The 113,534-nt window shown below is 71.5% G+C and carries 101 protein-coding genes and 1 pseudogene (1 of these 102 running past the window's edge); 62 read left to right on the top strand and 40 right to left on the bottom strand.

The annotated features are described in order from the left end of the window. The first annotated feature begins 131 nt into the window (after positions 1-131). Positions 132-2,984, top strand: a complete 2,853-nt coding sequence (locus ABZ642_RS31730; RefSeq protein WP_360490093.1) for a DEAD/DEAH box helicase — start codon at positions 132-134, stop codon at positions 2,982-2,984. A gap of 61 nt (positions 2,985-3,045) precedes the next feature. On the opposite strand, the pseudogene atzF reads toward ABZ642_RS31730, so the two are convergent. The 4 genes and pseudogenes from atzF to ABZ642_RS31750 form a co-directional block, all read right to left on the bottom strand. Continuing rightward, positions 3,046-4,716, bottom strand: a pseudogene (gene atzF / locus ABZ642_RS31735) (allophanate hydrolase); the annotation flags it as partial. Between the two features lie 4 nt (positions 4,717-4,720). Beyond that, positions 4,721-8,233, bottom strand: coding sequence for a 5-oxoprolinase/urea amidolyase family protein (locus ABZ642_RS31740; protein ID WP_360490095.1), 3,513 nt, complete (start codon positions 8,231-8,233; stop codon positions 4,721-4,723). After that, positions 8,230-8,832, bottom strand: coding sequence for an urea amidolyase associated protein UAAP2 (locus ABZ642_RS31745; RefSeq protein ID WP_360490097.1), 603 nt, complete (start codon positions 8,830-8,832; stop codon positions 8,230-8,232). Before ABZ642_RS31745 ends, ABZ642_RS31740 begins: the two co-directional genes overlap by 4 nt. Further along, positions 8,829-9,653 carry an urea amidolyase associated protein UAAP1 gene (locus ABZ642_RS31750; RefSeq protein ID WP_360490099.1) on the bottom strand — a complete coding sequence of 275 codons (825 nt, stop codon included), beginning with the start codon at positions 9,651-9,653 and terminating at the stop codon, positions 8,829-8,831. Before ABZ642_RS31750 ends, ABZ642_RS31745 begins: the two co-directional genes overlap by 4 nt. Positions 9,654-9,838: 185 nt before the next feature. Here ABZ642_RS31750 and ABZ642_RS31755 point away from each other — a divergent pair, with 185 nt between their 5' ends. The 6 genes from ABZ642_RS31755 (at position 9,839) to ABZ642_RS31780 (ending at position 15,407) form a co-directional block, all read left to right on the top strand. Continuing rightward, the gene (locus ABZ642_RS31755; RefSeq protein WP_360490101.1) at positions 9,839-10,465 is read left to right on the top strand and encodes a TetR/AcrR family transcriptional regulator; all 627 of its coding nucleotides are present in this window, start codon (positions 9,839-9,841) and stop codon (positions 10,463-10,465) included. A 358-nt stretch (positions 10,466-10,823) separates the two neighbouring features. Beyond that, positions 10,824-12,446, top strand: coding sequence for an ATP-binding protein (locus ABZ642_RS31760; protein WP_360490103.1), 1,623 nt, complete (start codon positions 10,824-10,826; stop codon positions 12,444-12,446). Then, positions 12,443-12,850: a roadblock/LC7 domain-containing protein gene (locus tag ABZ642_RS31765; protein ID WP_046726726.1), complete on the top strand. Its 408-nt coding sequence runs from the start codon at positions 12,443-12,445 to the stop codon at positions 12,848-12,850. Before ABZ642_RS31760 ends, ABZ642_RS31765 begins: the two co-directional genes overlap by 4 nt. Positions 12,851-12,984: 134 nt before the next feature. Next, positions 12,985-13,281 (top strand): DUF742 domain-containing protein, encoded by a 297-nt coding sequence (locus tag ABZ642_RS31770; RefSeq protein ID WP_360490392.1) that lies wholly within the window; start codon positions 12,985-12,987, stop codon positions 13,279-13,281. Further along, entirely contained in the window at positions 13,262-13,882 is a 621-nt protein-coding gene (locus ABZ642_RS31775) for an ATP/GTP-binding protein (protein WP_360490105.1), read from the top strand. Before ABZ642_RS31770 ends, ABZ642_RS31775 begins: the two co-directional genes overlap by 20 nt. A 22-nt stretch (positions 13,883-13,904) precedes the next feature. After that, positions 13,905-15,407 (top strand): cytochrome P450, encoded by a 1,503-nt coding sequence (locus ABZ642_RS31780; protein WP_360490107.1) that lies wholly within the window; start codon positions 13,905-13,907, stop codon positions 15,405-15,407. Positions 15,408-15,412: 5 nt separating this feature from the next. Here ABZ642_RS31780 and ABZ642_RS31785 read toward each other — a convergent pair whose 3' ends face one another. Both ABZ642_RS31785 and ABZ642_RS31790 read right to left on the bottom strand, forming a co-directional pair. Continuing rightward, positions 15,413-16,360, bottom strand: a complete 948-nt coding sequence (locus ABZ642_RS31785) for an RluA family pseudouridine synthase (RefSeq protein WP_360490109.1) — start codon at positions 16,358-16,360, stop codon at positions 15,413-15,415. 111 nt (positions 16,361-16,471) lie between these two features. Continuing rightward, positions 16,472-18,001, bottom strand: coding sequence for an amino acid permease (locus ABZ642_RS31790; protein WP_360490111.1), 1,530 nt, complete (start codon positions 17,999-18,001; stop codon positions 16,472-16,474). Between the two features lie 211 nt (positions 18,002-18,212). Here ABZ642_RS31790 and ABZ642_RS31795 point away from each other — a divergent pair, with 211 nt between their 5' ends. The 3 genes from ABZ642_RS31795 (at position 18,213) to ABZ642_RS31805 (ending at position 20,804) form a co-directional block, all read left to right on the top strand. Beyond that, positions 18,213-18,845 carry a PadR family transcriptional regulator gene (locus tag ABZ642_RS31795; RefSeq protein ID WP_360490113.1) on the top strand — a complete coding sequence of 211 codons (633 nt, stop codon included), beginning with the start codon at positions 18,213-18,215 and terminating at the stop codon, positions 18,843-18,845. A 178-nt stretch (positions 18,846-19,023) separates the two neighbouring features. Further along, positions 19,024-20,031, top strand: coding sequence for an ABC transporter ATP-binding protein (locus ABZ642_RS31800; RefSeq protein ID WP_360490115.1), 1,008 nt, complete (start codon positions 19,024-19,026; stop codon positions 20,029-20,031). Continuing rightward, positions 20,028-20,804, top strand: a complete 777-nt coding sequence (locus ABZ642_RS31805) for an ABC transporter permease (protein WP_360490117.1) — start codon at positions 20,028-20,030, stop codon at positions 20,802-20,804. Before ABZ642_RS31800 ends, ABZ642_RS31805 begins: the two co-directional genes overlap by 4 nt. A gap of 88 nt (positions 20,805-20,892) precedes the next feature. On the opposite strand, the gene ABZ642_RS31810 is transcribed toward ABZ642_RS31805, so the two are convergent. Beyond that, on the bottom strand, positions 20,893-21,741 hold the full coding sequence (locus tag ABZ642_RS31810; protein WP_360490119.1) for a siderophore-interacting protein: 849 nt from the start codon (positions 21,739-21,741) through the stop codon (positions 20,893-20,895). Positions 21,742-21,856: 115 nt separating this feature from the next. Further along, complete coding sequence (locus ABZ642_RS31815) at positions 21,857-22,786, bottom strand: 5'-3' exonuclease (RefSeq protein WP_360490394.1); 930 nt, start codon at positions 22,784-22,786, stop codon at positions 21,857-21,859. 216 nt (positions 22,787-23,002) lie between these two features. On the opposite strand from ABZ642_RS31815, the gene ABZ642_RS31820 reads away from it, so the two are divergent. The 5 genes from ABZ642_RS31820 to ABZ642_RS31840 all read left to right on the top strand — a co-directional run bounded on the left by ABZ642_RS31820 (position 23,003) and on the right by ABZ642_RS31840 (position 28,399). Continuing rightward, on the top strand, positions 23,003-24,076 hold the full coding sequence (locus tag ABZ642_RS31820; protein ID WP_360490121.1) for a glycine betaine/L-proline ABC transporter ATP-binding protein: 1,074 nt from the start codon (positions 23,003-23,005) through the stop codon (positions 24,074-24,076). Then, positions 24,069-25,856, top strand: coding sequence for an ABC transporter permease/substrate binding protein (locus ABZ642_RS31825; RefSeq protein ID WP_360490123.1), 1,788 nt, complete (start codon positions 24,069-24,071; stop codon positions 25,854-25,856). Before ABZ642_RS31820 ends, ABZ642_RS31825 begins: the two co-directional genes overlap by 8 nt. A 128-nt stretch (positions 25,857-25,984) precedes the next feature. After that, a complete protein-coding gene (locus ABZ642_RS31830; protein WP_360490125.1) occupies positions 25,985-26,962 on the top strand; it encodes a hypothetical protein in 978 nt (325 codons plus the stop codon). A 151-nt stretch (positions 26,963-27,113) separates the two neighbouring features. Further along, positions 27,114-27,683, top strand: coding sequence for an XRE family transcriptional regulator (locus ABZ642_RS31835; RefSeq protein ID WP_360490127.1), 570 nt, complete (start codon positions 27,114-27,116; stop codon positions 27,681-27,683). Beyond that, the gene (locus ABZ642_RS31840) at positions 27,683-28,399 is read left to right on the top strand and encodes a helical backbone metal receptor (RefSeq protein WP_360490129.1); all 717 of its coding nucleotides are present in this window, start codon (positions 27,683-27,685) and stop codon (positions 28,397-28,399) included. The genes ABZ642_RS31835 and ABZ642_RS31840 overlap by 1 nt, the downstream gene beginning before the upstream one ends. Here ABZ642_RS31840 and ABZ642_RS31845 read toward each other — a convergent pair. After that, positions 28,311-29,429, bottom strand: a complete 1,119-nt coding sequence (locus ABZ642_RS31845; RefSeq protein WP_360490131.1) for a TDT family transporter — start codon at positions 29,427-29,429, stop codon at positions 28,311-28,313. The genes ABZ642_RS31840 and ABZ642_RS31845 overlap by 89 nt on opposite strands. A gap of 70 nt (positions 29,430-29,499) precedes the next feature. Between ABZ642_RS31845 and ABZ642_RS31850 the strand changes: the two genes are divergently transcribed. Both ABZ642_RS31850 and ABZ642_RS31855 read left to right on the top strand, forming a co-directional pair. Continuing rightward, the gene (locus tag ABZ642_RS31850) at positions 29,500-30,438 is read left to right on the top strand and encodes a LysR family transcriptional regulator (protein WP_360490133.1); all 939 of its coding nucleotides are present in this window, start codon (positions 29,500-29,502) and stop codon (positions 30,436-30,438) included. A gap of 70 nt (positions 30,439-30,508) precedes the next feature. Then, positions 30,509-31,462, top strand: coding sequence for an aminoglycoside phosphotransferase family protein (locus tag ABZ642_RS31855; protein WP_360490135.1), 954 nt, complete (start codon positions 30,509-30,511; stop codon positions 31,460-31,462). Here ABZ642_RS31855 and ABZ642_RS31860 read toward each other — a convergent pair. Then, positions 31,446-32,132 (bottom strand): gamma-glutamyl-gamma-aminobutyrate hydrolase family protein, encoded by a 687-nt coding sequence (locus ABZ642_RS31860; protein ID WP_360490137.1) that lies wholly within the window; start codon positions 32,130-32,132, stop codon positions 31,446-31,448. The two genes, ABZ642_RS31855 and ABZ642_RS31860, sit on opposite strands and share 17 nt — an antisense overlap. 53 nt (positions 32,133-32,185) lie before the next feature. Next, a complete protein-coding gene (locus ABZ642_RS31865; protein ID WP_360490139.1) occupies positions 32,186-32,920 on the bottom strand; it encodes an FCD domain-containing protein in 735 nt (244 codons plus the stop codon). Positions 32,921-33,015: 95 nt separating this feature from the next. On the opposite strand from ABZ642_RS31865, the gene ABZ642_RS31870 reads away from it, so the two are divergent. Genes ABZ642_RS31870 through ABZ642_RS31885 form a run of 4 tightly spaced genes read left to right on the top strand, consistent with a single transcriptional unit; the run spans position 33,016 to position 37,405 of the window. After that, entirely contained in the window at positions 33,016-34,374 is a 1,359-nt protein-coding gene (locus ABZ642_RS31870; RefSeq protein WP_360490141.1) for a glutamine synthetase family protein, read from the top strand. A gap of 8 nt (positions 34,375-34,382) precedes the next feature. Further along, the gene (locus ABZ642_RS31875; RefSeq protein WP_360490143.1) at positions 34,383-35,762 is read left to right on the top strand and encodes an aldehyde dehydrogenase family protein; all 1,380 of its coding nucleotides are present in this window, start codon (positions 34,383-34,385) and stop codon (positions 35,760-35,762) included. After that, positions 35,759-36,550: a 3-oxoacyl-ACP reductase gene (locus ABZ642_RS31880; RefSeq protein WP_360490145.1), complete on the top strand. Its 792-nt coding sequence runs from the start codon at positions 35,759-35,761 to the stop codon at positions 36,548-36,550. Before ABZ642_RS31875 ends, ABZ642_RS31880 begins: the two co-directional genes overlap by 4 nt. A 39-nt stretch (positions 36,551-36,589) precedes the next feature. After that, positions 36,590-37,405, top strand: coding sequence for a DUF2510 domain-containing protein (locus ABZ642_RS31885; RefSeq protein ID WP_360490396.1), 816 nt, complete (start codon positions 36,590-36,592; stop codon positions 37,403-37,405). Here the strand turns inward: ABZ642_RS31885 and ABZ642_RS31890 are convergent. Next, positions 37,402-38,604, bottom strand: coding sequence for an amino acid deaminase/aldolase (locus ABZ642_RS31890; RefSeq protein WP_360490147.1), 1,203 nt, complete (start codon positions 38,602-38,604; stop codon positions 37,402-37,404). The genes ABZ642_RS31885 and ABZ642_RS31890 overlap by 4 nt on opposite strands. 263 nt (positions 38,605-38,867) lie before the next feature. Here ABZ642_RS31890 and ABZ642_RS31895 point away from each other — a divergent pair, with 263 nt between their 5' ends. After that, entirely contained in the window at positions 38,868-40,937 is a 2,070-nt protein-coding gene (locus ABZ642_RS31895) for a hypothetical protein (RefSeq protein ID WP_360490149.1), read from the top strand. Further along, positions 40,934-42,097 (top strand): type VII secretion-associated serine protease mycosin, encoded by a 1,164-nt coding sequence (gene mycP / locus ABZ642_RS31900; protein WP_360490151.1) that lies wholly within the window; start codon positions 40,934-40,936, stop codon positions 42,095-42,097. The genes ABZ642_RS31895 and mycP overlap by 4 nt, the downstream gene beginning before the upstream one ends. A 112-nt stretch (positions 42,098-42,209) precedes the next feature. Here the strand turns inward: mycP and ABZ642_RS31905 are convergent, their stop codons facing one another. Further along, entirely contained in the window at positions 42,210-43,253 is a 1,044-nt protein-coding gene (locus ABZ642_RS31905) for a serine hydrolase (protein ID WP_360490153.1), read from the bottom strand. 150 nt (positions 43,254-43,403) lie between these two features. Between ABZ642_RS31905 and ABZ642_RS31910 the strand changes: the two genes are divergently transcribed. Continuing rightward, complete coding sequence (locus ABZ642_RS31910) at positions 43,404-44,135, top strand: SseB family protein (protein ID WP_360490155.1); 732 nt, start codon at positions 43,404-43,406, stop codon at positions 44,133-44,135. A gap of 18 nt (positions 44,136-44,153) precedes the next feature. Here the strand turns inward: ABZ642_RS31910 and ABZ642_RS31915 are convergent, their stop codons facing one another. Next, entirely contained in the window at positions 44,154-44,528 is a 375-nt protein-coding gene (locus tag ABZ642_RS31915; protein WP_351700433.1) for a DUF1844 domain-containing protein, read from the bottom strand. 400 nt (positions 44,529-44,928) lie between these two features. On the opposite strand from ABZ642_RS31915, the gene infC reads away from it, so the two are divergent. The 10 genes from infC (at position 44,929) to ABZ642_RS31965 (ending at position 55,982) form a co-directional block, all read left to right on the top strand. Next, complete coding sequence (gene infC, locus ABZ642_RS31920; RefSeq protein ID WP_360490398.1) at positions 44,929-45,597, top strand: translation initiation factor IF-3; 669 nt, start codon at positions 44,929-44,931, stop codon at positions 45,595-45,597. 134 nt (positions 45,598-45,731) lie between these two features. After that, positions 45,732-45,926: a 50S ribosomal protein L35 gene (gene rpmI / locus ABZ642_RS31925; protein WP_351320349.1), complete on the top strand. Its 195-nt coding sequence runs from the start codon at positions 45,732-45,734 to the stop codon at positions 45,924-45,926. A 98-nt stretch (positions 45,927-46,024) separates the two neighbouring features. Further along, on the top strand, positions 46,025-46,408 hold the full coding sequence (rplT, locus tag ABZ642_RS31930; RefSeq protein ID WP_018549117.1) for a 50S ribosomal protein L20: 384 nt from the start codon (positions 46,025-46,027) through the stop codon (positions 46,406-46,408). Between the two features lie 205 nt (positions 46,409-46,613). Next, on the top strand, positions 46,614-47,468 hold the full coding sequence (locus tag ABZ642_RS31935) for an RNA methyltransferase (RefSeq protein WP_360490158.1): 855 nt from the start codon (positions 46,614-46,616) through the stop codon (positions 47,466-47,468). Positions 47,469-47,521: 53 nt separating this feature from the next. Further along, entirely contained in the window at positions 47,522-48,667 is a 1,146-nt protein-coding gene (locus ABZ642_RS31940) for an ATP-binding protein (protein WP_360490160.1), read from the top strand. Between the two features lie 125 nt (positions 48,668-48,792). Further along, positions 48,793-49,914, top strand: a complete 1,122-nt coding sequence (pheS, locus tag ABZ642_RS31945) for a phenylalanine--tRNA ligase subunit alpha (protein ID WP_360490162.1) — start codon at positions 48,793-48,795, stop codon at positions 49,912-49,914. After that, positions 49,914-52,427, top strand: a complete 2,514-nt coding sequence (pheT, locus tag ABZ642_RS31950) for a phenylalanine--tRNA ligase subunit beta (RefSeq protein ID WP_360490164.1) — start codon at positions 49,914-49,916, stop codon at positions 52,425-52,427. Before pheS ends, pheT begins: the two co-directional genes overlap by 1 nt. A 264-nt stretch (positions 52,428-52,691) precedes the next feature. Further along, a complete protein-coding gene (locus ABZ642_RS31955; RefSeq protein WP_360490166.1) occupies positions 52,692-53,810 on the top strand; it encodes a PP2C family protein-serine/threonine phosphatase in 1,119 nt (372 codons plus the stop codon). A 206-nt stretch (positions 53,811-54,016) separates the two neighbouring features. Next, positions 54,017-55,357 (top strand): transcriptional regulator, encoded by a 1,341-nt coding sequence (locus ABZ642_RS31960; RefSeq protein ID WP_360490168.1) that lies wholly within the window; start codon positions 54,017-54,019, stop codon positions 55,355-55,357. A gap of 88 nt (positions 55,358-55,445) precedes the next feature. Continuing rightward, positions 55,446-55,982 (top strand): NUDIX hydrolase, encoded by a 537-nt coding sequence (locus tag ABZ642_RS31965; RefSeq protein WP_360490170.1) that lies wholly within the window; start codon positions 55,446-55,448, stop codon positions 55,980-55,982. Here the strand turns inward: ABZ642_RS31965 and ABZ642_RS31970 are convergent. After that, complete coding sequence (locus ABZ642_RS31970) at positions 55,979-56,236, bottom strand: hypothetical protein (protein ID WP_360490172.1); 258 nt, start codon at positions 56,234-56,236, stop codon at positions 55,979-55,981. The two genes, ABZ642_RS31965 and ABZ642_RS31970, sit on opposite strands and share 4 nt — an antisense overlap. 209 nt (positions 56,237-56,445) lie before the next feature. Next, a complete protein-coding gene (locus ABZ642_RS31975; RefSeq protein WP_360490174.1) occupies positions 56,446-57,306 on the bottom strand; it encodes a 3-hydroxybutyryl-CoA dehydrogenase in 861 nt (286 codons plus the stop codon). A gap of 171 nt (positions 57,307-57,477) precedes the next feature. On the opposite strand from ABZ642_RS31975, the gene ABZ642_RS31980 reads away from it, so the two are divergent. Next, the gene (locus tag ABZ642_RS31980; RefSeq protein WP_360490176.1) at positions 57,478-58,704 is read left to right on the top strand and encodes a family 10 glycosylhydrolase; all 1,227 of its coding nucleotides are present in this window, start codon (positions 57,478-57,480) and stop codon (positions 58,702-58,704) included. 32 nt (positions 58,705-58,736) lie between these two features. On the opposite strand, the gene ABZ642_RS31985 is transcribed toward ABZ642_RS31980, so the two are convergent. Both ABZ642_RS31985 and ABZ642_RS31990 read right to left on the bottom strand, forming a co-directional pair. Further along, the gene (locus tag ABZ642_RS31985) at positions 58,737-58,937 is read right to left on the bottom strand and encodes a DUF1918 domain-containing protein (RefSeq protein WP_360490178.1); all 201 of its coding nucleotides are present in this window, start codon (positions 58,935-58,937) and stop codon (positions 58,737-58,739) included. A 13-nt stretch (positions 58,938-58,950) separates the two neighbouring features. Next, a complete protein-coding gene (locus ABZ642_RS31990) occupies positions 58,951-59,877 on the bottom strand; it encodes a DMT family transporter (protein ID WP_360490180.1) in 927 nt (308 codons plus the stop codon). Here ABZ642_RS31990 and ABZ642_RS31995 point away from each other — a divergent pair. The 3 genes from ABZ642_RS31995 to ABZ642_RS32005 all read left to right on the top strand — a co-directional run bounded on the left by ABZ642_RS31995 (position 59,876) and on the right by ABZ642_RS32005 (position 62,557). Continuing rightward, positions 59,876-61,357, top strand: coding sequence for a PLP-dependent aminotransferase family protein (locus ABZ642_RS31995; protein WP_360490182.1), 1,482 nt, complete (start codon positions 59,876-59,878; stop codon positions 61,355-61,357). The two genes, ABZ642_RS31990 and ABZ642_RS31995, sit on opposite strands and share 2 nt — an antisense overlap. Positions 61,358-61,400: 43 nt before the next feature. Beyond that, the gene (locus tag ABZ642_RS32000; protein WP_360490184.1) at positions 61,401-61,847 is read left to right on the top strand and encodes a GNAT family N-acetyltransferase; all 447 of its coding nucleotides are present in this window, start codon (positions 61,401-61,403) and stop codon (positions 61,845-61,847) included. 116 nt (positions 61,848-61,963) lie between these two features. Beyond that, on the top strand, positions 61,964-62,557 hold the full coding sequence (locus tag ABZ642_RS32005; RefSeq protein WP_360490186.1) for a histidine phosphatase family protein: 594 nt from the start codon (positions 61,964-61,966) through the stop codon (positions 62,555-62,557). 163 nt (positions 62,558-62,720) lie between these two features. Here the strand turns inward: ABZ642_RS32005 and ABZ642_RS32010 are convergent, their stop codons facing one another. Together ABZ642_RS32010 and ABZ642_RS32015 are read right to left on the bottom strand one after the other, a co-directional pair. After that, on the bottom strand, positions 62,721-63,164 hold the full coding sequence (locus ABZ642_RS32010; protein ID WP_360490400.1) for a DUF6314 family protein: 444 nt from the start codon (positions 63,162-63,164) through the stop codon (positions 62,721-62,723). A 26-nt stretch (positions 63,165-63,190) separates the two neighbouring features. Next, positions 63,191-63,406, bottom strand: a complete 216-nt coding sequence (locus ABZ642_RS32015; RefSeq protein WP_360490187.1) for a hypothetical protein — start codon at positions 63,404-63,406, stop codon at positions 63,191-63,193. A gap of 186 nt (positions 63,407-63,592) precedes the next feature. On the opposite strand from ABZ642_RS32015, the gene ABZ642_RS32020 reads away from it, so the two are divergent. After that, positions 63,593-66,079 carry an alpha-L-arabinofuranosidase C-terminal domain-containing protein gene (locus tag ABZ642_RS32020; protein WP_360490189.1) on the top strand — a complete coding sequence of 829 codons (2,487 nt, stop codon included), beginning with the start codon at positions 63,593-63,595 and terminating at the stop codon, positions 66,077-66,079. Here ABZ642_RS32020 and ABZ642_RS32025 read toward each other — a convergent pair. Together ABZ642_RS32025 and ABZ642_RS32030 are read right to left on the bottom strand one after the other, a co-directional pair. After that, a complete protein-coding gene (locus tag ABZ642_RS32025; RefSeq protein ID WP_360490191.1) occupies positions 66,066-66,518 on the bottom strand; it encodes a carboxymuconolactone decarboxylase family protein in 453 nt (150 codons plus the stop codon). The two genes, ABZ642_RS32020 and ABZ642_RS32025, sit on opposite strands and share 14 nt — an antisense overlap. 51 nt (positions 66,519-66,569) lie before the next feature. Then, a complete protein-coding gene (locus ABZ642_RS32030) occupies positions 66,570-67,472 on the bottom strand; it encodes a LysR family transcriptional regulator (protein ID WP_360490193.1) in 903 nt (300 codons plus the stop codon). 81 nt (positions 67,473-67,553) lie between these two features. On the opposite strand from ABZ642_RS32030, the gene ABZ642_RS32035 reads away from it, so the two are divergent. The 4 genes from ABZ642_RS32035 to ABZ642_RS32050 all read left to right on the top strand — a co-directional run bounded on the left by ABZ642_RS32035 (position 67,554) and on the right by ABZ642_RS32050 (position 72,704). Then, positions 67,554-68,477 (top strand): DMT family transporter, encoded by a 924-nt coding sequence (locus ABZ642_RS32035; protein WP_360490195.1) that lies wholly within the window; start codon positions 67,554-67,556, stop codon positions 68,475-68,477. Between the two features lie 194 nt (positions 68,478-68,671). After that, on the top strand, positions 68,672-71,293 hold the full coding sequence (locus tag ABZ642_RS32040) for a YfhO family protein (RefSeq protein WP_360490197.1): 2,622 nt from the start codon (positions 68,672-68,674) through the stop codon (positions 71,291-71,293). A gap of 23 nt (positions 71,294-71,316) precedes the next feature. Next, complete coding sequence (locus ABZ642_RS32045; protein WP_360490199.1) at positions 71,317-72,291, top strand: glycosyltransferase family 2 protein; 975 nt, start codon at positions 71,317-71,319, stop codon at positions 72,289-72,291. Next, positions 72,291-72,704 carry a GtrA family protein gene (locus ABZ642_RS32050; protein WP_360490201.1) on the top strand — a complete coding sequence of 138 codons (414 nt, stop codon included), beginning with the start codon at positions 72,291-72,293 and terminating at the stop codon, positions 72,702-72,704. The genes ABZ642_RS32045 and ABZ642_RS32050 overlap by 1 nt, the downstream gene beginning before the upstream one ends. Here the strand turns inward: ABZ642_RS32050 and ABZ642_RS32055 are convergent. Further along, entirely contained in the window at positions 72,676-74,676 is a 2,001-nt protein-coding gene (locus ABZ642_RS32055; RefSeq protein WP_360490203.1) for a HEAT repeat domain-containing protein, read from the bottom strand. The genes ABZ642_RS32050 and ABZ642_RS32055 overlap by 29 nt on opposite strands. Before the next feature lie 329 nt (positions 74,677-75,005). Here ABZ642_RS32055 and argC point away from each other — a divergent pair, with 329 nt between their 5' ends. The 7 genes from argC to ABZ642_RS32090 all read left to right on the top strand — a co-directional run bounded on the left by argC (position 75,006) and on the right by ABZ642_RS32090 (position 81,278). After that, entirely contained in the window at positions 75,006-76,034 is a 1,029-nt protein-coding gene (gene argC / locus ABZ642_RS32060; protein WP_360490205.1) for an N-acetyl-gamma-glutamyl-phosphate reductase, read from the top strand. Continuing rightward, on the top strand, positions 76,031-77,185 hold the full coding sequence (gene argJ, locus ABZ642_RS32065; RefSeq protein WP_360490207.1) for a bifunctional glutamate N-acetyltransferase/amino-acid acetyltransferase ArgJ: 1,155 nt from the start codon (positions 76,031-76,033) through the stop codon (positions 77,183-77,185). The genes argC and argJ overlap by 4 nt, the downstream gene beginning before the upstream one ends. Beyond that, positions 77,182-78,090, top strand: coding sequence for an acetylglutamate kinase (argB, locus tag ABZ642_RS32070; protein ID WP_360490209.1), 909 nt, complete (start codon positions 77,182-77,184; stop codon positions 78,088-78,090). The genes argJ and argB overlap by 4 nt, the downstream gene beginning before the upstream one ends. Before the next feature lie 38 nt (positions 78,091-78,128). After that, positions 78,129-79,283, top strand: coding sequence for an acetylornithine transaminase (locus ABZ642_RS32075; RefSeq protein ID WP_360490402.1), 1,155 nt, complete (start codon positions 78,129-78,131; stop codon positions 79,281-79,283). Positions 79,284-79,290: 7 nt separating this feature from the next. Then, positions 79,291-79,836 carry an arginine repressor gene (locus ABZ642_RS32080; RefSeq protein WP_351320293.1) on the top strand — a complete coding sequence of 182 codons (546 nt, stop codon included), beginning with the start codon at positions 79,291-79,293 and terminating at the stop codon, positions 79,834-79,836. A 109-nt stretch (positions 79,837-79,945) separates the two neighbouring features. Continuing rightward, positions 79,946-80,533 carry a sigma-70 family RNA polymerase sigma factor gene (locus ABZ642_RS32085; RefSeq protein ID WP_360490211.1) on the top strand — a complete coding sequence of 196 codons (588 nt, stop codon included), beginning with the start codon at positions 79,946-79,948 and terminating at the stop codon, positions 80,531-80,533. Further along, positions 80,523-81,278, top strand: a complete 756-nt coding sequence (locus ABZ642_RS32090) for a zf-HC2 domain-containing protein (RefSeq protein ID WP_360490213.1) — start codon at positions 80,523-80,525, stop codon at positions 81,276-81,278. The genes ABZ642_RS32085 and ABZ642_RS32090 overlap by 11 nt, the downstream gene beginning before the upstream one ends. Before the next feature lie 45 nt (positions 81,279-81,323). Here the strand turns inward: ABZ642_RS32090 and ABZ642_RS32095 are convergent, their stop codons facing one another. From ABZ642_RS32095 to ABZ642_RS32125, 7 genes are all read right to left on the bottom strand, one after another. After that, positions 81,324-83,138: an ABC transporter ATP-binding protein gene (locus tag ABZ642_RS32095; RefSeq protein WP_360490215.1), complete on the bottom strand. Its 1,815-nt coding sequence runs from the start codon at positions 83,136-83,138 to the stop codon at positions 81,324-81,326. A 77-nt stretch (positions 83,139-83,215) separates the two neighbouring features. Next, positions 83,216-83,395 carry a hypothetical protein gene (locus tag ABZ642_RS32100; RefSeq protein ID WP_360490217.1) on the bottom strand — a complete coding sequence of 60 codons (180 nt, stop codon included), beginning with the start codon at positions 83,393-83,395 and terminating at the stop codon, positions 83,216-83,218. Positions 83,396-83,637: 242 nt separating this feature from the next. After that, positions 83,638-84,438 carry an FAD:protein FMN transferase gene (locus ABZ642_RS32105; protein WP_360490219.1) on the bottom strand — a complete coding sequence of 267 codons (801 nt, stop codon included), beginning with the start codon at positions 84,436-84,438 and terminating at the stop codon, positions 83,638-83,640. Continuing rightward, positions 84,431-85,237 (bottom strand): FMN-binding protein, encoded by an 807-nt coding sequence (locus tag ABZ642_RS32110; protein ID WP_360490221.1) that lies wholly within the window; start codon positions 85,235-85,237, stop codon positions 84,431-84,433. The genes ABZ642_RS32105 and ABZ642_RS32110 overlap by 8 nt, the downstream gene beginning before the upstream one ends. 43 nt (positions 85,238-85,280) lie before the next feature. Next, positions 85,281-86,663, bottom strand: coding sequence for a ferredoxin reductase family protein (locus ABZ642_RS32115; protein ID WP_360490223.1), 1,383 nt, complete (start codon positions 86,661-86,663; stop codon positions 85,281-85,283). Between the two features lie 59 nt (positions 86,664-86,722). Further along, positions 86,723-87,208, bottom strand: a complete 486-nt coding sequence (locus ABZ642_RS32120; protein ID WP_360490225.1) for an FMN-binding protein — start codon at positions 87,206-87,208, stop codon at positions 86,723-86,725. A gap of 10 nt (positions 87,209-87,218) precedes the next feature. Then, positions 87,219-88,577 (bottom strand): ferric reductase-like transmembrane domain-containing protein, encoded by a 1,359-nt coding sequence (locus ABZ642_RS32125; RefSeq protein WP_360490227.1) that lies wholly within the window; start codon positions 88,575-88,577, stop codon positions 87,219-87,221. Between the two features lie 150 nt (positions 88,578-88,727). Between ABZ642_RS32125 and ABZ642_RS32130 the strand changes: the two genes are divergently transcribed. Both ABZ642_RS32130 and ABZ642_RS32135 read left to right on the top strand, forming a co-directional pair. Next, positions 88,728-89,468, top strand: a complete 741-nt coding sequence (locus ABZ642_RS32130) for a response regulator transcription factor (protein ID WP_360490404.1) — start codon at positions 88,728-88,730, stop codon at positions 89,466-89,468. After that, the gene (locus tag ABZ642_RS32135) at positions 89,465-90,946 is read left to right on the top strand and encodes a HAMP domain-containing sensor histidine kinase (RefSeq protein ID WP_360490229.1); all 1,482 of its coding nucleotides are present in this window, start codon (positions 89,465-89,467) and stop codon (positions 90,944-90,946) included. The genes ABZ642_RS32130 and ABZ642_RS32135 overlap by 4 nt, the downstream gene beginning before the upstream one ends. Positions 90,947-91,043: 97 nt before the next feature. On the opposite strand, the gene ABZ642_RS32140 is transcribed toward ABZ642_RS32135, so the two are convergent. The 6 genes from ABZ642_RS32140 to ABZ642_RS32165 all read right to left on the bottom strand — a co-directional run bounded on the left by ABZ642_RS32140 (position 91,044) and on the right by ABZ642_RS32165 (position 99,410). Then, a complete protein-coding gene (locus ABZ642_RS32140) occupies positions 91,044-91,655 on the bottom strand; it encodes a hypothetical protein (RefSeq protein WP_360490231.1) in 612 nt (203 codons plus the stop codon). Beyond that, positions 91,652-92,035: a hypothetical protein gene (locus tag ABZ642_RS32145; protein WP_360490233.1), complete on the bottom strand. Its 384-nt coding sequence runs from the start codon at positions 92,033-92,035 to the stop codon at positions 91,652-91,654. Before ABZ642_RS32145 ends, ABZ642_RS32140 begins: the two co-directional genes overlap by 4 nt. Positions 92,036-92,040: 5 nt before the next feature. Beyond that, positions 92,041-96,966: a caspase family protein gene (locus ABZ642_RS32150; RefSeq protein WP_360490235.1), complete on the bottom strand. Its 4,926-nt coding sequence runs from the start codon at positions 96,964-96,966 to the stop codon at positions 92,041-92,043. A gap of 69 nt (positions 96,967-97,035) precedes the next feature. Continuing rightward, positions 97,036-97,740 carry a L,D-transpeptidase family protein gene (locus ABZ642_RS32155; RefSeq protein WP_360490237.1) on the bottom strand — a complete coding sequence of 235 codons (705 nt, stop codon included), beginning with the start codon at positions 97,738-97,740 and terminating at the stop codon, positions 97,036-97,038. 3 nt (positions 97,741-97,743) lie between these two features. Continuing rightward, a complete protein-coding gene (locus tag ABZ642_RS32160) occupies positions 97,744-98,331 on the bottom strand; it encodes a pyridoxamine 5'-phosphate oxidase family protein (protein ID WP_360490239.1) in 588 nt (195 codons plus the stop codon). 200 nt (positions 98,332-98,531) lie between these two features. Further along, positions 98,532-99,410 (bottom strand): hypothetical protein, encoded by an 879-nt coding sequence (locus ABZ642_RS32165; protein ID WP_360490241.1) that lies wholly within the window; start codon positions 99,408-99,410, stop codon positions 98,532-98,534. Positions 99,411-99,625: 215 nt separating this feature from the next. Between ABZ642_RS32165 and ABZ642_RS32170 the strand changes: the two genes are divergently transcribed. From ABZ642_RS32170 to ABZ642_RS32190, 5 genes are all read left to right on the top strand, one after another. Then, positions 99,626-100,822, top strand: a complete 1,197-nt coding sequence (locus ABZ642_RS32170; RefSeq protein WP_360490243.1) for an argininosuccinate synthase — start codon at positions 99,626-99,628, stop codon at positions 100,820-100,822. Between the two features lie 98 nt (positions 100,823-100,920). Beyond that, entirely contained in the window at positions 100,921-102,354 is a 1,434-nt protein-coding gene (argH, locus tag ABZ642_RS32175; protein WP_360490245.1) for an argininosuccinate lyase, read from the top strand. A gap of 152 nt (positions 102,355-102,506) precedes the next feature. Continuing rightward, complete coding sequence (locus ABZ642_RS32180; RefSeq protein WP_360490247.1) at positions 102,507-103,481, top strand: aldo/keto reductase; 975 nt, start codon at positions 102,507-102,509, stop codon at positions 103,479-103,481. An 86-nt stretch (positions 103,482-103,567) separates the two neighbouring features. After that, positions 103,568-104,119 carry a helix-turn-helix domain-containing protein gene (locus tag ABZ642_RS32185; RefSeq protein ID WP_360490249.1) on the top strand — a complete coding sequence of 184 codons (552 nt, stop codon included), beginning with the start codon at positions 103,568-103,570 and terminating at the stop codon, positions 104,117-104,119. Then, positions 104,116-105,648, top strand: a complete 1,533-nt coding sequence (locus tag ABZ642_RS32190; protein WP_360490251.1) for an MFS transporter — start codon at positions 104,116-104,118, stop codon at positions 105,646-105,648. The genes ABZ642_RS32185 and ABZ642_RS32190 overlap by 4 nt, the downstream gene beginning before the upstream one ends. A gap of 4 nt (positions 105,649-105,652) precedes the next feature. Here the strand turns inward: ABZ642_RS32190 and ABZ642_RS32195 are convergent, their stop codons facing one another. Both ABZ642_RS32195 and ABZ642_RS32200 read right to left on the bottom strand, forming a co-directional pair. Then, positions 105,653-107,287 (bottom strand): multicopper oxidase family protein, encoded by a 1,635-nt coding sequence (locus tag ABZ642_RS32195; protein ID WP_360490253.1) that lies wholly within the window; start codon positions 107,285-107,287, stop codon positions 105,653-105,655. A gap of 161 nt (positions 107,288-107,448) precedes the next feature. Continuing rightward, positions 107,449-108,120 (bottom strand): lysophospholipid acyltransferase family protein, encoded by a 672-nt coding sequence (locus tag ABZ642_RS32200; RefSeq protein WP_093505239.1) that lies wholly within the window; start codon positions 108,118-108,120, stop codon positions 107,449-107,451. Positions 108,121-108,440: 320 nt separating this feature from the next. Here ABZ642_RS32200 and ABZ642_RS32205 point away from each other — a divergent pair, with 320 nt between their 5' ends. From ABZ642_RS32205 to ABZ642_RS32215, 3 genes are all read left to right on the top strand, one after another. Further along, complete coding sequence (locus ABZ642_RS32205) at positions 108,441-109,625, top strand: glycerophosphodiester phosphodiesterase (protein WP_360490255.1); 1,185 nt, start codon at positions 108,441-108,443, stop codon at positions 109,623-109,625. Positions 109,626-109,699: 74 nt separating this feature from the next. Then, positions 109,700-110,206: a sigma-70 family RNA polymerase sigma factor gene (locus ABZ642_RS32210; protein WP_360490406.1), complete on the top strand. Its 507-nt coding sequence runs from the start codon at positions 109,700-109,702 to the stop codon at positions 110,204-110,206. Positions 110,207-110,250: 44 nt separating this feature from the next. Further along, positions 110,251-110,748 (top strand): GNAT family N-acetyltransferase, encoded by a 498-nt coding sequence (locus ABZ642_RS32215; RefSeq protein ID WP_360490257.1) that lies wholly within the window; start codon positions 110,251-110,253, stop codon positions 110,746-110,748. Positions 110,749-110,837: 89 nt separating this feature from the next. Here ABZ642_RS32215 and ABZ642_RS32220 read toward each other — a convergent pair whose 3' ends face one another. Both ABZ642_RS32220 and ABZ642_RS32225 read right to left on the bottom strand, forming a co-directional pair. Beyond that, positions 110,838-111,257, bottom strand: coding sequence for a hypothetical protein (locus tag ABZ642_RS32220; RefSeq protein WP_360490259.1), 420 nt, complete (start codon positions 111,255-111,257; stop codon positions 110,838-110,840). A 1-nt stretch (position 111,258) separates the two neighbouring features. Next, positions 111,259-111,618, bottom strand: coding sequence for a hypothetical protein (locus ABZ642_RS32225; RefSeq protein ID WP_360490261.1), 360 nt, complete (start codon positions 111,616-111,618; stop codon positions 111,259-111,261). Positions 111,619-111,687: 69 nt separating this feature from the next. Here ABZ642_RS32225 and ABZ642_RS32230 point away from each other — a divergent pair, with 69 nt between their 5' ends. Together ABZ642_RS32230 and ABZ642_RS32235 are read left to right on the top strand one after the other, a co-directional pair. After that, positions 111,688-112,335, top strand: a complete 648-nt coding sequence (locus ABZ642_RS32230; RefSeq protein WP_360490263.1) for an HAD family hydrolase — start codon at positions 111,688-111,690, stop codon at positions 112,333-112,335. A 320-nt stretch (positions 112,336-112,655) separates the two neighbouring features. After that, positions 112,656-113,534: the 5' portion of an ATP-binding cassette domain-containing protein gene (locus tag ABZ642_RS32235; RefSeq protein WP_360490265.1), read on the top strand. It continues 156 nt past the right edge of the window; only the first 879 of its 1,035 coding nucleotides appear in the window; its start codon is at positions 112,656-112,658; its stop codon lies beyond the right edge, outside the window.

Genomic DNA, 113,534 nt, shown 5'->3' on the forward strand with positions numbered 1-113,534 from the left:
GCCCCCACCCCCGCGGGGTTGTGAGCCTCTGCTCCCTGGCCGCCTGCGGGGTCGCCGCCCGGGCCGGGGGCGGGCCCCCCCCCCCGCGCCGCCCCCACCTCTTTGTCGTCCGTCGTCCCATGTTCCGGATAATGATCGTCCTGTTGTCAGTGGGGACCGGTACGCTCGAAAGCACGATGACAGAGGACCTCTCACCGGCCGAGCGGTATGCGGCGGCCCGCAGGCGGGCCGCCGAGCAGGCCACCGCGCTCGCGTCTTTCCGCGAGATGTACGAATTCGGCCTCGACCCCTTCCAGATCGAGGCCTGTCAGGCGCTCGAAGCCGGGAAGGGCGTACTGGTGGCCGCCCCCACCGGCTCCGGCAAGACGATCGTCGGCGAGTTCGCCGTCCACCTCGCCCTGGAGCAGGGCAAGAAGTGCTTCTACACGACACCCATCAAGGCGCTGTCGAACCAGAAGTACGCCGACCTGTGCCGCCGCTACGGCGCGGACCAGGTCGGCCTGCTCACCGGTGACAACAGCGTCAACTCCGACGCCCCCGTGGTCGTGATGACCACCGAGGTGCTGCGGAACATGCTGTACGCGGGCTCCCAGACCCTGCTCGGCCTCGGCTACGTGGTCATGGACGAGGTGCACTACCTCTCGGACCGCTTCCGCGGCGCCGTCTGGGAAGAGGTGATCATCCACCTGCAGGAGTCCGTGACCCTGGTGTCCCTGTCGGCGACCGTGTCCAACGCCGAGGAGTTCGGCGACTGGCTCGACACCGTCCGCGGCGACACCGAGGTCATCGTCTCCGAACACCGGCCCGTCCCGCTGTTCCAGCACGTGCTCGCCGGGCGCCGGATGTACGACCTGTTCGAGGAGGGCGAGGGCCAGAAGAAGGCCGTCAACCCCGACCTCACCCGGCTGGCCCGGATGGAGGCGAGCAGACCCTCCTACCAGGACCGCAGGCGCGGGCGTGCCATGCGCGAGGCCGACCGGGAGCGCGAGCGCCGGCAGCGGTCCCGGGTCTGGACACCGGGACGCCCCGAGGTCATCGAACGGCTCGACGCCGAGGGCCTGCTGCCCGCCATCACCTTCATCTTCAGCCGCGCCGCCTGCGAAGCCGCCGTCCAGCAGTGCCTGTACGCGGGCCTGCGGCTCAACGACGACGAAGCGCGCGAACAGGTGCGCACCCTCGTCGAGCAACGCACCTCGTCGATCCCGCGCGAGGACCTGCACGTCCTCGGCTACTACGAATGGCTGGAGGGCCTGGAGCGCGGTATCGCCGCCCACCACGCGGGCATGCTCCCGACCTTCAAGGAAGTCGTCGAGGAACTCTTCGTACGCGGCCTGGTGAAGGCCGTGTTCGCCACCGAGACCCTCGCGCTCGGCATCAACATGCCCGCGCGCTCGGTGGTGTTGGAGAAGCTCGTCAAGTGGAACGGCGAGCAGCACGCCGACATCACCCCCGGTGAGTACACCCAGCTGACCGGCCGCGCGGGCCGGCGCGGCATCGACATCGAGGGTCACGCCGTGGTGCTGTGGCAGCGGGGGTTCAGCCCCGAGCACCTCGCGGGGCTCGCCGGTACCCGCACCTATCCGCTGCGCTCCAGCTTCAAGCCGTCGTACAACATGGCGGTCAACCTGGTCGAGCAGTTCGGGCGGCACCGGTCGCGAGAGCTCCTGGAGACCTCGTTCGCGCAGTTCCAGGCCGACAAGTCGGTCGTCGGCATCTCCCGTCAGGTGCAGCGCAACGAGGAAGGGCTCGAAGGCTACAAGGAGTCCATGACCTGCCACCTCGGCGACTTCGAGGAGTACGCGCGGCTGCGGCGCGAGCTGAAGGACCGGGAGACCGAACTCGTCCGGCAGGGCGCGGTCGAGCGGCGGGCCGAGGCGGCGGTGGCACTGGAGAAGCTCAAGCCGGGCGATGTCATCCACGTGCCGACGGGCAAGTACGCCGGGCTCGCGCTGGTCCTTGACCCCGGGCTGCCCGCCGGGCGGTCCAACGGCCACCGTGGCTTCGAGCACCACGACGGGCCGCGGCCGCTGGTGCTGACCGCCGAACGGCAGGTCAAGCGGCTGGCGGCGATGGACTTCCCGGTGCCGGTCGAGGCGTTGGAGCGGATGCGGATCCCGAAGTCCTTCAACCCCCGCTCCCCGCAGTCCCGTCGGGATCTCGCGTCGGCGCTGCGCACCAAGGCCGGGCACATTCCGCCGGACCGGGCCCGCAAGAAGCGGTCGCAGGCCGCCGACGACCGTGAGATCGCACGGCTGCGGACCGCGATCCGGGCGCACCCCTGCCACGGCTGCAACGAACGGGAGGACCACGCCCGTTGGGCCGAGCGGTACCACCGGCTGATGCGGGACACCTCGCAGCTGGAGCGGCGGATCGAGGGCCGGACCAACACCATCGCCCGCACCTTCGACCGGATCGTGGCGCTGCTGACCGAGCTGGACTACCTGCGCGGCGACGAGGTCACCGAACACGGGAAGCGGCTGGCCCGGCTGTACGGCGAACTCGACCTGCTCGCCAGCGAATGCCTGCGGGCCGGGGTCTGGGAAGGGCTCGGTCCCGCCGAACTGGCCGCGTGCGTCTCGGCGCTGGTCTACGAGGCGCGTGTCGGGGACGACGCGATGGCCCCGAAGCTGCCCTCCGGGAACGCCAAGGCCGCGCTCGGCGAGATGGTGCGGATCTGGGGACGGCTGGACGCGCTGGAGGAGGAGTTCCGGATCACCCAGACCGAAGGTGTCGGGCAGCGGGAACCGGACCTCGGCTTCGCCTGGGCCGTGTACATGTGGGCCTCGGGGACGGGGCTGGACGAGGTGCTGCGGGAGGCGGAGATGCCGGCCGGGGACTTCGTGCGGTGGTGCAAGCAGGTGATCGACGTGCTCGGGCAGATCGCCGCGGCGGCTCCGGTGGAGGGGTCGACTGTGACGAAGACTGCGCGGAAGGCGGTCGATCTGGTGCTGCGGGGGGTTGTGGCCTACTCGTCGGTGGGGTGACGGGCGCGGGCGCGTGGGGGCTGGTCGCGCAGTTCCCCGCGCCCCTGGAGGGGCGCGCCTGTCAGCCCTCTTCCAAGAAGGCTCGCCAGCCTCCGTGGTGCGTGATGTCCTCGGCGTCTGCCAGCGCGCTCGGTTCGCACAGGAAGCCGGGGACCCGGCTGCCATCCGCCAGCTCCACGCTGCCCAGGGCCATCGGGCGGGGGAGCGCTGCCAGCAGGCGGCCCAGGCCCTCAGCCGGTAGGTGCCAGATCTCCGTCTCGATCGCGGCACCTTCCTCGGGCACCCGCACCAGGCCGGGCTTCGGCGGCGTCGTCGGCAGGGCGTAGAAGCGGTACGTCGGTGCTGTGGTCGTCGTGCGGTCCAGTACCGCGCCCAGTGCCAGGAGCTGGGGGTTCAGGGGCTGGCCGGTCAGGTGGGCGCCCACCACCGCCAGGCTCACCCGCGGCTCCAGGGCGCGGGCGATGGTGGCCAGGCGGTCGTCCGTGAAGGCGGGGCCGATCAGCATCACGCCGAACGGCAGACCGTTCACCTCTCCCGCCGGTACCGCGACCGCTGCCAGGTCGAAGAGGTTCGTGGAGTTGGTGAAGCGGCCCAGGCGGGCGTTGGCGCCCAGCGGGTCGGCCGCCACCTCGGCCAGGGTGGGGTGGCCTGGGGCCGTGGGGAGCAGCAGGGCGTCCGCGTCGGAGAGCTCGGCCAGGGCGCGGACCCGCAGGGTGGACAGGCGGTCCTGGTCGGTGAAGAGCCGGTGCGCCGGGAGGTCGCGGGCCCGGGTGATGATGCCGCTCACCGTGGGGTCGAGGCCTTCGCCGCCGGAGGAGAGCTGCTTGTCGATGAAGGGACCCACCGCCGTGTAGCGCTCCGCCACGAACGCGCCCTCGTAGAGCATCGCCGCCGCCTCGGTGAAGGGGGCCAGGTCGAGCGGGCGGACCGAGGCGCCCGAGGCGGCGAGACGCGCGACCGCTTCCTCGTACGCCTCCGCCCAGCCCTCGTCCAGTTCGCCGAGCTGGGAGAGCGGCGGGACCGCGATCCGCCAGGGTCCCGGGGCCCGCTGGGGAAGCGGCGGCAGCACGCGCTCCGGCGGGGCCGCCAGGTAGGACAGCGCCTGCTCGGCCTCCAGGAGCGTGCGGGCGAACACCGTCACGCAGTCGATGGAGGCGCAGGCCGGGACCACCCCGGTGGTGGGTACCAGGCCACGGGTGGGCTTCAGGCCGACGATGCCGTTGAAGGCGGCCGGGATCCGGCCCGACCCCGCCGTGTCCGTGCCGAGCGCGAAGTCGACGATCCCGAGGGCCACCGCCACCGCCGAGCCCGAGCTGGAGCCGCCGCTGATCCGGGTCGGGTCGACGGCGTTGCGGACCGCGCCGTAGGGGGAGCGGGTGCCGACCAGGCCGGTCGCGAACTGGTCGAGGTTGGTCGTGCCGAGCACGAGCGCGCCGGCCGCGCGCAGGCGGGCCACCACCGGGGCGTCGGCCTCCGGCTCGTAGGCGTACGCCGGGCAGCCCGCCGTCGTCGGCAGTCCCAGTACGTCGATGTTGCCCTTGGCGGCGAACAGGCGCCCGGCGAGGGGGAGGCGCTCACCCGCGGCCACCCGCTCGTCGATCGCCCGGGCCTGCGCCTCGGTCTCCTCCCGTGGGCGCAGGTCGATCCAGATCTCGGGGCGGTCGACCGCTTCGATGCGCGCGTAGGCGGCACGGACCCGGGAGACGGTGCTGGACATGGTCTGTTGCTCCTGTCGGTCAGTTCGCGGTCGGCGCCAGGACGAGCAGCGCCGTCCCCGCCTCCACCTGGTCGCCGGGCCTGGCCAGGATCTCCGTCACCACGCCGGCCATCGGGGCGTGCACCCTGGACTCCATCTTCATCGCCTCCAGGGCCAGGAGGGTCTGGCCGGTGGTCACCTCCTCGCCGGGTGCCACGTTCAACTGCCATACGGAGGCGGCGAATTCGGCCTCTATCAGTCGACCGCCCGGCGGGACGGACACCTCGGCCGGCGCGGTGGACGCGGGTGCCGTCGCCGCCTGAGCCCGCGCGAACTCCCCGGCCGCCTCCCAGGCGTCCCGCTCCGCGCCGAAGGCCTGCCGCTGGCGTGCCCTGAAGTCCCCGATGGCGTCGGCGTGTTCGGAGAGGAACTCCTGGTAGGACGCCAGCGAGAACGTCCCCTCCTCGATGCGTGGCACGAACCTGCCGGAGGTGATGTCGGCCCGCAGGTCGAGGAGTTCGTCGGCGGAGACCGGATACCACCTGATCCGGTCGAAGAAGCGCAGCAGCCACGGCGAGCCGGGCTGGAACGCCCCGCGCTGCTGCCAGCCCGACCACACCTGGGTGGTACGGCCCACGAACTGGTAGCCGCCCGGGCCCTCCATGCCGTAGACGCACAGGTAGGCGCCGCCGATGCCGACGGAGTTCTCGGCGGTCCAGGTGCGGGCCGGGTTGTACTTCGTGGTGACCAGGCGGTGGCGCGGGTCCAGGGGGGTGGCGACCGGGGCACCCAGGTACACGTCGCCCAGGCCCAGGACCAGGTACTCGGCGTCGAAGACCGTGCGATAGACGTCCTCGACCGAGTCCAGGCCGTTGATCCGGCGGATGAACTCGATGTTCCACGGACACCAGGGGGCGTCGTCGCGGACGCCCGCCATGTAGCGGGCGATCGCCTCGCGGGTCGCCGGGTCGTCCCAGGAGAGGGGGAGGTGGACCGTGCGGGAGGGCACCACCAGTTCGCCGGTGGGCGGCAGTCCCCGGACGATCTCCCTGACGCCGGTGAGGAGTTCGGCCTGGGTGAGCAGGCTCGGGTCGGTCCGGATCTGGAGCGAGCGGATCCCCGGGGTGAGGTCCGTGACCCCGGGCAGGTCCGCCGCCGTCACCGCCTCCATCAGCGCGTGGACGCGCATCCGCAGGGCCAGGTCCAGCTGCATCGGGCCGAACTCGACCAGCAGGTTGTCGTCGCCGCTGCGCCGGTAGGTCACGTCCCCGTCGCGGGCCAGGACACCGCCGTCGAGGATCTCCGGGCGGGGCGCTCCGGTCACGTCGACCGGGGCGAAGCGGACCGTGTCGCCGGGCCGGAGCTGGCCCAGTTTCCAGCGGTCGCCGCTCAGGACGGTCGCCGGGCACACGAACCCGCCGAGGGAGGGGCCGTCGGGGCCGAGCAGGACCGGCATGTCGCCGGTGTAGTCGACGGCGCCGACCGAGTAGGGGGTGTCGTGGATGTTGGACGGGTGCAGGCCCGCCTCGCCGCCGTCGGTGCGGGCCCAGCGCGGCTTGGGGCCGACCAGCCGGACCCCGGTGCGCGCCGAGTTGAAGTGCACCTTCCACTCGGCCGCGTAGAAGTCCCGGATGTCGTCCTCGGTGAAGAACTCCGGTGCGGCATGGGGGCCTTCGACGGCCCCGATGTGCCAGACGGCGGCGAAGGACGGGCGCTCGGCGACGGGCACGCCGTCCGTGACGGCGCCGCCGTGCAGGACGTCACCCGTGCGCAGCGCCCGGCCGCCGTGGCCGCCGAACCGGCCCAGCGTGAAGGTGCTCGCGCTGCCCAGGAAGGCGGGCACGTCCAGGCCGCCGCCCGCGAAGAGGACGTAGGTGCGCAGCCCGTGTGCGGAGGGGGCGCCGATCTCCAGCAGCCCGCCCGCCGGTACGGTCACCGGTTCCCACTGCGCGACCGGGGCGCCGTCCAGTGTCACCGGGGCCGGGGCGCCGGTCACGCAGACGGTCGTGGTGTGCGTGAAGCGCAGGGACGGGCCCTGGAGGGTGCATTCGAGGCCGGGCGCGCCCTCCGGGTTGCCCAGCGCGCGGTTGCCGAGCCGGAAGGAGCGGTCGTCCATCGGGCCGCACGGGGGCACCCCGACCTGCCAGTAGCCGGTGCGGCCCGGCCAGTCCTGGACCGTGGTGAGCGTGCCGGCGGCGACGACCTCGATCCGGGGGGTCGGGTCGGTGACCGTGGCGAGGGTCGCCGTCGAGTGGGCGGCGGCCCGGGAGGCCGGTTCGGTGAGCGCGGCGCGGACCAGGCCCAGGTTGGTCTCGATGCCGTCGACACGGGTGCGGGCCAGCGCCTCGTCGAGGGCGCGCAGCGCCCGGTCGCGGTCGGGGCCGTGGGCGATGACCTTCGCGAGCATCGGGTCGTACGACGTCGTCACCTCGGTGCCGGTCTCCACCCAGCCGTCGACGCGCACCCCCGGCGGGAACTCCACCCGGGTCAGCAGGCCGGCGCTGGGCCGATGGTCACGGGAGGGGTCCTCGGCGTAGACGCGGGCCTCGACGGCGTGCCCTCGCGGTTCGCCCGGCTCCCGGACGACGTCGGACTCGCCCCTCGCCAGGCGCAGCATCCAGGCGACCAGGTCGACGCCGTAGATCTCCTCGGTGACCGGATGTTCCACCTGGAGCCGGGTGTTGACCTCCAGGAAGTAGGCCTCCTCGCGTGCCGCGTCGTACACGAACTCGACGGTGCCCGCGGAGCGGTAGCCCACGGCCGCGCACAGGTCGCGTGCGGAGGCGGCGAGTTGTGCGCGTACCCGGTCCGGCAGGCCGGGGGCCGGGGCCTCCTCGACCACCTTCTGGTTGCGGCGCTGCAGCGAACAGTCCCGGTCGCCGAAGGTGACGACCTTGCCCGCGCCGTCGCCGAAGATCTGGACCTCGACATGGCGGGCGTGCTCCACCAGGCGTTCCAGGAAGACCCCGGCGGAGGAGAAGGAGGCGGCGGCCACGCGCTGGACGCGGTCCCAGGCGTCGGTCAGTTCGGCAGCCGACCGACATGCCGACATACCGATGCCGCCACCGCCGCCGGTGGCCTTGAGCATCACGGGATAGCCGACGGCGGAGGCCGCACGGAGCGCCTCGGGCAGGTCGGCGAGGAGCCCCGTTCCCGGTGCGAGGGCCACTCCGGCCGCCTCGGCCGCCGCCCGTGCCGTGTGCTTGGCGCCGAACAGTTCCAGTTGCTCCGGGGTCGGGCCGACGAACACGATCCCGGCCTCCTCGCAGCGCCGGGCGAAATCGGCGTCCTCGGACAGGAAGCCGTACCCGGGGTGGATCGCGCCGGCGCCGGTGTCCTTGGCGGCCTTCAGGACCAGGTCGGCGTCGAGGTAGGACTCCTTGGCCGGGGCCGGGCCGAGCCGTACCGCCTCGTCGGCGAGGCGGACATGGGGGGCCGAGCGGTCGGGGTCGGAGTAGACGGCGACCGTGCGCAGGCCCAGTTCACGGGCGGTGCGGATGACACGGACGGCGATCTCGCCCCGGTTGGCGACCAGCAGGGTGTCGAAGCTCATCCGGCGGCCCCGATCGTCATCTGCACCGCTGTCGGTTCGAAGCCGTTGCACGGGTTGTTGATCTGCGGGCAGTTGGAGACCAGGACGAGGACGTCCCGTTCGGCCCGCAGCGTCAGCTTCAGGCCGGGGGCCGAGAGGCCGTCGACGATGCCGAGGGTGCCGTCCTGCTCGACCGGTACGTTCATGTACCAGTTGATGTTGGAGACCAGGTCGCGCTTGCCGAGGCCGTGCTTGGCGCCCTCCGCGAGGAAGTTGTCCACGCAGGCGTGCTGCGACCAGGTGTGGTGGCCGTAGCGCAGGGTGTTGGACTCCTTGGAGCAGGCGCCGCCGACCGTGTCGTGCCGGCCCACCTCGTCGGCGACCACGGTCATCAGGGGGGTGTGCTCGTTGGAGAGCAGCACGCTGCCGGTGGTGAGGAAGAGGGAGCCCTGGGCGTGGACGGTGTCGGGGGCGCTGTAGCGGACCGCCGTGTCGTGGGCGTCGTAGACGAGGAAGTCGACGGCCTGGTTGCCGTGCAGGTCGGTGATGGTCAGGGTCTCGCCGTCGCGGATGACGGCGGACCAGGCGGCGCGGGCCGGGACGATGGTCCCCGTGGTCATGCGAGCCCCCTCGCGGCGAGGAATTCGGCGGTGTTCAGGAAGGCGCGGCGGCCCTCTGGGGTGGCGTCCCAGAGCGGGTCGCCGGGCGGGGTCGGGGCGGCGCGCCAGGCCAGGACCTCCAGCGCGGTGCTGACGTAGTCGGGGCGCGGATCGGCCGGGTGCGGGACGTTCGCGATCAGTACGGTCAGGTCCTGCTCGGCGCGGAGCGTGACGCTGCCGCCGGGGCCGGCCGAGCCGGTGAAGTCCAGCGTGCCGTCCTCGCGCACCTCCACGCCCTGGAAGAACGACAGGGACGGCGGCAGGTCGCGCGGTTCCAGGCCGTGCTTCGCCGCCGCCAGCTTGAACAGCTCGCGGCCGGCGGGGGAGGGCGACTGCGGGGTGCCGTCGCCGTAGCGGCCGGTGTTGCGGACCAGGGTGGAGGTGCCGCACAGCGCGTCGTGGCGGCCGGAGGTGTCGGCGACGACGGAGGCGAGGACCCGGCCCTGGTCGGAGAGGAGCAGCACGCCCTCGCCGAGGTAGGCGTTCCACTGGACCTTGACCGTGTCGGCGACGTTCAGCCGCTCCCAGGGGCGGTCGGCGACATACAGCAGGAGGTGCGCGCAGGCGTCGCCGTGCGGGTCGGTCAGGCGCAGCTCGGTGCCGCGGGCCAGGACGCGGTGCGTGTAGTTGCCGCCCGCCACCGTCTCGGCCCAGACCAGGTGGCCCGCCTCGCAGGGCGGGTCCGGCCAGTCCGCGGCCGGTACGACGGGCATGGCCTCGGCGCGGGTGCCCTCCTGGGCGCGGGCATGCGCCCGGGCTCCGTACGTGGTCGCTGTCGCCATCGCTGACCTCCGGTTCCGTGGGCTCGGCGGTGTTTCTGTCGCCCGACAGAAATTAGGGGTGAGTGGGGTCCGTGGCGTTGCCGTGGCGTTCCGGCCCGGTTACCGAGGGCTCACCGGGGGAGCGCGGCCCGGCCGCCGGGCCTGGTGGTGATCGTCGTGCGGTGCCGTGTGCGAGGATCGAACGCATGGGGACGAGCAGTGGCCGCCGGGTCGGCCGGCCGCGGGCGGCGCAGCGGCCTGACAGCGGCCTGGATCCGCGAGCCGAACTGCTCGTGGCCGCAGCCGAGTTGTTCACCACCATCGGCTACGCGGCCACCACCACCCGGGCGGTCGCCGAGCGGGCGGGCATGCGGCAGGCGTCGATGTACCACTACGTCTCCGGCAAGGAGGAACTCCTCGCCGAGCTGCTGGAGTCCACCGTCACTCCGTCGCTGGACTGCGCGCGGGAACTGCTCGCCGACGACGTGACGCCGGCCGAGGAGCGGCTGCGGGCGCTGTGCCGGGCCGACGTGGAGCTGCTGTGCACCGGACCGCACAACCTTGGCGCGCTCTACCTGCTGCCCGAGGTGCGCACCGAGCGGTTCGCCGGGTTCCATGCCGTGCGCTCCGAACTCAAGGACGCCTACCGGCAGTTGATCGCCGCGACGGCCGTCGGCGGGGGGCTCGCCAAGGGGGAGCTGGAGCTGCGGACCGACCTCGTCTTCGGGCTGATCGAGGGCGTCATCCTGATCCACCGCTCCGAACCGGAGCGTCCCGTCGACGAGTTCGCCCGCGCCACGGCCGACGCCGCGCTGCGGATCGCGGGGGTCTGAACCGGGCGGCCGGGGCCGCGGGTCGGAGTGTCCGGACCCTGCGGAGGTTTCGGGTCGGAGGGCTGTTTCACCCGTCACGGTGAGTCACCTTCGCGCGTCCGTGCGACGTGACGCAACGTGTGCGAACACATGCCGTGCGTGCGAAACGACCGAGGGTACTCCAGTCGTTTGGGCCTTTTCAGGTGCTTGCCGAATATGACACGGCGTTGATCCGGTCGGACTAAGCTCGCCCGCGGCGCACCGAGTTGAGATGAATTCGTGCGCCTGTTCCCAATCATACGGAAGATCCTGACTGCTCCATGAACCTTCCCCCCACGAACTTCCCCGACACCCAGCCGATTCGTCTCAGAAGGCATACATGGTGAGTGTGCAATCGCCTCCCAATGGCCGTGAAATTTCCCTGGCGCGGGTGCTGTTGCTGCCCGCCATACTGATGGCCGTGGCGACCGCCGCAGCCGTCCTCCTGGTGGCGGAGCCCGCCCGGACCGCCGTCGGCGTGTGCGGGGCCGTCGGCACGCTGCTGGTGCTCGCGACGGCGGCGGAAGCGGTGCGCCGCGGCCGTAGGCTCCAGGACGCCAAGGCCGAGCACGCCCGTCACAGTGCGTATCTGGAACAGCGCCTCACCACGAGCGACCAGGAGATCGACCGCCTCGGCAAAGAGGTGTTCCCGACCGCGCTCTACCGGCTGAAGGCCGGCGAGTCCCCCAAAGAGGTGATTCGCCAGGTCTTCGATCTCGACCCCCGGCTGCGTCAAGCCCCCGAGTCGCAGCGCCGGCTGATCCGCACCATGCTCGACATCGTCGACGAGGAAGACCTCCAGCGCGACTCTCTGGAGCGCTCGTTCGTCAGCGTCGCCCGGCGCGTCCAGGCCATCGTCCACCAGCAGGCACACGAACTGCGGGAGATGGAGGAGGACCACGGCCGCAACCCCGAGGTCTTCGACGACCTGCTGCGCATCGACCACGGCACCGCGCTGATCGGACGCCTCGCCGACTCGGTCTCCGTGCTCGGCGGCGGCCGCCCCGGTCGTCAGTGGCCCAACCCCGTCGCCCTCTACAGCGTGCTGCGCGGCGCCATGTCGCGGATCCTGGAGTACCGGCGCATCGAGCTGCACTCGATCTGCCAGGTCAACATCAAGGGCACCTCGGTCGAACCGCTCATCCACGCGGCCGCCGAACTCCTCGACAACGCCACCCGGTACTCGCCGCCCTCCACCAAGGTGCACGTCACCGCCGTCGAGGTGCAGTCCGGCGTGTGCATCGAGATCGAGGACGCCGGCGTCAGCCTCAACGAGGAGGCCCGCGGCCGCATCGAGGGCATGCTGGAGAAGGCCAAGCAGGGCAAGGACATCCAGGTCCTCGGGGAGAACCCGCGCCTGGGCCTCTCGGTCGTGGGCCGCCTCTGCACGACGTACGACATGGACGTCTCGCTGCGCGCCTCGGCGTACGGCGGTGTCCGGGCCGTCCTCATCGTGCCCAGCGACATGATGACCACCGACCCGGCCCCCGGCATCGCGCACGGCATCGGCGCCACCGGCATCCCGAAGCCCGAACTCGGCGCCCTCGAGGGACCCAAGCGGCCGCCCAAGAAGCGCCGGCCCACCAGCCCCCGCATCCCCGCCGGTATCTCCATGGAGGACGACGTCCCCGAGGTCACCGAGTGGACCGCGGGCGGCCTGCCGCAGCGGCGCAGCCGGATGAAGATGCCGCTCAGCCAGCGGCTCGCCGAACAGGCCGCCATCGAGCGCGCCGAGCGCGAGGGCAACCCGACCATCTGGTCGCAGCACAAGGAGCCCGAGCCGGTGGAGCCGGAGCCGGAGCGTCGCGAACCCGGGCTCTGGGTGGATGCCTTCTGGGAGGGGCTCAAGAAGAACAACCCGGGGGTCCACCCGACCGACTTCACCCGGAACCCGACCAAGTACCTGCATCTGATCAACGATCCGGCCGGCACCGACGCCGACGACGAGGGGGACCTCAAGTGATCCAGCAGCGAGGCAACTTCGACTGGATGCTCAAGCAGCTCGCCGACGGGGTGCCGGGCGTCGAGATGATCGTCGTGCTCTCCGCCGACGGACTGCGCATCGCCCGGCACGGCGGCGACCCCGACGCCGCCGACCGGCTCGCCGCGGCCTGCGCGGGCGTGCAGAGCCTGGCCGGAGCCGTCGCCCAGGAACTCCCGATCAGCAACGGCGACATGAACCTCGTCCTGATCGAGATCGACCGGGGCTACTTCTACCTCATGTCCGCCGGCGCCAACGCCTACCTCGCGGTGCTCGCCGACGTGACCTGCGAACCCGGGCGGATGAGCGAGATGATGCGCGACCTCGTCGTCCGCATCGGCGCCCATCTCACCAGTCCGCCCCGGCGGAACGGGCAGACCGTATGACTCCTCCGCAACGCAAACGCCGTCAACCCAGGCCGGGGCACCAGCCGCCACCGCCGCCGATCCCGCCCACGCCGCCGGCCGCCGAGGGCGGCGGCGAGGAGGGCGACAACAAGAACCCCGAGCGGCTCTACGTCATCAGCGGAGCCGACGGCGCACGGGCCGAACTCGACCTGGTCACCTTAATCGTGGCGCGCGCCGACCCACCGCCCTCGGTCACACCGGAGCAGGCGGTGCTGCTCCGGCTCTGTCTCGCCCCGCTGTCCGTGGCCGAGCTCTCGGCCTACCTCAATCTGCCGTTCAGCGCGATGACGGCGCTGATCACCGAGCTGATCACGGCCGAACTGGTGCAGGCGCGCGCCCCGATCGTCCGCCAGGCGCTTCCCGACCGTTCACTTCTCGAAGCGGTGATGCATGGACTTCAAAAGCTCTGAGACGATCCCCGGCCCCCGCACCGAGGATCAGCTGCCGCACACCGCCCAGGCCGCGGTGAAGATCGTGATCGTGGGCGGCTTCGGAGTCGGCAAGACCACCATGGTCGGGTCCGTCAGCGAGATCAGACCGCTGACCACCGAGGAGACCATGACCCAGGCCGGCATCGGGGTCGACGACAACTACGGCTCCGACTCGAAGACCGCCACGACCGTGGCCATGGACTTCGGCCGCATCAGCATCACCGACCAACTGGTCCTCTACCTCTTCGGCACCCCCGGCCAGGAGCGGTTCTGGTTCCTGTGGAACGGCCTGTTCGAAGGCGCCCTCGGCGCGGTCGTGCTCATCGACACCCGGCGCCTGGAAGTCAGCTTCGACGTGATGGGACGCCTGGAGGAACGCGGGGTGCCGTTCGTCGTCGCCGTCAACTCCTTCCCGGACGGGCCTCGTTACCCCATCGAGGAGCTGCGCACCGCGCTGGACCTGTCCCCCGAGATCCCCATCGTGGAGTGCGACGCCCGCCGCCGGGCCTCCAGCCGGGACGTCCTGATGACCCTGGTGCGCTTCCTGCACTCGCTCGCCATGTCCGGCGCGCTCACCTGACACCCCCTCCGGAGCGATCACTGTGACGCCTGAATCCCCCTCCCCGGCCGGCGCCAGCACGGACCCGGCCCCGCCGCCCGGCTGTCCGGCCCACGACCGCGGACCCGGCGGACTGCAACGGCTCTACGGCGCCGACGCCGACCACCTGGGCGACCTGTACGAGAAACTGCGCGAGGAACACGGCGCCGTGGCGCCCGTCCTGCTCCACGACGACGTACCGATCTGGGCGGTCCTCGGACTCACCGAGAACCTCCAGATGGTCCGCACCCCCGCCGTCTACACCCGCGACAGCCGCATCTGGACCCCGCTGCGGGAGGGCATGGTCAAGCCCGACCACCCGCTCATGCCGCACATCGCCTGGCAGCCCATCTGCTCCCATGCCGAGGGCGACGAGCACATGCGGCTGCGCGCGGCCGTTCAGGGCGCCATGACCACCATCGACCACCGCAGCATCCGCCGCCTCATCGGCCGCTACACCCAGCTGCTGGTCAACGAGTTCTGCGAGAGAGGCCGCGCCGAACTGGTCTCCCAGTACTCCGAGCACCTGCCGATGGCGGTCATGTGCGAACTGCTCGGCATGCCCGAGGAGTACAACGAGCGGATCGTGGAGGCCACCCGGGACGCACTCAAGGGCACCGAGACCGCGATCGCCAGCAACGAGTACGTCATGGGCTGCCTGACCCGGCTCACCGCCCGCCGCCGGGCCCGCGCCGAGGACGACTTCACCAGCCACCTCGTCACCCACCCCGCCGGACTCAACGACGACGAGGTCGCCCAGCACCTGCGGGTCGTTCTCTACGCCGCCTACGAGACCACCGCCAACCTCCTCGCCAACGCGCTGCGCATGGTCCTCACCGAGCCGGGCTTCCGCGCCCAGCTCAACGGCGGCCAGATGACGGTGCCCGAGGCGATCGAGCAGTCCCTGTGGGACGAACCGCCGTTCAGCACGGTCTTCGCCTACTTCGCCAAGCAGGACACCGAACTCGGCGGCCAGCGCATCCGCAAGGGCGACGGACTGCTGTACGCGCCCGCGCCGGGCAACGTCGACCCGCGCGTCCGCCCCGACCTGAACGCCAACATGCAGGGCAACCGGTCCCACCTCGCCTTCGGCGGCGGCCCGCACGAGTGCCCCGGTCAGGACATCGGCCGTGCCATCGCGGACGTCGGGGTCGACCAGCTGCTGACCCGGCTGTCCGACATCCAGCTTGACTGCGACGAGGAGGAGCTGCGCTGGCGCGCGTCGATCGCGTCCCGGCACCTGGTGGAACTGCCGGTGCGCTTCGACCCGAAGCCCAAGCAGGACGTGACCCTCATGCCCAGCCCCGCACTGGTCCCGCCGCAGCGCACGGACTGGCAGGTCGGCACCACCCGCCCGGCAGCACCGGCACAGGCACAGGCACCGGCACCGGCCCCCGAGCCGCAGCCCCTGCCCGTGGCACCCCCGCCGGCCGCGGCCGTGGCGCCGGAACCGTCCAGGCCCCAGGGCATCTGGCCGAGGCTGCGCCGCTGGTGGCTCGGCCACTGACCGGCCTAGAGTCCGGCCCACTCCTCGTACGACTCCCAGGCCCGCAGCGTCCGCCCGCTGCACAGCCGGTGCTCGACCCCCGTGACCGGATCGGTGAACTCCAGCCTCCGCGCCAGCAGTTGCAGCGGACGTCGGAAGTCACCGGCCGGCACGGGGCCGGTCACCTTGGGATACAGCGGATCGCCGAGAATCGGCACGCCCAGCGCGCTCATGTGGACGCGCAGCTGATGGGTCTGCCCGGTGTGCGGAGTGAGCCGGTACCTCCCCAACGGGCCCCTGCGCTCGACGAGTTCGACGAGCGTCTCCGCGTTGGGTACCCCCTCGACCTCTTGCGCCGCGGGCACCCCGCGCTCCTTGAGGATCCGGCTGCGCACGGTCCGGGGAAGGGCGAGCGAGGGGTCGTACGGCGCGATCGCCTCGTACTCCTTGCGCACCCGCCGCGCGCTGAACAGCGTCTGGTAGGCGCCCCGCTCCGCGGGCCGCACCGTGAACAGCACGAGCCCGGCGGTGAGCCGGTCCAGCCGGTGCGCGGCCCCCAGCGCGGGGATCCCCAGTTCCCGCCGCAGCCGGGCGAGCGCGGTCTCGGTGACGTGACTGCCGCGTGGGGTGGTGGCGAGGAAGTGCGGTTTGTCGGCGACGACGAGGTGGGCGTCGCGGTGGACCACTTCGAGGGCGAAGGGGACGGGAACCTCGGGGGGCAGGTCGCGGTGGAACCAGAGCCGGAGGCCGGGGGTGTAGGGCGTGCGGGCGTCGACGGGCTGTCCGTCGACGCCGACGACGAGTCCTGACGCCAGCATGTCCTCGACGACTCCGGGCGCGGCTCCGGACAGGCGTGCCACGAGGTAGTCACCGACGGTGTCCCACTCGTCGGAGAGGGGCAACCGCACCCGAACGGGATCCACCCCTTGACGCTGGGGGAGGGGCGAGGGCGGGATGCGGGGCTTACGTCTCATTGCAGTCAGCGTATGTGGAGAGGGGGCACTCCAGGGCCACGGTGGGTGAGGCGCCCCGTGCGGGGCGCGAGGAACTGCGCGACCAGCCGCGAACGGCCCGCAGTCGAACGACTACGCCACAGCCTCCGGCACGGCGACCGCCGCCGGCGACTGCGCCCGGATGATTCGCCAGACCGCACCCACCACAACCGTCACCGTCAGGAACAGCACGGTGAACCACCGGAAGTACCAGTGGCCCCCGCTCGGGTCGTACACCGCCCCCCGAGGCCACGCCAGATTCACGCTCATCACCAGCCCGTACAGCAGCGCCACCGCGTTGACCGGCACCCCCCACCGCCCCAGCGAGAACAACGGCGCCCCGGTCTCGTCCGTCCCCTCGACCCGGAACTCCCCCCGCAGCCGCCGCACCAGCAGTGGTCCGGTGACCATCGCGTACGCCAGATACAGCATCACGATGCACGTCGTCCCGATCGCCAGGAACGCGTCCGGCGAGGCGAAGTCGAGCAGCAGCAACGCACCGGCCAGCACCCCCACCACCACGGCCGGCGCCCCCGGCATGCCCGTGCGGGGGTTTACCCGCGCCAGGCGCCCGGCGAACGGCAGTTGCCCGTCCCGCGCCATGGAGAACAGCATGCGCGAGGCCGCCGTCTGGATCGCCAGCGTCGCCACCGCGATGGCCACCACCACGTCGGCCAGCAGCACCCGGCCCACTCCGTCGCCGAGACTGCTGGTCAGGACGTAACTCAACCCGTCCACTCCCAGCCGCCCGTCGGTCAGGCTCGGCGCGGCCAGCAGGCCGCCGAGGACGACCAGGCCGCCGAGCAGCCCCGCCGCCCCCAACGCCGTGAGGATCGTGCGTGGCGCGGTCCGCCGCGGCTGGTGCGTCTCCTCGCTCATCTCGCCCGCGCTGTCGAAACCGATCATCACGTACGCGGCCGTGAACGAACCGACCAGCAGCGCGCCCAGCAGGCCTCCCTCGGCTGCCGTGCCGGTGTGGAACGTGATGCCGGGGGAGCGCTTCGAGTGGGTGAGCAGCAGCACGATGATCAGGACCGCGCCGATGATCTCGGCGGTCACCCCGACCCGGTTGATCACGGACATCACGCGGTTGTCCATGATGTTCACGAGGGTGGTCAGGACCAGCAGGACGACGCCGAGGACGGCCGAGTTGGCGGCGCCGTCGGCCGAGGTCGGCGCCGGGTCGGTGCCGATGAGCTGGAAGCCGGACCAGAGCGCGGGCAGCACCATCTGCAGGGCCAGCGCGGCCGCCGCGACCACCACGATCTGCCCGACCACCATGATCCAGCCGGCGAACCAGCCGAAGGACGGGTTCGACAGGCGTGAGGACCACTGGTAGATCGCGCCCGAGATGGGATAGCGCCCCGCGAGTTCGGCGAAGCAGGCGGCCACCAGCAACTGGCCGATCAGCACGGCCGGCCAGGCCCAGAAGAAGACCGGGCCGCCGAACGCGTACCCGAAGGCGAAGAACTGGAAGACGGTCGTCAGTACGGAGATGAAGGAGAACCCGGCGGCGAACGAGGCGTACCGGCCGAGGCTGCGGTGCAGCTCCTGGCGGTAGCCGAACTCCTCCAGGGAGCGGTCGTCGGACTCCTTCAGGGAGCGGTCGTCGGTGGTCGTCACGGCGGTACCTGCCTGTCAGGGCGGATTTCCTGTCGGGCGACAGAAATTAGGGACGCGCTGTTTCGAAGGCGTCACACCGGCGTGTCCGGGGCGGGCCCAAGTCCTCACGCCCTTGCGGAGCGGCTTCTGACGCGATACATCGTGTGTATTGACGTCCGCTGTGGAGACGCGATATGTTCGGCCACGGATATTCGGAGGCGAGGTGGTCGGCATGGCGGTGAAGCGGCGCAAGCTCAGCAATCCTCTGGCGCTCGTCGTGCTGACCACCCTCTGGCAGAAGCCGATGCATCCGTACGAGATCGCCCAGACCATGCGCCGTCAGGGCAAGGACACCAGCACCCGGATCAACTACGGCTCGCTCTACACGGTCATGCAGAACCTGGAGAAGCACGGCTTCGTCGAGGTGGCCGACGTGGAGCGGCAGGGCAACCGCCCGGAGCGCACGGTCTACGGCATCACCGACGCCGGGCGCGAGGAGATGATCCACTGGCTGTCCGACCTGATGGCCGTCCCGGTGAAGGAGTACCCGATCTTCGAGACGGCCCTGTCTCTGATGGGCGCCCTGCCGCCCGACGAGGTCGCTCGCCTGCTGGAGGAGCGGCTGCGCTTCCTGGAGGTGGAGGTCACCGGCGGCCGGGCCGTGCTGGAGAAGCTGCACGAGACACTGCCCCGGCTGTTCGTCGTGGAGGTCGAGTACCACCTGCACATGCTGGAGGCGCAGACCGAATGGGTCCGCGGCCTCGTGCGGGAGATCCAGGACGGTTCGCTGCCGGGCGTCGAGGGCTGGCGCCGGTTCCATGAGACCGGCGAGTTCCCGCCGGAGTTCACGGAGGTGGACCAGTAGCAGAAACAGACCCCGGCAGAGCTGTTGCAGCAGCTCCGCCGGGGTCTCGAACCCCGAGCTGAACCCGCCGTGAGGCAGATCCGGGCGATCGAGGTGCGGCACACCCAGGATAGCCCGGCACTCCTCAGGCGGATCAGCTGTCATCCGCTGTCATCCGCTCATTCAGGAGAGCCCTGTCATGAACACCCGTGCGCCCGCAGTGCAGGCGCGCCAGCTGACCAAGACCTACCCCGGTGACGTCACCGCGCTGAACGGCATGGACGTCACCGTCGAACCCGGCACCGTCTTCGGGCTCCTCGGACCCAACGGCGCCGGCAAGTCCACCACCGTCAAGATCCTCACCACGCTGGCCCGCCCCGACTCGGGCACCGCCACCGTGGCCGGCCACGACGTGCTGCGCCACCCGGACCGGGTACGCCGGGCGATCGGCGTGGTCGCCCAGAACTCCGGCGCCGACCCGGTCGCCACCGGCCGCGAGAACCTCCAGCTCCAGGGCAGGCTCTACGGCCTGCGCGGCGCCGCCCTGAACCACCGGGTCGAGGAGCTGCTGGCCCGCTTCACCCTCACCGAAGACGCCGGCCGCCCGGTCAAGGGTTACTCCGGCGGTATGCGGCGCCGCCTCGACGTGGCCCTCGGCCTGGTCCACCGCCCCGAGGTGCTCTTCCTCGACGAGCCCACCACCGGCCTGGACCCCGAGGCCCGCACCGCGATGTGGGACGAGATCGGCCGGCTGGCCGGCCAGGAGGGTCTGACCATCCTGCTCACCACCCACTACCTGGAGGAGGCCGACCGGCTCGCCGAGCGGATCGCGATCGTCGACCGCGGCCGGATCGTGGTCGAGGGCACCCCCGACTCCCTCAAGGGCGAACTGCGCGGCGACGCCGTCCATGTGGAGCTGCGCGAGGCACCCGGCGAGGCCGGCCGCACCCTGCTCACGGGCGCCCTGAACGGGCTGGCCGGTGTGCACGAGGCGCTGTTCGACGGCCGCCGGATCAGCGCCCGCGCCGACGACGGGGCCGTCGCCGTGCCGGCGCTGCTCGCCGCGCTGGAGCGGGCCGGAGTGACCGTGGTGGCCGCGACCGTGGCCCGCCCCTCCCTCGACGACGTCTATCTGCGTTACGCGGGCCGCCGTTATGCGGAGGCCGACACCGCCGACGCGCTCGCCCCGGCCGGAGGTGCCCGATGAGCAACGCCCTTTCCCAGACCTGGTACATGACCCAGCGTCAGCTGCTGGTGTTCGCCCGCCAGCCGGCCTTCGCCGTCATCACCCTGATCCAGCCGGTGATCTGGCTGTTCCTGTTCGGCAACCTCTTCAAGAAGGTCGTCGAGCTGGGCGGCTTCGGCACCACCAGCTACCTCGACTACCTGGTGCCGGGCGTGGTCGTGATGAGCGCCCTCAGCTCCAACATGTGGGCGGGCATGGGCACGTTGGAGGAGATCCAGCGCGGCACCCTGAACCGCTTCCTGACCACGCCGGTCAGCCGGGCCGCGCTGATGAACGGCAACGTGGTGAACAACGGCCTGGTCACCGCGGGCCAGTCGCTCATCATCGTGTTGCTCGGCCTGCTGGGCGGCGCCGACTACCCCGGCGGGATCGGGGGCATCGCCATCCTCGTGGTGGCCGCCGTACTGCTCGGCACCGTCTTCGGGGCACTGTCCAACGCGCTCGGCATGCTGGTGCGGGAGCGGGAGTCGATCATCGGGATCAACACCTTCCTGCTGCTGCCGCTGACCTTCCTGTCCAGCGCCTTCATGGCGCCGTCCCAGATGCCCGGCTGGATGCGGCACATAGCCGACTTCAACCCGCTCGACTGGGCGATGGTGGCCGGGCGTTCGGCGATGTCGGCGGATCCCGACTGGGGTGCGGTGCTGGGCCGCGGCGGCGCACTGCTGGCGTTGGCGGTCGCGGCCGTGTGGCTGTCGATCCGGACGTTCAGGTCGTACCAGCGGTCGGTGTGACCGACATGAGAGCGGCGGCACCTCCGGGTGCCGCCGCTCTCAAGGCCGCACGGCTCAACGGTCCGTGCGGACTCGTCGCCTCGCGGGCTCAGGCGGCGGCCGCTCCGTCGCTCTCCTGCTCCGCCTCGATGCGGGCGTTCCAGTCGCGCTTGGAGGCCTGCCAGCCGTCCTCGTTGTGGCCGAGGCGCCAGTAGCCGGAGATCGACAGGTCCTCGCGCGGGATCTGGCGCTCGACGCGCAGCAGGGCCCGCAGGTCCTTCACGAAACTCGCCTCGCCGTGGACGAAGGCCTGCAACCGGCCCTCCGGGAACTCCAGCCCCCGTACCGCCTCGACCAGCGCCTCGCCGACGGGGCGCGCGCCCCGGTGCAGCCAGACCACCTCCACATCGGAGTCGATCTTCTGCTCCTCCTCGGGGCCGGAGATCTCGATGAAGGCGAAGGCCTTCGCCCCTGAGGGCAGGGACTCCAGGGAGCGGGCGATCGCGGGCAGCGCGCTCTCGTCGCCGGCGAGCAGATGCCAGTCGGCGTCCGCGGAGGGGGCGTAGGCGCCGCCGGGGCCCATGAAGCGCACGGTCTCGCCGGGCTGGACACGGCAGGCCCAGGGTCCGGCCAGGCCCTCGTCGCCGTGCACGACGAAGTCCAGGGCCAGTTCACGGTGCTCGGCGTCCCAGGAACGCACCGTGTAGGTCCGGGTCACCGGCCAGTGCTCGCGCGGGAACTCGGCGCGGATCCGCTCCACGTCGAAGGGCTCCGGATAGGTGACGCCCGCCGGCCCGAAGAGGAGTTTCACGTAATGATCGGTGCAGGTGTCCGGGGCGAAGCCGGCCAGTCCGTCACCGCCGAGAACGACGCGCTGCATGTGCGGGGTCAACCGCTCGGTGCGCACCACCTGGGCGGAATGGGGCTTGCGCGGCTTACGTACCGGGCGCTCTGCCATGACCGACCTCCGTGCTTCATCGCTTAGGTTTACCTAAGTTAGCATCTCCTTCGTAGTTAACACCTCTTCCATGAACACTTGATGAGTGTGTTTTGCCAGACCAATTCTCCGCCACTCACCCGCCGAGTGTCAGCAGCAGCCGGTGCAGTGAGCCGCCCAGCCCCCAGCGCGCCGACAGCGCGTCCAGCCGGGCGGGATCGCGCGGGGCCTTCGGGAGGGTGGTGTCGACGTCCGGCAGCGGCACGTCCCCGGCGACCCGGACCACCGTCGGCGCGACGGCCACATAGGGCCGGGCCTCGTCCAGCCGCTTGCGCTGCGACGGTGTGAGCCTGGCCTTCGGGTCGTCGACGGCGGCCATGATCCCGGCCAGGTCACCGAACTCGGCGAGCAGCTTGGCGGCCGTCTTCTCGCCGATGCCCGGCACCCCCGGCAGACCGTCGCTCGGGTCGCCGCGCAGCAGCGCCAGATCCGCGTACCCGGGCCCGTCCACCCCGTACTTCTCGCGCAGCCACGCCTCGTCCGTCATCTGCAGGGTGCCGACGCCCTTGAGCGGGTACAGCACCCGCACCCCGCGCCCGTCGTCCACCAGCTGGTAGAGGTCACGGTCGCCGGTGACGATGTCGACCGGGCCGTCCGCGCGCGCGGTGAACGTGCCGATCACGTCGTCCGCCTCGTAGCCCGCGACGCCGACCCGGGCGATGCCGAGCGCGTCCAGCACCTCCTCGATGACCGGCACCTGCGGGGAGAGGGTGTCCGGCACCTCCTCCTCGTCCGGTCCCGTCGCGCGCTCCTCGGCGACCCGGTGGGCCTTGTAGGAGGGGATGAGGTCGACCCGCCACTGCGGCCGCCAGTCGGCGTCCATGCAGGCCACCAGCCGGTCCGGACGGTGGTCCTTGACCAGCCGGTCGATGAAGTCCAGCAGCCCGCGCACGGCGTTCACCGGCGTGCCGTCCGGAGCCTTCACGGAGTCCGGGACGCCGAAGTAGGCGCGGAAGTACAGCGAGGCGGTGTCGAGAAGCATCAGTCGTGCGGTCACGCCTCGCATCATGCCGTACGGCACCGACAGCGACGGGGCGCTTGGCGGCCGTACGGCACGGACGGTCACGGGGCCCGTGCGCGAGTGCGGTTCGTGGAGACCTCGTGACCTGGCCCACTTGTGCGTTTGACCTGCGTGGACCCGGGCAGGCGCGGCTTCTGTCCCATGTCCCCGAGGCTCCGGGGCCTGCGTTTCCGAGGTCCGGCGCCCCCGAGAGAGGTTCGCGTGTCACCCAGGCTAGAGACCGAGCACCTGTACAAAGTCTTCGGCAGACGACCGGACACCGCCGTGGAACGGCTTCGTCAGGGAGCCGACCGGGAGGAGCTGCGCGCCGACGGCACCACGGCCGCCGTGATCGACGCCTCCTTCCGGGTCGACCCCGGCGAGATATTCGTCGTGATGGGCCTGTCCGGCTCCGGCAAGTCCACCCTGCTGCGCACGCTCAACGGCCTGCTGGAACCGACCGCGGGACAGGTCCGCTTCGACGGCCAGGACCTCACCGCGCTCACCGACCGCGAACTGCGAGAGCTGCGCTCGAAGAAGATCAGCATGGTCTTCCAGCACTTCGCGCTCTTCCCGCACCGCAGCGTCCGCGACAACGCCGCCTACGGCCTGGCCGTGCAGGGCGTGCCCCGCGCCGAGCGCGTCCGCCGCGCCGACGAGGCGCTCGCCCTGTGCGGACTGGCCGGCTGGGAGGACTCCTGGCCCGACGAACTCTCCGGCGGCATGCAGCAGCGCGTCGGCCTGGCCCGGGCCCTGGCCACCGACGCCGATCTGCTCCTCATGGACGAGTCGTTCAGCGCCCTGGACCCGCTGATCCGCCGCGACATGCAGGACCAGCTGCTGGAACTGCAGAAGACCCTGAAGAAGACGATCGTCTTCATCACCCACGACCTCAACGAGGCCATGCGCCTGGGCGACCGCATCGCCGTGATGCGCGACGGCCGTATCGTCCAGACCGGCACGGCCGAGGACATCCTGCTGCGCCCCGCCGACGACTACGTCGCCTCCTTCACCCAGGACGTCGACCGCTCCCGGGTGCTGACCGCCGCCGCGGTCATGGACTCCGACGTGGCCGGCGACGAGGCGGACTGCGACTGCGCCACCGCGACCCCCGACACCCCGTTCACCGAACTGTGCGCGCTCAGCGCCCGGTTGCCCCACCCGGTCGCCGTCCTGGACCGGGACAACGCCGTCGTGGGCGTCGTACCGCAGCAGCGTCTGGTCGGTTTCCTCGCGGAGGACACCGGCGAACCCGTCGTCTGCGACGGTGGAGAGAAGGTGACCGCCCGTGCCTAGGCTGCATCTCGGCGACTGGGTCGACTCCGGTGTGAACTGGCTGGTCGCGCACATGTCCTGGCTCTTCGACGCGATCCGCACGGTCGTCGAGGGCATGTACGACGGCATCGACGGCGTCCTCACCGCCCCCGCACCCCTGCTGCTGGCAGGCATCTTCGCGGTCCTGGCCTGGTGGCTGCGCGGAGTGACCGCGGGCGTCCTGGCCTTCGCCGGATTCGCGCTCGTGGACTCCCTCGACCTGTGGGACCGCGCGATGTCCACCCTGGCGCTGGTCCTGGTCGCCACGGTGATCGCGCTGGTCATCTCGGTCCCGCTGGGCATCTGGGCAGCCCGCTCCCGGGCGGTCAGCGCGGCCGTACGACCGGTTCTGGACCTGCTCCAGACCATGCCGTCGATGGTCCTGCTCATCCCGGCCATCCTCTTCTTCGGCCTGGGCACCGCCGCGGGCGTGATCGCCACCCTGATCTTCGCGCTCGCTCCCGGCGTCCGCATGACCGAGCTGGGCATCCGCCAGGTCGACGCCGAACTGGTCGAGGCCGCCGAGGCGTTCGGCACCACACCCCGCGACACCCTGCTGCGCGTCCAGCTGCCGCTCGCGCTCCCGACCATCATGGCCGGCGTCAACCAGGTCATCATGCTGGGCCTGTCGATGGTCGTCATCGCCGGCATGGTCGGCACCGGCGGCCTCGGTGGCGCCGTCAACGAGGCCATCGGCCAGCTCGACATCGGCTTCGGCTTCGAGGCGGGCGTCGGCATCGTCGTCCTCGCCATCTACCTCGACCGCATGACCAGCGCGCTCGGCACCCAGCTGTCCCCGCTCGGCCGCCGCGCCGCCGCCAAGGTCCACCCCACCCCCTGGACCTACCGCCCCCGCCCGGCCGTCGCCGTCGTCGGTGTGGTGGTCCTCGCCCTGGTCGCGGGCGGCATGGGCATCTTCGGCTCCTCCTCCGACACCGCCCCGGCCTCGGCCACGGACGTCGGCAAGGGCAAGGAGATCAAGGTCGGCTACATCCCCTGGGACGAGGGCATCGCCTCCACCTTCCTCTGGAAGGAACTGCTGGAGGAACGCGGATACAAGGTCACCACCAGCCAGTACGCGGCCGGTCCCCTCTACACCGGCCTCGCCACCGGCCAGCTGGACTTCGAGACCGACTCCTGGCTGCCCACCACGCACGCCGAGTACTGGAAGAAGTACGGCAAGCAGCTCGACGACCTCGGCAGCTGGTACGGCCCCACCTCCCTGGAGCTGACCGTCCCCTCGTACGTGAAGGACGTCAACTCCCTGGCCGACCTGAAGAACCACGCCTCGGAGTTCGGCGGGAAGATCGTCGGCATCGAGCCCAGCGCCGGCATGATGGGCCTGCTCAAGTCCAAGGTCCTCAAGGAGTACGGCCTCGACGGCAGTTACCAGGTCGTCGACGGCTCCACGCCCGCCATGCTCGCCGAGCTCAAGCGGGCCTACGCCAAGCGGCAGCCGATCCTCGTCACCCTGTGGTCCCCGCACTGGGCCTACAGCGACTACGACCTGAAGAAGCTGAAGGACCCGCAGGGCGCCTGGGGCTCCGGCGACGGCGTGCACACCCTGTCCCGCAAGGGCTTCGCCGGGGACAACCCCGAGGTCGGCAAGTGGCTCAAGGACTTCTCCATGACGGAGAAGCAGCTCACCGGCCTGGAGGCCGAGATCCAGAAGGCCGGCCAGGGCAAGGAACAGGACGCGGTCCGGGCCTGGCTGAAGCGCAACCCGGGGCTCGTCGACAAGTGGGCGCCGATCCGGAAGTGAACGAGGCGGGCCGCCGCCCGAAGCCGCACCGCCGGTGTGGCGAAGCCCACCTCTTGCGGCCCGCTTCGGGCGGGGCCGGGGCCCGTACTCTCTGACGCCCCGGTCCCGCCCGTTCCTGTGAGCAGCCCGTGATCCGCAGGCTTCTGCCTCTCCTGCTGTTGCTGACGGCCGCGGTGACCGTGCCGCAGCTCTCCGAGGCGAGCCCGGACCCGGCCTCGGCCGCCACTGCCCGGTTCGAGGCGCTCGCCGGGGACGTGACACGGGCGGACGGCGCGGTCTTCGACGCCCGGGACACCACCGGCCGCACCATGGACACCGCCGAGATCACCCCGATACCCGGGGCGTACGGCGGCGGCTACCTCGCCGTCTACCACACCGCCCTCACCGACGGCCGCTTCCACACGGCCGTCGCCACCTCCACCGACCTGCGCACCTGGACCCGCCGCCACGACTTCGGGCCGGGCACCAGCCAGCCCGCCCTGCACGGTGACGGCACCGGCGGATGGGTCCTCGCCTACGAAAAGGATCCGGCCAACCACATAGCGCTACGGCATTACCCGAGCCTCACCGCCCTGCTGACCGGCGCGGCCGACCGCGCGTTCGACGCACCCCGCACGCTGTCCCGCTGCGCCGAGGGCACCCCGGACATCACCGCGGTCCACGGCGACACCGTGGAACTGACCGGCCACTACCGCGCCGACTGCGCCACCGACCGCCAACTCCGCGCCACCCTGCGGGACTTCACCGTCTGGCAAGCCCGCGCAGATCAGCGCCTCGACCTGGCCCTGCTGGCCTGGGGCACCGCCGGGAACATCGGGGACCGCTCACGCATTGAACTGGTGGGGCGCCCCCTCGTCCTGATCGAGGGCCAGCGCCTGCGTGACGACTTCGGCAGCTGGTCGACCTACGCCTACGACCCCGCATCCGGCCGGGCCGACCGGCTGCGCCTGCGCACCCCCGGCGGCAGCCGCTCCTTCGCCAATCCGTCGGCCACGCTGCTCACCGACCCCGACGGCCGCCCGGCCCTCCTGGTCAGCGTCTTCATCCCGAAGGAGGAGTCCGCGCCCGGCGAGTCCGGCGAGCTCGTCTACTGGCGCGAACTGTGAGGGTCGGGCTCACCCGACGTGACGGGGATGTGACGGCCGCCTGAAACGGTTTGCCGAACATGCGTAGGGTGCAGAGAACCCAGCAGAGGGGGCCCGGCCGAAGCGGGGCACCCGGTAGACGGAACGACGAGCGAAGGAGGGAGCCGCAGCGATGGGCGACCACAAAGACCAGCAGCCCGTGCGGGTGGGCGCGGCAGTCCGGCGGCGCCGTCGCGCGCTGGAGCTCACCCTCGCCGTCGTGGCCGAGCGCAGCGGCCTGTCGGTGCCCTTCCTGAGCCAGATCGAGAACGACCGGGCCCGGCCCAGCCGCACCTCACTGGAGAAGCTGGCCGACGCCCTGCGCACCACGGCCGTCGAACTCCTCGCCGCCGCCGACCCGGCGTGCAGCGTGGACGTCGTGCGCGCGGACGTCACCGAACCGGACTTCGCGCGCAAGGTGCGCTCCCTGGTGCGCGGCCATCACCAGCTGCACGCCTCGGAGTTCACCGGCGACCACGACGCCGGCCGCGAATTCCAGCACCGCAACGACGAGTTGATGTACGTCGCCGACGGCGCGGTGGAGATCGAGGCCGAGGGCCGCGCCTACCGCCTGGGCCGCGGCGACACCCTCTACCTCACCGGCGGAGTCCGCCACCGCTGGCGGGCGACGGTCCCGGACACCCGGGTCATCGTGGTCGCGGTGGCGGAACACATCGAGGCGGTCCAGGACCGCCCCCGCTGATGCGCGTGGTCTCCCTGGTCCCCTCGCTCACCGAGGCGGTCGCTCTCACGCTCCCCGGCGTCCTCGTCGGCGCCACCGACTGGTGCACCCATCCGGCCGACCTCGACGTCACCCGTGTCGGCGGTACCAAGAACCCCGAGCTGGACCGGGTCCTCGCCCTGGCCCCCGACCTGGTGATCGCCAACGAGGAGGAGAACCGCGCCCCCGACCTGGACGCCCTGCGGACGGCCGGCGTGGAGGTGCTGGTCACGGAGGTACGGGAGGTACCGCAGGCCTTCCGGGAGCTGGCCCGCCTCCTGGCCGCGTGCGGCGCGCGCACCCGCCCGCGCTGGCTGGACGAGGCCGAGGGGGCCTGGTCGACACCGGTGCCCGAGCCCCGTACCACCGCGGTCGTCCCGATCTGGCGGCGCCCGTGGATGGTCCTGGGCCGGGACACCTTCGCGGGGGACGTCCTCAGGCGGCTCGGGACCGAGAACCTGTACGCCGCCCACCCCGAGCGGTATCCCCGCATCCCGGTCGAGGAACTCAACGACGTACGGCCCGACCTGGTCGTCCTCCCGGACGAGCCCTACCGCTTCACCGCCGGCGACGGCCCGGAGGCCTTCCCCGGCCTGCCGTGCGCACTGGTCAGCGGACGGCACCTGACGTGGTACGGCCCGTCACTGGCCGAGGCGCCACGGCTGCTGGCCGGGGGCCTGCGAGCAGCTCGCCGCTGAGCAGCCCGCGCACGGTGCCGGCGGCGGCCGCCAGCCAGCCGGCGACGAGGAGGGCGTACAGCCCCACCGCCAGCCAGTCGTACACCGCCAGCCCGGTGTGCCGGCCCAGCGCGGCGGCGCCCGTGACGCACGTCCCCACGGGGAAGGTGAACGCCCACCACGTCATGGCGAACCGCATGCCCTGCCGGCGTGCCCGCACCACGTGCGCGACCGCCAGCGCCAGCCACAGCAGCGCGAACCCCATGACCGGAACGCCGTAGAGCACGGCGAGGAGGCCGAAACCGGCGGCGTACGGGGCCGGGACCACCCCGGGGGCGAGGTCCGCGAAGGCACCGACCGCCGTGGTGGACTGCCCGAGCGGGCCCAGCACCAGGAAGATCGTGGGGGTGAGCGCCAGGGGCAGCGGACCGCGGGTGACCAGCCGGGCGAAGACCAGCGTCAGCATCAGCAGCGTGGCCAGCAGGCTCAGCCCGAAGAGCGCGAAGCAGCCGTAGAGCAGGGTCTCGCGCGGCTGCCCGGGCGGCAGATACGGGACCAGCCGCGGCCCGAGCGCGGCCGACACCATGGGCGCGACCAGCGGCAGCAGCCACACCGGAGTGGCCTGACCGGGCTCGGCCCGATGCCGTACGGCCAGCAGGTACGGCACGGCGACGGCGGCCGCGAGCCCCACGGCCGTACCGGCGACGAACAGCACGGCGTCCAGGGCCACGGCCGCGGGCTCGCCGATCCAGTCCTGCCCGAGGGCGAGGGCACCGCCGCCGACCGCGAGCAGGGCCATGGCGAGACAGCCGTAGAAGGGGGCCACGGCCGGGTCGCGGAGGTGGGCGAGGGCCTGGTCGCGGTGGTGGGTCCAGTGCAGGGCGCGGGCGACCAGCAGGACCAGGAGTTGCAGCAGGGACAGTGCCCAGATGCCGACGAAGAGCTCGCGCGGACCGTCGGCGCCGAGCGCGGCGCCGCCGAGGGCGAGGGCTGCGGTGCCCATGACGGAGGCGTACCAGTTGGGGCCGAGATGCCGGACTGCGGTGACCATGAACCCACCGTCCCGCTGACGCGGGGCCGCGACCAGGGAGTCCGTGTCTATGGGGGCATAAGCTGGTCTTATGAGCAAGACGGGCGAGGCGGGCGAGACGGGGGATCGGGCGGCCCACGGCGCACTTGCGCACCGTGTGCCGGATCTCGGTGCGCTGGAGCTGCTCCTGGCGGTGGCCCGGCTGGGCAGCCTCGGGGCGGCGGCCCGGGAGGTCGGCATCACCCAGCCCGCCGCCAGCAGCCGGATCCGCTCGATGGAACGGCAGCTGGGCGTGGCCCTCGTCGACCGCTCACCACGCGGCTCGCGGCTCACCGACGCGGGGGCGCTGGTGACCGACTGGGCGCGGCGGGTGGTGGAGGCGGCGGAGGCCTTCGACGCGGGCGCGCAGGCGCTGCGGGACCGACGGGACTCGCGGCTGCGGGTCGCCGCCAGCATGACCATCGCCGAGTACCTTCTCCCCGGCTGGCTGCTCGCGCTGCGGGCCCAGCGCCCCGACACGGCGGTGTCGCTGCTCGCCGGAAACTCCGCGGCGGTGGCGGAACGGCTGCTCGCGGACGAGGCGGACCTGGGCTTCGTGGAGGGGCTGACGGTTCCGCAGGGCCTGGACTCGGCGGTGATCGCCCACGACCGCCTGATCGTGGTGACGGCCCCCGGGCACCCGTGGGCCCGCCGCCGACGCCCGCTGGCGGCCGAGGAACTGGCGGCGACCCCCCTGATCCTGCGCGAACGCGGCTCCGGGACCCGCCAGGTCCTCGACGCGGCCCTGGGCGGCCTGGCCCGCCCGCTGATCGAGCTGTCGTCGACGACGGCGGTGAAGGCGTCGGCGGTCGGCGGCGCGGGTCCGGCGGTCCTGAGCGAACTGGCGGTGGGCGAGGAGCTGGCGATGCGGCGGTTGGTGAGCATCCCGGTGGAGGGCATCGCACTACGGCGCGACCTGCGAGCGGTCTGGCCGACGGGCCACCGCCCCACCGGCCCGGCCCGCGAGCTGCTTTCCCTGACCCGGGGGTGAGGGACCGGGCCGTCGCGGCCGACGCGAAAACCTTTGGCGGTGTCCACGCCGTGCCCTCCACCATCGCCCCATGCCCACCCCCGTCCCGGCCGCCGAAGGCACCCGTACCCCCTGGGAAGCCCTCCCCGCCCCCGTCCGTACCGCCGTCGCGGAACTGCTGGGCGGCGCCCCGGTCACCCACGCCACCACCCAGCCCGGCGGCTTCTCCCCGGGCGTCGCCGCCCGGATCCGCACCGCCGCCCACCGCACCGCCTTCGTCAAGGCGGTCAGTGCCGACTCCAACCCCGACAGCCCCGCCCTGCACCGTGCGGAGGCCCGCAACGCCGCCGCCCTCCCCGCCTCCGTCCCCGCACCCCGCCTCCTCGGCAGCTACGACGACGGCACCTGGGTGGCCCTGGTCTTCGAGGAGGTCGACGGCCACCAGCCCCGCATCCCCTGGCGTCCGGACGAACTGCGCCGCGTCCTCGACGCCGTCGCCGCCCTCGGCCGTACCCTCACCCCTTCCCCCGTCGCCGCCCCGCCCGCCGCCGAGCACCTCGGCGACACCTTCGACGGCTGGCGCACCCTGATCGAGGCCCCCGACGGCGTCGCCGACCGCCTCGGCGGGTGGACCGTCTCCCACCTCGCCGAGCTGGCCGAACTCGCCGCGCCCTGGCGCGATTCCGTGGCCGGCGACACGCTCGCCCACGCCGATCTGCGCGCCGACAACATGCTGCTGACGGCCGACGGGGGAGTCGTCTTCGTGGACTGGCCGCACGCGGTGCGGGCCGCCCCCTGGTTCGACCTGCTGGTGATGCTGCCGTGCGTACGGGCGCAGGGCGGCCCGGATCCGGAGGACCTGTTCACCGCGCATCCGCTCGGCCGGGACGCGGACCCGGCCGCCGTGACGGCCACCCTCGCCGCCCTGACCGGCTACTTCCTGGAGCACTCGGTGCGGCCCGCGCCGCCCGGCCTGCCCACCCTGCGCCCCTTCCAGCGCGCGCAGGGCGACGCGGCGCTGGCCTGGCTCAGGACGCGGCTGTGATCAGTGCCCGCATCACCCGGAGGTCCTCGCCCATCTCGGGGTGCCACTGGACGCCGAGGACCCAACCCTGTGCGGCGGGGAGTTCGATCGCCTCGACCGTCCCGTCGGCCGCGTGGGCCGAGGCCAGCAGGCCGCTGCCGAGGCGGTCCACCGCCTGGTGGTGGAAGGTGGGGACGGCGGTCTCCTCCGGGACGGTGTCGGCGTACCGCGTCCCGGGCACCGGCTTCACCTCGTGCCGGCCGAAGACTCCCGGCACCTCCGCGTGGCCGTCCACGTGCTGGACGAGGGTGCCGCCGAGGGCGACGTTCAGGAGCTGCATGCCCCGGCAGATGCCGAGCAGCGGTGTGCCCGCCGCCAGCGCCGCGTCGATCAGGGCCAGCTCCCAGGCGTCCCGGGCACGGGCGGGGCGGCCGGTGCGGGGGTCGGGTTCGGCGCCGTAGCGGACCGGCTCCACGTCCGGGCCGCCCGCGATCACCAGGCCGTCCAGGCGGGCCACCGTCGCCGCCGCGTGCCGCGGGTCGTCCGGCGGCAGCAGCGCGGCCAGGCCGCCCGCCCGCTGGACCAGCCGTGGGTAGCCGGCCGGCAGCAGGGCCGCCTCCAGCTCCCAGACGCCCCAGCGCGCCCCGGCCTCCAGATAGGTGCTCACGCCGATCAGCGGCCGTCCGGCCATGGACCCTCCCTCAAAGGTGTGCTTCCACACCTTTATGGCACGGCGAGGGGCCGTTACGCCAGAAAGCCCCGGAGCAGGGCGGCCGTCCCCGCACAGTGCTCGCGCATCATCTCCCGGGCGCCGTCCGCGTCCCCGTCCAGGACCGCCTCGACCAGGGCGATGTGCTGGCGCTGCGAGTGCTCCAGGTTGCGGACCAGGAGCGGGATGCAGTCGAGGAGGTCGTTGACGGTCGCCCGGACCGCCGCGTACTGGGCGGTCAGGGAGGGCGAGCCGCACAGTTCGGCGATCGTGAGGTGGAGCAGGGTGTCCAGGCGGCGGTAGTCCGCGAGCGGTGCCTCGTGGGTGCGGGCCAGGGCGTCGCGGAGGCGGTCCGCCTGGTCGTCCGACAGCCCGTGCGCCGCGCACAGCCCGGCCGCGCCGACCTCGAGGACCTCGCGGAAGCGCAGCACGTCCTCGATGTCGACCTCGGCGATCCGGCGCCGCAGCTCGTCCTCGCCGCCCGCGTCGGCGCGCGGCAGCACGAACGTGCCGCCGTACCGTCCGCGCCGGGACTCCACCAGGCCCTGGTCCTGGAGCACCTTCAGCACCTCGCGCAGCGTCACCCGGCTGATCCCCAGCCGCTCCGCCAGCTCCCGCTCGGCGGGCAGCCGCTCGCCGCCCGGAACCAGACCCAGCCGGACGACCTGGAGGATCTGCTCCAGCGCCTCCTCGAAGCCGTTGCCCGCCCGTACCGGTCGCAACACCGGCGTCAACGGGTCGTCGAGGGTGCCGTCCGCATCCAGCGACATATGGCCGTACCCCCTTCCCAAGCAATGGTTCTCAGCAATACCTTAGAACTCCCGGCCCGGCCGCAGCAGCGCGATGAAGCCCAAGGAGTCCTCCCGTGGCAGACCGCACACCCCCGCTCAGCGTCGAGGAACTGCACACCCTCGTCGCGAGCGGTGAGATCGACACTGTCGTCCTGGCCTTCCCGGATATGCAAGGGCGACTGCAGGGAAAGCGGTTCGCGGCCCGCTTCTTCCTCGACGAGGTCCTGCGCCACGGCACCGAGGGCTGCAACTACCTGCTCGCCGTGGACACCGAGATGAACACGGTCGACGGCTACGCCATGTCCTCCTGGGACCGCGGCTACGGCGACTTCGCCATGCACCCCGACCTCGCCACCCTCCGCCGGGTGCCCTGGAACGCGGGCACCGCCATGCTCATCGCCGACCTCGCCTGGAACGACGGCTCCCCGGTCGTCGCCGCGCCCCGGCAGATCCTCCGCCGCCAGCTGGAGCGCCTCGCCGAACTCGGCTACACCGCACAGGTCGGTACGGAGCTGGAGTTCATCGTGTTCAAGGACACCTACGAGGCCGCCTGGGACGCCGACTACCGGGGGCTGACCCCGGCCAACCAGTACAACATCGACTACTCGGTGCTGGGCACCGGGCGGATCGAGCCGCTGCTGCGCCGGATCCGGAACGACATGGCGGGGGCCGGGCTGACCGTCGAGTCCGCCAAGGGCGAGTGCAATCCGGGCCAGCACGAGATCGTCTTCCGGTACGACGAGGCCCTCGTCACCTGCGACCAGCACGCCATCTACAAGACCGGTGCCAAGGAGATCGCCGCCCAGGAGGGCGTCTCCCTCACCTTCATGGCCAAGTACAACGAGCGGGAGGGCAACTCCTGCCACATCCACCTGTCGTTGACGGACGCGGACGGCGCCAACACCTTCGCCTCCCAGGACGGCATGTCCGAGGTCATGCGGCACTTCCTCGCCGGACAGCTGGCCGCCCTCCGTGACTTCTCGCTCCTGTACGCGCCCAACATCAACAGCTACAAGCGGTTCCAGCCGGGCTCCTTCGCCCCGACCGCGGTCGCCTGGGGCCAGGACAACCGCACCTGCGCGCTCAGAGTCGTCGGCCACGGCCGCTCACTGCGCTTCGAGAACCGGCTGCCCGGCGGCGACGTCAACCCGCACCTCGCCGTCGCCGGACTGGTCGCGGCCGGGCTGTACGGCATCGAGCAGAAGCTCGAACTCCCCGAGCCCTGCCCCGGCAACGCCTACACCGCCGACTTCGCGCACGTCCCGACCACGCTCCGGGAGGCCGCCGAGCTCTGGGAGAACAGCCCCATCGCCCGGGCCGCCTTCGGCGACGAGGTCGTCGCGCACTACCGCAACATGGCCCGCGTCGAGCTGGCCGCCTTCGACGCCGCGGTGACCGACTGGGAGCTGCGCCGCTCCTTCGAACGCATGTGAGGCACCACTTGTCGCAACAGTACGAACTCGACGTCCTCAACCCGGCCACGGAAGAGGTGATCGCGACCGTCCCGGGGGCTGTGGAGGAGGACATCGACACCGCCGTACGACGGGCCGCCGAGGCCCAGCAGCGGTGGGCCGCGCTCGCACCCGGCGACCGGGCCCGACTGCTGCGCCGGTTCGCCGTCCTCGTCGACGAACACCGCGAGGAGCTCGCCCGGTTGGAGGTCCGGGAGGCCGGGCACACCATCGGCAACGCCCGCTGGGAGGCGGGCAACGTCCGGGACCTGCTCGACTACGCGGCCGGCGGAGTCGAGCGGCTGACGGGGCGCCAGATCCCGGTCCCCGGCGGCCTCGACATCACCCTCCTCGAACCCCTCGGGGTCGTCGGCGTGATCGCCCCCTGGAACTTCCCCATGCCGATCGCGGCCTGGGGCACCGCACCCGCCCTCGCGGCCGGCAACGCGGTGCTCCTGAAACCCGCCGAGACCACCCCCCTGACCGCGCTCCGCCTCGCCGAACTCGCCCTGGCGGCAGGCCTGCCCGAGCACCTCTTCCAGGTACTGCCCGGCCGCGGTGACATCGCGGGCGAGGCCCTGGTCCGCCACCCCGGCGTCGCCAAGATCGTGTTCACCGGCTCCACGGCCGTCGGCAAGCGCATCATGGCGCTCTGCGCCGACCAGGTGAAGCGCGTGACCCTCGAACTCGGCGGCAAGAGCCCCAACATCGTCTTCGCCGACGCCGACATCGAGGCCGCCGCGGCCGCCGCCCCCGTGTCCTTCCTGGACAACTCCGGCCAGGACTGCTGCGCCCGCACCCGCATCCTCGTCCAACGGTCCGTCCACGACCGCTTCCTGGAACTGCTCGCCCCCGCGATCGAGGCCGTCACCGTCGGCGACCCGGCCGACGAGAAGACCGACATGGGCCCGCTGATCTCCAGGTCCCAGCTGGACCGCGTCCGTTCGTACGTCGACCCCGAGGCGCCCGGCATCCGGGGCAAGGCCCCCGAGGGCCCCGGCTTCTGGTTCCCGCCCACCGTCCTCACCGGCGTCGACCCGCACGCGCGCGTGGCCGTCGAGGAGGTCTTCGGCCCGGTCGCCGCCGTCATCCCCTTCGACGACGAGGCCGACGCGATCCGCATCGCCAACGACACCGACTACGGCCTCTCCGGCTCCCTGTGGACCCGGGACGTCGGCCGCGCACTGCGTGTCTCGGGGGCCGTCAAGGCCGGCAACCTGTCCGTCAACTCCCACTCCAGCGTCCGCTACTGGACCCCCTTCGGCGGCTACAAGCAGTCGGGGATCGGCCGCGAGCTCGGCCCGGACGCGCTCACCGCCTTCACCGAGACCAAGAACGTCTTCATCAGCACGGAGGGCCCCGCACAGTGACCGCTGAGACCCCTGACATCGTCTGCCGCCGACTCGTCGGCCGCACCGCCGTCATCACCGGAGCCGGCAGCGGCATCGGCCTCGCCACCGCACGGCGGCTCGCCTCCGAGGGCGCGCACGTCGTCTGCGGCGACGTCGACGACACCCGCGGCAAGGCCGCCGCCGAGGAGGTCGGCGGGCTCTTCGTGAAGGTCGACGTCACCGACGCCGAACAGGTCGAGGCCCTCTTCCGGACGGCATACGACACCTACGGCAGCGTCGACATCGCCTTCAACAACGCCGGCATCTCGCCGCCCGACGACGACTCCATCCTGGAGACCGGCCTGGAGGCCTGGAAGCGCGTCCAGGAGGTCAACCTCACCTCCGTCTACCTGTGCTGCAAGGCCGCCATCCCCTACATGCGGCGCCAGGGCAAGGGCTCCATCATCAACACCGCGTCCTTCGTGGCCCGGATGGGCGCGGCCACCTCGCAGATCTCCTACACCGCGTCCAAGGGCGGAGTTCTGGCCATGTCCCGCGAACTGGGCGTCCAGTTCGCCCGGGAGGGCATCCGCGTCAACGCGCTGTGCCCGGGACCGGTCAACACCCCCCTCCTCCAGGAACTGTTCGCCAAGGACCCCGAGCGGGCCGCCCGCCGCCTCGTCCACATCCCGCTCGGCCGGTTCGCCGAGGCCGAGGAGATCGCCGCCGCCGTCGCCTTCCTGGCCAGCGACGACTCCTCGTTCGTCAACGCCAGCGACTTCCTGGTGGACGGCGGGATCTCCGGCGCGTACGTCACACCCCTGTAGGAGCCGCCCCAACTCCCGTCCTACAGTGCGGGAGTGAGCATGACGCCGCCCGGCTGGTACCGCGACCCACAGGCTCCGCACCTGGAGCGCTGGTGGGACGGCAGGACCTGGACCGAGCACCGGCGCACCCCGTCCGGCCTCCCCGCGCCGCCGATCCCGGCGGCCGGGGCGTCCGCACGCGCCAAGGCGGTCGCCCTGATATCCGCCGGGGCCGTGCTGGCGACGGCGATCGTCGGCGGCGCCACCGTGCTCCGCACCGACGACCTGCGCGCCGGCACGGACACCGCGATCAACACCGCCCCCACCGGCCCGCCGCCCCCGTCCCTGGTCGTCGACCAGCTCAACGGCATCTCCCTGCCGGTCCCGAGCGGCTGGACCGGCTCCTCGTACCTCGCCCAGGACGACGTCGTGATGACCACCGACGGCACCTACGCCTGCCCGGCCGACACCGGCCGGTGCCGCCACGGCGAGGTCCAGAGCCGTACCGCGGGCAGCGCCGACGGCAGCTCCGCGCGCACCGTCGCCGAACGGGACGTACCGGACGCGGCCGAGACGGCCTACGGCCACGAACCCGGCGGCGAACGGCCCTTCGGCGGCATCCGGTCCCATCAGGTCGTCAAGGCCGGGCGAGTCGCGGTCGCCGGCGGCGACGGATACCTGGTGCGCTGGCGGGTCAGGACGGCCGAGGGACCCGGCGGCTACGTCCAGTCCCTCGCCTTTCCCTCCCACACCGGCATCCCGGCCCCGGTCGTCGTCCGGTTCGCCTTCGACGCCGGCCCGGACGGACCGCCGCTGTCCGACATGGACGCGATCACCAGCGGCATCCGCCCGGTGGACCGGAAACCGGAGGGTTAGAGGAAGGTGTGACCTTCCCCGCGGTACGTCGGCACGGTCGCCGTCACCCGGTCGCCCTCGACCAGCTGCAGCTCGGCGAACCGCTCGCACAGCTCGCCCGCCTTGGCGTGCCGGAACCACACCTTGTCGCCGATCAGCAGGTCGTCCGCCGCGGAGCCGAGCAGCGGGGTCTGCACCTCGCCGGGGCCCTCCTGCGGGTCGTACGACAGCCCCTGCGGGAGGTACGGCACCGGCAGCCGGTCGGGGCCCGCGGCGCCCGAGGCCGGGTAGCCGCCGCCGAGGACGGTGACGACCCCGACGCCGGGCCGCCGGACCACCGGCATGGCGAACAGGGCGGCCGGGCGGCCGGTGAACGACGTGTAGTTGTCGAAGAGCCGGGGCACGTACAGGCCCGACCCTGCGGCTATCTCGGTGACCGCGTCCTCAGCCGCCGTGGTCTGCACACTGCCCGTGCCGCCGCCGTTGACGAACTCCAGGTCCGGCGCCACCGCCCGGACCGCCCGCACCACCGCGGCGCGCCGCTCGGCCAGCTCACGGCGGGCGGTGGCCTGCATCAGCCGGACCGCGCGGGAGCGCAGCGGCCGGCCGGCGACACTGTCCCCGACCCCGGCGATGTGCCCCTCGTACGCCATGATCCCGACCAGCTGGAAGCCCGGCCGCCGGGCCACGGTCCGCGCCAGGTCGGCGAGCTGGGCGGGGGAGTACAGCGGCGAACGCCGGGCGCCGACCCGCACCCGCCCGCCGAACAGCTTCAGCGAGGTGTCCAACTCCAGGCAGACCCGCACCACTTCGCTGCCGCCGGCGCGGGCCGCGTCGATCAGGTCGAGGTGGGCCGGGTCGTCGATCATCACCGTCACGGCCGCGGCGAGCTTGGGATCGGCGGCCAGCTCGGCGAACCGGGCGCGGTCGGCGGACGGATAGGCCAGCAGGATGTCCTCGAAACCCGAGCGCGCGAGCCACAGCGACTCCGCGAGCGTGAAGGACATGATCCCGGCGAAACCGTCCTTCGCGAGGACCCGTTCCAGCAGGTGCCGGCAGCGTACGGACTTGCTCGCGACCCGCACCGGCTTGCCGCCGGCCCGGCGCACGAGATCGTCCGCGTTGGCGTCGAATGCCTCCAGGTCGACGATCGCGAGAGGGGCGTCCAGATGGGCGGTGGCCCGGTCGTAACGGGCCCGGTCGGCGGCGCGCGCAGTCATGAACGAAGCCTGCCAGACAGGATTACCGCAGGGTAGGGGGACGATACGGGCAGATGCCCCGCGGTCGTGGACTGGTTCCCGTTCGCTCTCGGACAACCCGTAGAGTGACGCGCACGTACGGCGGAACGACCCCGGCCGCCTGACCCGCGCGGGGATGCGGATCCGCGTGTGCGGGTATGCGTGCCCGGGGCGGACGTCTCCGCGCCGGGGAGTACGCCGGCCCGTACGCGGAGTTGGCCCGGGCAGGAGGAAACGGGGGGCGCATGAGCACGGAAGCGCGGCACGCCCCGATCCCGCGACGCCCTTCGCCCGACCCCGCGCCCACCACCGACCCCGCGCCCCCCATCGGCGGCGCGGCCGACGGGGCGGCCGGCCAGGGTGAGGCGCCGGGTACCGCCGACGCGAGCGGCCGGACCGACGGGCCGGGGTTCTTCGACCGGCCGAACCGGGTGAACTGGTCGCAGCGGTCCGACGTATCCACTGGTAGCGCCGACGCCACCGGGCAGGACCAGTTGCCGGGACGGCCCGGTGCGCAGCAGAGTCGTGAGGACCGGACGAGTCGGGGCGGTGCGGTGGCGCAGGGCGAACAGGGTGCGGGGGAGCGGGCGGCCGCCCGCCCGGCTACCGCCGAGCGCATCACACGCCCCCGCTACCCCGACCTCCACCCCCCGCAGAGCCCGCCCCCGGCACCCCCGCCACCGGCCTCGGCCCGCTTCCCGGACACCCCACCCACCAGCTCCGCCCGGGAAACCGACCGCACCACACCGTCCACCCCCTCCGCCGGACAGCCCACCCGGCTCGCACCGCCCGCGCCCTCCGGCCGGGAGGGCGGCGGCATCACACCGGCCACGGCTTCCGGATGGGAGAGCGGGCGGAGTGTGCCGTCCGGGCCGGCCGGCCGGGAGGACCGCCGGACCGAGTCGTCGGTGTCGCGCGAAGAGGATCGCCGAAACGAGCGGTCGGCGTCTCCGGGGAGGGAGGGCGGTCGCGGGGCGCAGCCCTGGTCGCCGTACCGGCCCGGGCTGTCGGACCGGCGCCCGGAGTCCGCTTCGGAATCGACCGCCTCGCTACGTCCCGTCCGCGCCCCGGAGGAACCGGAGGCGTCGTCGGACGGGCGGCGCGGTACCGCCGGACCGGCGGCCGCCGGCGAGACGGCCGCAGGTACCTCCGGCGTGCCCGGGACCAGGCGGCCCGAGCGGCCGCGCAGCGACTTCTCGCCCTCCTTCGGGGCGCCGGAGTCGGGCACCGCGTGGAGCCCGCACATGCGGACGTTCCCGGTGCCGACGGCCCCGCCGCGCCCCGGGACGCCCCCGAAAGCCACCCCGCCGCCGCGCCCGGCGAAGCCCCCCACGCCCACCGCCCCGCCGCTCCCACCCCGCCCGACGACACCCCCGGCCCCCGCCGCTGCCCCGCCCACCGGGGACACCGCCTCCTCGCTGTACGGCCCCGGCCCGGCGCCGGACCCCGCGATGTCCTGGACCGCCGCCGCGGGAACGCCCGGCAGGGACCGGCCCGTCGTGACGTTCGGCGAACCCGAGGGGTACGACGAGCGAGGGTGGGGGCGTTCGTTGGTCAGCCGGGTGGCGCCCCGTACCGCCGCAGCCGCCGCCTGCATGGTGCTCGGACTCGGACTCATCGGTGGCGCGGTGACCGGAAGCTGGATCGTCGACGACGACGGGGACCTGGCCGCCGCCAGCAGCTTCAGCTCGGCCGCCGGCCTGTGGCACAACGTGCCCGTCGACGAACTCTTCCCGCCCACCGTGCAGGGCACCGGCGCCGGCCCCGGCGGAGCCGACCGCACCTGGACCCGGATCGCTGTCGCCTCCGCCTCCGGCTGCGCCGACGCCTTCGACCCGCTGCTGCGCAAGGCCCTCGCCCCGGTCGGCTGCCAGCGCCTGATCCGGGCCACCTACACCGACGCCACCCAGAGCTATGTGACGACCGTGGGGCTGCTGTTCACCAAGGCCGAACCGGCCGGGATGACCGCCCTCGCCAAGCGGTTCAAGGACGAGCACCTGGACCGCCGTACCGACCTGATGCCCCTCCCGTACGCCGCCAAGGGCACCGCCGCCGAGCGCTTCGGCCGGCACCAGCGCGCCTCCTGGACGATCTCCGTGCTCACCGACGCCCCGGTCGTCGCCTACGCCGTCTCCGGCTGGGCCGACGGCCGTACCGTCGACACCCCGCAGTCCGCCGCCGACGCGGAGGCGTCCGGCGCCACCACGGCCGCGGCCCAGGCCGGCCTCGGCAACGAGGCCCAGGGACTGGCCGACCGCATCGAACGGCGACTGCGGCAGAACACCGTAGGCCCGGCAACGGAGAAGCCCTCATGAAGCGCCGCGCAACCGGGGCCGCGCTGAGCCTGCTGCTCGCCGGCTCGCTCGCCCTCCTGCCGTCCACGACCGCCTACGCCGACAGCATCCGCGCCCAGCAGTGGGGCCTGTCCGCCCTGCACCTCGACGAGGTCTGGCGGACCACCAAGGGCAAGGGCGTCACCGTCGCCGTCCTGGACACCGGTGTCGAGGCCGACCACCCCGACCTGGTCGGCAACGTCCTCACCGCCAAGGACATGATCGGCTTCGGCGCCAAGCCCGGCGAACGCACCTGGGCCCGGCACGGCACCGCCATGGCCGGCATCATCGCCGGTCACGGCCACGGGGTCGGCCATGGTGAAGGCGTGATGGGGGTCGCCCCGGAAGCCAAGATCCTGCCCGTCCGGGTCATCCTCGAAGACGGCGACAACGCCCGCGGCAAGGCCCGTTCCACCCGGGGCAACGCCCTCGCCGAGGGCATCCGCTGGGCCGCGGACCACGGTGCCGACGTCATCAACCTCTCCCTCGGCGACGACTCCGACTCCGCGCACCCCGAGCCGAGCGAGGACGAGGCCATCCAGTACGCCCTGAAGAAGGACGTCGTGGTCGTGGCCTCGGCCGGCAACGGCGGCGACAAGGGCGACCACATCTCCTACCCGGCCGCGTACCCGGGCGTCATCGCCGCCACCGCGGTGGACAAGTTCGGCACCCGTGCCGCCTTCTCCACCCGCCGCTGGTACGCCACGATCAGCGCACCCGGCGTCGACATCGTCATCGCCGACCCGGACCACAAGTACTACGAGGGCTGGGGCACGAGCGCCGCCTCGGCCTTCGTGTCAGGTGCCGTGGCCCTGGTCAAGGCCGCCCATCCCGGCCTCACCCCGGCCCAGATCAAGAAGCTCCTGGAGGACACGGCCCGCGACGCCCCCTCCGGCGGCCGCGACGACTCCCGGGGCTTCGGCATGATCGACCCGGCGGCGGCGATCAAGGACGCGGCCAGGCTGAAGACACAGAGCCTGACCTCGGCGTCTTACGGCAAGAAGTACTTCGGCCCGGGCCCGGACACGGCGAAGGAGACCACGAGCGCGACGGACTGGGCGGCCCCACTGGCGGGCGGCGCGGGCGGCGTGTTGCTGGTGGCGGCGGGAGTCATGTGGCGCAACCGCCGCAGACCGATCTGACCAGCCCGTCTTCCGGACCGCCCCGAGCACAGGCTCCCCTTCAGGGGCGCGGGGAACTGCGCGCCCAGCCCCCACCGGCCCGCACCCGCCCACGAACCGTCGAACCCTCCCCCTACTGCGAAGCCGCAGCCGAACCCGCAGCCGCAGCCGCAGCAGACGCAGACGAGTCAGCCGCCGTGAAGGAACTCACCGCCGCCCTCGCCGCCGCCTCCACCAGCGAGATCCCCTTCGCCTGACTCACCGTCCCCTTGGACAGCACCGCGACCAGATAGCCGGTCCCGCCCACCGTCACCCGCCCGATGCTGTTGACATCCCACAGCCCGGTCGAACTCCGCGCCAGCCACCCGTTCTTCAGCGCGAACTCCGAACCGTCGGCGGCGGCCGAAACCCCCCACCGCTGGTCGGACTCGACCGCCTTCAACAGACCCTGAACGTACGACCGCGAGGCTTCGCTCAGCTTCGAGTCGTCCCCGAACACCTGCTGGAGCAGGGTGAGTTGGTCCGCCGCCGTGGTCTGGGTCAGCCCCCACAGCGCCCCGTCGCCGCCCTCGGTGTCCGTCAGCCCGAAGCGCTTGTTCGCCGCGTCCAGGCCCGCCGCCTCGCCGATTACGTCCCACAGCTCCGACGCGGACGTGTTGTCGCTGTTCTCGATCATCTTCGTGGCGTACGCCTTCTCCGTCGCCGTCAGATGCCGCCCCGCGTCCTGCGCCTGGAGCAGCAGCGTCGCCAGGATGTCGACCTTGACGATGCTCGCGGTGTCGAACGCGGTGTCGCCGTAGGCCGCGCTGTCCCCGGAGTCCAGGTCGAGGACGGCCGCCGACACCTTCGCCCCGGAGGGCACGGTCACCGTCTTCATCGCCGTGCTCAGCAGCGCGTCCCGGTCCACGGCCGGCTCCGTCACGGGTTCCACCGATGCCTCCCCGCTCGCCGAGGCCGAAGAAGAGGAAGAAGAAGACGAAGAAGGGGAGGGCGTCGGCGACGCAGCCGAGGATACGGCGCCGCCCTCGCGGGCGTGCGCCTTCACGTACACGGTCCCCGCCGCGGTGACGCCGAGGACGGCGACCGTGGCGAGGGAGACGTAGACAAGAGCCCGGCGCCGGGGCCGGGCACGGCGGGGGGCCCGCCGGGATCCTGGGGTGGCTCTGGGGGACTCCATGCCCGCGATGCTCGGGGCGGGGACTGTGCGATCCGTTTGCCGGACGTTAGAAGGAGGTCAGGGATATCTGAGAATCCCGTGAAAGCGGTGTCGATCCGGTTTCGGGGGCCGCACAACCGCAGCAGCATCCCCCCGATAGGGTCGGGGACCGTGGCGAACAAGAACATTCCCGACTCCGGCTACTCCGCCGACGACGGTTCCGCGGACCCCCGGCTGGCCGCCGCGCTGGCCGCCTGGGCCGAGGACCGCACGGCCGTGGGGCCCGTCCTGGCGGCCCTGAAGGGCGCCCGGCTGCTCGTCCCGGTGGTCGCCGTCCTCGGCGAGGTCGAGGAGGACGAGAACGGGCTGCGCCGCGAGAAGACCAGCGACATGGCCGTCCCCACCCTCAAGGCCGGCGCCCGCACCGCCCTGCCCGCCTTCACCTCCACCGAGTCGCTGGCCCGCTGGGACCCGGCGGCGCGGCCCGTCGCCGTACCCCTGCACCAGGCGCTCCAGGCGGCCGCGCACGAGAAGGCGGACACGGTGGTGCTGGACCTGTCGGGGCCGGTGCCGTTCGAGCTGACCGGCCCGGTGCTGCTCGCGCTCGCGGAGGGGCGGACGACGGCCGATCCGCTCGCCGACCCGGCCGTCATCGAGGCCGTCCGTACCATCGTGGCGGCCGAGCCCGCCGTGCGCCGTGCCCACCTCGGACCGGGCCGGACCGACGGCACCCTCGCCCTGGTCCTCGACCCGGCCGCGCCGGCCGCCGAGACCGCCCAGGCCGTCGCCGGGCGGCTCGCCGCCGACGAGACACTGCGGGCCCGCCTGGTACGCGGCCTCGACCTGGCACTGCTGCCGGCCGGGGCCACGCCGCCGGGCGAGCCCTTGTACGTACGTGGGTAGTAGATTTACGACCTTGATCTAGCCGTAGACCGGGCCGGTGTACTTCTCGCCGGGGCCCTGGCCCGGCTCGTCGGGGACGATCGAGGCCTCGCGGAAGGCCAGCTGGAGCGACTTCAGACCGTCCCGCAGCGGGGCCGCGTGGAAGGAGCTGATCTCGGTCGCGGACGCGTCGAGCAGCCCGGCGAGGGCGGTGACCAGCTTGCGGGCCTCGTCCAGGTCCTTGTACTTGTCGCCCTCCTCGGTCAGACCGAGCTTCACGGCCGCGGCGCTCATCAGGTTGACGGCGACCGTCACGATCACCTCGACCGCGGGGACCTCGGCGATGTCGCGGGTCATCTCGTCGAAGTCGGGCTGACCGGCGTCACCGGTGCCAGGAAGGGGCGTTTCACTCATGACGCACACGATAGGCGCAGCGGGCGCGGGGCTCCGACCTGGCCCCAGGACGCCCCAATTGGTCCTCTCTCGGCTTTGCTGCTAACCTTGTGTGACGACCGGCCGAACAGGTATGCCTCACGGCTCACCGACCCGGCCCACAAGTGGAGGCTTCGAACTCCCACCTGACCGCCCTGCCGGGCGGCGGGTCACCGGTCAGACGGCCGCTTCGCCGCTACGGCGACAGCGTTCCGTCCGATAGTGCGCCCCGCGATCCCCGCGGCGGTGCTCCGGTAGTTCGAGGAGCCCTGCCTGTGATCGTCCGGGGCATTTTTTGTGCTTCGGTGCGGTTAGGTCTTACGTATAGAGACGTTACGCGGCTGTCCGCCAGACCGTCGCGTGGTGCTACCGAGGAGGATCCATCAGCACCGAGCCCCGCATCAACGACCGGATTCGCGTTCCCGAGGTGCGACTTGTCGGTCCCAGTGGCGAGCAGGTGGGCATCGTCCCCCTGGCCAAGGCACTGGAGCTTGCGCAGGAGTACGACCTCGACCTGGTCGAGGTGGCGGCGAGCGCACGCCCGCCGGTCTGCAAGCTCATGGACTACGGCAAGTTCAAGTACGAGTCGGCCATGAAGGCCCGTGAGGCGCGCAAGAACCAGGCGCACACGGTCATCAAGGAAATGAAGCTCCGGCCGAAGATCGACCCGCACGACTATGACACCAAGAAGGGTCACGTCGTACGGTTCCTCAAGCAGGGCGACAAGGTCAAGATCACGATCATGTTCCGTGGTCGCGAGCAGTCCCGGCCCGAACTGGGCTACCGGCTGCTGCAGCGTCTCGCGGAGGACGTCCAGGACCTCGGTTTCGTCGAGTCGAACCCGAAGCAGGACGGCCGGAACATGATCATGGTTCTCGGTCCGCACAAGAAGAAGACCGAGGCGATGGCCGAGGCCCGGCAGGCGCAGGAAGCCCGCAAGGCCGAAGCCAAGGCCAACCCCGGCAAGTCGCAGAACGCTGCCGAGCTGGAGGCCGACGCCGAGGTCGAGGTCGAGGCCGAGGCGCCCGCCGAGGAGCCTGCCGAGGCGTGATCCCGGGGCAACCGCCCCAGGTCAGCACCCAGGGGCGCAAGCCTCAGGATGTAACCGATACAAGAGCGACGTTCCACAGTGCCCGGTTTCGCGACCGGGCACCGGAGCGCCATCGACGAGGAGATAACGGCGCTATGCCGAAGAACAAGACGCACAGCGGTGCCAGCAAGCGCTTCAAGGTCACCGGCTCCGGCAAGGTCCTGCGTGAGCGCGCCGGCAAGCGCCACCTGCTCGAGCACAAGTCGTCCCGCGTGACGCGTCGCCTCACCGGCACCGCCGAGATGGCCCCGGGCGACACCGCGAAGATCAAGAAGCTTCTCGGCAAGTGACGCACGGGCGCCGGCCGGCGCCCTGAAGTCAGATCCGGGACCCAGTCGTTTCCGGGCCGCGTGAGTCCAACCGCGGCCCCGCTACAAGGAGTTAACAAGTGGCACGCGTCAAGCGGGCAGTCAACGCCCACAAGAAGCGCCGGGCGATCCTCGAGGCGGCCTCCGGCTACCGCGGTCAGCGTTCGCGCCTGTACCGCAAGGCCAAGGAGCAGGTCACCCACTCGCTGGTCTACAACTACAACGACCGCAAGAAGCGCAAGGGCGACTTCCGTCAGCTGTGGATCCAGCGCATCAACGCCGCTGCCCGCGCCAACGGCATCACGTACAACCGCTTCATCCAGGGTCTGAAGGCCGCGAACGTCGAGGTCGACCGCAAGATCCTGGCCGAGCTGGCGGTCAACGACGCCGGCGCGTTCGCCGCGCTCGTCGAGGTCGCGCAGAAGGCGCTGCCGGCGGACGTCAACGCGCCGAAGGCCGCGTGACGCTGGCGCTGGCCCTGGCCGACGTGACTTGAGGACCCGCAGGCTCTAGGGCTTGCGGGTCCTGTTGTCGTGGTCCACGGCTTTGAGCCGCGGCCGCGGGCCGGTGGGGGCTGGTCGCGCCCACGCGGCGGAGCCGTAAATCGATTCAGCCCCGCGCCCCTACGGGGGCGTCTTTCGTCGCGTTTCCTTGAAAGTGGTCCACACCATGCCCAGCCCTGAGCTGATCTCTCCCCGTTCCGTGCGTGTCGCCGCAGCCCGGCGGCTCGGCAAGCGGAACTTCCGGGGGAAGGACCGGCTGTTTCTCGCCGAGGGGCCGCAGGCCGTTCGGGAGGCGGCCGGGCATCGGGTCGGCGGGACGCCGACGCTCGTCGAGCTGTTCACGACCGTCGAGGCCGCGGAGCGGTACGTCGACATCGTCGGGGCGGCCCGTGACGTCGGTGCCCGGATCCACCTCGCCTCCGAAGAGGTCATCGCCGACATCTCCACGACCGTCACCCCGCAGGGGCTGGTCGGTGTCTGCCGGTTCCTGGACACGCCGTTCGAGGACGTCCTCGCGGCCCGTCCGAAGCTCGTCGCCGTCCTCGCCAACGTCCGCGACCCCGGCAACGCCGGGACCGTGCTGCGGTGCGCCGACGCGGCCGGGGCGGAAGCGGTCGTACTGACCGACGCGTCGGTGGACCTGTACAACCCCAAGGCCGTGCGCGCCTCCGTCGGGTCGCACTTCCATCTGCCGGTCGCCGTCGGGGTGCCCGTCGAGCGGGCCGTCGCCGGACTGAAGGGCGTCGGTGTGCGGATCCTCGCCGCCGACGGCGCCGGGACCGACGACCTCGACGACGAGCTCGACAAGGGCACCATGGGCGGCCCCACCGCCTGGGTGTTCGGGAACGAGGCCTGGGGGCTCCCGGAGGAGACCCGCGCGCTGGCGGACGCCGTCGTGCGCGTTCCGATCCACGGGAAGGCCGAAAGCCTGAACCTCGCCACCGCCGCCGCCGTATGTCTCTACGCAACGGCCCGTGCACAGCGTGCCTCCGGAGGGTGCCGTTCCGTCACCGAGAGCTAGTAGGGTGACCAGCTCGGGGGCCTGCTGCGCCGTCTGAGAGGTGGAGTACGGGGATGAGTGTCGGCACCAGCAACGCGCCGGGCGGCCGCGGTACCGGACGCGTGCCCGCACCCCGGCAGGGTGACCTCACCGGGCTCGGCGTCGACCCCGACGAACTGCCCGACGGCCTGGTGGTCGCCGACGAGCACGGCATCGTCGTCTGCTTCAACGCCGCCGCCGCCCGGATCACCGCCACCGCCCCCGCGGACGCCCTCGGGCAGCGGCTGGAGAAGGCCCTGCCCTTAGAGGACCTGGAGGGCAGGCGCTGGTGGCAGCTCACCGATCCCTACGGCGGCCTCGCCATCCGGGTCGCCCAGCCGGAGCGGAACCTCCTGCTGCCCGGCGGCCGGGAGGTGCTGGTGTCCGCCACCTACGTACGCGCCGAGCCGACCGGTCCGGTCCGCCGGGTCGTCGTGTCGCTGCGGGACACCGAGGCCCGCCGCCGTACCGAACGCAGCCACGCCGAGCTGATCGCCACCGTCGCCCATGAGCTGCGCTCCCCGCTGACCTCCGTCAAGGGGTTCACCGCCACCCTGCTCGCCAAATGGGAACGCTTCACCGACGACCAGAAACGGCTGATGCTGGAGACCGTCGACGCGGACGCCGACCGGGTCACCCGGCTCATCGCCGAGCTGCTGGACATCTCGCGGATCGACAGCGGACGCCTTGAACTGCGCCGGCAGCCCGTGGACATAGGTGCGGCCGTCGGACGGCACATCCAGGCGTACGTCACCGCCGGTCAGCCCGCCGACCGCTTCCTGCTCCGCATCGAGCAGCCGCTGCCCGCCCTGTGGGCCGATCCCGACAAGGTCGACCAGGTCCTCAGCAACCTCATCGAAAATGCCGTGCGGCACGGCGAGGGAACCGTCACCATTGACGTCACGCCGACGGCTTCCCCGCGCGAAGGGGAGGACCTCGACAACACGGCCACGTCGGTCACCGTGAGCGACGAGGGGCCAGGCATCCCGGAGGAGTCCATGAACCGCGTCTTCACCCGCTTCTGGCGGGGCAGCAAGCGCGGTGGCACCGGCCTCGGGCTGTACATCGTCAAGGGCATCGTCGAGGCCCACGGCGGCACCATCACCGTCGGACGCGCCGCGAGCGGCGGCGCCGAGTTCCGATTTACGTTGCCCGTGAGCGCGCCGGCGTATCTCGCCTGACGGCCCACGGGCTCTTCGTATACCTCCACCCCGTTAGACTCGGCCTTTGGCACCTTTGTGTCCTTCTCACGGCCCACCAACGGTCTCGGGGACCATCCGCCAGCCAATCGGAAGCACGGGAAGAGATGTCGGCACCGAATAAGTCGTACGACCCTGTCGAGGTCGAGGCGTTGAAACCGGATGAGATCGAGCGCATGCGGGACGAGGCGCTCGCCGCCTTCGCCGCCGCGGACTCCCTCGACGCGCTCCAGGAGGCGAAGGTCGCCCACACCGGCGGCACGTCCCCGCTGGCCCTCGCCAACCGCGAGATCGGCGCCCTGCCCCCGCATGCCAAGGCAGCCGCCGGGAAGCTGGTCGGCCAGGCCCGCGGCGCCGTGAACAAGGCCCTCGCGGGCCGCCAGGAGGACCTGGAGGCCGAGCGTGACGCCCGGGTGCTGGTCGAGGAGGCGGTGGACGTCACACTGCCCTACGACCGCGTCCCGGCCGGCGCCCGCCACCCGCTGACCACCCTGTCCGACCGCATCGAGGACATCTTCGTGGCCATGGGCTACGAGGTCGCCGAGGGCCCGCAGGTCGAGGCCGAGTGGTTCAACTTCGACGCCCTCAACATCGGCCCGGACCACCCGGCCCGCGGTGAGGCGGACACCTTCTTCGTGCAGGGCCCCGAGGGCGGTACCGAGTCCGGTGTGGTGCTGCGCACCCACACCTCGCCGGTCCAGATCCGCTCGCTGCTCGACCGCGAGCTGCCGGTCTACGTGATCTGCCCGGGACGCGTCTACCGCACCGACGAGCTGGACGCCACGCACACCCCGGTCTTCCACCAGGTGGAGCTGCTCGCCGTCGACGAGGGCCTGACCATGTCCGACCTCAAGGGCACCCTGGACCACATGGTCCAGTCGCTGTTCGGCGAGGGCATGAAGACCCGGCTGCGGCCGAACTTCTTCCCCTTCACCGAGCCCAGCGCCGAGATGGACATGCTGTGCTACGTCTGCAAGGGCGAGTCCGTCGGCAACCCCGACCGGCCCTGCCGTACCTGCTCCTCCGAGGGCTGGATCGAGCTGGGCGGCTGCGGCATGGTCAACCCGCGGGTGCTCACCGCCTGCGGTGTCGACCCGGAGAAGTACAGCGGCTTCGCCTTCGGGTTCGGCATCGAGCGGATGCTGATGTTCCGCCACAACGTCGAGGACATGCGAGACATGGTCGAGGGTGACGTCCGGTTCACCCGGCCGTTCGGGATGGAGATCTGATGCGGGTCCCGCTTTCCTGGCTGCGGGAGTACGTCGACCTGCCGGCCACCGAGACCGGCCGCGATGTGCAGGCCAAGCTGATTTCGGCCGGTCTGGAGGTGGAGACCGTCGAGCAGCTCGGCGACGGCCTCAAGGGCCCCCTGGTCGTCGGCCGGGTGCTCACCATCGAGGAGCTGGAGGGCTTCAAGAAGCCGATCCGCTTCTGCACCGTCGACGTCGGCACGGCCAACGGCACGGGTGAGCCCCAGGAGATCGTCTGCGGCGCCCGCAACTTCGCCGTCGGCGACAAGGTCGTCGTCGTCCTGCCGGGGGCCGTGCTCCCCGGCGACTTCGCGATCGCCGCGCGCCAGACGTACGGCAAGACCTCCCACGGCATGATCTGCTCCAGCGACGAGCTGGGCATGGGCTCCGACGGCACCCACGGCATCATCGTGCTGCCGCCGGAGACCGAGGTCGGCAAGGACGCCATCGAGCTGCTCGAACTGGTCGACGAGGTCCTGGACATCGCCGTCACCGCCAACCGCGGCGACTGCCTGTCCCTGCGCGGCGTGGCCCGCGAGACCGCCATCGCCTACGGCCTGCCGCTGCGCGACCCGGCGCTGATCGACGTGCCCGGACCGAACGCCTTCGGCTACCCGGTCCAGGTCGCCGACCCGCTCGGCTGCGACCGCTTCACCGCGCGCACCGTCACCGGGCTGAGCCCCGAGGCACGCTCCCCGATCTGGCTGCAGCGCCGGCTCCAGAAGGTCGGCATGCGCCCGATCTCGCTCGCCGTCGACGTCACCAACTACGTGATGATGGAGCTCGGCCAGCCGCTGCACGCCTACGACCGCTCCCTGGTCCAGGGCACCATCGGGGTCCGCCGCGCGGCCGAGGGCGAGAAGATCGTCACCCTCGACGGCGTCGAGCGGAAGCTGCACGCCGAGGACCTGGTGATCACCGACGACCGCGGCCCGATCGGCCTCGCGGGCGTCATGGGCGGCGCCAACACCGAGATCGCCGACCACGAGGACACCGAGAACGCCACCTCGGACGTGGTGATCGAGGCGGCCCACTTCGACGCCGTCGCCATCGCGCGCACGGCCCGCCGGCACAAGCTGTCCTCCGAGGCCTCCCGCCGCTTCGAGCGCGGGGTCGACCCGCAGGCCGCGGCCGCCGCCGCGCAGCGCACGGTCGACCTGCTGGTGCTGCTCGCCGGCGGCACCGCCGAGGCCGGCGTCACCGAGGCCATCGCGCCGTCCGCGCCGCACACCATCACCGTCGCGGCGAACCACCCCGACAAGGTCGCGGGTGTCGAGTACGGCCGGGAGACCGTGGTCCGCCGCCTCCAGGAGGTCGGCTGCGACGTCTACGGGCAGGACGAACTGATCGTCACCGTGCCGTCCTGGCGGCCCGACCTCCTCGAACAGAACGACCTGGCCGAAGAGGTCATCCGCCTGGAGGGCTACGAGAACCTGCCCTCCACGCTGCCCAGGCCGCGGTCCGGCCGGGGCCTGACCCACCGTCAGCGGCTGCACCGCCGGGTGGGCCGCGCGCTGGCCGGGGCCGGCTATGTCGAGGCGCTGAACTACCCGTTCGTCAGCGAGCAGGTCTTCGACCAGCTGGGCCTGGCCGCCGACGACCCGGCCCGCCGCGTCGTCCGGCTCACCAACCCGCTCAACGACGAGGAGCCCGCGCTGCGCACCTCGCTGCTGCCGGGGCTGCTCGGCGCGCTGCGGCGCAACGACGGACGGGGCGTCCACGACCTGGCGCTGTTCGAGACCGGCCTGGTCTTCCTCCCGCGCGAGGAGCAGGGTGTCGCCGGTCATCTGCCGGTCCACCGCCGCCCGACCGACGAGGAGATCGCCGCGCTGGACGCCGTGCTGCCGGAGCAGCCCCGGCATGTGGCCGCCGTCCTCGCGGGCGCCCGCGAGCAGGCCGGCTGGTGGGGCGACGGCCGTCCGGCCGACTGGGCCGACGCGGTCGAGGCGGCTCGTGCGGTGGCCCGTGAGACCGGCACCGAGCTGATCGTGCGGTCCGGCCAGTACGGGCCGTGGCACCCCGGCCGGTGCGCCGAGCTGCTGGTCGTCGCCGACGGCACCGAGCGGGTCGTGGGCCACGCCGGTGAGCTGCACCCGCGGGTGCTCAAGGCGCTGGGGCTGCCCGCGCGCACCTGCGCGATGGAGCTGGACCTGGACGCGCTGGAGCAGGCCGGCGACGGCACGCCGCAGGCGCCGAGCATCTCGACGTTCCCGGTGGCCACGCAGGATGTCGCCCTCGTGGTGGACAAGCCGGTGCCGGCCGCCGACGTCGAGGCCGCGCTGCGCGACGGGGCGGGTGAACTACTCGAAGGCATCAGGCTGTTCGACGTGTATGTCAACGACGAGCAGCTCGGTGACGGGAAGAAGTCGCTGGCGTACGCGCTGCGGTTCCGCGCCGGTGACCGGACGCTGACCGTGGACGAGGCGTCGGCCGCGCGGGATGCGGCGGTCGCCCTTGCGGGCGAGCGCACGGGAGCGGTGCTGCGCGGCTAGGCGTCGTGGGGGCCGCGCGTTCGGCCGGGTGCGGGTTTCGTGCCGGCTGGTCGCGCGGTTTCCCGCGCCCCTGAGGGGGCGCGTCCGTGAGGGCGTTGACAGGTACTGCCACCTGCATAAATGCGGGTGTCCTGTTGATGGTCACTCATTTGGGTGAGATCCACCGGGGACATGGCCTTTTCGGGGCATGCCGTCGACAGAATCGGACCGGCCTTTCGGGGTCGGTCCGTCTGTTCTGTCAGGGCCTACTTGGGGGCCATCGGCATGATCCGCATCAAGGCTGGGGTTCCCCACAGAAGGCGGCCCCGGACCAGCTCTCGGCTCTCGCGCTGTGCGCTCACCCTGGGGTTGCCCACGGTGTGGGGCGCCGTCGCGGTCTCGTACAAGTTCGGGTGCCCGCTGGCCGAGCAGAACGGGCTCGGCGCGCGCATCGTCACCAGCGCCGTGTTCTTCGCGGTCGGCACCGGGCTGATACTCCATGTCCGGTGGGCCCTGCTCAGGGAGCTACGGCAGGTCCGCAAGGTCGCCGGTGCCGCGCAGAGCGTGCTGCTGCGGCCGCTGCCACCCCGTCTCGCCGGGCTGAACGTCGCCGCCGCCCAGCTCTCCGCCGACCGGGGCGCGGCCATCGGCGGTGACCTCTACGAGGCCGTCGCCACCGAGTACGGCGTACGGGTCGTGATGGGCGACGTGCGCGGGCACGGACTGGCCGCCATCGGTACCGTCGCCGCCGTCCTCGGCAGCTTCCGGGAGGCGGCCCACGACGAACCCGAACTCGGCCGGGTCCTCGGCCGGCTGGACCGCGCCCTGGCCAGACACCTACGAGAACGAGCCAGGGCGGAACACCCCGCCGGCGGCCTGGAGCCGGACAACCCGGTCGCCGAGGAGTTCGTCACCCTGCTCCTGCTGGAGATCACCGCAGACGGCGAGCTGCGCGCCCTCAACTGCGGCCATCCGTGGCCGTATGTGGTGAACGGGGCGCGGGTGGACTCCCTGTCACGGGCCGATCCGCTGCCGCCACTCGGCCCTTTCCCGCTGCCGTCGGACCTCGCCGCCACCCACTGCGGTCAGCTGCACCCCGACGATTCCCTGGTCCTTTTCACGGACGGCGCGGAGGACGCGAGAGACGCCAGGGGCCACTTCTTCTCCCTGCCGCAGGCCCTGACGGAGGCGGTACGGGATCGCCCGGTCTCCCCCCAGAGCATCCTGAGGACGGTCTTCACCGCCCTGCTCCACCACACGGACGGCCGCCCCACCGACGACATCGCCCTCCTGGTCCTTCGCGACGAGCGCCAGCACCGACTCACGTCGGGGGCCCGGGGAACTGCGCGACCAGCCACCTACGACCCGCAGTCGACGAACCACCTTCAACGGCCCCTTCTCTAGTCGTCGCCGAAGCCAACGGCCAGGCCACCGCACTTGTACGAGGGGGGAGCCGGCGGCCCGGCCGGCCTCTTGCGAGGCAGTTCAGTCAACCGGTCCGACACACTCCGCAACAGCGCGCGCACGCTGCGGATTCGCGCACTCCGTTCACACCCCGTGTGAACACCCACGCACTACGCTGACGGCACCAGGCCACTCGGGGGGCATCCATGCAGCCCAACTCTCTGCTCGACGCGATCCTGGACGAGGCGGGGATCTCGCACGCCGGTCTCGCCGCCCACGTCAACCAGGCGGGCCGGGCCCGTGGACTCTCGCTCCGCTACGAACACACCGCCGTGGCCCGCTGGTTGAAGGGGCAGCGGCCGCGCGGCCAGGTACCCGACCTGATCTGCGAGGTGCTCGCCGCCCGGCTGCACCGCACGGTCACCCTCGACGACATCGGCCTCGGTGTGCCCGGTGAGCCCAGCGTCCCGCACACCACCTCGCTCTCCGGGTTCGTCGAACGGGCCACCGCGCTGTGGCGGTCCGACGAACAGCAGCGCCCGCACATACTCGGTGCCCCCGCCGTCACCGGCACACCCGCCGTGATGCCGGTGTGGGAGTGGGAGAACCCCCCTGAGGACGTGGACGTCTCGCGCGGCGGACGGCACCGGGTCACCCCGGCCGATCTGGCGATGCTGCGGGCGGCCCGCGCCCACTACGAGCAGATGTACCGCAAGGCCGGCGGCATGGCGACCCGCACCCGGGTCGTCGGCTTCCTCAACGCCGAGGCGGCGCCACTGCTGCGCGGCAGCTACACGGACGCCACGGGGCGTCAACTGCACCGGGCGACCGGTGGGTTGGTCGCCATCGTGGGGATCTGCGCCTACGACTCCGACGCCCACGGCCTCGCGCAGCGCTACTTCCACCAGGCCCTGCGCCTGGCGAAGGCGAGCGGCGACCGGGGACTCGGTGCCTATGTCATCGCGCTCCTCGTCAACCAGGCGCTGTTCATGCGGGAGTTCCGGCAGGCCGTCGCGTTCGCGGAGGCCGCGCTGCGCGCCGCCGGCAAGCACATCACCCCGGCGCTCGCCTCCGACCTCTACGCGATGCAGGCCAAGGCGTACGCCCACCTCGGCGACGGCACGAGCGCGCTGTCCTGCATCCGGCGGGCGGAGGCGGCCGCCGAACGCATCCGGCGGGGCCATGAACCCGACGAGACCGGCTATGTCCAACCCGGCCTGGTCAATGTGCAGGTGGCCGAGGCGCTGCTCAGCCTCGGCGAGCTCGCCGCCGCCCGGGAGCACGCCGCGGCCGCCGTCGACAACCCGGCCCACGACCGGGGGCGGGTGCACCGGCTGGCCATGCTCAGCACCATCGAACTGCGCCAGGGCAACGCGGACAACGCGGTGGCCACGGCCGTGCAGATGGCCGAACAGGCCCGCGGAATGGAGTCCCAGCGACTGCGCGACAGACTCCGCGCGGTGCGCGAGCACCTGGTGCGCAGCGGTTCGGCCGGAACCGCCGAGGCCGCGGAACTCATCGACAGCGCACTGCGCGTACCGCTGTAGACCACATCCCCGTCGAGCGAGGCGCACTGTAGGCCTGAGGAGTCCCTGCTGCGATATTGCCACTTACTCGGCGGAAGGTGGCAGAACCGTGCAGTGGACGAAACTGAACGAACAAACTGTGTATGAAAACCGCTGGTTCAGCGTCAATCTCGCAGATGTCGAGCTGCCGGACGGCCGGCACCTCGACCACTTCCTGATACGGCTGCGGCCCGTGGCCGTGGCGACGGTGGTCAACGAGGCGGGTGAGGTCCTGCTGCTGTGGCGCCACCGTTTCATCACCGACAGCTGGGGGTGGGAACTCCCGGCCGGGGTGGTCGAGGACGGCGAGGACATCGCCGTCGCGGCCGCCAGGGAACTGGAGGAGGAGACCGGCTGGCGGCCGGGAACCCTGCACCACCTCATGACCGTGGAGCCGTCCAACGGCCTCACCGACGCCCGGCACCACATCTACTGGTCCGACGAGGGCGAGTACCTCGGACACCCCGTGGACGACTTCGAGTCGGACCGCCGGGAGTGGGTCCCCCTCAAGCTCGTCCCGGACATGATCGCCCGCGGGGAGGTCCCGGCCGCCAACATGGCGGCCGCGTTACTCCTGCTGCATCACATGCGCCTCACCGACGACTAGTGGGCCAGTGCCTGCCAGACGGTGACGACGAGGGCGCCCAGTGCGGTGAGCGCGGCGATCGAGGGCAGGGGCCAGCGGGCGTTCTCCAGCAGGGCGAGGCGGGTGTTGAGGTCGTCCAGCTCCTTGGCCGTCTCCTTGGTGCGGTGACTGAGCAGGTTCAGGCCGCCCTCGACCTGGGCGTAGGCCACATCGAGGCGGCGACGTAACTCTGCGAGTTCTCCTTGGACCACGGGATGCTCTGGTTCGGTGGCCACGGGTCCACTCCTTTGCGTAGTCGAAGATGTCGTTCCGCATCCCTTTGCATGCGCATGAAGAGTGAACTCGCCTGGTGAGCGCGTGGGGAGAGTGTGCGCAGGGCATATGCGTGCCCGGCGTGCACACGGTGTGTGAAACACACGGGCCCGGCACCGATGGCGGTGCCGGGCCCGTGGAGCATCGCTCCCTGTAGTCAGCGGGGGTGAGTTCAGCCGTACGTGTAGAAGCCCGAGTTGGTCTTCCGGCCCAGCCGGCCGGCCTCGACCATGCGCTGCAGCAGCGGGGGAGCGGCGTACAGCGGCTCCTTGTACTCGGCGTACATGCTGTTGGCGATGGAGACGATGGTGTCCAGGCCGATCAGGTCGGACAGCTTCAGCGGACCCATCGGGTGGGCGCAGCCCATCTCCATGCCGTTGTCGATGTCCTCGCGGCTCGCGATGCCGGACTCGAACATCCGGATGGACGAGAGCAGGTACGGCACCAGCAGCGCGTTGACCACGAAGCCGGAGCGGTCCTGGGCGCGGATCGCGTGCTTGCCGAGCACCTTCTCGGCGAAGACCTGGGCGCGGCTGATGGTGCCCTCGGAGGTGGTGAGCGCCGGGATCAGCTCGACCAGCTTCTGCACCGGGGCCGGGTTGAAGAAGTGGATGCCGATCACGTGGTCGGGACGGGAGGTCGCCACCGCCAGCTTCACCAGCGGGATCGAGGAGGTGTTGGAGGCCAGGATCGCGTCCGGGCGGCTCACCACCTGGTCGAGCACCTGGAAGATCTCCGTCTTCACCTGCTCGTTCTCGACGACGGCCTCGATCACCAGGTCGCGGTCGGCGAACTCGCCGAGGTCCGTGGTGAAGCTCAGCCGGGCGAGCGTGGCGTCCCGCTCCTCCTCGCTGATCTTGCCGCGTTCGGCGGCCTTGGCCAGCGAGTTGAGCAGCCGGGTGCGGCCGATCTCCAGGGCCTCGCCGGTGGTCTCGGCGACCCTCACGTCCAGGCCGGAGCGGGCGCACACCTCGGCGATGCCCGCTCCCATCTGGCCGCAGCCCACGACTCCGACCTTCTCGATGTCGGTCACATCGTCCCCTTCGCTGATCTACGGGCGGCCGGCAGGACCTCCGGATCCGGTGCCTGCTCCGTTCGTGCACGTTACCCGTAAGTATCGATGATCGATCGTGCGGGTGGGGGCAAGCTGTGCCGCGGAGGCGATCCGTGATCGCGCGGATCCGGAGAGTGAGAGGGTGTCACGATGGCGCAAGTGTCTCGCAGGGCGTTCGCGGTGGCGGCGCTGTCGACGCTGACGCTGGTGGCACCGGGGGTGCCTGCGGCGGCCCGGCCCCGGCGCGCGGCCACCGAGATGCGGGGCATGTGGCTGGCGACCGTCTCCAACCGTGACTGGCCCTCGCGCACCGGGCTGTCGGCCTCCGCCCAGCGCAAGGAACTGACCGCCCTCCTCGACAAGGCGGTCGACTACCGGCTCAACACGGTGATGTTCCAGGTGCGGCCCACCGCCGACGCGTTCTGGCCCTCGTCCCACGAGCCCTGGTCCCAGTACCTCACCGGCACCCAGGGCAAGAACCCCGGCTGGGACCCGCTCGGGGTGGCCGTCCAGGAGGCGCACGCCCGGGGCCTGCACCTGCACGCCTGGTTCAACCCCTACCGGATCGCCAACAACACCGACCCGGGCAAGCTGGTCGCCTCGCATCCCGCCCGCAAGCATCCGGACTGGGTGGTGCCGTACGGCGGCAAGCTCTACTACAACCCGGGCCTCCCGGCCGTGCGCGCCTTCGTGCAGGAGGCGATCCTGGACGCGGTCGCCAAGTACCCCGTGGACGCCGTCCACTTCGACGACTACTTCTACCCGTACCCGGTGGCCGGCCAGACCTTCGACGACGACGACGCCTACGACACCCACGGCGGCGACTTCTCCTCCCGGGCGGCCTGGCGCCGGGACAACATCGACAAGCTGGTGACCGAGACCGCCGCCGGGATCAAGAAGCTCCGGCCCGGCACCCGGTTCGGTATCAGCCCGTTCGCGGTGTGGCGCAACGCCACCACCGACTCCCGGGGTTCGGACACCAAGGCGGGCGTGGAGACGTACGACGACCTGTACGCGGACACCCGGAAGTGGGTGCAGAAGAACTGGATCGACTACATCGTCCCGCAGGTGTACTGGCAGATCGGCAACGCGGCCGCCGACTACACCAAGGTCGTCGACTGGTGGGCGGGGGTGGCGAAGGGGTCCGGAACCCGGCTCTACATCGGTGAGGCGCTGTACCGGGCCGGGGCCGCCGACGCGCCCTCGGCCTGGCAGAACCCGGCCGAGCTGTCCCGGCATCTGACCCTGGCCCACCAGTACCCGCAGGTCGGCGGGCATGTCTACTTCGCGGCCCAGGACGTGGCCGCCGATCCGATCGGGGCGCTGTCACGGGTGGTCGCCGACCATTACCAGCAGCCGGCGCTTCCGCCGAGCTGACCGGCGCGCGGCCGGCGACCCCGTCGCGCGGCCTACGGTTGGTGGTGGGTCTCCTGGTGCCTGACCTGGCAGTCGGGACCGGGGGACATGATGGCCTCGTGGCCGTCCTCGAAGCGGACCCGGTAGGGCGGATTGCCCTCGGGGCCCAGCACCTGGACGACTTCCGAGACCTGGTCGTGCTGTCCGACCACCCTGCCGTGCTGGACAAGCTGGTCGCCCTCGGATGCACGCATCTCCAGGGCCTCCTCACGATCGCGATCGTTGGGTGACGGCGATGCACACGAGCACTGCGGCGGCCGTGAGTGGAGCGGCCGCGGTGAGGTGCTCGCCCAGCAGCAGCACCGACCACACCAGTGTGAGCAGCGGCTGGGCCAACTGCAACTGGCTGGCCTTCGGAATGCCGACCGCAGCCATGCCCCGGTACCAGACCACCAGACCGAGGAACTGCGAGCCCACCGCCACCCACAGCACACCGGCCACACCGTGCACGTTCCAGGCGACCGGCTCGTACGACAGGGCGACCACGGCGGCCGGCACGGTCAGCGGCAGGCAGCCCACCAGCGCCCAGCCGATGACCTGCCAGCCCGGCATGACCCGGGCCAGCCTGCCGCCCTCGGTGTAGCCGGCCGCGCACACCACGAGCGCCGCGAACAGGTAGCCGTCGGCCGCCGTGAGTGCCCCGCCGCTCTGGGCGACGGTGAACGCCAGCACGGCCGCGGCACCCGCCAGGGCCGCCGCCCAGAAGGTGCGGGAGGGGCGGATGCCCATGCGCAGGGCCGAGAAGAGGGCGGTGGTCAGCGGGAGCAGGCCCACCACGACGGCCGCGTGCGAGGTGGTGGAGGTCTCCAGGGCGAGCGTGGTCAGCATCGGGAAGCCGAGCACGACGCCGGCCGCGACGACCGCCAGCCCCGCCCAGTGCCGGCGCTCGGGCAGTCGTACCCGCAGGAACAGCAGGCAGCAGCCCGCCAGGGCCGCCGCGAGGACGCTGCGCACCGCCACCAGCGCCCACGGCCCGAAGCCCTCCAGACCCCAGGCGGTGGCCGGGAAGGTGAGGGAGAAGGCGACGACACCGAGCGCGGCCTGCAGAGTGCCGGCCCGGTGGGAGGCGGGGGCGGCCGGGGGAGTGCCGACCGCTATCGAGGTCCGCTCGGTAGCGCTACTCTGTACTGTCATGCAAGAGCGTAGCAGTGTCCTTGAACTGGCGGAACAGCTGCGGCGGGACCTCGACCGCTACTCTCCGGGTGGAAAGCTCCCGTCGAGCCGGGCACTCGTCGAGCGGTTCCGGGTGAGCCCGGTGACGGTCTCGCGGGCGCTGGCCCAGCTGGTCGCGGAGGGGCTGGTCGTCACCCGGCCCGGCGCCGGCGCCTTCAAGGCCAGGCCGCGGGCCACGGTCGAGCCCATCGGGGACACCTCCTGGCAGGAGGTGGCGCTCAGCGCCGACGGCGCCCTCGACGTGGTCCCGCGCACGGTCGACGCGTCCGGGGTCACCGTCTGCCTGGCCGCCCCGCCGTCCGGCGTGCTGGAACTCAGCGGCGGCTACCTGCACGCCTCCCTGGAACCCGAACGCGCGATGGCGGCGGCCCTGGCGCGAGCCGGCCGCCGGCCCGGAGCCTGGGGGCGGCCGCCCCTCGACGGGCTGCCCGAGCTGCGCGAATGGTTCGCGCGGGACATCGGCGGCGCGGTCACCGCCGCCGAGGTGCTGATCGCGAACGGCGGCCAGTCAGCCCTCGCCACCGCCCTGCGCGCGCTCGCCCCGCCCGGCGCCCCGGTCCTCGTCGAGTCCCCCACCTACCCCGGCATGCTCGCCATCGCCCGCGCCGCCGGACTGCGGCCGGTCCCGGTCCCGGTCGACCCCGACGGGGTGCGCCCCGCCCTCCTCGCCGACGCGTTCCGTGCCACCGGCGCCCGGGTCTTCGTCTGTCAGCCCCTCTTCCAGAACCCGACCGGCGCCGTCCTCGCCCCCGACCGCCGCGCCGAGGTGGTGCGCATCGCCCGCGAGGCCGGCGCGTTCGTGATCGAGGACGACTACGTACGACGGCTGGTCCACGCCGACGCGGGCCCGCTGCCCCGCCCGCTCGCCGCCGACGACCCCGACGGAGTCGTGGTCCACGTCGGCTCGCTGACCAAGGCCACCTCGCCGAGTTTCCGGGTGGCCGCACTCGCCGCCCGCGGACCGGTCCTGGAACGCCTGCGCGCCATCCAGATCGTCGACACCTTCTTCGTCCCCCGCCCCCTCCAGGAGGCGGCCCTCGAACTCGTCGGCTCCCCGGCCTGGCCCCGCCACCTGCGCGCCCTGTCGGCCGCGTTGAAGACCCGCCGGGACACCCTCACCGGCGCCCTCGCCCACCACCTCCCCGAACTGGCCCTTCCGCACATCGCCTCCGGCGGCTACCACCTCTGGCTCCGTCTCCCCGAGGGCGTCGACGACGCGACCCTGACCGCCGCCGCCCTGCGCGCGGGCGTCGCCGTCACCCCCGGCCGCCCCTACTTCAGCGCCGAACCCCCGGCCGCGCACATCCGCCTGAGCTTCGCCGCGGTCGCCGGGACGGGGGAGCTCCTGGAGGGCGTACGACGGCTGCGGACGGCCTGCGACGAGGTGCTGCGCCCCGGACTCCGAAGGAGCCACCCGAAGGGCCCGTCCGAAAGCCCGTGAAATCCGATCGACGCCGGCGCCGCCGACCGGCGAGGATCCCCGCATGAGCGACGCACCCAGCCTCCCCGCGGGCTACGAGTTCTCCGCCGACACCGACCGGGTGGACGTCGAACGCGTCCACCGCTGGCTTTCCACCGACGCCTACTGGGCGACCGGCCGCCCGCTGGACCAGCACCGGCGGGCGATGGCGGGCTCCCTCAACTTCGGGACGTACGACACGGTCACCGGGGAGCAGGTGGCGTACGCGCGCGTGGTGACCGACCAGGCACTGTTCGCCTGGCTCGCCGACGTGTACGTCGACCCGTCGGTGCGCGGCAAGGGCGTCGGCACGGCGATGGTCGGGGCGATCCGCGAGCACCTGCGGCCGTACGGAATCCGGCGGGTACTGCTCGCCACGCACGACGCCCACGGGGTCTACGAGAAGCTCGGATTTGCCCCGCTCGAACACCCGGACCAGTGGATGGCGCTCTACTACGAGGCACCGAAGTGACATTCCGGCTGACTTGTCGGACACCTCCTGAGCATTGGGTAACGTTTCCCCCACCTCGTGCAATTCACGTATCAAGAGCCCTTGACCTGCGCACTTGAGCGTCACACCATCGCCGCATGTCACTTCGGGTCACGTTCGTCGCGGCCGCGCGCAGCTCACCGCTGCTCGCGGAGCGCTTCGAGGACGCCCGCCCCCTGGACCAGGCGGGCTGGGACGAGGTGCAGCGCGTCGCCGCCGACCTGCTACCGCTCGCGGCGGCCGAGCTGCGCTACTGTTCGCCGACTCCGCGCAGCCGCGCGACCGGCGAGGGTCTGGGGTACGCCCCGCTGGTCCAGCTCGCCCTGCGCGACTGCGACATGGGCCGCTGGCGCGGGCTGACGCTGGGCGAGGCGATGGCCAGGGAACCGGACCAGGTGGACGCCTGGCTCTCCGACCCGCGCGCCACCCCGCACGGCGGCGAGTCGCTGCTGTCGTTCATCTCCCGGGTCGGCGGCTGGCTCGACACCCGCCCGGTGGACGACGGCGGCCGGATCGTCGCCGTCGCCGAGCCCTCGGTGATCCGCGCCGCGCTCGTCTACGCCCTCAAGGCGCCGCCGTCGACCTACTGGAACATCGACGTGCGCCCGCTGTCCACGACCACGGTGACGGGCCGCGGAGGCCGCTGGAACCTGCGGTTCGACGCGTCGCAGGCTCCGGCCTCACGCATCTGAGCGCTCCGCCGGCAGTGGCGCACCGTGCGGTCGGCCGTGCGCGCCGCGCCGCGGTCGCCGGTCGTGCGCCGCGCCGTCGTGGCCGGTCGTGCCCACATGACGGTGGGCCGGTGCCGGTGCCGGTGCCGGTGCCCGTGCCGCTGCCGGATCCGCTCGTCCGGTATCAGGCCCGGCGCACGTAGTCGGTGGTCAGCACCAGGTCCTTCGCCGGGCCGCCGACCCGCCACACCGTGCGCCAGTGGTCGGCGTCCCGGACGGTGAACTCGCCCCGGTAGAGGTCGGCCGCGCACGGGTGGTCGGCGACATACCGCCCCGAGGTCAGGTCCAGGTCGTGGAAGAGCCGCCCGTCGGCGAACCGCACGTCCGCCGTCCCGGGCCGCGGCCCCGGCAGGAACCGCAGCGTCCGCTCGGCCGGCCGCGCCACCCCCTGCCAGGTGAACGTCCCCGACTCCTCGTGGAGCAGCCCGCCCCCCTCCAGTGCCCGGAACGCCGTGGCCCCCTCGAACCACCCTTCGTCCCCGCTCGCCAGATCCCGCACGCTCCGCTCGACACGCCACCGCCCGGCCAGATGCGCGAGCACATCCGCCACCGGCCAGAAATCATCCACGGGTACGCCTTCGGTCATGGTTTCGGTCATGGCTTCCCCGGGCCGGGGGAGCCGGTCGGCGCCTTGCGCCCGGCCCGCTGCCGGATCTCGTGGCACGCGTCATGGCCGGTCGCCCGGAACGCCTCCTCGTACGCGGCGAGCGCCCCGCCCCGCCACCGGATGCGGCACGCGGGCGGGGTGAGTGCCACCGGGACGACGGCCGGTCCGGCGAGCACGAACTGGTACGGCGGCAGGGTCCCCATGCCCCGACCCTACGCCCGCCGTGGCACCTGTCCCGGAGCCGGCCGACGTCCGCCCCATTGACGCGCTCATGACCCCTATCTATCTTTCCGTTCGAAGTGCTGACAGCTGTCCGATATTTCGAACCCGAATGACCTCGGTTGCGCCTGGCCCTCCAGGCCAACCCCTTCACGAGCCGCGGAGTATCCATGTCACGCACCAACCGCACCCGGCTGGGACTCGGCCTAGGGGCAAGCGCTTTCCTGCTCGCCGCCGGCCTGGTCCCGGCCCCCGCCCACGCCGAGGACGTCACCGACTACGCGATCACCGTCGACCCGACGGCTCAGGGCGCCAGGATCGACAAGACGATGTACGGCGTCTTCTTCGAGGACATCAACCGCGCCGCCGACGGCGGCCTCTACGCGGAACTCGTCCAGAACCGGTCCTTCGAGTACACGGCCGACGACAACACGTCGTACACGCCGCTCACCGCCTGGACGGTCACCGGCACCGCCCAGGTCGTCGACGACTCCGGCCGCCTCGACGACCGCAACCGCGACTACCTCGCCCTGTCCGCCGGTTCGGCCGTCACCAACTCCGGCTACAACACCGGCATCCGGGTCGAGGACGGCAAGAGGTACGACTTCTCGGTCTGGGCCCGCGCGGCGGGCCGCACTACCCTCACCGTCGGCCTGTCGGACGCCGGCGGCACACTCGCCACCGCCCATCGGGTGGCCGTGAAGAAGAACGGCTGGGCCCGGTACAGGGCGACCCTCACCGCGACCCGTACCAGCTCCACCGGCCGTCTCACCGTGACCACCTCGGATGCGGCCGCGCTCGACATGGTCTCCCTCTTCCCGCGCGACACCTACCGGCACGAGCCCAACGGCCTGCGCAAGGACCTCGCCGAGAAGATCGCCGCCCTGCACCCGGGGTTCGTCCGCTTCCCCGGCGGCTGCCTGGTCAACACCGGCTCGATGCAGGACTACAGCGCGGCCTCCGGCTACCAGCGCAAGCGGTCGTACCAGTGGAAGGACACCATCGGCCCGGTCGAGACCCGCGCCACGAACGCCGACTTCTGGGGCTACAACCAGTCGTACGGCCTCGGCTACTACGAGTACTTCCGCTTCGCCGAGGACATCGGCGCCATGCCGCTGCCCGTCGTCCCCGCCCTGGTGACCGGCTGCGGCCAGAACCAGGCCGTCGACGACGACGCGCTGCTGAAGCGGCACATCCAGGACACCCTCGACCTCATCGAGTTCGCCAACGGCCCGGTGACCAGCGAGTGGGGCCGGAAACGGGCCGAGATGGGCCACCCCGAGCCCTTCCACCTCACCCACATCGAGGTCGGCAACGAGGAGAACCTCCCCACCGAGTTCTTCGCCCGGTTCACGCGGTTCCGGGCCGCCATCCAGGCCGCGTACCCGTACATGCGGGTCATCTCCAACGCCGGCCCGGACGACTCCGGCACCACCTTCGACACGGCCTGGCAGCTCAATCGGGACGCCAAGGTCGACATGGTCGACGAGCACTACTACAACAGCCCGCAGTGGTTCCTGCAGAACAACGACCGCTACGACTCCTACGACAGGAGCGGGCCCGCGGTCTTCCTCGGCGAATACGCCTCCGGCGGCAACGCCTTCAAGAACGGTCTCGCCGAAGCCGCCTACATGACTGGCCTCGAACGCAACGCGGACGTCGTCAAGCTCGCCTCCTACGCCCCGCTGTTCGCCAACGAGGACTACGTCCAGTGGAGCCCGGACATGGTGTGGTTCAACAACCACGCCTCCTGGGGCTCGGCGGACTACGAGGTCCAGAAGCTCTTCATGAACAACGTCGGCGACCGGGTCGTCCCCTCCACGGCCACCGGCACCCCCTCCCTGCTCGCCCCGATCAGCGGAGCCGTCGGCCTGTCGACCTGGAACACCAGCGCCGCCTACGACGACGTCAAGGTGACCGACGCCGAGGGGAACACCCTGCTCAGCGACGACTTCTCCGGTGATGCCGCCGGGTGGACCCACACCGGCACCGGTAGCTGGAGCGTCCAGGACGGGCAGTACGTCGAGACCTCGGACACCGCCGAGAACACCATGGTCTCGGCCGGCGACCCCTCCTGGCACGACTACGACCTGCACGTGAAGGCCACCAAGAAGTCCGGCAGGGAGGGCTTCCTCGTCGCCTTCGGCGTCAAGGACACCGGCACCTACTACTGGTGGAACATCGGCGGCTGGAACAACACCCAGACCGCGCTCGAGCAGGCCGTGGACGGCGGCAAGTCGACACTGGTCGCCAAGGCGGGGTCGGTGCAGACCGGCCGGACCTACGACGTCGACATCAGGGTGCGGGGACGGCAGGTCACCCTCTCCCTCGACGGGCAGGAGTGGGGCAGCTTCACCGACGACAGGCCGGCCGAGCCGTTCCGGCAGGTCGTCACCAGGGACAAGAGGACCGGCGACCTGATCGTCAAGGTGGTCAACGCCCAGTCCGCGGCGGCCCGTACGGCCGTCGACCTCGGGGGCGCGAAGGTGTCGAGGAAGGCGGAGGTGACCACGCTCGCGGCGGCGCCGGACGCGGTGAACACCGAGACGTCCACCGCGGTCGCCCCGGTCACCTCCACCTTCACCGGAGTCGCCGACCGGTTCACGTACACCTTCCCGGGGAACTCCGTCACCTTCCTGCGGATCAGGCAGAAGTAGCCCCCTGCGTGGGCTGCTGCCCGACCGGCAGCAGCCCACGCTCGGCGAAGACCTTCTTGGCGACCAGGGTGGCGTTGAGCGCCTTGGGGAAACCGCAGTACCCGGCGGAGTGCAGCAGCGCCTCGACGATCTCCTGGGGAGTGAGCCCCGCGTTCAGGGAGAAGTTGATGTGCACCTCCAGCTGGGGCTCGCAGCCGCCCAGCGCGGTGAGCATGCCCAGGGTCACCAACTGCCGGTCGCGGGGTACCAGTTCGGGCCGGGAGTAGATCTCCCCGAAGCCCCAGGCGACGACCTGGTGGCCCAGCTCGGGGCTGATGTCGGCCAGCGACTCCAGGACCCGTTCCCGGAGCCCGCCGTCGACCTGGCTCATGACCTCAAGACCGTGGGCGAAACGCTCGTCACGGGTGGTGCTCTCGCTCGTGTCAGCTCGTGCGTCCATGGCGAGAACGCTAGGAGTTGGAGCGTGCTCCAGGTCAAGCCCGCTGCGCGATCAGCCCCTGACGCGGATGGTCTCCGCCGCGGCCCGCAGTTCGCGGAGCACGGTCCGTACCGCCCTGCGGGCCGTGCGCTCGGGGCGGTGGAGCACGTCGATGTGGCGGTGGGCCTCGATGCCGGCGAGGGGTCTGAGGATGACGCCCGGGTGCGGGCGGGACGTCCAGCGGGGCATCAGGGCGATCCCGCCGCCCGCGGCGACCAGTTCGGCGACCACCGAGATCTCGTTGACGCGATGGACGATGTCGAGCCGGTGCCCGGCCGCGGCGGCGATCGCCTCGACGGTCGCGAGCAGCGGAAAGCCGTCGTGCACGGTGATCCAGGGGTCCCCGGAGACGTCCCGCGCGGTCAGGGCGGTCCGCGCGGCCAGCGGGTGGCCGACCGGCAGAGCGATGTCGAGGGGTTCGCGCAGCAGCGGGGTGGCCGTGGCGGTCCGCGGCCAGGGCGGCGCGTGGTCGAGACGGTGGGCGAGGACCAGGTCGTAGGCGCGGGTCAGAGGCGGGAAGTCGGCCTGGGCCACGTCCTCGTCGTGCAGGGTGATCCTCGGGGAGCCCGGGCCGCGCACCTGTCGCAGCAGCAGCGGATAGAACGCGGCGGCCCCGCTGTGGAAGGCCGCCACCGACACCGTGCCCTCGGGCTCGTCGACGTACTCCTCGACGGTGTGGCGGGCCCGGGCCAGTGCCGTCTCCACCCCGATCGCCGCGTCGGCCAGGGCCCGGCCGGCCGCCGTGAGCACCAGCCGGCGCCCGGCGCGCTCGGTGAGCGGTACCGGGAGGGAGCGCTGGAGCAGGCGCAGCTGCTGCGAGATCGCCGAGGGCGTCACCCGCAGCGCCTCCGCGACCGCCGTGACGCTGCCCAGTTCGCCCAGCTCCCGCAGGACGCGCAGCTGCCGTTCGTCCATGCCTTGAGTGTAGCTTTACTACAGGGTTGGTTGAGCAAGTCGTCGTTTACTTCAAAGTGCTGGTCAGGGATTGTGAACGGCATGCCGAACACCCGTCGTACCGATGGGGTGCTCCTGGCTCTCGCCGTCGTCTGGGGCTCCAGTTATCTGACGGCGAAGACGGCCACGGACGCCCTCCCCGTGCTGATCGTCCTCTTCCTGCGCTACGCCATCGGCGCCCTCGTCTGCCTCGTCGCACTGCGCGGGTTCGGCTCGCTCACCCGCGACGAGAAGCGTTACGGCTCCCTCCTCGGCCTCACCCAGGCCGCCGTCCTCGTCCTGGAGACCTACGGTGTCGCCCACACCAGCGCCGGGAACGCGGGCCTGATCATCAGCCTGACCCTCGTCCTCACCCCGGTCCTGGACCGCGGGCGGCTGCCGGGGAGGTTCTTCCTCGCCGTCGGCGTGTGCGTCGTCGGCGTCGGGCTGCTGGTGTCCGGCAACGGGCTGCGCGCCCCCGGCGCCGGTGATCTGCTGATGCTCGCGGCCGCGGTCGTCCGGGCCGGTCATGTGGTGCTGGTCGGGCGGGTGACAGCGGGCCGGGCCGTGCGCCCGTTCCCGCTGACGGCCGTGCAGACCGCCGTCGGCGCGGTCCTCTTCCTGGTGCCGGCGGCGCCCGGACTGCCGGCGCTTGCCCGGACCGGCGCCGTCACCTGGGCCGAGCTGGTCTACCTCGCCCTGTGCTGCGGCCTGCTCGCGTTCCTCGCCCAGACCTGGGCGGTCCAGCGCACCTCCGCGACCCGGGCCAGTCTGCTGCTGGGCACCGAACCGGTGTGGGCCCTCCTGGTAGGCGTCGGCCTCGGCGGCGAACGCCTCACCGCCCTCGCAGTGCTGGGGGCCGCGCTGATCGTCTCGGGGACGTACTGGGGCCAATCCGTCGAACGCGCCCATCGGGCGGACTCCCCGGAGGCGGTGCGCGATACGGCCCTCCGTCACGCCGACACAGGCCTGCCACAGGCGCGTTAACCAGAAGAACACCTTCCTGAAATCCGCAGTTCCCTTTAAAGTCGCGAATTCTTTGCGATATCGCACGCGGATTCGGAATTCGAGTTATTACTTCACAGGAGACGTACAACCATCAGGAACTTCTACCCGTCTTAGTCGGCGAAACACCGACCAGCGGGGAGTACACCCCCGTATTTCTCTGGGGGCCGCACAGAATGAATCGCACGACCCTGACCGGGCGCGAACAGGGGGTGAAACCGGCGGGGGGTGAAGCGCGGGAGACCGGACCCGCGCGACGGCTCGGCGCCGATCCGCGCCGGGCGGCCGCCCTGCTCGCGGCGCTCCTCACCGCCGTCACCCTCTGCGCGGCCGACGTCGTGGCCCGCAGCTACCCCTTCGGCTCCCACACCCGCGACGTCAACGACCTCGGCAACCAGTACGTGCCCTTCCACGCGCACCTGTGGGACCTGCTGCACGGCAGGGCCGACGGCGGGATCGTCTTCAACTGGCAGTCCGGCTACGGCTCCAGCTTCCTGCCGGACATCGGCACCTACGTCAGCAGCCCGTTCGCCCTGCTGGTCGGGGTGTTCCCGCGTGACGAGATCGACGTCGCGGTGTATGTGATCACGGTGCTGAAGACGGCGGTCGCCGGTGCCGCCATGGCCTGGCTGCTGCTCAGCCTGCGCCGCGGCCGCTGGTGGGGAGCCGGAATCCTGGGCGCCTCCTACGCCCTGTGCGGCTGGAGCCTCGCGCTCGCCTCCTTCAACCCGATGTGGCTCGACGGGCTGATCGCGCTGCCGCTGCTCTGCCTGGTCGGCGAGTGGGCCATGGCCGGCCGGCGCCCGCTGCTCAGTGTGCTGATCGTGGCGCTCGCCTGGACCGCCAACTTCTACACCGCCTACATGGCCACCCTCGGTGCCGCCCTGGTGCTGCTGCTCGGGCTGTTCCTCGCCGAACTGCCGTGGCGGCGGGCACTGGCGGTGGTCGGCCGGGCCGCGGTCGTCGTCGGGCTCGGGGTCGGCCTGGCCGCGCCGCTGGTGATCGTCGTCTACTCCGGCACCAAGCACGCCTACCCGGGCCGCGAGGGCCACTTCGCCCCGGTCGGCGCCGACGATCTGCTCGCCCGGCTGCTGCCGACCACCTACAGCTACAGCTCCCCGGCCCTCTACGTCGGCATCACCGCGCTGGTGCTCGCCCTGGCCCTGCCCTTCCACCGCAAGGTGCCGGTCCGGGTGCGGGCGGGCTGGACGGTGCTGGTGCTCGCCGTGGGCCTGTCGTTGCAGTGGGCGCCGACCAGCCTGGCCTGGCACGCCTTCGCCGCCCCGAACGGCAGCTCCTACCGGCAGGCCTTCGTGTTCTGCGCCCTGCTGGTCATAGCGGCTTGGCATGCCCTTGCCTACGGACTGCCGGACCGGCGTGCCCTGGGCGCGGCCGCCGTGCTCCTGGTCCTGGTCGGGGCCGTCGCCAGCCGCAGCACCCTGACCCAGCAGCACTCCCACCACACCTGGCCGGTGGTACTGCTCGCGGTCGCCGGCGCCCTCGGCGGACTCGCGCTCCTGAGTCTCAGAGACGGCCGCCCCGTCCTCGCCGGACTCGCCGCGGTGCTGCTGATCGGCGCCCAGTTCGGCGAGGCCGCCGCCACCTCCGCCGTGGCCACCCACATGCGTCTCAACCAGATGGACGACTACGCGCCCTGGGGAGACCGCCAGCAGCGGGAGGCGGACGCCGTCGCCGAGGCCGACGCCTGGCCGAAGTACCGCACCGAACCCGGCCGCGAACAGACCGTCGCCAACGACCCGATGACGGTGGGCGGCCAGGGCTCCCAGTACTACAGCAGCCTCACCTCGGACGTTCTCAGCCGCACCCTCACCGCGCTCGGCGGCGGCTGGACCTCACGCGGCCGCAGCCTGCAGAGCCTCGACAACCCCGTCACCGACGCGGTCTTCTCGGTGGGCGCCCGGGTGCACAACCCGCCGGACCCGCACCAGAAGTGGCTGCCCCAGGGCGGCGGCCCCTCGACCGTCACCCGCGAGGACGTCCCGCCGCTGGTGACCGTACGGCCGGCCGCCCCGCGCACCACCCCGGCCTCCTTCGGTCCCTCGCCGTACCGCAACCAGGAACTGCTGCTCGGCACCCGCGTCTACACCCTGCCCCGCACCACCCTCAGCGGTGCGCGCAAGGGCGACGAGGCGCGCGGGCTGCTGGTCGACGGGGCGCAGACGCTCACCGCGCGCTGCCGGGCCGGCAGCGAGGCGTTCCTGTGGGCGCCGCACTACTCCGGAACGGCACAACTGGCGAACGGCGGAGAGCGGCAGCTCTACCGGTCCGACGCCGAGGGCACGAAGATCGCCGCGATGCAGCCGCTCGGCACGGTACGCGCCGCGGGGCAGGTACGGATCGACCTGAAGCCCGACCGGCTCGGCCGCGTCCCGGCGCAGGGCGCGGTCGGCTGCCTCGACACCGCGAAACTGCGCGGCGCCGTACAGCGGTTGAAGGCCACGGGGGCGACCGAGGTGACCGTCTCCGACGGCACCCTGCACGCCCGCCTCCCCGCCGGCAGCACGGGAACCGCCGTCGTGGCCGCCCCGCGGATCGCCGGCTGGCGCTGCTCCGCCGGGGGCGACGAGGTCGCGGCGGGCGAGTTCCACGGCCTGATCGCCGTCCCGCTGGGCGCCTCCGCCACCAGCCTCACCTGCACCTTCCACCCGCCCGGCCTGCGCCTGGGCACGGCCGTCGGCGGCGTCTCGCTGCTGACCCTGATCCTGCTCGGCACCTTCTCGGCCCTGCGCCGCAGAACCGCCGTCCGCTCCGGCGAGCGCACTACCACCGCTCACTGACCCGTCCCCAGGGGGAGAAACCCATGCTGATATCGATCGTCGCGCCCTGCTACAACGAGGAAGACGTCATCGAGCGCTTCCACGAGCAGGTCCAGAAGATCGCCAACGAGCTTCTGCCGCTCGGTCACGACATGGAGTTCGTGTACGTCGACGACGGCAGCCGTGACCAGACACTGCCCCTCCTCAGCCGGATCGCCGACGGCGACTCGCGCGTCCGGTACGTCTCCTTCAGCCGCAACTTCGGCAAGGAGGCCGCCCTGCTCGCCGGCCTGAAGCACGCCACCGGTGACGCCGTGATCGTCATGGACGCCGACCTCCAGCACCCGCCGTCACTCATCAAGCGCATGGTCGAACTGCGCGGCGAGGGCTACGACCAGGTCATCGCCAAGCGCACCCGGCAGGGCGACCGCTTCACCCGCACCTTCACCGCCCGCCTTTACTACCGGCTGATCAACCGACTCGTCGACGTCGAACTCGTCGACGGCGTGGGCGACTTCCGGCTGATGTCGCGCCGGGTGGTGGACGCGATCGTGGACCTCACCGAGTACAACCGGTTCTCCAAGGGCCTGTTCGCCTGGGTCGGCTTCCCCAGCACCACCTTCGAGTACGAGAACGCGGTGCGCGAACACGGCTCCAGCTCCTGGTCGTTCCGCAGCCTGCTCAACTACGGCCTCGACGGACTGCTCTCCTTCAACAACCGCCCGCTGCGCGCCGCGCTCTACCTCGGTATGACCCTGCTGGCCCTGGCCGGCGCGTACACGGCGTGGATCGTGGGCGGAGCGATGATCAACGGCGTCCAGACGCCGGGCTATGTCACCATCATTACAGCCGTCACCGCCCTGGCCGGCGTACAGATGATCATGCTCGGGGTCATCGGCGAGTACACCGGCCGGATCTACTACGAGGTCAAGGGGCGCCCGCACTTCCTGGTGAAGGCGACGAACGTGCACCGAACGGAAGACCGCACCCGCGGCACGACGAAGGACCTCATCCCCTGATGCCGAACGCCCCGACGACCACCGGACCCACCCGCCCGATATCGGGCCAGATCATCACGTTCGCTGTGATCGGGGTCATCAACACGGCGACTTACTACGGCCTCTACCTGCTGTTCCTGATGTATTTGCCGTATCTCGCCGCGCATATTCTCGCGTTTCTGCTGAGCATGATCGGTTCGTTCTTCCTCAACGCGAAGTTCACTTACCGAATACGGCCCACCTGGCGTAAATTCCTGCTGTTCCCGCTGACCAACGCGACGAATTTCGTGATCACCACGGTGGGGGTGTACGTGATCGTCGACGTCCTGCACGCCGGCAGCCGGTTCGCTCCGCTGATGGCGTCGGCGGCGGCGATCCCGGTGACTTTCGTGGTGTCGCGCTGGGTCATGCTGCCGAAGGTGGAGGCGGCGTAGGGAGAGCGAGCGCCTCGTCGATCACGGACCGGATCTCCTCGTCGTCCAGGAACGCGCGGTAGTCCCGGTACGGCGACAGCCGCCGGTCGCGCTCCCGCACCGCAAGCAGGGCGGACCGCACGGCCGGTGAGACCGTGCCGATCCGGGCGACGGCACGCAGCGCGGTGAGGAAGCTGCCGAAGGAGTCGTCGCCGTCGGCGACGGCCAGGACGTACTTCTCCAGGACGGACAGGCTCGGCTCCGTCTCGCCCGTGATCGACCACAGGGCGACCGCTGCCCATATCTCGCACCAGGTGTCGCCGTCGTCCATGATCTGCCGTATCCGGTCGGCGTACGGCAGGGCCGCCCGGCCGAAGTCGCCGAGGCGGACGACCTCGTAAGGCCGGTCCTCGGACAGCACCGCCTCGCCGACGAGCCGCAGTGCCGTGTCACGGTCGCCGCCGAGGCGCCAGGCGGCCCATGCCACCCTTCGGTGGTTGGCGGGGAAGTCGAGGGCCGTGCAACCGCGCACGGCGGGCGCCGCGGCCTGCCCCATCGCCACCAGGGCGTCGAGCGCGCTCAGTGAGTGCCGGGCGTCGCCCAGAAGGGCCACCACCTCCGGCAGGGCGGGCGCCGCCGCCGGTCCCCAGGCCGTCAGGACCTTGAGGAAGGCGCCGGTGAGCGGACCGCCCGCGCCGTCCTCACGCAGCAGTGCGCGTATCGGAGGAAGCAGGATCTCCGCGTGTGCCCGCAGCGGGGTCAGCACCTCCTCCACCTCCGGACGGCGTGGATCCCCCATGGTGTACGAGCGGGAGTACTGACCCCGGTACGGCTCGTGGAGCCGCTCGACCAGCCCCGGCATGGCGCGAGGGTCGCCGATGCGCGTCAGCGCCCAGCGGGCGTGTTCGCCGACGGTGCCATCCAGGTCCTCGGCCTCGCCGGGGTCGTCCAGTAGCCCGGCCAGCCCCTCGGCGTAGGGGGCCGCCCGCGCTCCCAGGACCGCGAGCAGGTGGGCCGCCCGGTAGCGCACACCGGCGTCCGGGTCGGCGAGCAGCTCGCCTGCGAGAGGCACCAGTTCGGGCGCCGCGGACGGCCGGACCACCAGCAGCCGCCAGGCCTCGTCCAGCGCGGCCCCGCACAGCGCCGCGTCGCCCGTCCGGCGCGCCGCGCCGATGAGCCGGACGAGGAAGCGGAGCGCCGCCGGCGCGTCCCCGAACAGACCGGCCGCCCAGGAAGCCACGTCCGTACGACTGAAGGCGTCGTCGATGTCCGGCACATACCAGATGTCCTCGAACCGGGGACGCACGGTCGGGTCGGAGAGGATCTCCACCAGCAGGTCCAGCTCCCGGACCGGCGCCTGGGCGTCGAACGCGGCCCAGGCGACCACGGCCGCGACCCGCATGACGGCGGGACCGGCCCGCAGGACCTCCCGCACCGCGGCGTGCACCCGGTCTACGGCCTCGGTGCCGGCGTCGGCCGCCGCAGCGGCGCCGAGCGCGAGCAGCAAGGGCAGTCGCACGGTCAGGTCCGTCTCGGCACTCCACCGCTCCAGCAGTACCTCGAGCCCGTCCGTGAGGGGCAGTGCCTCCCTCCGTACCGCGGGATCGGGGTCCGTGAGCAGTTTCCGCAACGCCGGACGCTGCCGCCGCCACATCTCGTGCCATCCCGGGTCCACCTGGTCCGGTTCGGGCGCGGCCGTCGTCCTGGACAGGTACACCAGCAGCTGCACGAGCCAGTTCCGGGCGCCCATCCCGGGATCGCCGGCAAGGGCGACGATGAACGGCAGGGCGGCGGTCGAGGCGGAGTCCAGGTGCCCGTGGCGCGGCGCGATGCGCTCGTACAGGGCGTCGCAGTCCTCCTCCGTCGCTGCTCCGCCCTTGTCCCTCAGGTGCAGGAGGGCGCGTCGCATCTCCTCGGTGAGGCGGTCCCCGCAGGCGGACTCCAGCCGCTCCCACGGCACGCCGTCCAGCGCCCCCGAGGTCGTGTCCGTCACTTCGTCCCACCCCGTGATCTCGGCCGGCCGTTCCCCGCCGGACATCCTGTCACCGAAGGCCGGCGCGGATCCGCGCCGGGGCCGCCACGTCCCCGGCCGGGACCCGCAGGGACGCCGCGGCGGCGCCGGCACGGGTCCGTCTCCTCGCACTGCTCGCACTCCTGGACACGGAGAGGACGCCGGGACGACGCCGGGAGGACGTTCTCCCTTGCCGCCTCGTGGGCATCATCGCCATGCCGCCGGTGCGCTCGGGGGGTGCGGCGGCGGAGCAGTCCGTTGCATAAAAGTGCATGGGACCGTATAGTCATGCCATCCAGAGGAGGATGGACATGGCGGTACGTGCGGCGGTTGCCGGAGCTAGCGGGTATGCGGGCGGAGAGGTCCTGCGGCTGCTCCTCGGGCACCCCGAGGTCGAGATCGGTGCCCTGACCGGCAACTCCAACGCCGGGCAGCGCCTGGGCGCGCTCCAGCCGCATCTGCTGCCGCTGGCCGACCGCGTGCTGGCGGAGACGACCGCCGAGGCCCTCGCCGGGCACGACGTCGTCTTCCTCGCCCTGCCGCACGGCCAGTCCGCCGCCGTCGCCGAGCAGCTCGGCCCGGACGTCCTCGTCGTCGACATGGGCGCCGACTTCCGCCTGCAGGACCCGGCCGACTGGGAGCGCTTCTACGGCTCCCCGCACGCCGGCACCTGGCCCTACGGCCTCCCCGAACTGCCGGGTGCCCGCGCCGCGCTGGAGGGGTCCAGGCGCATCGCGGTACCCGGTTGCTACCCCACCGCCGTCTCCCTCGCCCTGTATCCGGCCTACACGGCACAGATCGCCGAGCCCGAGGCGGTGATCGTCGCCGCGTCCGGTACCTCCGGCGCCGGCAAGGCGGCCAAGCCGCATCTGCTGGGCAGCGAGGTCATGGGCTCCATGTCGCCGTACGGCGTCGGCGGCGGCCACCGGCACACCCCCGAGATGATCCAGAACCTCAGCGCGGTGGCGGGGGAGCGGATCGCCGTCTCCTTCACGCCGACCCTCGCGCCGATGCCCCGGGGCATCCTCGCCACCTGCAGCGCCGCGGCGAAGAGCGGAGTGACGGCCGAGTCCGTCCGGGCCGCCTACGAGAAGGCCTACGCCGACGAGCCCTTCGTCCACCTCCTCCCCGAGGGGCAGTGGCCCGCCACGGCGTCCGTCTACGGTTCCAACGCCGTTCAGGTGCAGGTCGCGTACGACGACGCCGTGGGCCGCATCATCGCGATCAGCGCCATCGACAACCTGACCAAGGGCACCGCGGGCGGTGCCGTCCAGAGCATGAACCTCGCCCTGGGTCTCCCCGAGACCACCGGGCTGACCACGATCGGAGTTGCGCCGTGAGCGTGACGGCAGCGAAGGGATTCACGGCCGCGGGCATCGCGGCCGGGATCAAGGAGAGCGGCAACCCGGACCTGGCCCTCGTGGTCAACAACGGACCCCGCCGTGCCGCCGCGGGCGTCTTCACCTCCAACCGGGTGAAGGCCGCGCCGGTGCTGTGGTCCGAGCAGGTCCTCAAGAGCGGCCAGGTCTCGGCCGTCGTCCTCAACTCCGGCGGCGCCAACGCCTGTACGGGCCCCAAGGGCTTCCAGGACAGCCACGCGACGGCCGAGAAGGTCGCCGAGGTACTGGGCCGTGGCGCCATCGAGGTGGCCGTCTGCTCGACCGGTCTGATCGGCGTGCTCCTCCCGATGGACAAGCTGCTGCCGGGGGTCGAGACCGCGGCCGCCGCTCTGAGTGAGCACGGCGGCGAGAAGGCCGCCATCGCCATCAAGACCACCGACACCGTGCACAAGACGTCCGTGGTGACCGCCAAGGAGGGCTGGACCGTCGGCGGCATGGCCAAGGGCGCCGGCATGCTCGCCCCCGGCCTCGCCACCATGCTGGTCGTGCTCACCACGGACGCCGTCGTCGAGAGCGAGGTCCTGGACAAGGCGCTGCGGGCCGCCACCCGGACCACCTTCGACCGTGTCGACTCCGACGGCTGCATGTCCACCAACGACACCGTGCTGCTGCTCGCCTCCGGCTCCTCCGGGACCACCCCCGAGTACGAGGAGTTCGCGGAGGCCGTACGGCAGGTCTGCGACGACCTCGGCCAGCAGCTGATCCGGGATGCCGAGGGCGCCAGCAAGGACATCAAGGTCGAGGTGGTCAACGCGGCCAGCGAGGACGACGCCGTCGAGGTGGGCCGCTCCATCGCCCGCAACAACCTCCTCAAGTGCGCCGTCCACGGCGAGGACCCCAACTGGGGCCGGGTGCTCTCCGCCATCGGCACCACCAGGGCCGCCTTCGAGCCGGACCGGCTCAACGTCGCCATCAACGGCGTCTGGGTCTGCAAGAACGGCGGCGTCGGCGAGGACCGCGAGAAGGTCGACATGCGCTACCGCGAGGTGCACATCGTCGCCGACCTGGCGGCCGGCTCCGAGACCGCCACCATCTGGACCAACGACCTGACCGCCGACTACGTCCACGAGAACAGCGCCTACTCCTCATGAGCACCACGCGAAAGCACACCGCGCTGCCCAAGGCCCAGATCCTGATCGAGGCCCTGCCCTGGCTGACCCGGCACAACGGCAGGACCGTCGTCATCAAGTTCGGCGGCAACGCCATGATCGACGAGGACCTGAAGGCCGCCTTCGCCCAGGACGTCGTGTTCCTGCACCACGCCGGCCTCAAGCCGGTCGTCGTGCACGGCGGCGGCCCGCAGATCAGCGCCGCCCTGGACCGGCACGGCATCGTCAGCGAGTTCAAGGCCGGGCTCCGGGTCACCACCGAGGACGCCATGGACGTCGTACGGATGGTGCTGGCCGGGCAGGTGCAGCGGGAGCTGGTGAACCTGCTCAACCAGCACGGTCCGCTGGCCGTCGGGCTGACCGGCGAGGACGCCCACACCATCAGCGCCACCAAGCACCGGCCCGAGATCGACGGCGAGCTCGTCGACATCGGGCGGGTCGGCGAGATCACCGCGATCGACACGGGCGCGATCGAGGCCCTGCTCGCCGACGGCCGGATCCCGGTCGTCTCCTCGATCGCCCGCTCCCAGGACGATGGACATGTCTACAACGTCAATGCTGATACGGCGGCTGCGGCACTCGCTGCTGCGCTGGGCGCCGAGACCCTCATGGTCCTCACCGACGTCGAGGGCCTTTACGAGGACTGGCCGAACTCCGACGAGGTGATCAGCCGTCTCACCGCTTCCCAACTGGAGAAGCTGCTGCCGGAACTGAGCTCCGGCATGGTGCCGAAGATGGAGGGCTGTCTGCACGCCGTACGCAACGGCGTCACCACCGCCCGCGTCATCGACGGCCGGGTCCAGCACTCGATCCTGCTGGAGATCTTCACGGACGAAGGAATCGGCACGATGGTCGTGCCCGACGAGCAGGAGGGGAAGCAGTCGTGAGCAACCAGGAGCTGACCACTCGGTGGCAGGGCGCGCTCATGAACAACTACGGCACCCCGCGGCTGCCCCTGGTGCGCGGCGAGGGCGTCAAGGTGTGGGACACCGAGGACCGGCAGTACCACGACTTCGTCGGCGGTATCGCAACCAACGCGCTGGGCCACGCCCACCCGGCGATCGTCGAGGCGGTCAGCCGGCAGATCTCCTCCCTCGGCCACATCTCCAACTTCTTCATGGCCGAGCCGACCGTCGCCCTCGCCGAACGGCTGCTCCAGCTCTTCGGCCGGGAGGGCAGGGTCTTCTTCTGCAACTCCGGCGCCGAGGCCAACGAGGCCGCCTTCAAGATCGGCCGGCTGACCGGGCGCACCCACATGGTCGCCACCGACGGCGGCTTCCACGGCCGTACGATGGGCGCCCTCGCGCTCACCGGGCAGCCCGCCAAGCAGGACCCGTTCCGCCCGCTGCCCGCCGACGTCACGCACGTGCCCTACGGCGACGCGCAGGCGCTGGCCGCCGCCGTCACCGAGGACACCGCCCTGGTCGTCATCGAGCCCGTGCAGGGCGAGAACGGCGTGGTCGTCCCGCCGGCCGGGTATCTCAAGGCGGCCCGCGCGATCACCGCCGCCACCGGCGCGCTGCTCGTCCTCGACGAGGTGCAGACCGGGATCGGCCGGACCGGCACCTGGTTCGAGTACCAGGCCCACGAGGGCGTGCTGCCCGACATCGTCACCCTCGCCAAGCAGCTCGGCGGCGGACTGCCGCTCGGCGCGACGGTGGCCTTCGGCCGCGCCGCCGACCTCCTCCAGCCGGGCCACCACGGCACGACCTTCGGCGGCAACCCGGTCGCCTGCGCCGCCGGGCTCGCCGTTCTCGACACCATCGAGAACGAGGGATTGCTGGAGAACGTCAAGCGGCAGAGCGGGAAGTTGCGGGACGGAATCGAGGGTCTCGGCCACCGGTTGATCGATTATGTCCGGGGCGCGGGTCTTCTCCTGGGTATCGTGCTCACCGAGCCGCTGGCAGCACAGGTGCAGCAGGCGGCTCAGGAGGCCGGGTTCCTGGTGAACGCGCCCGCCCCGGACGTCGTTCGGCTGATGCCCCCGCTGAACCTCCGCGACGACGAGGCGGACGCGCTGCTCAGTGCCCTGCCCGGCATCCTCGACGCAGCGAGCGGGGACGGACGATCCGGAGAATGAGACGACGATGAGCCAGGCGCAGGAGTTCGACCAGTCCGGCGGGGCGGGGCCCGCGGTACCGCAGACCCGAACCGCCCGGCACCGCCGGATCGTGGACATCCTCAACCGGCAGCCGGTGCGGTCGCAGAGCCAGCTCGCGAAGCTGCTCGCCGACGACGGGCTGACGGTCACCCAGGCGACGCTCTCCCGGGACCTCGACGAGCTGAACGCGGTGAAGATCCGCAACACCGACGGGGAACTGATCTACGCGGTGCCCAGCGAGGGAGGTTTCCGCACCCCGCGGGCGCCGCTGGGGGAGTCCGCGAAGGAGGAGCGGATGCGGCGCCTCTCCCAGGAACTCCTGATCTCGGCGGAGGCGTCGGCGAACCTCGTCGTCCTGCGGACTCCGCCGGGGGCGGCGCAGTTCCTCGCGTCCGCGATCGACCAGGCGGAGCTGCAGGACATCCTGGGGACGATCGCGGGGGACGACACGCTGCTGCTCATCAGCCGTGAGCCGACGGGGGGCCAGGCCCTCGCGGACCACCTGCTGCGCCTGGCCCAGAACGGCCACTGACCCGCGTGCGGGGCCCGGCCCGCCGACGGACAATGGACATGTGATCTTCCGCGGCGGGCGGACAGGCGGGAGGGCAATCCCCTGGCGGCCGTCGAACGTATACAGAGGTGTGTCGGGATTCCGGTTCCCCATCGGCCGCCTCCCGGACGAGGCTCTGCTGTCCGGGCTGGCCACCGGAGATCCGGAGCTCGCTGTGATCTTCGTACGGAGGTTCCAGCACCGGGTCTTCGGAGTCGCCATGGCCGTCACCGGGGACCTGCAGCTCGCCGAGGACGTCGCCCAGCAGACGTTCGAGCGTGCCTGGCGGCATGCCCAGATCTACGACTCGCGCCGCGGCTCGGTCGCGACCTGGCTGACGACCATCGCGCACAACCTCGCCGTCGACGCCGTCCGCGCCCGGCGGACGGAACCGATGGCACCCGAGGGCCTCGACCCCCTCCTCGAAGCCGTCACCGAGACCCCCGAGCAGTGGGCGCTGGCCGACGAGGCCTCCACCCAGCTCCGGGCCGCACTGGCGCGGCTGCCGCGGGAGCAGGCCAGGGCCCTGACGATGGCAGGCATCTACGGCATGACCGCCCAGCAGATCGCCGACGCGGAGCAGATCCCGCTGGGCACCGCCAAGACGCGGATCAGAGCGGCGATGGCGAAGCTCCGCACCGCACTCGCGTCTCCGAAGCGAGGCGACCATGTCCAGTGACGCGCACTGCGAGAAGCTGCGGGAGGTCGGCGCCGAACTGGCGCTGGGCGTACTGCCCGGCCGCGAGCGGGCCGAGGCCGTCGCCCATCTGGACCGGTGCGCGGACTGCCGGGAGTACGTACGCCAACTGACCGGGATCGGCGACCGGTTGATCGGCCTGCTGCCGGAGCGCGAGCCGCCGCCCGGCTTCGAGGCCCGGGTGGCGCGCAGTCTCACCGAGCAGGCGGCGGGACCCGAAGGGCAGCGGCCCGCCGCCCGCGCCCCCCGGGACTGGCGCAGCCACGCCCGGCGGGCCCGGCTGCGGCTCGCGGCGGTCGTCGCCGCCCTCGCCGTCGCCGTCGGATTCGCCGGCTGGGCGGTCGGCACCGCCGTCCAGGAGGTCACCGCCTCGGCACCGCCCGCCGTCGAGTCCGAGCCCGTGCTGGTCGGGGACATGATTCCGGCCGGCGGGGGGCAGCCCGTCGGCGAGGTCTACGCCCACCCGGGCAGCCCCGCCTGGATCTTCGTGTCCGTCGCCCTCACCGGCACTCCGTACACCGGCAAGGTCACCTGCCTCCTCGGACGCGCCGACGGCGGCACCGTCAGGGTCGGCGAGTTCCCGCTGCGGGCCGGACGCGGCAACTGGGGCGTGGCGGTGCCCGTCGACCTCACCAAGTACACCGGCGCCCGTCTGACCTCTCCCGCCGGCGCCGTCCTGGCCACCGCCGAGCTGCAGAAGGGCAAGGTGGTGGCGCCGCAGACGTGAACCGCACCTCTCGAGCACGCACCGGCAGAGCTTGGCCGGCGAGGCTCAGGACAGCACCGCGCCCGCGTTCAGCCGGTGCAGCCGGGCGTACGTCCCTTCCCGCCGGAGCAGGTCCGCGTGCGCGCCGTCCTCGACGACCCGGCCGTGGTCGAGCACCACGATCCGGGTGGCGTCGCGGACGGTCAGCAGATTGTGCGAGATGACGATGGTCGTCCGCCCGGCCATCAGCCGGCGCAGCGGGTCCATGATCCGCCGGCCCGAGCGGACGTCGAGCCCGGCGGTCGGTTCGTCCAGGAGCAGCACCGGCGCGTCCCGGATCATCGCCCGGGCGATCGCCAGCCGCTGGCACTGGCCGCCGGAGAGCGTCCGGCCGCGCTGCCCGACGAGCGTGTCGTAGCCCTCCGGAAGCCGCTCGACGAACTCGTGCGCGTCCGCGGCCCGCGCCGCCGCAATGATCTCCGCCTCCGTGGCCGCCGGCCGGCCGTAGGCGATGTTGTCCCGCACGGTGCCGTGGAAGACCAGCGTCTCCTGCAGCACCACCGCCACGCTCTCCCGCACGTCCGACAGGCTGAACTCGCGCAGGTCGGTCCCGTCCAGCCGGACCGCGCCCCGGTCGGGGTCGTAGAACCGCAACTGCAGCTTCGCGAGCGTGGACTTGCCCGCCCCGCTCGCCCCGACCAGCGCCAGCGTCTGACCGGGCGCCACCTCGAAGGACACGTCCGACAGCGCCCAGGCCGCCGTACCGGGATAGCGGAACCACACCCCGTCGAACTCCACGGCACCCCGCGCCCGGTCGATCCGCCGGGCCCCCGGCGCCTCGGTCACCTGGGGGCGCTGGTCCAGCAGTTCGATGATCCGTTCCGCCGAGGCGGAGGCCGCGTAGAAGGTGGTGCCGAGCCCGGACAGGCCGTGCACCGGGCTGTACAGCTTGCCGATCAGGGCGAGGAACACCAGCAGTCCGCCGAGGGTGAGCTGGCCCTCCGCCAGCTTCCAGGTGCCGAGGCCCAGCACCGCGAGGCCGCCCGCCACCTCGATGAACTCGACGACGGGTCCGTACACGGCACGGATCCGTGCCGAGGCCATCGCCGCCCGGAACCTGCCGACGTTCTCCCGGTCGAACCGGCGTGCCTCCCAGCCCTGCCGGTTGTACGCCTGCACCAGCACCACGTTGCCCAGCGACTCCTCGGCGATCGCGCTGAGCGAGCCGCCGCGACGCCTGCGCTCCCGCGACGCCTCCTTGATCAGCCGGGAGAAGTGCCGGGCGGACCCCCAGAACAGCGGCACGATGACGAGGGCGAGCAGGGTCAGGTCCCAGCGCAGATAGAACAGCAGACCGACGAAGACACCGAGGCGGATCACGTAGTACAGGGCGTCCGCCACGCCCGAGAGCAGGAACGTCTCCACCGCGTCGACGTCGCCCGTGACCCGGGAGAGCACGTCCCCGAGCCGCCGGCGCTCGAAGAAGCCGAGCGACAGCCCCTGGACGTGCCGGAAGACATCGGAGCGCAGCGACAGCAGAAAGCGTTCGCCGACCCAGGTGGACGTCACATCGTCGGCGAAGCCCAGCACGCCGGAGCAGACGACGAGACCGAGATAGGCCGGTGCGACCCACAGGAACGGCCGCAGATCCCGAGGTACCAGCACGTCGTCCACGACGGTCTTGAACAGCCAGAGTTCCGCCGCGTCCACGACCGGGGCGGTCAGGCTCAGCAGGACGACGGGCACCAGCCAGCGGCGGCCGCCGCGGGTGTACGGCCAGAACCGCCGGAACACCTCACGTGGGGACACCGGGGGCGCGGCCGTGACGACGGCGTCGGACGGCTCGCCGGGCGACGGCGGATGCGGCAGGAAACGCACCATGACACAGATTCCCCGGGAGCCGGCGGCAGAGCGGACCGGCTTTCCCGGTCGCCGGTCCGCTCACCCTTCCCGTGCGGTCAGTAGCCGTTGTGCCCGTGCCGGTCGCCGTGGTCGTGGCGGTGGCCGTGCCGGTCGTCGTGGCCGTGGTCGTGGTCGTGGTCGTGACGGTGCCCGTGCCGGTCGTCGTGGTCGTGGCCGTGGTCGTGGTCGTCATGGTGCCGGTGCATGGCCGGCATGAGGTTGCTGAAGATGGCCATGGTGTTCCTCCCGGAACTTGCTTCACAGGGGATACGGCCGAGGGGGGAGATGGGATGGCGTATTGCGGGAGAAATCCGAAAAACTTCGCAGGAAGGTCCGGCAGTCGTTTCGTCTGCGGGTGGGTGGGGGCTGATCGCGCCCCGTGGCGGAGCCGCGGATCGGTACGGTCCCGCGCCCCTGAAGGGGCCCACGGGTGGGCGCGGGCGGCGCCCCGCCGGCGCAGGTGAGTCACACCCCGCCCTCAGCCCAGACGCGCCGCGAGCCCCCCGGTGCACCGCACCTCATCACCGGCCGTGATCAGCAGGGCCTCGACGTCCGGCAGGGACTCCAGCCAGGCCAACCCGGCCCGCGACCCCATCGCGAACGCCGCTGTGGCCCAGCAGTCCGCCCAGGTCAGACGGGGGCCGACCACCGTCACCGCCACCAGGTCCGTCACCGCGGACTTCCCGGTCCGCGGGTCGACGATATGGGCGCCCCGTTCCGCCGTACCGGACGTGGCCACCGCCAGCTCGTCCACCCCCGCCGCCGTGATCACCGCGGCCAGTCCGCCCGGCCTGAGCGGATCGGCGATCCCCACCCGCCAGGCCCGCGTGGGCTCGGGCGCGCCGAACATCTGGACGTCGCCGCCCCCGTTCACGCTCACCCCGGTCACCCCGGCCACCCGTGCCAGCGCCCGCGCCGCCCGCTCGACGGACCAGCCCTTGACGATGCCGGTGGGGTCCAGGCTCCCCCGGTAGCGGGTGCTGAACCAGCCGTCGCTCACCCGCTCCGCCTCGGCAGCGAGCTCCAGCACCTCGGCCATCTCGGGGTCGCACTCCGGGAGGCCGATCTCCTCCCGCGCCAGCCGGGACACCTGGCTGTTCTCGCGGTAGGTGCTGAACACCTCGTCGACCTGGTGCAGCCCGGCGACCGCCTCGTCCAGGGCCGCCCGTACGGCGTCCGGATCCCCGCCGCGGACGTCGAAGGAGAAGACGGTCCCCATGACCTCCTCCGCGTGACGCACCGTGGCGGGAGCCTCCGCGTCGGCCACCGCCTCAGCCACCGGCCTGGTCCAGCGCCGACTGCAGGGACTGCTTGTAGCCGGTGCTGGTGTAGGTGGCCCCGGAGACGGAGTCGATGTTCGCGTTCCCGGCCGCCACCGCCTCCTGGTTGAGCTTCGGCACGGACAGCGCGGTCTTCTGGTCGCTGGTGCCGCCCTTGGGCGCCTGTACGGCCTCCGCCTTGGTGATCTTTCCGCCGGAGACGGTGATCCGGACCTGCACCGGCCCGTACTGGGTCTGCGCGACCTGCCCGGTCACCGTCTTGGCCTGCGCCTGCGCGGAGCCGGAGGAACCCGAAGTACCCGATGAGGAGCCCGAGGAACCCGAGGCGCCGGTCGCGCCCGCCGTCTCCTTCATCTTGTCCAGCGCGGACTGCAGCGACTGCTTGTAGCCGGTGCTGGTGTAGGTCGCGCCGGAGACCGAGTCGATGTTCGCGCTCTGCGCCGCCACCGTCTCCTTGTTCAGCTGCGGCACCGACAGCGCGGTCTTCTGGTCGCTGGTGCCGCCCTTGGGCGCCTGGACCGCCTCGGCCTGCGTGATCTTGCCGTTGGCCACGGTCAGCCGAACCTGCACGACCCCGTACTGGGTCTGCGTCGCGTCACCGGTGACGGTGGTGGCGCCGGCGGCCCCGGTGCCGCCCTGCGGCGACTCCTGGCCCGCCGCCGCGGCCGAGGGGGCCGCGCCCGCCGCCGACGCGGACGCCGGGTCGGACGACGGCTTCAGCGACAGCAGCAGCACGACACCGGACACGGTCGCCGCGGTGGCCAGCACCACACGCCGGAGGGGGTGACTCTTCCTCATCGTTTCCGAACTCCCGATTCCCTGGATTCCGTGGTCCCGTCGCTCACATCTCGAACGACTCGTGATGGATGCGGCGGGCGGGAACCCCCGCGCCGCGCAGTGCTTCGTACACGCCCTGCGCGAACCCGGGCGGGCCGCACATGAAGACGTCGTGGTTGTCGATGTCCGGGATCTTCCGCTGGAGGTTCTCGGCGGAGATGTCCGGCCGCTCGCCCTCCGGGCTGTTGACCGCGTACATCAGCCGGGCCCCGCGCTCGTTGGCGATCTTGGCCAGTTCGTCCCAGAGCGCCAGGTCCTGCGTGGTGTTGGCCCGGTAGAGCAGGGTCAGGTCGCCGGCGGCGCCGGGCAGCGTCTCGAACAGCGCCCGCATCGGCGTGATCCCGACGCCGCCCGCCACCAGCAGAACCTTGCCGCGGCTGCGCCGGGACGCGGTCATCGCCCCGTACGGCCCTTCGGCCCACACCCTGGTTCCGGGCCGTAGTTCGCGCAGCCGCGCGCTGTGGTCGCCGATCGCCTTGACGGTGATCCGCAGCATGTCGGGGCGGGGCGCCGCCGACAGCGAGTACGGGTGCGAACTGAACCGCATCCCGGGGGCCATGAACCGCCAGCGGAAGAACTGGCCGGCCTGCGCGCCCATCCGGTGCAGCCTGCGCCCGCCGATCAGCACCGAGACGATGCCCGGCGTCTCCTCGATGACCGCCTCGACCCGCATCCGGTGCCGCAGGTTGAGCCGGATCGGGGTGAGGATCCGGTACCAGACGACCAGCGCGGTGACGGCGCCGTACAGGCCGTACCAGAAGGTCTTGGCGATCGGCGTGAGGGCGAAGTCGTTGCCGGTGGTGATCTGGTGCCAGAAGGTCAGGAACACCGCGGCGTACGTGAGCAGGTGCACGTGGTACCAGGTGTCGTACGGCATCCTGCGCCGGACCGGGCCGATCGACGTCAACCCGATGACCACGAACAGGCCGGTGCCGATGGCCGCCTTGCCCATGTCGGGGAGCTGGTTGATGGAGTCGATGGTCTGCTGGACGATGTCGTTCAGCGTCTTGCCTGCCTGCAGGGCATAGCCCCACATGATGAGGAAGACGTGCGCGAAGACCAGGCAGAGGGTGTATCGGCCGCTCATCGCGTGCCAGCGGGCGACGCGGTCGGAGCCGACCCGCCGCTCCAGTGCCGGCACCCGGGCCATTTGCAGCACGACGAGTGCCATCAGGTACCCGGCCAGCAGGCCGGTGATCCGGCCGGCGTTGAGGATCTTGCCGTTCTGGTCGGCGATGGACGGCGTGTTGTGCCACCACAGCCACAGCACGGCCGCCGCGCCCGCCCATACGGCGAGCAGCAGCGGTACGGCCGGGGAGCGGCGCGGGCGGATGCGGCGCATCGTCTGGCGGCGGGCGGCACGTCCGCCTGCGAGCGTGGTGGTCACGGTTCCTCCGTGGGGACTTGACCCTTGGCCCACAGATACGTGCGGCACGGCCCGAGTGTTCAGCGACCTGCGGAGTCCAGTGCCGACTGGAGTGACTGCTTGTAGCCGGTGCTGGTGTAGGTGGCCCCGGAGACGGTGTCGATCTGCGCGCTCTGCGCCGTCAGCGTCTCGCGGCGCAACTGCGGGATGGCGTAGCTGTTGATCTGCTGGTCACGGGGGTTCTCCGTCGGGTACTGCACGGCCGTGACGTCGGTGATCTTTCCGCTCTTGATGGTCACCTTCACCTGGACGGGGCCCCAGCGGGTCTGGACCGTGTCCCCGGTGACGGTCCGGGTGCCGGAGCTGCTGCTCCCGGACTTGCCGGAGCCGCTGCTCGCGCCCGGTGAGTCGCTCGCGCCGGCCGACGGGGCAGGAGCCGCCGAGTCGCTGATCACGGTCGGGGTGGTGTGCGGCTTCAGCGCCAGCAGCATCACCATCCCGGAGACGGTGGCGGCACTCGCCAGCATGATCCGCCGCAGCGGCCGGTTCTTGTTCAGTGCGTGCACGACAGGGGCCTCACAGCTCGAAGGACTCGTGGTGGATACGGCGATCGGGCACGCCGGCGGCGCGCAGCGCCCCGTACAGCTCCTGGGCGAAGCCGTGCGGACCGCAGATGTACACGTCGTAACCGGCAAGGCCCGGGAAGGCCGCCCGCAGCGACTCCGCCGTCAGGGCGGGGCGCTCGCCCTGTGAGCCGTTGAGGGCGTACAGCACCTGGGCCCCGCGCCAGCGTGCGATCGCCTCCAGCTCGCCGCCCAGCGCCAGGTCCTCGGCGGTACGCGCCCGGTAGAGCAGCGTGACCTCGCCGGGCAGGGTCTCGAAGAGCGCCCGCAGCGGGGTGACGCCGACGCCGGCCGCGATCAGCAGGGTCCGGTGACTGCTGGCCCGGTCCGCGGTGAGTGCGCCGTACGGGCCCTCCGCCCACACCCGGGTGCCTGGGCGCAGCAGTGCCACCGCCGTGCTGTGGTCACCGAGTGCCTTGACGGTGATCCGCAGCAGGTCATCGCGCGGCGGTGCCGACAGGGAGTAGGGGGTCGACGTCCACCCCATGCCGTCGCCGCCGAAGAAGCGCCAGCGGAAGAATTGCCCGGCCTGGGCGCCCAGCTCCTCGATCCGCCGGCCCTGGACGACGACCGAGTAGACGCCCGGCGCCTCCTTCTGCACGGAGTGCACGCGCAGCCGGTGCCGGAGGTTGAGCCGCACGGGCCCCAGGATCCGGAACCACAGCACCAGCGCCGCGACCCCCAGGTACAGCGCGTACCAGAAGGCGGTGGCGACCGGCTTGCCGTTGAAGTCGTTGCCCAGCGTCAGCTGGTGGAAGAAGGCGAGGAAGACGGCCGCGTACGTGAGCAGGTGGACGTAGTACCAGAACTCGTAGCTGGTACGGCGCCGCGCCGCGCGCATCGAGGTGATGCCGACGGCGAAGAGGATCACCGTACCGGCGGTCGCCTTCAGCATGTCGGGGTAGTCCAGGACGACGTTCAGCGTCTCGTGGACGAGCGAGGCGTGGTCCTGGGCCGCGTACCCGGTGAGGATCAGCGCGACGTGGACGACCAGCAGACAGACCGTGTACCGGCCGGCCATCGCATGCCAGCGGGCGACCCGGTCCGAGCCGATCCGCACCTCCAGCACGGACACCCGGGCCATCAGGCCGACGAGCACCGCGCAGGCGTACCCGCACAGCAGCCCGGCGATCCGGCCGGCCCCGGTCAGCCAGCCCGCCGCACCGACGACCGAGCCGGTGTCCGACCACCACAGCAGGACCACGGCCGCCGCACCGGCCCACAGCAGAGCGAGCACGGCGGCGGCGGGGGAGCGGCGCGTGGCCACGGCGTGCATGGCCGAGGCCGTACGCCGTTCGTCCACGGTCGTCATGAGTCGTGTCCTTTCTCCGGTCAGGACGCCACTGTGCAACCCGAACTTCTGAGCACCCTCTGAACCGGGACCGCCTGAGCCGGCTCAGAGGAAACTCAGAGCACCGGGGGTCCCTCAGCGCGGCTCGAAGGAGCGATGCTGGTAGACGCGATGAACACGACCCGCTCCGGCCGCCCTGCCCTCACCCGACCCGACGGCACCCCGCTCCGGGTCCTCGTCGTCGACGACGACCCCGACCTCGCTGAGGTGCTCACCGGTGCCCTTCGCTACGAAGGCTGGGAGGTCCGCGAGGCCGGCGACGGCGCGACCGCGCTGACCACCGCCCGCGAGCTGCTCCCGGACGCGGTGGTCCTCGACGTGATGCTCCCGGACACCGACGGCTTCGCCGTGCTCCGCTCGCTGCACCAGGTCAAGCCGGATGTCTGTGTGCTCTTCCTCACCGCCCGGGACGCCGTCGAGGACCGCATCACCGGCATCACCGCGGGCGGCGACGACTACGTGACCAAGCCCTTCAGCCTGGAGGAGGTGGTCGCCCGGCTGCGCGGCCTGCTGCGCCGGGCCGGCATGGCCCGCCAGCAGGAGGACGGCCCCCGGCTGGTCGTCGGCGACCTGACCATGGACGAGGAGGCCCGCGAGGTGACCCGGGCGGGCGAGCTGATCGAGCTCTCCCCGACCGAGTTCGAACTCCTCCGCTTCCTGATGCGCAACCCGCGCCGCGTCCTCAGCAAGGCACAGATTCTCGACCGCGTCTGGTCCTACGACTTCGGCGGCCGCGCCCACGTCGTCGAGCTGTACATCTCCTACCTGCGCAAGAAGGTGGACGCGGGCCGTGAGCCCATGATCCACACGGTCCGCGGCGCGGGTTACGTCCTCAAGCCGGTGACCAGGTGAGTCTCGTACGACGGCTACGAGCGCTACGGCGCCTGCCCCGCCCCCGCACCCTCCGCGCCCGCCTCACGGCCGGACTGGTCGTCCTGCTCGCGCTGAGCTGCGCGGCCGTGGGCGTCGCGGCCGTGGTCGAGCTGAACGGCTTTCTCACCGGGCGTCTGGACCAGCAGCTCCAGCAGACCGGGCCGAGCTTCCCGCAGTCGCTGGAACACGGCACGTACAAGCCCAGTGACCGCGACGGCGACGAGCATGGCGACACCCGGCGCCAGGCCGCCGGCACCTTCGGCGCCCGCCTCCTCAACGGCCGGGTCACCAACGCGGCCCTGATCCCGTCCGGCGCCGACCCCGACCTGACCGTCGGCCTCACCGCGGGCGACCGTGCGGCCCTCGCCCGGATCCCGGTGGACGGCAGGGCGCACACGGTCCCCCTCGCCTCGATCCACGACTACCGGCTCCTGGCCTGGACCGGCCGCGACGGCGACGTCCTGATCACCGGTCTGCCCCTGGAGCCCGTCCGGGCCACCGTGCACCGCCTGGAACTGGTCTCCGCCGCCGTCTTCGGCCTCGCCCTGGCCGTGGCCGGAGTGGCCGGCGCCCTCTGGGTCCGCTGGTCCCTGCGTCCCCTGAGCCGCGTCGCGGCGACGGCCGCCCGGGTCAGCGAACTCCCGCTCGCCAGCGGCGAGGTGGCCCTGCCGCCCCGCGCCCCCGAGTCCGACCCCCGCGGCGAGGTCGGCCGGATGGCCACCGCGTTCAACCGCATGCTGGGCCACGTCGAGGACGCGCTCACCAAACGCCACGCCAGCGAGGAACGCCTGCGCACCTTCGCGGCCGACGCCAGCCACGAACTGCGCACCCCGGTCGCCTCGGTCCGCGGCCACGCGGAACTGGCGCTGCTCCACCCGGGCCCGCTGCCTCCCGAGATCACCCGGGCCCTGGAGCGCATCGCCGCCGAGTCCGCCCGGATGGGCGAGATGGTCGACGACCTCCTCCTGCTGGCCCGCCTGGACGCGGGCCGCCCGCTGGAGAGCCACCCGGTCGACCTCACTCGCCTGACCCTGGACGCGGTCACGGACGCCCGCGTCACGGGTCCCGACCACCGCTGGACCCTGGACCTCCCCGAGGAACCGGTGACGGTGCCGGGTGACACGCACCGCCTGCAACAGGTGTTGGCCAACCTGTTGGCCAACGCCCGACTGCACACCCCTGCGGGCACGAAGGTGACGGTGACGCTGGAGACGGACGGCACCCGGGTGGCCCTTCAGGTCCACGACGACGGCCCCGGCATCCCGGAGGACATCCGATCCGGCGTCTTCGAACGCTTCACGAGAGCGGAACACCGCCGCCGCGCGGACGCCCCCGGCGGGGGAGCGGGCCTTGGCCTGTCGATCGTGGCGGCGGTGGTGGAGGCGCACCGGGGGACGGTGACCTTGGAGAGCCGTCCGGGCGCGACGACGTTCATAGTTGAACTACCGCTCGGCTGATCCGCCCAGCGGGACGGGCTGGATCAACATCACCAGCTGCGGCTCCGCCGTCTGAACGAGACAAGCCAAGTGGACCGGCACGGGCTGATCAACCACGCTACTCCGCGCCACCACTTCCGCATTCCTGGACCGGCGTCACGGACAACACGCTCCGTGCGGCCAGCACCACACGCTTCTCACCTGCGGTCCGCAGTACCACCCCACCCGGGCCGGATCCCAGGAACTCCCCGCACTGCTCGCCACTCCTTGTCGCCACCCGCACCAGTTGGTCAGGCGCAGACTCCGTGGTCGCCCAGGCGACGACGACCGCACCGCACACCAGAACGATCCCCACCACGAAGTACACCGAGGCCTGCCGCAGCGCCCCGGTGACCCGAACGACCTCCTGCTCGGTCCATCGACGCAGCACCTGCCCGGTGAGCAATACCCGACTGCCCGGTCGGCCATGAGCGGCCCGTACCGCCAGTACCGAGCCGGCGGCCAGTGACCCAAACGCCACGGTGAGCAACACCGCGGCCGTGTTCCGCGCGACGGCCGGAAGCTGCGACAGATCGTCACGCCCCTTGAGCGTCACCAGCACCGCCAGCAATGTGGTGAGCCCGGTCAGCCCATTGCGCCAGCCCTCCGCCTGCTTCCGGAGTTCGCTGAGCTCGGAGAACTCCATCTCGCGCGCCAGTTGGGTCCAGCGTCGGTCGGACTGCGCGCTCATCCGGCCTCACCTCGATTCAGCACCTCGATGCGCCAACTGGCTCCGCAGCCGATGAACGGGGCGTCCTGCGGAAGGTTCGGATGCGGATGCCCGCACTCGCAGAAATGGGTCTCCTGGAGCAATTGTCCGGCGTCCTCGACCGGATCCGGCTCGGGCTGCTTCCCGGCGAGCCAGGACCGCAGCCCCTTGGTACCGGTACCGGGCGCGCCGTGACGGTACTCGGTGGACGTCTGCCCGTGACAGCGCGGGCACTTGCCCGCGACGACGAGACCTTGCCGGTCCGTGGACGCGGTGTGGGTGAAGGCGGTGGCTGTCCGGCCCATGTCCTCCTCCGCGTAGGCAAGGTCGAAGTGATGTGCGGCGTTGGGCGGTTGGGTCATATGCGTCAGGTCTCGTCTTCGTTCCGGTCTTCTGCGGCGGGGACGGTCAAACTGAACATCTCGGCGTACAGGTGCAGTCGCTGCCTGATCCACGCCTCGCTCTCGCCTGTCGCTTCGGCGGCGAGCGTGACGTGCCGGTGCGACACCGTGCCGTCGATCACGGGCAGCCTGCCGTCCAGGTACTGGGTGAGCAGGGTGAGGTCCTGCCAGCAGGGGACGGTGTCGGCAGCGGCCGGGACAGACGTTGCCGACGGGAGCAGAGGGAGGTACGGCGCGATGCGGTGCAAGGTGTCGGCGACCGGTTCGCCGAGCCTGGCAGCGATACTCACCAGGTCGAGAGGGGTGTAAGGCAAGTCACGCGCCGAGACGCGCGCATCGAGCGACAGGGCCGCCAGGTCCCATTCGTCCGGGACGTGGCCGGACAGGGCGGCAAGTTCATCAGAGGTGAGCGCGGGGACGACAGCCCCGAGTGCTCGGTACTCGGCGAGTTGCAGGTAGGCGGTACCAGGTTCCAGATCGCACCTCCAAGCGTATTCGGCCAGTGCCTCTGGCGTCAGTGGCATCCACTCAGGTGTGCCGGACTTGAAGGTGGTGTCACAGAGGGCGGTACAGAGTTCCCAGGTGGGACGACTGTCGGCAAGAGCTTCAGGCAGGGGCGGGATCTTGAGGCCGAATTCGCAGGCAGGTGAATCGGCGAGCCGCCACACGTCTGCCAGTGATTCCTTCAGATGCATGGCAGCGTTGACCAGTACTTCCGTAGTGATCGACTCGGCAGGGAAGCCGAAGTCGTCGCTGCCGGCATCTCTGCCCGAAAGGACGTATTGGCTGCGCAGACTCAGTGCGTTCCAGGACGAGCTGAGCCTGTAGTCGTCGGGCAGGGAAACGCCCAGCGCGCGCAGGATCTCTGCTTGCTCCCCCAGATCAGTGTCGTGCTGCAGGGCAAAGTAGAGGTCGACCAGGTCGAGACCCTTCTCAAGGGACCGCTCCAATTCGTCCACGAGGAATTCCATGAATTGGGCGGTTTCCCAGGAAGGTACGATCTCGCTTCCCGAGTGGCCGTTGATGTAACGCCGTTCATGGGGCAGACCGAGAATCTCGGCGGTTTTGGCCACCCGTCGCTCCGCGTCGGCTGCGGAGATCTGAAGGGCACCCGCAATGTAGATCGTGGCGGCCCAGTCCAGCTCGCCTCCCTTTGTCAGGCGCCACGAACTCAATTGGCTGAAGATTTCCCTCGAATCGTCGTCCAGCGCGGGCCAGGAGGCCATCTCTGAGCTCGGCGGGACGCTCCAGCCGAGCCAGCCGAACTCGGAGAGGCAGGCTAGTACCTCGGATTCGGAAGCTCCGGTCTTCAGGCACACGAGACGTACGTCGGCCGGGCCGACCACCTTGCGTCGTCGGTCTGAGGTCGTATTAAGAAAGAGGTATTGGATCTCGCGCCCGGTACAGATGTGGTTCATATGGTGCTCGGGCGGCTCGGGAACCTTCAGTGAGTGAAACGGAGCCAGACGTGCCATGGCCTGAATCACTCTGCCCAGTGGCACACGAAGGTGTTCGGAGACCAGCGTCAGAAGGCTGGGGTCCTCCATACGGATTCGTGGCTCCATGGCGCGATGCCGTCGTGGTGACGCGTACCTGCTCCAGGCCTCGGCCACTTCCTTGTCCAATGTCGAGGGCACCCAGACAAGTTCGCTGTCTTCCCTCGACGGCGGTGGGGAGAAGGCCGAACCCAGGATGCGCAGCTTGCGCATCCTGTGCAGGAGACTCGTGAGAGACATTTCCTTCTCGGCGGCGTAGACGACCACGCTTGGCCAGCCGTCGAGGTTCGCCTTCGCCACGTCGGCGTCCCCGGGCGCGGGCACGGGATGGCCGATCAAACTGCGCGGCGGCGCAAGGATGTTATTCTCCGCGGTTTTGCCCAGGACGGTGTTGCGCCATGCCTTGATGCGATCGTTCTCGACACCGGCGGAGCGTTGCACATCGGAATAGAACCAGCCCACCCTGTCCAGGGATACGGGCTCGCCATGGGCCACGCCTACCGTGATGTTCTTCCCCCGCCACTCCTCGTCGAGCAGCTGGGCCACTCGTAGGCTCTGCTTTTCGAGGACTGCCGTCCACGTCAAGGTCAGCCCTGCCCATCGCGACAACACCTCGGCCCCCAGCCGCCACTGCTCTTCCGCCCAGCTCCGATCGAAGCTCTGCAGTTCGGTACGGCTGACACTGAGCTGCCCCGCATGAGGTCCCGTCAAGTTCAGCACGTAGCCGAACGGCTTCTGGTTCGACACCACCCCGTCGCAGAGGACGGCCCCTTCGCCGTCAACCCACCACAGAACTCCGGGTACCGCCTCCACAGGCTCTTGAGCGCCCTCCGCCACCGGAGCCAGCAGGACGTCCGGGTCCCATCGATGGCTTGTCCCCTCCTCGTCCACGGTTTCCACCGCGAACTCGCTGACCCGCACCAACTCCCGCAATACCCGAGTGCACGACAGCTCCTCCGTGGCCGCCCCCTCCCGCAGATACAGCCGTACCCGGGTACCCCCCTCGGCCAGCCCGTCGTCCGGTCCGGTGTGGCGGCGGATGCGGAACAGGCTTCCGCTGCTCGGGATGTCGACCCGCAGGGCGTGCTCGGCGGGGATGCCCTCGGGGCTGACCTGGCGGGTCACGATCATCATCTCGTCGGCGAGCATGAAGTAGCTGAACACGCCAATGCCGAAACGGCTGTTGGGGTAGAGCCGAAGGGCGCGATCGTGCCGTAGCCAGCGTGACTGCTCGCGGCGGAAGGCCTTGGATCGTTCGAAGCGGCTGCCGGCCTGCGTGAAGGTGTGGGTGAGCAGTTCCTCGCTCATACCCACCCCGTTGTCCCGGCACTCGACGTACCGTCCCCGCTCGTCCGCGCCCTGGGTGAAGCTGATGTGTCCGTTCCAGGGCGCAGGGTGGGCACCGGTGCCGGTGAGGTACTGCCACCGCATGGCCCGGTACCGGCACGCGTCCATGGCGTTCTGATACAGCTCACGCAGTGCGAGGGTGGGGTCGCCGCCGTACAACTGCTCGCCCATCAGCAGTTCCCGCACCTCCGACTGGGCGAGATGGAAGCGCAGCAACGGCACCTCGTACGGCTCGAGACCGCCGCCGGTCCGCGCCGGGCGCAGCGCACGGCCGGTCACCCGCTTCGGTACGTCCGCCAGCAGAGCCGCCTCCACGCCCGGCAATTCGTCGGCACGGTTGCGGATCTGCGCGACGAGCTGGTCCGCCTCCTCGGTGATCTCCGCGAGCGCGGCGTGCACCGCCTGATGCGGACAGGGTGCGTCGAGATCGAGCGCCGAGTCCTCCCGTTCCCAGCTCAGCCCGTGCGCGACGGCCGTCACGTGCTCGGGCAGGACCGGATCCGTCACGGCCAGGTGCTCGGACACGATCTCGGGAAACGTCCGTACGTCGACGGACAGCACGGCTGCCAGTCTCAGCAGCGCGGCGAGCGGCCGTATCCGCAGCGGCTGGGGTCCATCGGGCAGCACCACCTTGCCCGGCGCCCGGCCGGACGCCACCACACCGTCGAGCACTTCGTCGAGGCCGACAGCCGAGGCCGCCGCGCACAGCAGCTCCGCCACCTCGTGCACCCGGTCGGAGGCCACGCCCAGATTGCCGACGAGCACCTCGGCGGGATCGGCCGGCACGGGTTCGTCGTCCGTCTCGAGGCGGTCGGCGATCCAACGGTGCACCAGCCACATGACGACTGCGGTCTCGTCCTCCACCCGACCGCGGGCCCGGCACTGCTCCACTTTGCGCGCGACGCGCACATGCTGGTCGCAGACCTGCTCGAAGTGCCTGCGATGGGCCTCCGCGAGCGGCTGCCGGTCCGCTCGGTAGGGGGCGACTTCGGCGGCCTGGCTCAGCCGGTCGGCCCACGCTGCTTCCCACAGGAACGGCGCTGCGACCAGGAACGCCACTTCCACGGCGGACAGTCGCTGAGCGTCGGGCAGCACCAGCGGCAGCCGTTTCTCGATCAGGCGGACGGGGAAAGCCTCGTCCGCCCAGGGATCGGGGCAGGGAAGCCGTCCCTGGGCCAGATGCAGTGTCCGGGCACACTGCTCCACGAAGCCCGCCAACTGCTCCTGGAACCGGGGAACCGAGACCGCGTCCTCCGAACGCACCCGCCCCCACAGCGGCGTCTCGCGCACCGCCCGCAGCCAGGTCTCCAGCAGCGGCCGCCCCTCGCAGATCTCCGTCTCCCGGGTCGCAGGCTCACCGTTGGTGCCGTAGCGGATCCGGGCCGTCTGGGACAGGCGGTGCCGACGCGCGGCCGCCGCCGTACGGCCCCGGGCCAGCTGGAAGACCTCCTCGACGGTCCGCGCCGACGTCAACGGGCCTAGCGCGTCCGCCAGCCCCCGGGTGAAGAAGCTGCCTTCGACCGAGTGGCCGCTGCGTTCACCTTCGGAGCAGGCGGTCAGCACGGCGAAGCCGCTCCTCGGCGGGCCGTTGTCGATGGCGTTGCCGAAAGCCGTCTCGCCGTCGCCGAGCTCGGTACGGCAGGCGTCGACCAGCCAGAGCACCGTCCCGGCCCGGCACTTCGTGAGCAACTGGCTGATGTTCGCCGGCAGCAGCGAATCCAGGTACGGCCACTCCCACTCTCCCTCGGGCGAAGGCTCGGCGTCGGTGGGCACGAGGTAGTCGGCGCCGCCCACACGAATGCCGTGCCCGGTGAAGTACAGCAGGAGCGTGCTGTCGGGTGTCGCCGCGCCGGCCACCTCGTAGAGCTTGCGCTGGATCTGGCCGCGGTCCGCGTCGTGCAGGACCTCCACCTCGTAGCCGACCCCGTCCAGCACCGAGGACATCAGCCTCAAATCGGCCTCGACGACCTCGTCCAGCGGTTCCAGCAGCCCCTCGGCGGCGGGTGCCCGTCCGACCCCGATCAGCAGTGCTCTACGTGCTCGTTCCATGTGCCCTCCCCGCAGGAGGACATGATGTCACCAGCCACCGACACCGGCCGGTCGAACGGCAGCGCGCCGTCAGTACCGGGTGATCGCCGTGGCCCCGCTCGCGGTCCCGATGGCGATGTGCGGGGACCGGGCCGGGTCGGCCCACCGGAGGATCTCCTGCATCGCGTCCGCCGGCACCGACACGCAACCGGCGGTGGCGCCCTGCCCGTTGACGTGCAGGAAGATCCCGGCGCCGCGCCCCCGCACGGGCCGTTCGTAGTTGAACCCGATCACCAGCGCGTACGCGTACTGCGCCGTGTACGACGACAGCTGCTCCGACTCGGCGGCCCGGCAGTCGGCCGGCAGTGGCTCCACCCAACGGTTGTAGGAGGTCGAGTCGTTGTCCTGGCACCACCACGAAGTCGCCGTCACCGCCCGGTACTTGACGGACGTACCCGTCGGCGCCGGCTGGATGCCGAACCCGAACGGGAGGTCGTACAGCCCCGTCGGGGTGGTGTTCGTGCTCTGCTGCCGCTCGGCCCCCTCGACCAGCCCCTTCGTTCCGAACCTGGCCGCGGCCGACCCCACCCGTACCCACTGCCCGTCCCGGCGCTCCCACCAGGTCAAAGTCCCCGAGGTCGAATTCAGCGCGGGCGCCTCCGCGGTGATCAGCTGGTCGCCGCCGCCCGTGTCGGCCATGCGCGCGGGCAGTGGGGAGGCGTCCCCGTCCCCCGGTGCCGCGCCGAGCAGCAGCAAGGACGCGGAGACAAGGGTGACGAGGATGCCTGGACGCATGGCTCAGACGGTAGACGGCGGCAGCGGCAACGGCAGCCCGGGTAGGCCATCCAGGCTCACCGCGACGTGGTCCTTCTTCTCGAAGTACGCGCTCAGCGAGGCGTCGTCCTCGCGCGCGAAGCGCCTCCCGTGCAGGTCGCGGTCGGCGTCGTACGCCATGTAGGGGACCGCGTAACCGCAGGTGTCCCGGACTAGTTCGGCGTGTACGACGATGATCGCGCGCAGGCCGTGCGGGGTGGGGTCGATGCCGGGGAAACGGGTCAGCAGTTCGCCGTAGCGCGGGTCGTCGCGGAAGACCGGCTCGCCGCGGCCGTGCACCCGCACGATGTTCGGCGGGCCCTGGAACGCGCACCACATCAGGGTGATGCGGCCGTTCTCCCGCAGATGGGCGATGGTCTCGGCGTTGGAGCCGGCGAAGTCCAGGTAGGCCACGGTGTGTTCGTCGAGCACCGCGAAGGAGCCTTTGAGGCCCTTGGGGGAGAGGTTGACGGTGCCGTCGCCCGCGAGCGGGGCGGTGGCGGTGAAGAACAGGGGCTGTTCCTCGATGAACGTGCGGAGCCTGCCGTCGATGCGCTCATAGGTCTTTCCCATACCGGGCAATTGTCGGCGCATTCACTTCGGGCGGCTGAGCAATTCCGGCATCCGGACGCCCCGGGCGGGCCTCGGCCCCTCGGACGCCCCAGGCGGGCCTCAAGCCCCTCGGACGCCCCGGGCGGGCCTCAGCCCTTCGGACACCACTGTGGCCGCCCCGGCCGGCGCTGTACACGGGGCGGCCACAGCTGCCTGTCACGTCACTTGGTGAGCGTGCAGGCGGCCAGGGAGTCGAGGCCGGTCGGCTTGGCCGACGTACGGCCGATCGCGATCGCGATCCGGTCGATGGTCGACTTCCGCTTGTCCGCGAGGGGGCCGAGGATCGCGTTGTTCACGAAGTTCGGGCCGCCCTGGCCGACCGTGGTCCGAAGCCGGTTGTCGGCCTCGTCGATCTGAGTCTGGAGCAGGGTGAGGTTGCGGTCGACCTCCGCCTTCGCGGAGGCGGGGATCGCGGGCAGCCGCGAGGCGACGTCCGGGCAGGTGATCGTGCCCACCGTGGAGCCGCTCGTGCCGGTGCCGCCGGTCGACTGCTGCTGGGTGGCCGCCGTGCTCGGCGTGGCCGAGGCCGTGCCCGTCGCCGTGCCGCTGCCCGTGCTCGCGCCACTGCCGGTGTTCGTGCCGGTCCCGCTCGCGTTCAGGGTGCACGGCGCCAGCGCGTCCAGGCCGGTCGGCTTGGCGGCCGTACGGCCGATCGCCGTCGCGATCCGGTTGACGGTCGCCACCCGCTTGTCCTTGAGGGGGCCGAGGATCGCGTTGTTCACGAAGTTCGGCCCGCCCTGGCCCACCGTGTCGACCAGCCGCTTGTCGGCCTCCTGGATCTGCGTCTGGAGGAGCGTGAGGTTGCGGTCGACCTCGGCCTTCGCGGAGGCGGGGATCGCGGGCAGCCGCGAGGCGACGTCCGGGCAGGTGATGGTGGAGGCCGAGGCGGCGAGGGTGCGCGCGTTGCCCGTGCCACTGCTCTGGTCGGGCGTACCGGCGAGGGCCGAACCGGCGATGACCGCACCGGACAGCGCCACGGCGGCGGCACCGCCGATGAGTGCCACGCGACGCTTGTTGTACTTCCGAAGAGCCCTGGACATGCGGATGCCTCACTTGGGTCAGAGGTGGGTTTACAAATGTGGCGCCGGCGTTCAGGCATAGGTACGAGAAAGCGGTTTCGTTTGTTCAAGTCCCTTTCATAAATCTCCGGCGCGCCCCCCCCCGGGTCTCCGTGACCGGAGCGGGTTGGATTGACGAATCATGCAGAGCTCTGCATACTCATGCATAGCAAGTGGATGGACGTGAGGAGGGACCCATGACCGAGCGCGTCGTACTCGCCTACTCCGGCGGGCTGGACACCTCCGTCGCCATCGGCTGGATCGCCGAGGAGACGGACGCCGAGGTCATCGCCGTCGCGGTGGACGTCGGCCAGGGCGGCGAGGACCTGGACGTCATCCGCAAGCGCGCGCTCGCGTGCGGCGCGGTCGAGGCCGAGGTCGCCGACGCCAGGGACGAGTTCGCCGAGGAGTACTGCCTCCCGGCGGTCAAGGCCAACGCCCTCTACATGGACCGCTACCCACTGGTCTCCGCCCTCTCCCGGCCGGCGATCGTCAAGCACCTGGTCGCCGCCGCCCGCAAGCACGGCGCCACCACGGTCGCCCACGGCTGCACCGGCAAGGGCAACGACCAGGTCCGCTTCGAGGCCGGCATCGTCGCCCTCGCCCCCGACCTGACCTGCGTCGCCCCGGTCCGCGACTACGCGATGACCCGCGACAAGGCGATCGCCTTCTGCGAGGCGAAGCGCCTCCCGATCGCGACCACCAAGAAGTCCCCGTACTCCATCGACCAGAACGTCTTCGGCCGCGCCGTCGAGACCGGCTTCCTGGAAGACATCTGGAACGGCCCGATCGAGGACATCTACGAGTACACGCAGAACCCGGCCACCCCGCGCGAGCCCGACGAGGTGGTCATCACCTTCCAGGCGGGTGCCCCGGTGGCGATCGACGGCAAGCCCGTCACCGTGCTCCAGGCCATCCAGGAGCTGAACCAGCGCGCGGGCGCCCAGGGCGTCGGCCGCATCGACATGGTCGAGGACCGGCTCGTGGGCATCAAGTCCCGCGAGGTGTACGAGGCCCCGGGCGCCATCGCGCTCATCACGGCCCACCAGGAACTGGAGAACGTCACCATCGAGCGCGAACTCGCCCGCTACAAGCGGCAGGTGGAGCAGCGCTGGGGCGAACTCGTCTACGACGGCCTGTGGTTCTCCCCGCTCAAGCGCGCCCTGGACGGCTTCGTCGACGAGGCGAACCAGTACGTCACCGGCGACATCCGGATGACCCTGCACGGCGGCCGGGCGGTCGTCACCGGCCGCCGCTCCGCGTCCTCCCTCTACGACTTCAACCTCGCCACCTACGACACCGGCGACACCTTCGACCAGGCCGCGGCCAAGGGCTTCATCGACATCTACAGCCTGTCGTCGAAGATCGCCGCGCAGCGTCAACTGCGGGCGTAGCCCGACGCGACCTCGCCCGAGCAGTAGCGTGACAACCGCCTCCCCGTTCATGGCCGGGGAGGCGGCGCCACATCCGTATCTCTCTAGGAGCAACGCAAGTGAGCAGCAACAGCGGTGACGTTCGGCTCTGGGGCGGCCGTTTCGCCGACGGTCCCGCCGAGGCCCTGGCGAAGCTGTCCGCGTCCGTCCACTTCGACTGGCGGCTCGCGCCCTACGACATCGCCGGTTCGCGTGCCCACGCGCGCGTGCTGCACAAGGCGGGCCTGCTCACCGAGGACGAACTCCAGCGCATGATCGCCGGCCTCGACCTGCTGGAGGCCGATGTCGCCGCCGGCACCTTCGTGGGCACCATCGCCGACGAGGACGTCCACACGGCTCTGGAGCGCGGCCTGCTGGAGCGCCTCGGCCCCGACCTCGGAGGCAAGCTGCGGGCCGGCCGTTCCCGCAACGACCAGGTCGCGACCCTCTTCCGGATGTACCTCCGGGACCACGCCCGGGTGATCGGCGGCCTGATCGCCGACCTCCAGGACGCCCTGATCGGCCTCGCGGAGGCCCACCCGGACGTGGCCATGCCCGGCCGCACCCACCTCCAGCACGCCCAGCCGGTGCTCTTCGCGCACCATGTCCTGGCCCACGTCCAGTCCCTGTCCCGGGACGCCGAGCGGCTGCACCAGTGGGACGAGCGCACGGCCGTCTCCCCGTACGGCTCCGGCGCCCTCGCGGGCTCCTCGCTCGGCCTGGACCCGGAGGCGGTGGCGAAGGACCTCGGCTTCGAGCACGGCAGCTCCGCCAACTCCATCGACGGCACGGCCTCCCGCGACTTCGTGGCGGAGTTCGCCTTCATCACGGCGATGATCGGGGTGAACCTCTCCCGGATCGCCGAGGAGATCATCATCTGGAACACGAAGGAGTTCTCCTTCGTGACCCTGCACGACGCGTTCTCCACGGGCTCCTCGATCATGCCCCAGAAGAAGAACCCGGACATCGCGGAGCTGGCCCGCGGCAAGTCCGGCCGCCTGATCGGCAACCTGACCGGCCTCATGGCCACCCTCAAGGCCCTGCCCCTGGCCTACAACCGCGACCTCCAGGAGGACAAGGAGCCGGTCTTCGACTCCTGCGACCAGCTGGAGGTCCTGCTCCCCGCCTTCACCGGCATGATGGCCACCCTCACCGTCAACCGCGAGCGCATGGAGGAACTGGCCCCGGCCGGCTTCTCGCTGGCCACCGACATCGCGGAGTGGCTGGTCAAGCAGGGCGTCCCGTTCCGCGTGGCCCACGAGGTGGCCGGCGAGTGCGTCAAGGCGGCCGAGGCCGAGAACAAGGAACTGGACGAACTGACCGACGACCAGTTCGCGAAGATCTCCGCCCACCTGACCCCCGAGGTCCGCTCGGTCCTCAACGTCCCCGGCGCCCTCGCCTCCCGCAACGGCCGGGGCGGCACGGCCCCGAGCGCGGTCGCGATCCAGCTGGCGGAGGTGAAGGCGGATGTAGCGGACCAGCACGCCTGGGCAACGGCCCGACAGCGGGCCTGAAAGGGGCGCGGGGAACTGCGCGACCGGCCACAGTGCGTCCGCACCCGCGAACACACCGCACCACCCGAGCGCTGAAGCCAAGGTCATCGCGGGTTACGTTGGTCAGGAGCCGAACCGGAGCCGAACCGGAGCCGACCGAAACGGAGCCCGCGATGCCCTTCGCCCGCCTGGCGACCGCGACCACCCCGACCGCCCACATCGGCCTCGGCCTCGCCGCGGTCGGCCGCCCCGGCTACATCAACCTCGGCCGCGAAGAGGACCTCGGCGAGGACCGCAGTGTCGGCGCCCTCCGCCGCCGCACGCACGAACTCCTCGACGCCGCCTACGCCCAGGGCGTCCGCTACTTCGACGTGGCCCGCTCCTACGGCCGTTCCGAGGAGTTCCTCGCCGACTGGCTGACCGCCCGCCCCGACGCCGCCGCCGACGTGGTCGTCGGCAGCAAATGGGGCTACACCTACACCGCCGACTGGTCCGCGGACGCCGAGACGCACGAGGTCAAGGACCACAGCGTCCAGACCTACGACCGCCAGCGCGCCGAGACCGCCGAACTCCTCGGCGACCATCTCGACCTCTACCAGATCCACTCGGTGACCCCGGACAGCCCGGCCCTCACCGACAAGGAACTGCACGCCCGCCTCGCGGAAGCGGCGGCCACCGGCCTCACCGTCGGTTTCTCCACCAGCGGCCCCGCCCAGGCCGACGCCATCCGTGCCGCCCTCGCCGTCACGGTCGACGGCGAGCCCCTCTTCCGTACCGTCCAGTCGACGTACAACGCCTTGGAGACCTCGGCCGGACCGGCCCTCGCGGAGGCGCACGACGCCGGACTGACGGTGATCGTGAAGGAGGGCATGGCCAATGGCAGGCTGGCCGCCTCGCACGCCCCCGACGCGCTGCGGGCCGTGGCCGAGGAGACCGGTCTCGGCTGTGACGCCGTGGCCCTCGCCGTCGTACTGCGACAGCCCTGGGCCGGAGTCGTCCTGTCCGGCGCGGCGACGCTCACCCAGCTCGCCTCCAACCTGCACGCGGCCGCCGTCGACCTCGACGAGGACCAGCTGACCCGGCTCGCCGCCCTGGCCGAGGACCCGCACGTCTACTGGGAGCGCCGCGGCAGCCTGCCCTGGCACTGACGCGGAACCACCCCTGACCAGCCTTCTCGTGACTCACGCATGCCCAGCATGAGACAGATCTGTCTCACATGGGTTACTCTTGTCTCATGGCCCTCGACCGTGAGCAGGTGCTGCGCAGCGCAGCCGCGTTGCTGACCCGCAGATCCACCGCGACCATGGACGAGGTCGCCAAAGCCGCCGGGATCAGCCGGGCCACCCTGCACCGGCACTTCGCGGGCCGGGACGCGCTCGTGCGCGCGCTGGAGGCGCTCGGTATCGAGGAGTGCGAGGCGGCTCTGGACACGGCCCGCCTGGACGAGGGCCCGGCGGCCGACGCCGTGCGCCGCCTGGTCCGCGAGATCGAACCGGCCGCCGGGCTCCTGGCCTTCCTCTACACCGAGAACCAGCTGTTCGAGGGCGAGCAGCAGAACCAGGGCTGGACCCGGATCGACGACCGCATCGCGGCCCTCTTCCGGCGCGGCCAGCAGAGCGGCGAGTTCCGTATCGACCTCACCCCCGCCTGGCTCACCGAGGCGCTGTACGGCCTGCTGGCCTCCGCCGCCTGGGCGGTGACGGAGGGCAGGGTCGCCCCCAAGGACTTCACCCACATGATCGTCGAGCTGCTGCTCGGCGGTGCACGACGAAGAGAGGAATCATGACCAGCACGGTGCGGCCGGCGATCGCCAAGGACACCGAGGAGAAGCGCCCGGGCCGCTGGCTCGCGCTCTGCGTCCTGGTGCTCGCCGTGCTGCTCGTGGCCGTGGACGCGACCGTCCTCGGTCTCGCGACCCCCTTCATCAGCGAAGACCTCGAGCCCTCCGGCACCCAGCTGCTGTGGATCGGTGACGTCTACTCGTTCGTCATCGCGGGACTGCTGGTCACCATGGGCAGCCTCGGCGACCGCATCGGCCGCAAGCGGATCCTGCTCGGCGGCGCCACGGCGTTCGGTGCGATATCCGTCCTGAACGCGTACGCGACGACCCCCGGGACGATGATCGCGGCCCGCGCCCTGCTGGGCGTGGCAGGCGCGACCCTGATGCCCGCCACCCTCGCCCTGATCCGCAACCTCTTCCACGACCCGCGCGAGCGCAGCCTCGCCGTCGGCATCTGGGGCGCCACCGCCTCCGCCGGTACGGCCGTGGGCCCGATCGTGGGCGGCTTCCTGCTCGAACACTTCTGGTGGGGCTCGGTCTTCCTGATCAACCTGCCGGTGATGGTGGTCCTGGTCCTCGTCGGCATCAGGACGCTCCCCGAGTCCCGCAACCCCGACCCCGGCCCCTGGGACCTGATCAGTGTCGTCCTGTCGCTGGTCGGCATGATCGCGGTCGTGTACGCGGTGAAGGAGGCCGCGACCCACGGCCTCAACGGAGTCACCGCGGCCACCGCCCTCCTCGGCACCGCGGCCCTCTTCGGCTTCGTCCGCCGCCAGCTCACCCTGCCCAAGCCCCTGCTGGACATGCGGCTGTTCCGCGGGCGCGGCTTCAGCGGCGCGGTCCTCGCCGACCTGCTGACCGTGCTCGGCATGTCGGGCCTGGTGTTCTTCCTCTCCCAGTACCTGCAACTTGTCCAGGGCAGGCACCCGTTCGAGGCGGGCCTGGCCGAACTCCCGGCGGCCGTCGGCGCGGTGGCGGCGGGCCTGGTGGCCGGCCGGGCGGCCCGCCGTCACTCGGTGCGGGCGGTGGTCTCCGGTGGCCTGGCCGCCGTCGGTGTGGCCCTCGCGACCCTGACCACGCTCTCGCAGTCCACCGGCTACCCGATCCTCGGCGCGGCCCTCCTGGTGGTCGGCGTCGGTGCCGGATTCTCCTTCACGGTGACGGCGGACGTGATCCTCTCCAGCGTCCCCAAGGACCAGGCCGGCGCCGCCTCGGCGGTCTCCGAGACGGCGTACGAACTGGGCGCGGCGCTGGGCATCGCCCTGCTCGGCTCGATCGTGATGGGCGTCTACCGCGGTTTCCCGGGCCCGGCGGGCACCCCGGCCGCCGCCCACGAATCCCTGGGCGCGGCGGTGCAGGCGTCGACGGCCATGCCCCCGCAGACGGCGACCGAGATGCTGGCGGCGGCCCGGGACTCCTTCGTCCACGGCCTGCACCTGGCCTCGGGCGCGGGCGCCGCGGTCCTGCTGGCCACGGCGGTGGCGGCCTGGTTCCTGCTGAAGGGGCAGGAACTGGAAGGCGCCCCGTCGGCGTGACGCATCACTTCTGGTAACCGAGCACCGTCATCATGCCGCTCTCCGAGTGGTACTGGTTGTGGCAGTGCAGCATCCACAGCCCGGGGTTGTCGGCGTCGAAGTCGAGCACCAGCTTGCGGTGCGGCAGGACGATCGTCGTGTCCTTCCGGGCTCCCTCCGAGTTCAGCCCGGTGACCGCGAACGTGTGCCCGTGCAGATGCATCGGATGCCACATGTCGGTCGCGTTGATGAGCGTCAGCCGCACCCGCTCACCGGCCCGCACCGCATGCCGCTGCCGCACGTCGTACGTCTTGTGGTCGAACCCCCAGTCGTACCTCTCCATCGTGCCCGTGATCCTGATCCGCAGGTCGCGGTCGGGTTTCCGGTCGTCCATGCGGACGGACTCGGCCGGCAGCAGCCGGCGGGCCTGCACGATCTCACGGTCCAGCTCGGTCGGGCGGACATCCGGCGCCGGAAGGTTTCTTCCCTGGTCGGTACGGAGGACCGCGAGGCCCTTGCCCTTCTTGCCCTCGGCGAGTGCGACGAGCGGGAAGACGCCGTCCTTGGCGGTGACGAGGACGTCGTACCGCTCGGCCATGCCGATGAGCAGGGCGTCGGTCTTCGTGTGCTGGACGGGGTAGCCGTCGGTGTGGGTGACGGTCATGGGGTGGTCGCCGAGCGCGACCCGGAAGGCCGTCTCGGAGCCCGCGTTGATGATCCGGATCCGGATGCGGTCGCCGGGGCGGCAGCGGAAGACGGAGGGGTCGGTGCGCAGCCGCCCGTTGACCAGGTAGTGAGGGTAGGCGACGTTGCCGCCCTCGCCGTGCAGCATGCTGCTGTGGGAGTCGCGCAGCACCCGGTCCGGGCCCATCCGCTTCTTGGACTTGGACGGCGCGGAGGGCGCGGCCGCCGACCGGCGCGGGCTCGGGCTGCTCTGGCCGGGGCCCATGCCCATCCCCATGTGCATCGCCATGGAGCCGCCGGGCTTGAGCTGGTCGAGCACCTGCTCGGGGTTGGAGCCGTCGATGTCGTCCACCCAGTCGTCCAGGACGACGACCCATTCCTTGTCGTAGGCGAGGGGCTCCTTCGGGTCGTCGACGATGAACGGCGCGTACAGGGCACGGTCGGGCTGCATGCCGACGTGCGAGTGGAACAGATAGGTGCCCGGGTGGGCGGCGACGAAGCGGTAGACGAAGTCCGTCCCCGGCGCGATGGACGGCTGGGTCAGGTCCGGAACGCCGTCCATGTCGCAGCGCAGCCGCACCCCGTGGGCGTGCAGCGTGGTCTTCTCGGTCAGCCGGTTGCTGACGGTCAGGCTCAGGACGTCACCGGCGGTGACACGCACCAGCGGGCCCGGGACCGACTCGTTGTACGCCCAGCTGTGCACCGACCGCCCGCCCAGGTCCAGCATGCTCTCGGCGGCCGTGAACGTGACCATGCGGACGGGGCCGGAGCCGCGCTTCCGCTCGGTCGCGAGCACCTCTGGATCCGACGGGTTGACGAACCCCTTGGGTCCCTGCGGGACGAACGCGGCGGTCCGGACCGTGTGCTGCGGGCCGGAGCGCGAGGGGGAGTCGGAGTCGGAACAAGCAGCCAGGAGCCCCGCGCCGGCGGCAGCGAACGGAGCACTGAGCAGGGTACGCCGAGAAGGTTTCTGCATGTCTGAATAAGACATGCTGTGTGCTCATATGGCCGGGAAATGCGAAGGAATGACCGAAGTGTCGGGCCAGATTCCACCGCGAGGCGGACGTGGACGGATGTCAGGCGGATGGCAGACAGAAGGGCACGGACCCCGGTCCGTGCCCTTGCGCCGAAAGAGTGTCAGGCGGCCTTCGCCTTGGTGGCGTACATGTCCACGTACTCCTGCCCGGACAGCCGCATGACCTCGGCCATCACCGAGTCGGTCACGGCCCGCAGCACATAGCGGTCCCGGTCCATCCCCTCGTACCGGGAGAACTCCATGGCCTCGCCGAACCGGACGGTGACCTTGCCCGGCCGCGGGATGCCCGCGCCGCCCGGCTGCAGCTTGTCGGTGCCGATCATCGCGAAGGGCACCACCGGCGCGCCGGTCATCAGCGTCAGCCGCGCGATGCCGGTACGGCCCCGGTACAGCCGGCCGTCGGGGGAGCGGGTGCCCTCCGGGTAGATCCCGAAGATCCGGCCCTCGTCCAGGATCCGCTTACCGGTCATCAGCGCGGCGACACCGCCGCTCGCGCCGTCGCGGTCCACCGGGATCATGCCGACGCCGGTGAAGAACCAGGCCATCAGCCGGCCCTTGAAACCCTTCCCGGTGACGTACTCGTCCTTGCCGATGAAGAACACCTGCCGCTTGCTCACGAGCGGCAGGATCATCGAGTCGATGAACGTGAGGTGGTTCCCGGCGAGGATGACCGGACCGTCCCCCGGGATGTGCTCCACGCCCTCCACCTGGGGGCGGAACATCAGGCGCATGATCGGTCCGAGCACTGCCTTGATGAGCGCGAAGCGGGACAACGGGTCCTCCGATGTCGAGGGGCGGTATGAGTCTGTGCAGGTGAGGACATTACTCGCGGCTCCCTGGGGAGCGCACATCGAGGACGGCCGGTTCACCGAGGTCTTACGCACTGTTGACGCGGGTTTACCTGCGGTGCCGCCCGGGAGACAGCTTGCGGCGCGGCCTCGGCGATGTGACGGAAGTCGCCGACGGACCGTCATGACGCGCCGCCCATCAGCCATACGGAGTCATCCGGCCGTTGGGCCGGCGGTCTCCCGTCGGTCACGTCCGCAGCCCTACGATCAGCCGGCATCGAAGGGCGAAGGTCAGGAGAGCGCTCATGAACACGGACGACTCGAACGAGCGGACACAGGTGAACGGCATGACCGGACGGCGGGCACTGCTCGGCGCCGCGGTGCTCGGCGCCGGCGGAGCGGTCCTCGGACTGCCCGGCGCCGCCAGAGCGGCCGAGGCGAAGCGGTCCGGCCACGGCCACGGCGGCCTGAAGAGCCTGCCCAAGCCGACGATCATCGGCCACCGCGGCGCCAGCGGCTACCGCCCGGAGCACACCTTCGGCTCCTACAACCTGGCCCTCGACCTCGGCGCCGACATAGTCGAGGCCGGTGACCTCGTCCCCACCAGGGACGGCCACCTGGTCTGCCGCCACGAGCCGGAGATCGGCGGCACCACGGACGTCGCCGACCACAAGGAGTTCGCCGACCGCAAGACCACCAAGGTCCTGGACGGCATCCCCACCACCGGCTGGTTCACCGAGGACTTCACGCTCGCCGAGCTGAAGACGCTGCGCGCGATCGAGCGCATCCCGGCCAACCGCCCGCACAACACGCTCTACAACGGTCACTGGGAGATCCCCACCTTCGAGGAAGTCCTCAAGTGGCAGGACGAGCAGACCCGCAAGCGCGGCAAGCAGGTCTGGATCTACCCCGAGACCAAGCACCCCACCTACTTCCGCAAGCTGGGCCTCGGGCTTGAGGAGCGGGTCGCCAAGCTGCTGCGCAAGTACGGCAAGGACAAGCGGAACTCGCCGGTCATCCTGCAGTCCTTCGAGCCGACCAGCATCCAGCGCCTGAACACGCTGCTCGACAACCCGCTGGTCGTCCTGCTGTCCGCGGCGAACACCCAGCCCTACGACTTCGTCGCGACCGGCGACCCGCGCACCGTCGCCGACCTGATCACGCCGAAGGGCCTGCGGGAGATCGCCGGCTACGCGCAGGGCATCGGCCCGACCCTCGACCTGGTCATCCCGAAGGACGCCAATGGCGACTTCACCACGCCGAGCACGCTGGTCGCGGACGCGCACAAGGTGGGCCTGGTCCTGCACCCCTACACCATGCGCAACGAGAACCCCTTCCTGCCGCCGGCCTACCGCAAGGGCAGCGACGTCACCGCGTACGGCGACGTCTTCCCGGTCTTCCAGACGTACTTCGAGACCGGTATCGACGGCGTCTTCTCGGACAACGCCGACACCGCGATCCTGGCCCGCGACGCCTTCGTCAACGGCTGAGCCCCCGCACCCCGTTGGGGGTGACTCCCGGCCGCCCCGGCAACCTGTCCCGGGGCGGCCGCGTCGTCCCGCACATGACGGACGACCTGGTTGCCTCCCTGGGCCCGCTGCTCACCGCCGAGGCCTCGGCCGAGGCGTATGCCTGCGGCAGCGACCCCGGAGACCTGGAACAGACGGTCTGGCTCCGCCTCCTGGAGCGGCTGGCGGCGCACGGCCCGCCCCGGGCCCCCGAGGACTGGCTGCGCAGAGCCGTCCGTGCCGAGTCCCGCCGCACCCGCCGTACGACACGCCATGAACGCCCCTACGGCACCGATCCCGCCGACCACGCCACCCCCACGCCCGAACAGCGCGTCCTCACCACCGCCCACCGCCGTGCCGTGCGCGAGGCGGTCGCCCGCCTCCCCGGCCGCTGCCCCCGACTCCTCCAGGCCCTGCTCTCCCCGAAAGACCTGACATACCGGGAGATCGCAGGGGAGTTGGGTATCTCACAGGGCAGTCTGGGACCGGAACGTTCCAGATGTCTGGGATGTCTGCGCCGATTGTTGACGCCGGAGGTTGCGTCCCGCGAAGCGCGGGGATAGGAGTGAGGACGACAAGCGATCAGGTGAGCGGGAGGCGTGCGCACATGGGCATGAGCGTGACCATCTCGGTGGCGACCGAGCAGGATGTAGAGCAGATCTTCAGGCTCCAGTACCTGTGCTTCCAGAGCGAGGCGGCGCTGTACGGCAACTACCGCATCGACCCGCTCGTCCAGAGCCTCGACTCGGTCCGCCAGGAGGTCGCGTCCGACTGCGTCTTCGTCGCCCGGCTCGGCGAGGAGGTCGTCGGCTCGGTCCGCGGCTCGGTCACCGAGGACGGCGCCGCCGCCATCGGCAAGCTCTGTGTCCACCCCCGCCTGCAGGGCCACGGCATCGGCGCGCGGCTGCTGCGCGTGGCGGAAGGGGCCCTGGCCGAGGAACGCGGAGCCAAGAAGTTCCGCCTCTTCACGGGCCACCGCAGCGAGGGCAACCTCCGCCTGTACCGCCGGGTCGGCTACGAAACGGTAGGCACGTCCAAGGGCGCGGACGGCGTGCCGATGATCGTCCTGGAGAAGCCGGCCAGCACATACGCGACAACGGCCTGACTTCTCAACGCCCCGCACCGGAGCGCCCCGAAAGGGGCGCGGGGAACTGCGCGACCAGCCACGACGGGACCGTCAGCCGCACACGCTCCTCAGCTCTTCGCCCCCTGGGCGCCCTTCCGCAACCAGTACAACGCGGAAAGCGGCAACAGCACAGGAATGAACACGTACCCCATCCCGTAGTCCGACCACACGGTCGCATCCGGGAACGCAGAAGAGTCGACGAGGGTCCACGTACCCACGATCAACACCCCCGCAAGCTCGGCGGCGCAGCACACCTGCGCCACCCTGCGGGCCGTCTCGCCGCCCCGCACCAGCGTGTACGTGATGAACGCGTACACCACCCCCGCGACCGCCGACAGCGAGTACGCGAGCGGCGCCCGGTCGAACTCGGTCGCGATCTGGTAAGCAGATCGCGACACGGCCCCGACGACCATCACGCCGTAGAACCACACAAGAAGCGTGCCCGGCCCACTGGTGAGCCGCTTCGGCCTCTGCTCCACGGTCGTCATCTCACCCTCCCCAGATGTCATAGAGCCGCACCTCCAGCACGGCCAGCACCACACCGCCCGCGGCGACCGTCACGGAGCCCCACCGGGTCCGCTCGGCCAGCGACATGAACCCCGCCGCCGGGACGCACGCGAACGCGCCCAGCAGATACGCCACGAAGATCGTCGTACCCTGTGCCGGCTTGTCGCCGCGGGTCAGCAGCACGATCCCGGCCACCAGCTGGATCACCGCCAGCACCGACACCACGGCCATCCCGATGAAGTGCCAGTCCTTCGTCGGCTGGTCCCGGTAGGCGGCCCAGCCGCACCACGCGGCGAGCAGCAGTGCGGCGACGCCGGTCACCAGCAACAGGGCATTGAGCATGCGGTGACCTTATTACGGCGGAAACGGCCCCACGCCGTCGCCCCTGCCGTACGCCGTAGGGTCTGGACCATGACGATCCGCGCACAAGCCCTGCTTTTCGACAATGACGGCACCCTGGTCTCCTCCCTGGAGTCCGTGGAGCGCTGCTGGATCCGCTGGGCGGCGGAGTACGGCGTCACCGAGGAGTTCGCCCGAGTCGAACTGCACGGCCGGACCGCCGCGGACATCGTCGCCGACCTGCTCCCCGCCCACCTCGTCCCGGAGGCCGTCGCCCGGGTCGAGCAGCTGGAGGTGGAGGACGTCCCGGGCGACGGCGTCCGGCTGCTCCCCGGCACCGCCGCCTTCCTCGACTCCCTCCCCGCCGACCGCTGGGCCGTCGTCACCTCGGCCACCCGCCGGCTCGCCGAGGCCCGCCTGGACGCGGTCGGGATACGGCCCAAGACGCTGATAGCCGCCGACGACGTCACCCGCGGCAAGCCCGACCCCGAGCCCTACCTCCTCGCCGCCCGCCGGCTGGGCGTCGACCCGGCCCGCTGCGTGGTCTTCGAGGACGCCCCGGCCGGGCTCCAGGCGGGCCGCGCCGCCGGGATGACCACCGTGGCGTTGGCCACAACCCACCCGGCGCGGGAGCTGGACGCGGACCTCGTGGTAGAGGACCTCTCGGCCCTGTCGGCGCTGGTCACCGACCACCGCGTCGAGATCTCGACGCGCCGCTGACGGACGTCCGCCGCTGTCCAGCATGCGGACAGCGGCGGGCTGTCAGGACCGTAGGTCTGGTTTACTGATCGCATGACCACGACGAGCGACCGCACCCCTGCGACCGAGGCGACCATGACGCCCGGTGCTCGTTGTATGTGTCGAATGTGCGCCTTCTAGAGGGCCCCCGCACCACCCCAGAGCCTCGCGCCCCGAAGCGAGCCGCCGCCGTGGCCTGTCCGTACGCCGTGAGCCGTATGTGACCCCGCTGCCCCGCGCACATTTTCCCTCCCGTACCAGGGCACACCCACGCCCGCGTACTCAACAGTGATGGAATCCCAGTGATCACCACAACGGGCCTGACCAAGGTCTACCGCTCCCGCGGCCGCGAGGTCACCGCCCTCGACGGCGTCGATCTGCACGTCCGCGAGGGCGAGGTGTACGGCGTGATCGGCCAGTCCGGCGCCGGCAAGTCCTCGCTCATCCGCTGCGTCAACCTCCTGGAGCGTCCCACCGCCGGCACCGTGACGGTCGACGGCCAGGACCTCACCGCCCTCGCCGGGCGCGGCCCCCGGGCCGGCCGGGAGCTCCGGCAGGCGCGCAGCCGTATCGGCATGGTCTTCCAGCACTTCAACCTGCTCTCCACCCGGACCGTCCAGGACAACGTCGAGCTGCCGCTCGAAATCCTCGGCACGTCGGGGAAGGAACGTTCCCGCAAGGCGCTGGAGCTGCTCGACCTGGTCGGACTCGCCGACAAGGCGAAGGCCTACCCGGCCCAGCTCTCCGGCGGCCAGAAGCAGCGCGTCGGCATCGCCCGCGCACTCGCCGGCGACCCCAAGGTGCTGCTCTCCGACGAGGCCACCAGCGCCCTCGACCCGGAGACCACCCGCTCCATCCTCCAGCTGCTGCGCGACCTGAACCGGCAGCTGGGCCTGACCGTGCTGCTCATCACGCACGAGATGGACGTGGTGAAGTCGATCTGCGACTCGGCCGCCCTCATGGAGAAGGGACGCGTCGTCGAGTCCGGGACCGTCAGCGAGCTGCTCGGCACCCCCGGGTCCGAGCTGGCCGCCGCGCTGTTCCCGGTCGGCGGCGAGGCCTCCGGCGACGACCGCACCGTCCTCGACGTCACCTTCCACGGCGAGGCCGCCACCCAGCCGGTCATCTCCCAGCTCTCCCGTACCTACAACATCGACATATCGATCCTCGGCGCGGCCATC

This window comes from Streptomyces sp. NPDC007157 (assembly GCF_040634235.1).
Lineage (GTDB): Bacteria > Actinomycetota > Actinomycetes > Streptomycetales > Streptomycetaceae > Streptomyces.

Bases quoted from the DNA above. Each gene is read 5' to 3' on its own strand.
- ABZ642_RS31805 (WP_360490117.1), top strand. From the start codon at position 20,028: ATGAGCAACGCCCTTTCCCAGACCTGGTACATGACCCAGCGTCAGCTG.
- ABZ642_RS32030 (WP_360490193.1), bottom strand. From the start codon at position 67,472: ATGGACGAACGGCAGCTGCGCGTCCTGCGGGAGCTGGGCGAACTGGGC.
- ABZ642_RS32185 (WP_360490249.1), top strand. From the start codon at position 103,568: ATGGCCCTCGACCGTGAGCAGGTGCTGCGCAGCGCAGCCGCGTTGCTG.
- ABZ642_RS32230 (WP_360490263.1), top strand. From the start codon at position 111,688: ATGACGATCCGCGCACAAGCCCTGCTTTTCGACAATGACGGCACCCTG.
- ABZ642_RS32210 (WP_360490406.1), top strand. From the start codon at position 109,700: ATGACGGACGACCTGGTTGCCTCCCTGGGCCCGCTGCTCACCGCCGAG.
- ABZ642_RS31775 (WP_360490105.1), top strand. From the start codon at position 13,262: ATGGACTTCAAAAGCTCTGAGACGATCCCCGGCCCCCGCACCGAGGAT.
- ABZ642_RS31730 (WP_360490093.1), top strand. From the start codon at position 132: ATGATCGTCCTGTTGTCAGTGGGGACCGGTACGCTCGAAAGCACGATG.
- ABZ642_RS31810 (WP_360490119.1), bottom strand. From the start codon at position 21,741: ATGGCAGAGCGCCCGGTACGTAAGCCGCGCAAGCCCCATTCCGCCCAG.
- ABZ642_RS32180 (WP_360490247.1), top strand. From the start codon at position 102,507: ATGCCCTTCGCCCGCCTGGCGACCGCGACCACCCCGACCGCCCACATC.
- ABZ642_RS31940 (WP_360490160.1), top strand. From the start codon at position 47,522: ATGAGTGTCGGCACCAGCAACGCGCCGGGCGGCCGCGGTACCGGACGC.
- ABZ642_RS31980 (WP_360490176.1), top strand. From the start codon at position 57,478: ATGGCGCAAGTGTCTCGCAGGGCGTTCGCGGTGGCGGCGCTGTCGACG.
- ABZ642_RS32190 (WP_360490251.1), top strand. From the start codon at position 104,116: ATGACCAGCACGGTGCGGCCGGCGATCGCCAAGGACACCGAGGAGAAG.
- ABZ642_RS32035 (WP_360490195.1), top strand. From the start codon at position 67,554: ATGCCGAACACCCGTCGTACCGATGGGGTGCTCCTGGCTCTCGCCGTC.
- ABZ642_RS31885 (WP_360490396.1), top strand. From the start codon at position 36,590: ATGACGCCGCCCGGCTGGTACCGCGACCCACAGGCTCCGCACCTGGAG.
- ABZ642_RS32195 (WP_360490253.1), bottom strand. From the start codon at position 107,287: ATGCAGAAACCTTCTCGGCGTACCCTGCTCAGTGCTCCGTTCGCTGCC.
- ABZ642_RS32000 (WP_360490184.1), top strand. From the start codon at position 61,401: ATGAGCGACGCACCCAGCCTCCCCGCGGGCTACGAGTTCTCCGCCGAC.
- mycP (WP_360490151.1), top strand. From the start codon at position 40,934: ATGAAGCGCCGCGCAACCGGGGCCGCGCTGAGCCTGCTGCTCGCCGGC.
- ABZ642_RS32225 (WP_360490261.1), bottom strand. From the start codon at position 111,618: ATGCTCAATGCCCTGTTGCTGGTGACCGGCGTCGCCGCACTGCTGCTC.
- ABZ642_RS32145 (WP_360490233.1), bottom strand. From the start codon at position 92,035: ATGACCCAACCGCCCAACGCCGCACATCACTTCGACCTTGCCTACGCG.
- ABZ642_RS32150 (WP_360490235.1), bottom strand. From the start codon at position 96,966: ATGGAACGAGCACGTAGAGCACTGCTGATCGGGGTCGGACGGGCACCC.
- ABZ642_RS32005 (WP_360490186.1), top strand. From the start codon at position 61,964: ATGTCACTTCGGGTCACGTTCGTCGCGGCCGCGCGCAGCTCACCGCTG.
- ABZ642_RS32095 (WP_360490215.1), bottom strand. From the start codon at position 83,138: ATGGTGCGTTTCCTGCCGCATCCGCCGTCGCCCGGCGAGCCGTCCGAC.
- ABZ642_RS31855 (WP_360490135.1), top strand. From the start codon at position 30,509: ATGCCCACCCCCGTCCCGGCCGCCGAAGGCACCCGTACCCCCTGGGAA.
- ABZ642_RS31835 (WP_360490127.1), top strand. From the start codon at position 27,114: ATGGGCGACCACAAAGACCAGCAGCCCGTGCGGGTGGGCGCGGCAGTC.
- ABZ642_RS31755 (WP_360490101.1), top strand. From the start codon at position 9,839: ATGGGGACGAGCAGTGGCCGCCGGGTCGGCCGGCCGCGGGCGGCGCAG.
- ABZ642_RS32130 (WP_360490404.1), top strand. From the start codon at position 88,728: ATGAACACGACCCGCTCCGGCCGCCCTGCCCTCACCCGACCCGACGGC.
- ABZ642_RS31795 (WP_360490113.1), top strand. From the start codon at position 18,213: ATGGCGGTGAAGCGGCGCAAGCTCAGCAATCCTCTGGCGCTCGTCGTG.
- ABZ642_RS32080 (WP_351320293.1), top strand. From the start codon at position 79,291: ATGAGCCAGGCGCAGGAGTTCGACCAGTCCGGCGGGGCGGGGCCCGCG.
- ABZ642_RS31815 (WP_360490394.1), bottom strand. From the start codon at position 22,786: ATGCGAGGCGTGACCGCACGACTGATGCTTCTCGACACCGCCTCGCTG.
- pheS (WP_360490162.1), top strand. From the start codon at position 48,793: ATGTCGGCACCGAATAAGTCGTACGACCCTGTCGAGGTCGAGGCGTTG.
- ABZ642_RS32165 (WP_360490241.1), bottom strand. From the start codon at position 99,410: ATGTCCAGGGCTCTTCGGAAGTACAACAAGCGTCGCGTGGCACTCATC.
- ABZ642_RS32155 (WP_360490237.1), bottom strand. From the start codon at position 97,740: ATGCGTCCAGGCATCCTCGTCACCCTTGTCTCCGCGTCCTTGCTGCTG.
- ABZ642_RS31745 (WP_360490097.1), bottom strand. From the start codon at position 8,832: ATGACCACGGGGACCATCGTCCCGGCCCGCGCCGCCTGGTCCGCCGTC.
- ABZ642_RS32015 (WP_360490187.1), bottom strand. From the start codon at position 63,406: ATGGGGACCCTGCCGCCGTACCAGTTCGTGCTCGCCGGACCGGCCGTC.
- ABZ642_RS32075 (WP_360490402.1), top strand. From the start codon at position 78,129: ATGAACAACTACGGCACCCCGCGGCTGCCCCTGGTGCGCGGCGAGGGC.
- ABZ642_RS32205 (WP_360490255.1), top strand. From the start codon at position 108,441: ATGAACACGGACGACTCGAACGAGCGGACACAGGTGAACGGCATGACC.
- ABZ642_RS31895 (WP_360490149.1), top strand. From the start codon at position 38,868: ATGAGCACGGAAGCGCGGCACGCCCCGATCCCGCGACGCCCTTCGCCC.
- ABZ642_RS31750 (WP_360490099.1), bottom strand. From the start codon at position 9,653: ATGGCGACAGCGACCACGTACGGAGCCCGGGCGCATGCCCGCGCCCAG.
- ABZ642_RS32170 (WP_360490243.1), top strand. From the start codon at position 99,626: ATGACCGAGCGCGTCGTACTCGCCTACTCCGGCGGGCTGGACACCTCC.
- ABZ642_RS32100 (WP_360490217.1), bottom strand. From the start codon at position 83,395: ATGGCCATCTTCAGCAACCTCATGCCGGCCATGCACCGGCACCATGAC.
- ABZ642_RS31935 (WP_360490158.1), top strand. From the start codon at position 46,614: ATGCCCAGCCCTGAGCTGATCTCTCCCCGTTCCGTGCGTGTCGCCGCA.
- ABZ642_RS31800 (WP_360490115.1), top strand. From the start codon at position 19,024: ATGAACACCCGTGCGCCCGCAGTGCAGGCGCGCCAGCTGACCAAGACC.
- pheT (WP_360490164.1), top strand. From the start codon at position 49,914: ATGCGGGTCCCGCTTTCCTGGCTGCGGGAGTACGTCGACCTGCCGGCC.
- ABZ642_RS32020 (WP_360490189.1), top strand. From the start codon at position 63,593: ATGTCACGCACCAACCGCACCCGGCTGGGACTCGGCCTAGGGGCAAGC.
- argC (WP_360490205.1), top strand. From the start codon at position 75,006: ATGGCGGTACGTGCGGCGGTTGCCGGAGCTAGCGGGTATGCGGGCGGA.
- ABZ642_RS32220 (WP_360490259.1), bottom strand. From the start codon at position 111,257: ATGACGACCGTGGAGCAGAGGCCGAAGCGGCTCACCAGTGGGCCGGGC.
- ABZ642_RS31845 (WP_360490131.1), bottom strand. From the start codon at position 29,429: ATGGTCACCGCAGTCCGGCATCTCGGCCCCAACTGGTACGCCTCCGTC.
- ABZ642_RS31960 (WP_360490168.1), top strand. From the start codon at position 54,017: ATGCAGCCCAACTCTCTGCTCGACGCGATCCTGGACGAGGCGGGGATC.
- ABZ642_RS31985 (WP_360490178.1), bottom strand. From the start codon at position 58,937: ATGCGTGCATCCGAGGGCGACCAGCTTGTCCAGCACGGCAGGGTGGTC.
- ABZ642_RS31995 (WP_360490182.1), top strand. From the start codon at position 59,876: ATGCAAGAGCGTAGCAGTGTCCTTGAACTGGCGGAACAGCTGCGGCGG.
- ABZ642_RS32090 (WP_360490213.1), top strand. From the start codon at position 80,523: ATGTCCAGTGACGCGCACTGCGAGAAGCTGCGGGAGGTCGGCGCCGAA.
- ABZ642_RS31865 (WP_360490139.1), bottom strand. From the start codon at position 32,920: ATGTCGCTGGATGCGGACGGCACCCTCGACGACCCGTTGACGCCGGTG.
- ABZ642_RS32160 (WP_360490239.1), bottom strand. From the start codon at position 98,331: ATGGGAAAGACCTATGAGCGCATCGACGGCAGGCTCCGCACGTTCATC.
- ABZ642_RS31840 (WP_360490129.1), top strand. From the start codon at position 27,683: ATGCGCGTGGTCTCCCTGGTCCCCTCGCTCACCGAGGCGGTCGCTCTC.
- ABZ642_RS32110 (WP_360490221.1), bottom strand. From the start codon at position 85,237: ATGAGGAAGAGTCACCCCCTCCGGCGTGTGGTGCTGGCCACCGCGGCG.
- ABZ642_RS32025 (WP_360490191.1), bottom strand. From the start codon at position 66,518: ATGGACGCACGAGCTGACACGAGCGAGAGCACCACCCGTGACGAGCGT.
- ABZ642_RS31850 (WP_360490133.1), top strand. From the start codon at position 29,500: ATGAGCAAGACGGGCGAGGCGGGCGAGACGGGGGATCGGGCGGCCCAC.
- argB (WP_360490209.1), top strand. From the start codon at position 77,182: ATGAGCACCACGCGAAAGCACACCGCGCTGCCCAAGGCCCAGATCCTG.
- ABZ642_RS31740 (WP_360490095.1), bottom strand. From the start codon at position 8,233: ATGAGCTTCGACACCCTGCTGGTCGCCAACCGGGGCGAGATCGCCGTC.
- ABZ642_RS31785 (WP_360490109.1), bottom strand. From the start codon at position 16,360: ATGAGACGTAAGCCCCGCATCCCGCCCTCGCCCCTCCCCCAGCGTCAA.
- ABZ642_RS32215 (WP_360490257.1), top strand. From the start codon at position 110,251: ATGGGCATGAGCGTGACCATCTCGGTGGCGACCGAGCAGGATGTAGAG.
- ABZ642_RS31890 (WP_360490147.1), bottom strand. From the start codon at position 38,604: ATGACTGCGCGCGCCGCCGACCGGGCCCGTTACGACCGGGCCACCGCC.
- rpmI (WP_351320349.1), top strand. From the start codon at position 45,732: ATGCCGAAGAACAAGACGCACAGCGGTGCCAGCAAGCGCTTCAAGGTC.
- ABZ642_RS32045 (WP_360490199.1), top strand. From the start codon at position 71,317: ATGCTGATATCGATCGTCGCGCCCTGCTACAACGAGGAAGACGTCATC.
- ABZ642_RS32140 (WP_360490231.1), bottom strand. From the start codon at position 91,655: ATGAGCGCGCAGTCCGACCGACGCTGGACCCAACTGGCGCGCGAGATG.
- ABZ642_RS31760 (WP_360490103.1), top strand. From the start codon at position 10,824: ATGGTGAGTGTGCAATCGCCTCCCAATGGCCGTGAAATTTCCCTGGCG.
- ABZ642_RS32125 (WP_360490227.1), bottom strand. From the start codon at position 88,577: ATGACGACCGTGGACGAACGGCGTACGGCCTCGGCCATGCACGCCGTG.
- ABZ642_RS31955 (WP_360490166.1), top strand. From the start codon at position 52,692: ATGATCCGCATCAAGGCTGGGGTTCCCCACAGAAGGCGGCCCCGGACC.
- ABZ642_RS31915 (WP_351700433.1), bottom strand. From the start codon at position 44,528: ATGAGTGAAACGCCCCTTCCTGGCACCGGTGACGCCGGTCAGCCCGAC.
- ABZ642_RS32050 (WP_360490201.1), top strand. From the start codon at position 72,291: ATGCCGAACGCCCCGACGACCACCGGACCCACCCGCCCGATATCGGGC.
- ABZ642_RS31990 (WP_360490180.1), bottom strand. From the start codon at position 59,877: ATGACAGTACAGAGTAGCGCTACCGAGCGGACCTCGATAGCGGTCGGC.
- ABZ642_RS31860 (WP_360490137.1), bottom strand. From the start codon at position 32,132: ATGGCCGGACGGCCGCTGATCGGCGTGAGCACCTATCTGGAGGCCGGG.
- ABZ642_RS31905 (WP_360490153.1), bottom strand. From the start codon at position 43,253: ATGGAGTCCCCCAGAGCCACCCCAGGATCCCGGCGGGCCCCCCGCCGT.
- ABZ642_RS32040 (WP_360490197.1), top strand. From the start codon at position 68,672: ATGAATCGCACGACCCTGACCGGGCGCGAACAGGGGGTGAAACCGGCG.